Here is a 111557-nt window from a genome sequence, read left to right as displayed (position 1 = left end):
GGGTAGTGCTGTCGGGATAAAGGCTGGCGTAGGCGCGGAAAGCATGGAGCTCGGTGGGAAAGCTTTCGACCCAGGCATGGGCATGGGTACCCGTGACAGGCAGCCCGAATTGCCGCCCCGCTTCCACGTTGCTGGTTCCGGTTGCGCCGCCCACAAAAGCCGCCCGCGCCGCGCTGACCGCACCATCTGGCCCCTGCGCCCGCCTCGCGCCGAATTCCACCACCTGACCACCGTAAGGGCTGGCCTGCGCCGCCTGCACGCAGCGGGCCGCCTTGGTCGCCACCAACGTCTGAAAATTCAGCGTGTTCAGCAGCAGGGTTTCGATCAATTGCGCTTCCCAGAGCGGCGCGGTCACGGTCAGCAGAGGCTCGTGGGCAAACACCACCCGGCCCTCGCGGAAGGCCTCGATCTGCCCACTGAAGCGCCAGCCCCGCAGCGCCTCCAGAAAAGCGGGGGAAAACAGGTTCAGCGTGTCCAGATAGGCCAGATCCGCTTCGGCAAAATGCAGGCCCTCTAGGCTGTCCAGCAGGGGTTCCAATCCAGCCCAGACCGCATACCCGCCCTCGAAAGGCAGGCGGCGAAAATACAGATCGAACACCGCCTCGTGGGTGTGCAGCCCGTGATGGTGGTAGCCCTGCATCATGGTCAGCTGGTACAGGTCGGTCAGCAGCGGCGACAAGGAAGGCATGACAGAACCCATCATGACAGGCCCTCCTTTCTGGGGCGTTTTGGGGCTACGCGGCGGTTTGTGGTCATACGACTTTTGGTCATACCACGGCTTCCGGCAGGCGCTGGCCCCGCGTTTCTATCCCGATGGCCCAGGCACACGCGGCAGCCAGCGCAAAACAGACGGCGAACAGGGTCAGGGCCACGCTCAGATGTCCGGTCAGAAGCATGGCCCCCACGCTGGGCGACAGCACACTGGCCAAGCGGGCCATGCCACTGACAAACCCCATACCCGTCGTTCGCAGCGGCGTGGGAAACAGTTCCGGGGTGTAGGCGTACAGCGCCCCCCAAGCGCCCAGCAGCGAAAACGACAAGGCCGCAGAAGTCGCCAGCACCGCGCCCGGCGTGCCTGCCAGCAAAAACAGGTAAGCTCCCACCGCACTGGCGGCCAGATAGCCGACCAGGGTGGCCCGGCGGCCAATCCGCTCGACCAAGTAGGCGGCCAGCACATACCCCGGAATCTGGGCCAGGGCCAGCAGCAGCGATGTGCGGTAGACCGCGCCCAGATCGAGGCCCTGTGCCCGCAGAACACTGGGCAGCCACGAAAAAATTCCGTAATACCCCAGACTCAGGCCAAACCAGACCAGCGCCAGCAGGACGGTGCGGCGGCGCATGGCCCCCCGGAACAGCGCGGCAGGCGTGACCGGGGGCGCAGGAGGTGGAACCAGCAGCGGCACATCGGGGAGCGTGGTGCGGTTCACTTGGGCCACCCGCAGCAGCGCGGCGCGGGCTTCGGCGGGTTGGCCCCGGCTCAGCAGCGAGCGCGGGGAATCGGGGATGCCGAAGCGGGCCACCAGACCGATCAACCCCGGCAGGGCGGCGGCGGCCAACAGCCAGCGCCACGCCTCCTCAGGAGGAAACACGGTGCTGAGCCACCACGCCAGCGCCGCCACCAGCACCGTGCCCAGCGCCCAGAACGACTCCAGATACACCAGGAATCGCCCGCGCCAGGCCGTCGGCACAAATTCAGCCATCATCGAATAGTCCACGGGCAGCGTGCCGCCGATGGCGAATCCGGTGAGGAAGCGGGCCACGACCAGCAGGGCCACAGTGGGCGACACCGCGCCGAGTAGTCCGAAGACCACGCCCAGCATGACCGTGATCAAGAAGACGGTGCGCCGCCCGATCCGGTCTGCCAGCCAGCCCCAGAACAGTGCGCCCACCAGCATTCCCGCGAAGGTGGCAGTCAGCAACACCGTGGCGTCTGCCGAACCCCGCGCCAACCCGAATTCCGCACTGATGCCAGGCAGCGCGAAGCCCATCAGCAGCACTTCCATGGCGTCGGCGGCCCAAGTCAGGCCACAGATGAGCAGCAGCCGCCACTGGAATCGGCCCAGGCCAAGCTGGTCTATTGCGGCATCTACCGCCAGAGCCGGGGGAGCGGCCACAGGCGAACGAGCTGAGGGTTGAGTCATAGCCTGAAAAGTGTAAGGGGCGAGCCGGGCAAATTGTGACTCTTTTCCCAATCTTTTGTTTATCTGCCCTGTGTCTGGAGCAGGAACAGGGGGAGGAGTGAAGCAGCGTGGGATGCCCAGATTCAGTCGGAACTATTGAAATGTTCCCGTTCAATCTCGCGCCCAGAACCCCAACTCCCACGATTTGCTCAACCCTCGGTAGGCCAGAAATCTGCCTGACATGGCATACTCCGCCCATGCCCGACACCCTGTCCCGGCAACGCCGCATTGCGCGTGAACTTCACGTTCAGTCCGGCATCGACCCCGCTGCGGAAGTGCAGCGCCGTGTGAATTTTCTAACCGCCTACCTGAACCGTTCCGGGGCGGCTGGCTTCGTGCTGGGGATCAGTGGTGGGCAGGACAGCACCCTCGCGGGCCGTCTGTGCCAACTGGCCGCCGAACAGGTGCGGGCGGCGGGCGGCACCTGCTCTTTTTTGGCTGTGCGGCTGCCCCACGGCGTGCAGGCCGACGAAGCCGACGCCCAGACCTCGCTGGATTTTATTCGGCCTGACCGCTGCGTGACCGTGAATATCCAGCCCGCCGCAGAGGCCAGCGCTCAGGCCGCCGCCGCCGCTCTGGGGCTGCCGCTGCGCGACTTTGTGCGCGGCAACATCAAGGCCCGCGAACGCATGACCGCGCAGTACGCGCTGGCCGGGCAGGAAGGACTGCTGGTGGTGGGCACCGACCACGCCGCCGAAGCCGTGACCGGGTTTTTTACCAAATACGGCGACGGCGGCGTAGACCTGACGCCCCTCACCGGGCTGACCAAACGGCAGGGAGCCGCGCTGCTTCGGCATCTGGGGGCACCGGAAAGCACCTGGCGCAAGGTGCCGACGGCGGATTTAGAGGATGACCGCCCCGGCCTGCCGGACGAGGTGGCCTTGGGCCTCACCTACACCCAGATCGATGATTATCTGGAGGGCCGCGATGTGGACGGCGACGTGTCAGCCACACTGGAGCGCCTGTATACCCAGACCCGTCACAAGCGCACCGTACCCGTGACCCCCTTTGACGACTGGTGGCAAGCACAGGAGCAACAGGGTTGAGGACAGAGAGCCAGAGCTTCGGCCCAGACGGCTCTCCCCTACTCGTTAAATTCCGCTTCCGCCGCCCGCTTGATCGGGTTCTTCTGGGTAATCGGGCTTTCGGCGTTTTTGCCTATAACTCCTCGGTCACTGGGCGTGGGCCGGGGCAGGAAGCGGTTGCCCAGCGCCATCAGATCGGCGGTGAGTTGCGGGGCGATGGCCTGCGCGGTTCGCAGCAGCACGGCTGGCCCGCCGATCATGGCCTCGGCGTCGCCGCGCACGGTGGCATTCACCATACGGCGGGCGGCTTCCGGTGCGGCCATAGAAATCACGGGCAAGTTGTCCAGCGTGGCAAACAACGCGTATTCGCGGGCGTGCTGACCCTTCACGGTGGCGTTGCGGGCGCTTCCAGTCTGCATCAGGCCGGGGCAAACGGTGGTCACGGTGATGCCTTCTTGCGCCAACTCTGCCCGCAACACTTGCCCCAAGCCCACCAGCGCGAACTTGCTGACCGAGTACGGCGCGAGGTGAGGAATGCCCACCTTGCCGCCCACCGACGCCACCAGCAGCACCCGCCCCCGCACAGCCCGCAGGAGGGGCAGCGCGGCGCGGGTCATCTTCAGCGGGCCAAACGTATTGATTTCCATGATGTCGCGGAAATCGGCTTCGGTCATGTTCGCCAGCGGCCCGGTCTGAATAATGCCAGCCACGTTCGCCAGCACGTCCAGCCGTCCGTATTCAGCTTCGGCAGCGTCAAGGACACGAGCAATGTCGGCGTCTACAGTTACGTCTCCGGCCACCGTGAGGACACGTGCGCCCCGGCCTCGCAGGTCGGCAGCAGCCCGCTCCAGTTCGGCGGCGTCGCGGGCCATCAGGGTCAGGTGTGCGCCCCGTGCGGCAAATTCGCGGCCCAGCGCCAGCCCCAGCCCCCGCGAACCACCGGTAATCAGCACCGATTTGCCAGTCAAGTCTGTGGGCGTGTTCAGGGCGCGGCGGCCCACCAAGGCAGCCAAGCCCGCAGCCACCAGCAAGCGCTTGGGCAAGAGTCGTGTCAGAGAAGTCTTCTTGCGGCTCATGCCCTGAGTTTGCCGTGAATGGGCCGGGACAGGGCGGCGCATGAGGGAAGTGCAAAGGCGGGAGCGCGCAAGCAGACGGCGGGCCGCCCCAGTGATGGAACGGCCCGAATTTGGCAAATTTGGTTTGGGTTTTGTTGCTGTTGACAGGATGTTGGAGAGATTGAGGTGGAAGGTGAACCCCCCCGTTGCTTCGCAACGCCCCCCTCAGAAGGGAGGACAAGGGCTGTTACGCTCCCCTTACTTGATGCTGCCGTTCAGACCGTTGGGGAAGAAGCCACCCCTGCTGGCGTTGGGCGCGAGGTACACGATGTTCAGCACTTCGCGGGTGCTGCGGGCATAGGCCACCGCGTTCTTATCGGTGGGCGCGATGATGGCTCCTCTCGCGTCGCTGAGGCCCGCATCCTTGCTGCCGCCGACCTTGCCGCGCAGGTTGCTGATGGCCCCCACGACTTGGCCCACGTACAGGCCCGCCGCCGCCGTGACCTGACGCTGTTGGTACAACAAGGTGCGAATGGCTCCGGCGTGGTAAGCCTCCACCGCCAAGATTCCGGCAGCGGCTTGCAGGTAGGCAGGACTGGTAATCAGCGTGGCTGCGCCGTTATAGGCCGTGACACCCACATCTTCAAAAATAAACGCGCCGTGCAGGAAAAACAGCTCGTTGGCGTAAGGGTTGAAGCCCTTGATGGCTCCACCACTCGCGGCCTGCCCAGCGGCATTGAAGGCGGCGCTCAGGTCAAGCACCGGGCGGCGGGCGGCCCCCTTGCCCAACGCGCCGTACAGCAGCTTCACGTGGGCCAGTTCGTCTTCGGCAATGTCTTTCACGAAGGCCTGCACAGTGGAATCCTTGAACTGCATGCCGGTGGTGCGGTCTAGGCCAGCGGGCAGGCGGATTTCGGCGTCGCCACCGATGGCGCGGAGTTCGTTGATGCGGCCCACGGCGGCCAGATAAAACGCCGCTTCCAAGTATTCGAGGTTCAGCGCAAAGTTCAGCACGTCGGCGTCGATGTTTTTGGCGGGTGCGGCAAGGCTGGTAGACCCCAGCGCCCCGAATGCGGCTGCGCCCAGTCCCGCCTTGCCCAACGCTCCGAGCAAGCTGCGGCGGTTCATAGAGGTCTGGTCGGCGGCGGGAGTTTCCATCTGAGTGTCAAGGTTGGTCATGGCAGGTTCTCCTAGAAAGGGGCGCAACAACACCTGCTGGACGCTGCCTGAGCGATGAGGCTCGGAGCGTTCAGAATGTGGGGTTTGCGGGAAAGGGGCTGTCCACCGGGGGTGGCGTTCTGTTCTCGTAGGGTTATATGCGCTTGGGCCGTTTTTGGATCACTCCGGGACAGCTTCGGCTCCGGCCCGCTAAGCTACGCGCATGACCGCCAACCGGGGCCGCACCATTTTCGAACGCATCATTGACCGCGAGATTCCCGCGCAGATCGTGTTCGAGGACGACGATTTCATTGCCATCCGCGATATCGCGCCCAAAGCGCCGATTCATCTGCTGGTGATTCCCAAGCGGCACACCGAGCGCGTAGACGAGATTACCGACGCCGCCGAAATGGGCCGCCTGTGGCTGACGGCAGTGAAAGTAGCCCGCGAACAGGCCGCCGATTACCGCCTCGTGGTCAACTGCGGCGAAGGCGGCGGGCAAGTGGTGTTTCATACCCACATTCACATTCTGGCGGGCTGGGAAAAAGGCCCAGAGAGTGACACGGAATGAGATCAGAATTTGACGCGGTGCTGTTCGACTTAGACGGCGTGCTGGTAGACAGTGAACTGTTGGCCGCCAACGTCTGGGTAGACCTGCTGGCCGAGCATGGCCTGACCATGAACCGCGAGAACTTTATGGCGCGGGCGGTGGGCAGCACGCATGTGGCCCTCTTCGAATGGCTGTCTACCGATCACGGTTGGCAACGTCCCGACACCTTTACGGACGTGATGGACACGCGGTTGGCGGCGGCGTTTCAGGCCGTACCCGCCATAGAGGGAGCGCGGAAAACGCTGAACGCTCTACACGCGGCGGGGCTGCCTTTTGCTGTTGCCAGCAACAGTGAGCGCACCCGCCTGCACCTGAAATTGGCCTCGGCGGGATTGGCAGAATTGGTGGGCCAGCACGCCTATGACCCAGCCAGCGTAGGCGGGCGCGGCAAGCCTAAGCCTGACTTGTACCTGCACGCCGCCGCACAGTTGGGCGTCACCGCTGAACGCTGCGTGGTGATAGAAGACAGCGCCACAGGTGTACTGGCCGGAGTCGCGGCGGGCGCGGCAGTGTGGGGACTCTTGGCTGGCGGTCACGCCCACCCCAGCGGCGCGGCGGCCCTGATTGCGGCAGGTGCAAGCAGGATTCTGCACACACATGAGGAACTGCGGGCGGCGTTGGGGTTGGAAGTCTCCGTCTAAAAATTATTTGCGGGCAGACAGAAACACCAAGGTTTTGGACACTCGCCAGCCGCCCGCTTGCAGCAGGGGCCGCAGCACTTGGCCCACCGCCGCCCACCCGCGCTCCTGCTCTGGCCCAGATAGGTTTTGCCATGACGGAAGCGAGGCCAAGTAATCCAGTACAGGCTGAGAGTCTGGAAACACCAGCGCACTCTGCAAGAAGCTGACCTCGACATTCCCGAACACATCGCGCACCACCCCTTCCCCGTTCAGTTCCGAAAAGGCCGCCGCGAAACTGCCCCGGCTGGCTCGCACCGCGTCTAACGACGGCTCCAGAGTAGCGGCCTCAGCCACCGCCGCCCACAATTCGGACATGTAAGTGCTGGCGTTAGTGACGGCCAGAAAGCGGCCACCCGGCTTCAGCACTCGCCTGAATTCTGTCAGGGCAGCCGTGACATCCGGCACGTGGTAGAGCATGTGGCGGGCCGTGACCACATCAAAAGTTGCGTCAGCAAAGGGCAACGCATCGGCGCTGGCCTGCAAAAATTCCACACCGGGCTGATGGGCGCGGGCCTGTTCCACCATGCCCGCCGACAAATCCACGCCCACCAACCGCCCTGTATGTCCCTGCGCCCGCAATCGCCCCGGAAACTCGCCCGGCCCTGTGCCTACATCTAGCAAGGTTTCTTGCCCGGTCAGCCGCAGCAATTCATCCAAGCTGGCTTCCAGATCGGGGCCGACAGTGTACCGCCGATGGGTTCCTATTCGAGTCCGCAAATGCTGCTCGGTGGCGTAGTGGGCGGCGACTTCGGCGGGGTGGTTGGCGGTCATGCTGGGTACTGTAGAGCAGTAGGCAGCCCAAGATGACCAAATGTTCAGCCCCTTGACTTTAAACTCTACATATGTTGATATATGGCATGCCCCGATCTCCCAACTCCAGCCCGCACACCCGCGCCGTCCTGCGAACGCTGCTGCACACGCACCCAGCGTCCATGCACGGCTACGACCTCAGCAAAGCCACCGACCTGAAAAGTGGCACGCTGTATCCGATCCTGAAACGGCTGCACGAGCAGGGCCACCTGAACGCCGAGTGGGAAGCCTCGCCGCATCCCGGCAAACCGCCCCGGCACATCTACACCCTCACCGCCAGCGGCATAACCCTTGCGCGGGAGAAGCCGGAGCAGGCGGCGGGGGCCATGAAGGGGGCGCTGATATGAATGGCGAGGACTGGACAACAGGCATCGAACATGAAGCGCAGAGTGTGAATGATCCCGTCTGGGCGGCACAAGCCCGGCAACTGGCTCGGCGGCAACGCTTCTGGGCATCGGCAGGCCGCGTCGCGCTGGCAGTCCTCGTGGTGGAAGCCGTACTGTTGCTCCTCAATGCGTTAACCGTGCAACAAGGTCTCAGCGCCATGCAAAGCCGCCCTTGGTTTACCACCGAAGTGGCGTGGTCGGTGTTTAGCGGTTTAGTGATGGTAATTGCCTTTTTGTGCGTCGGCGTCATTCTGGGTCTGTCCCGGGTCAGCCCTCGTCTCAGCGTCCCTCTAGCTGTGGCTTTTCCACTGTTTCAGATCATCAACGGTGCGCTCGTTCCCCGTCCCGGCAAACCCTTTCCCGGCTCGCCATTGGAAGCCGCAGACCTCTATCCCCGCCCTAGCTGGACTGATCTTGGCCCTTGGATGGCCCATCCTTGGTTCTGGATTCAAGTAGTAATCATCAGCCTCAGTATCTGGGCGGGCATTCGTCTGGTGACCCGTTGGCGGGCCACAAGGACGCTGGCCCTCGCATGACCCCTCTACCCGCTCGCCAAGACTGGGAACAGGCCATGCACAACGAGGCCGATGCTGCCCCAGATGTGGAATGGGCCGAGCAGACCCAGCGGGCCGCCGAGCGCCTGCGGATTCTAGGCGGCTTCGGGCAAAGTGCGGCGGCGTTTGCGGCATTGGCCGCCGTGCAAGTGCTGGGCGTTCAATTTTTGGCAGGCACGCCCCCAGATTGGCTGTGGCAAACGGTCATGGTTCTGACTGCGCCTCTGGCCTTCATCCTCACTTGGCGCGGCCTTGATCCCATGCCCGTCGGTTCGGCGGCCATTGTGTACTTTCCCGCTGCCGAAGCCACCCGCGCCGTGCTGCACGCGCTGATGCCACAGCAAGAGCTAGGTTCGTCGGGGCTGGAAACAATGAGCGCCGCCGTTATTTTAGTTCTTGCCCTATGCGGGGCCTCGTTCGCGTTCAACCTGCGAACCTCTCCTGCTAAGCCCAAAGGAAGGTTGACATGAAGCCCAAAGATTGGAAGGACGCCATGCACAACGAAGCCGAAGCTGTGAGTGATACGGGGTGGGCGCACGAGACGAACCAGGCGGCGCGGTTGTTTGGCTGGCGGGATCATGTGCCGGGATTTTTGGTGGCGCTAGTGTGTTCTCTAACTCTATCTATGACATCCAATCTATTTTATTCAACTCCAACTGGAGAGGACTGGTTGGAAACTTCTCTAGCCTTTCGAGTTCCGATCTATCTTATTTTCGCCTCCATTCTATTGATCTCAACTGGAATATTTTTAGGCCGCCTCAAATTCTCTCCGAGGGCTGTTGGTTCAGGCTTCATCCTTCTGCCGCTAATTGATAGTGGTATCAATATAATCGCATCGTTCATTACCTTAAGCAGCAGCCAAGGCTTCAGGACAAATCTATTTGATTTCGCCGCTTCAGTGCAAATCAGCTCAGGCATGCAATTTTGGATCGCTCTAATGATGGTAGGTTGCGCCGCCCTCACCTACGCCGGAGCTGTCCTCGGCCAACGCTCAAGCCGCCGCGCCCGCACCGCTTAGCCTTGTTTCCACTCAACCCTCTCCCCTACGCCATCGGGAGTTCGATCATGCCGCCACCCTCGTCAGGTTGGCGGCCTTCCATTCGGGCGGTCACGGCCAGTCCGGTGGGCGTCTGGGCCAAGCCACCTTCCGCCGTTTCGCGCAGTTGGGCGGGCATCATGCGGCCAACTTGGGCCATTGCGCCCAGCACCTCATCGGGCGGAATGAAGGATTCCAGTTGCGCCAACGCCAACTGCGCCGCACTGACGGCGTGAACGGCAAAAAAGGCATTCCGGCTCACGCACGGCACTTCTACGTAGCCGCCCACCGGGTCGCACACGAGACCGATGGTATTCATCAGAGCGAGGCTGGCCGCCTGAATGCAGGCGCGGGGACTGCCGCCCAAGAGTTCGGTGACTGCCGCCGCTGCCATCGCCGCGCTAGAGCCGATTTCGGCCTGACACCCGCCCGCCGCGCCCGAAATGAACATGCGTTTGCTGATGGCCTTGCCCACGCCCGCCGCCAAAATCATCGGGTCTACCAGCCGCTCATCGGGAATGCCCAAATGATCGGCCACGCCCAGCAGCGCACCGGGAATGGTTCCGGCACTTCCGGCGGTGGGGGCGGCCACGATGCGGCCCATGCGGGCGTTTTCCTCGTTCACGGCCATCGCGTAAGCCTGCACCCGGCGAATCAGGGGGGCATTCAGGGCGTCGGGCGCGTCCCACAGACCCTTGGCATTCCAGCCCACCATGCCCGTAATGCTTTTGGCGTCGCTACTTAGCCCCCGCTCGATGCTGGCCCGCATTTCTCCAATCCGCCGCGCCATTTCCGCACGAATATCAGCCGGGTCAAGCCCCGTTTCCTCGCAGTCTTGGGCCAGCACCCAGCCGGAAGCGGGGGCCGGGGCGTTCATCAGGTCGGTGAGGGTCAACATTTTGGGGAACTCCTTCGGAGAGTAAGTGGGAAGGGGTGAGTGGTCAGTGGGTCGGGGTGAGATAAGTGGAGATCAGGGCGAACCAAGCAAGCAGGAGGCTGATTTTTATGCTTTTGACCTTCCCACTCAGCACTCACCGCTTTTATCCATCCATCAATTTCGGCAGCATTCGCGTCCAAGCCATTCCTGCCCATGCCCGCACAAAATTCAGGGCAGGTTCACTGAGAGGCTGATCGAGTTCGATAGCTAAGAGTGCGTCCCCGCCGCGTTTTTCACGGGCGCAGGTGAGGGCGGCGATGTTGGCTCCATCGGCAGCGAGGGTGGTAGCAACGCGGGCAATCACGCCGATGGTGTCTACGTAGCGCAGCAGGAGCGTGGGCTGAGAAGCATCGAAATCCACCCGGAAGCCCTGCACGTTGCCCACCCGGATGATGCCGCCGCCCGTGCTGCTGCCGATCACGGTTACGCTCCCGGTGTCGCCCTTCAGGTCTATCTGGGCCGTATTGGGATGCACGTCGCCCAAATCCACGTCATGAAACTCGGCCTTCAGCTCCGCTTTCTCGGCCTCGGCAAAGGCGTCGGGCAGGCGAGAATCGTCGGGCAAATAGCCCAGCAGACCCGCCACCAACGCCAAGTGCGTACCATGCCCACGACCCGTTTTGGCAAAGCTGGCGTGCAGGCCGATGCTGGCGGTGCGCGGTGCTTCACCCAACAGGTGGTGCGCCACCAAGCCCAGGCGGCACGCGCCAGCGGTATGGCTGCTGCTCGGCCCGATCATCACGGGGCCGATCATGTCAAGGAGGGACATACGGGCAGTATAGGCAACTTGGGGCGCGGCTGTCCGTGAGGTGGGGACGGGGAGAGGGCGGTCTAAGGGTCAAAGGGATGGGCAGTGCTATTTCCGGTAGGAGGGGTGGTCAAAGCAGCGTTGAGGACAGCCCTTGTCTTACAGCAAACCGTTGGACGCTCTTCGCGCTCTCCCCCACCCAGCGCATCACCGTCCCAACCGCTTCTTTTCCGCCCGCACCAGCGTCACGAATTGGGCCAACCGGGGCGCACGGTTCCAGCGTTTGCGGTCTCCCACCACGCGCCAGATCCATTCCACGCCCATTCGGCGCGTCCAAGCCGGGGCCAAGTCAGCGGTTCCGGCCAGCACATCTATCACACCGCCGCAGCCGATCAGCACAGGCGCGTTCAGCACTTGCCGCCAGTACTGGTTGAAGGTTTCTTGCCGCCCGCCGCCCATCGCCGTCAGGACTAGGTGGGCGTTGCTGGCCCCCACCAAGTCGGCCACACGCTGGTCTTCGGGCAAGTCGAAATAGCCGTGATGCACGCCTGCCACCGTAATCCCGTAGTCGCGGGCGGCGTTCTGGGCGGCTACCTCTGCCACACCGGGTTTTGCACCAAGGAAAAACACCCGCAAGTCGGCCCCGTGCCGCTTCATCAGCCCCGCTACGATGTCGAAACCGGGCGCACGCGGCACTTCTAACCCGTGCAGTTGGCGGGCGGCGTACACGATGCCCACGCCGTCTGCCGTGACCAAATCGGCCACTTGCACGGCATTGGCAAATTCCGGGTGGCTGCGCGACTGCACGATCAGTTCGGGATTCAGCGTGACCACCGTGTGCGGGGCGCGGGACTGCGTGAACATCCAGCCGCCCAACAAGTCTAGGGTGGCGTCCAGAGAAATCACGTCCAGCGGCAACCCAAACAGTTCCAGACGTGCGGAATCTGCGGGGGGCGCGGGGGGGTGGGCGGGGCGGGCGTTGGTCATGCTGGGCCGATTGTAAGGGGCGGGGGCCAGTTTGGGCCATACAGTGCGCCGCCCCCTATCCCCCGCCCAGATACCCCCGGCAACTTCCGGCCCCGCTTGCGTCATACTGCGGGGCATGTTGCCCGGTGTTTTTGGAGTTTTGCCCGCAGACGCTCAGGCGCAGATGGTGGCCGCAGGACGGGTGGGGCGCTGGGCGCGGGGCGGGTTGCTGTTTCATCCCGAAGACCCCGCCGAAACGCTGCACCTGCTGACGCGCGGCACGGTCAGGCTGTACCGCCTCGGCTCCGGCGCACGCGAAGTCACGCTGGACGTGCACGGCGCGGGCGCACTGCTCGGAGCCTCCACTCTGCTGCATAACGAACGCTACGGCGTGTATGCCGAGGCTATGGACGACACCGAAACCCTGATGATCGGCCAAGAAACCCTCTCGCGCCTGACCCGCACCTATCCGCCTGTAGGCGTGGCCCTCACCGAACAGGTGACCCGCCAGACGAGGGGCGTGCAGGAACGCTTGGCCGGACTGGTGTTTTTGGAAGTGTCGCAGCGGTTGGCGCTCGCCCTCCTGAACCTGGCCGAACGCGAAGGCCCGTGGCCTGAAGGCGGCACGCTGGCGCTGCGGGAGCGCGTGTCTCACCAGGATTTGGCCCATGTGGTGGGCAGCACCCGCGAAACGATTACCAAGCTGCTGGGAGACTTCCGCACACGCGGACTGCTGGACTTGGGCTACCGCCGCATTATTTTGACCGACAGAACAGGCTTGCAGCAGGCCACGCGGGAGCCGTTGCGTTAGGCCACGTCAAGGATTCCAAAATGAAGAATTCAGGCTCTTCACTTCGCTCCGTGGATAGATTCTGCTTCCTCACGTCAACGCCGCTCCCTTACACCCTGACCTAACACAAATCAAGCTCCTGCCGTTGTTGCTTTAAGTTTTGCGGTGCTTTACCGTGCAGGGGTTGACCTGATACCGCCGCGTGTGGTGCCGGGTCTAAATTCAAGACTTTTCCGTCTGGCACGCACCACACAGGCCCGAACGGTGAAAAAGAAGAGGCAGAGCGGATGGCGGCAGACTTGGCAACAGCTTACCGGGCAGGCGAATTGGCAGACTTTATCCGGCTGCGGGGGGGGGATACGGCGGCGGCACTGGCAGAGGCGCGGCCTGAGCTAGACCGTGCGGCACTGGCGTCGGCGCTGCGGGCCTATCACCAAGATTTAGGCACGCTGGACGCCCACGCGGAGGCGGCCCTAATGCACTTGGCGCACCCGGCTTCCCGCGTGGTGGTCACAGGGCAGCAAGCCGGACTGCTGACCGGGCCAGCCTACAGCGTGCATAAGGGCGCAGACGCGGCACTCTTGGCCCGCGAGTTGCACACCGAAGCCGTGCCTGTGGTGGCGGTGTACTGGATCGCCAGCCAAGACCACGACGCGGCAGAAGTGGCGTCTACGACGCTGCTGGATCACTCCGAATACCTGCATCGCCTGACGTTGGATGTGCCGGAAGGCGTGCCCGTAGGCCGGATTGCGTGGCGGGCCGAATGGACAGCGCAGGTGATGGCCCTGCTGGATGCCTTCGACGCGCCGCAAGAATATGTGGCCGCCGTGCGGGGCAGAATCGGGCGGGCCATTGCTGCTGGCGGCAGTTACGCCGATGTCTTTGCCCGCCTGATTCATGGGCTGCTCGCCCCCGCTGGCCTGCTGGTGCTTGATCCCCTTCATCCCGCGTTGGCCCGCCTGATGGCCCCCACGCTGGCACAGGAGTTGGAGCGCCCGCTGGAAAGCTCGGCCCGCATAGAGGCCGCCGCCGCCGCGCTGGAACGCCGAGGCTTTGTGCCGCAGTTGCGCCGCCCAGCCGGGGCCACCAATCTGTTTATCGAGGAAGATGACGGCCAACGCCGCCTCCTGAAGCTGGAAGGTAAAACCTTCTCTACCGACACCCGCAGCTATTCCAAAGCCGACTTGCTGGCCGTACTGGACGCCGATCCGTCGCGCCTGACGCCCGCTGCTGGCCTACGCCCCACAGTGCAGGACGCGCTGCTGCCCACTGCCGCCTTTGTCGTCGGCCCCGGCGAAATCGCGTATGGGGCACAACTAAAAGATGTGTATCCGCTGCATGGGCTTCAGCAACCGCTGCTGTGGCCCCGCCTGAGCGTGACGTGGTTGGAACCCAATGTGGCGCGGCTGCTGCGCCGTCTGAACGCCCCTGCCGCGCAGGTGCAGGCTGACCCGGAAGGCGTGTTGGGCCGCTCTTTGGCCTTAGAGCGCCAAGCCGGGGCCGTCACCGCCGAACGCCTCAGCGCCTTAGACGCCGATCTGCACGCCTTAGCCGCCGAAATCGCGGCCCTCGATCCCACACTGGAGGGAGCCGCTGAACGCACCCGCACCCGCACCACCGCCCGGATTGCCCACCTGCAAACGCTGGCGACCCGCGCCCTAGCACGCCAAGAAAATGACCGCAGCGGCCAACTCACCCGCCTCAAAGCACATCTGCTGCCCAACGGGACGCCGCAGGAACGCGAAATGAATTTCTTGACCTATTTGCTGAAGCACGGCGAAACCCCGCTGAAGCTGCTGCTGGAGCGGCCTGCGGGGTGGCGTGGGGAAGTGGAGATTCCGTAAGAAGGGCGGTGGCAAGCCACAAAATTCAAGTCAAGTTGCCTTCTACGCATTCCGTATGGTGGCCGCACAGCCGCAACTGCACCACTTATCCATCCACACCGCATCAGTCCGGACGTGTTTTCACTCGCTCCGCTCCGATTAAAAGTCGTACTCTTGGTTTTCAATCGGAATACGTATTACTGCGTGCAACGCACATCCTGAGTGAAATATTTTTTGCTCAGGGTGGCGTAAACGCCGTTGCTTTGAAGCTTGTTCAGTGCCTTATTGATGGCAGCCGTGACCTCTTTTTTAGGATCAGTACTGACGACAACATACATAGGCTGGCTCCACAAGAGAGGACTGACCTGCAACTTTTCAGGGCCGACTTTTTTGTACATTTTGAGAGCATCGAATCGGTCTAAAAGCACGACATCCACCGAACCCAACAAAAAACCCAACAGGCCTTCGTCGGCAGAGGGAAACACGTTGACTTTCTTTGGGAAAGGAAGGTTGCGGATATAGTTGAAATAGGGGTGATCTGTAGTCATGGCAATGCTTTTTCCTTGAAGGCCCGCCTGTGTGCTGGGGCCACCGGGACGGGCGAACAACACGCCCCCGGTGCAGCCTAGCGGCGCACTCTGATCAATGTCACTGATAACTTGTGGCAACCGTGCATCAAACACCGCATCGAAGGTTCCGGCACCCAAATCTTTAAGCAACACATCTTGCGTTGCCACTTTCTTCCATGTCACAGACTTGACCTTCATCTCTTTCCCAATCAAAGACATGAGTTCCACAGCAAAACCCGTGATTTTTCCGCTCTCTGAGGTGATTAGACCCGGAGTATTGGTGGAAAACCCAAGCTTCAATGTGCCACTGCTCTGAATCTTGCTGAGGCTGGCGGCCTCTACCTGACCCGAACACGTAACAGCAAAGCAGAGCAGGCCAAAGGATACAAACGACGATACGCGGTGTAAACGGGCTGAATGCATGGCAAATCCTCCTTGACTCGGCTGCGACTTCTGTGAAATATGAGATTAATCATTGAGTCCGAGGTCTGTGTTAGTTACTCGCTCATATCTGCCAAGCAATATGATGAACAGGTTAAAGATTCGAGACCGTCTAGGAAGAAGAGGAGAGCATTGTGGAGGATGGTACGGAGGCGACAGATTCGCCCTAAGCTTGCAATGGACTCGTGGCCATTAGTGAAGCATAGGTGTCCTTCGATGTCTATCCCCCCTCCCCTACGCCCATGCCCAGAGGTATATTCTCCCCGACCATCTCCCAGAAGCCGTATCAACGTGCGAGTCAAAAAAGAGCCGACGAAAATCTATCCTCGTCGGCCCAAAGTAGATTGAAGTAGTCGTCGAGAGAGTTGTTCGCCTTGACCGAAGTCAATAGACCTCTTGCGAAAGTCAGGCGGGACGTGCGCGGGTCAGGTTGCAGAGCGCAGCGATCAGCTGAACTCGAAGGGCAAACCGACGCCGCCGATGGCGATAGATGCCCTTCAGGACACGAAAGATTTTCATCCGGCGAATGACATGCTCAATGCCCTGCCGGGTATAGGCGAGCACGCGGTTTTCTTGGCGCTGATCCGCGGATAGGGGCGACGCACGCGTCGCCTTATGGGTGGTGATGGCCTGCCCGTGGCTCCGCCAGAGTCCCTGGTACCCGGCATCCCCGATCAGGGCGGTATCGTTGGGCAGTCGCACGCCCGACTGACGGAACAGTTTCAGGTCATGAACGGCCCCCGCGCTCGTGGCGGTGCCCAGAATGCGCTGAGTCACGGTGCAGATCAGCAGCTGAAATTTCAGGGTATGGCGTTTTTTCTTGCCGCTGTACCAGCGGCGCTGTTTTTTTTGGGCCGTTCACACGGCACTTCAGAAGCATCGACGGCGACGATGCTGTAGACGAGCTGCGCTTCCTGAAATACGCGTTTCCTGGGCATCTGGAACCGCGCACTGCCAATCAAGGCCGCTTCCACGCGTTCCACCGTGCGGTGCACGGTGGTTTCATGCACGCCCCAGTCGTCACCCAGGTGTGCGAAGGTACGGTACTCACGCCAGAATTCCAGCGTCATCAGGAGTTGTTCAGCCACGCTGAGCGCGGCTGGGCGGCCAGATTTCTTTTTCCGTTCTTCCCGTTGTGCAAGCACCGTTTCCATCTCGGCAAAGGTTTCCGGGTAAACCCCGGTGCGTCGACGAAACTGCTTGCGATTCATCTTCAGCGTGCGTGTCAGACGGTCTCGCTCCACGCTGCCAGTTTAGACCACCACTTTCGCAAGAGGTCTAATGAATCTCAACAAGTAGTTGGGGGAATGGAAGCGTCAGAGGTCTTCTAGCTGACACTAGACCTCGGACAATTCCTTTAACAACCCTCTTTCATGCAGTCGGTTGCGGCGGGCTATGCTCCGAATGCCTCTACAAACCGTTCCTGCACCGCCGTCTCAATCGCGTGGCGGCTCCTCGTGGCCCGTACCAGCGCAATAGCTTCCCTCGGCGGCATTCCGCCCTGCACCACCAGGCACGCGGCCACCAGTCCGGCCCGGCCCAATCCGCCCCGGCAATGCACGACAACGCTGCGGCCATCCAGCAGGTAATACGAATTCCGATTAATTCTGACACAAAGGCCACCAGTGGAAGAGGGTGTGTTGGGTGATGAGGTCAGGTTGGGTTTCGAGCCACGCACACTGCTCTCCGAGCACAGTTTCCAAAGCGGCGAGGTTTTGCGGACAGGTGTTGGCGATGGTGGCATCGGTGAGGTGCCAGACGCGTTCGACAGGTTGGAGTTCTGGCGAGTACGGTGGTAGGCGCACAATCTCGATGCCTGGGGGATGTCCCTGCAGGGCAGGGACATGGAAGCCACCGTTGTCTTCCACCACCACGACATGATGATCTTGGCCCGCCCCCACACTCTGAGCAAAGGCGGCCATGACCAGCCCATAGGCCTGCTGATTGAGCGTTGGCATGATCCAGAAGCGACTTTCGCCGGTCTCTGGGTTGACAAAGGCGTACACATAGAGCCATTCGTAACGGGGGTGCACCGGGCAAATGAACGGCTGCCCGGTGGGTGCCCACGCGGTGCGAAGGATGGGCTGGAGGCCCAAACGATGTTCGTCCATCGCCCACAGCGAGACCCGAGGATGGAGACGCTCCGCACGGCGGAGCGCCTCCCCTAGCTCTTTGTTGTAAACGCTTCTTTCGCTGCCGGATCGCCTTTGACATGCTGTGGGCGGGGTTTTTGTGGGGAAAACCCTGCGGCACGCATAAATTCATAGGTGCGACCCAAATACACCTCTTTGCCAAACTGCTCTTTGATCCACTCTTGAACCCGCTTGCCTTCCCACACCACGCCCTGCTCGAAATCGGCGTGCAGCTGAGCCGCAAGTGCTTGTTGCTCTTCGGCAGTCAAGACGCGTGGCGCACCCCGGTTGTCCCGCCGTCCATCTGACAAGCCCTTCAGACCCAAGCGGTGGTATCGGTCAATCACGTAGCGAGCCGAGCGCACTCCATATTGGGTGATGTCCATGACATCACCTTCACTTCGACCTTCCGCCAGCAGCGCGAAGAATTGCGCCCGTCGTCGCTCCACCGCACAAGTACTCACGCGGTAAATCGCCCAGAATTCGTCAGCCTGATGCTGAAACTTCACCGGAGAATAGAACTTGTTGATCTCCCAGTCTGGCATCTTTATTCGGAGTCCGTATAAGTCATCAATTCGTCGATGTAGGCGGCAAAGCCAGCGCGGTCTGTGGGCGCTTGCTGATCCTCGATGGGACAGGCGGCGATCAGGATGCTGCGGGCTTCGGCTTCGGCGTGGTAGCCGTCCATCCCTAGCATGTCAAATTCAAAATCCTCGATCAGCGGGGCCAAGACCTGCACGCCGTCACGGGCCAGCGTGTGCATGTCTTCGGCCACGTCGCGGGCGTGTACAACTCCATTTTGGTAGATGCTGCCGCCTTTTTTACCCGGCGCAAAAGTCAGGCCGAGGCGTCCGGGCCAGATTCCGGTAGAAATCCAGTCCACACGAATCGGGTCGTTGATGCTGTTCTGCTCTTTGGTGGCCTGAATCATGCTTATTCTCCCGCCAGCCAACGGGCGGCGTCCAGTGCGTGATAGGTGATGATGGCGTCGGCCCCGGCGCGGCGCATTCCGGTCAGGGTTTCGAGCACGGTGCGGCGTTCGTCCATAAAGCCCAGTTGGGCAGCGGCCTTGATCAGCGCGTATTCGCCGCTGACATTATAGGTGACCAGAGGGAGATCAAAGTTGTCGCGCAAGAGCTTAATGACATCGAGGTACGCCAGCGCGGGCTTGACCATCAGGTAATCCGCGCCCTGAGCCACGTCCAATTTCGCTTCACGCAGCGCCTCGCGGTAGCCGCCCGCCGGATCCATCTGGTAGGTGGCCCGGTCTCCTACGCTGGGTGTGCTGCCCGCCGCCTCCCGGAAGGGGCCATAGTAGGCGCTGGCGTACTTCACGGCGTAGCTCATAACTGGCACGTGCGAAAAGCCCGCCGCGTCCAGCGCCGCCCGAATTGCCCCCACTTGGCCGTCCATCATGGCACTGGGAGCCACCACATCGGCCCCCGCCCGCGCCTGAGACACCGCCGTTTGAGCCAACAATTCCAGCGAGGGATCGTTGTCTACCGTCCATTCGCCGCCCTGAATCTCGCACAGCGGGCCGCAGTGTCCGTGATCGGTGTATTCGCACAGGCAGGTATCGGCAATGACGGTCAAGGCAGGATGAGCCGACTTGATGGCCCGCGCCGCCCGCTGAATGATGCCCTCATCGGCATACGCTTGCGTGCCCAGCGCGTCTTTGTGGGCCGGAATGCCGAACAGGATGACCGAGCGAATGCCCAATGCCAACGCTTCTCCCGCCTGAGCGACGGCGCTCTCTAGGCTGTGGCGGCTCACACCGGGCATGGTGGTAATGGGCGTATCAAAAGCTTCCTCATGCACGAACATGGGGTGGATCAGGTGCGCCGGGGCCAGCGTAATTTCACGGGTCAGTGCCCGCAACGCCGGAGTGCGCCGCAGTCGGCGGGGGCGGTCTGTGGGAATGGGGAGGGTGGAATCAGGCATGGGACTAGGCTAGCGCGGGGCAACGGGACAAACAGGGCAAAAGTGCAGTGTGGCGCTTCACGATCAGGATGAAGACAAGAGTTCCAGCAGCGGCCCACGCAACGGCTCCAGCGACGGCTGCTGCCCGCTCAGGATAACCGAAACTGCGCCCCACATGGCCTGCAAGTGCGTGACCTGCTGCGTAGACTGGGTGTGCTGGGCGTCGGCTCTGGCCGCCCGGAACCACTCCAAAAACGGCACCACCCTGACCCAGACTTCTTCGTTTGGATCGAGATTTTGCGGCCCGACGTACTGGGCGTCTAGGCCCAAAAACGAGTGGACGCGGTTGGTGATCGTGCCTGTGCTGACAAAGCTGGACGACACCGGAATCAGCGTGGCGCAGCCGTATCCCGTTTCTTCCAACAATTCGCGGCGGGCGGCTTCGGCGGGGGCGGCAGCTTCGCCCATCTCGCTGTTCCCGCTGGGCAAACCGGACAGCACCAGACCTACGGCATGCCGGTATTCCTCGGTCAGCACGACTTCCAACTGGGGCGTCAGCGCCAGCACATTCACCCAGTCCAAGGCCTCTATGACGTGGTAGGTGGGCACGACGACTCCGGCGGGCGTCAGGCATTGGTCGGTACGGATTTTCAGAAAGCGGTCTTGGTACATCACGGTAGAGCGCGTAACTTCCCAAGGCTGAGGGGCGGCAGGATCGGCCAGAACTGGTCTATCGGTCATTCCCCGCAGTCTAACCGCTCAGCCACCCCCAAAACCTCACCGCCCCAGCACCTTAGACCCTAGACGTTTAGACCCTTAGACCGTCCCACCCCAACCGCTCCGCCGCTCCCAACGCCGCTGCTTCGCCCCACACCACCGCAGCTACGGCCAACGCCGCATACATCGCCGGGAATCCGCCCGGAGTGGTGGTCAGGTGGGCATCGGTCACAACCTCACCAGGGCGCACCTCGGCAGGGGAAAAGCCCCACAACAGATCAGTCAGGTCGGCGGGGCCACCCAGAACGCGGCCCTGCAACGTGCCTGCCTCGCCCGCCAACAGAAGGCCGCTGCCACTGGCTCCGGTGGGCAACCCGGCATGGGCCGCCAAAAAGCCGCGCAGCAACGGATCGCGGGCGGCTTTGGCAGCTCCGGGGCCACCGGGAAGCAGCAGGGCGGCGGGTTCGGGCAGGGCGGCGTACATCACATGCGGCGTGCTGACCAATCCCCCGGCAGTCAGAATGCTGACGCGCGAGCGGTGCAGTGTACGGGTCGCGCCTTCGCCCCCGCACAGGCGGCACACAGCCACCATGATCCCCAATTCCAATTCGCTGACGCCCGCGTACACGGGGATGGCGACAACGGGGCCTTCCACATTGGTTTCAAGACCTACCGAGTCGGGTTCGGTCATGTCTGAACAGACGATGGCAGCGGCAACGCCCGCACCTGATACTCGCGGCGGGCCAGCGGTGGGCCGACTTCACCCAGTTCGATCAAGTGCTGGGCGGCTTCCGGACTGAGGCGCTCCACGCGGGTCAGGTACACCAGCAAGGTTTCAGGGCTGTCAAAGCGGCGCGGGTGTCGGTCACCTTCCGCCAACAGATCAAGCCAAGCGATCATAGGCAACCCCTCACGTCACAGCTCCCGGCATCACAGCTCCCGCAGGTCTTCCCAGAGTTGCCAGCCCACCCCTTCCGGCGTGCCGTCCAGCAGGGGATTCAGCGCCTGACTGGCCGCCTCGGCGTCACCGTGCAGGGCCTCGTTGCTGGGGCGGTCATCGTAGACGCGCAACACCGTGAACTGGTAAAAGGTCTGGGCCGCTGTCGGCTCGCCGTTTTCAAAAAAGGCGAAGGGCGGCGACACCATGTCCCACAGCACATGGGCGTCGTCCTCGTCGGCAGCGCCCGGAGACTTGGGCAGGTCTAGCTCGCGGGGTAGGTAGTGCTCCAGATCTACGTCGGCGCTCTGAGGATGCCAGACGTACCCTTGCAGCAGTCGGATGGCGGCGCGGCCTCCGGCCTGCGAATCGGTGATGCTCACGCCCCCAGCATACCCGATAACCCCGCCCTCTGAATTCTTAATCCTGAAGCCCCGTCTCAGATTCCAAGACCCACAGGCGGTCACGGACGCGCAGGGCGTCGACGCGGGCCAAGCGGGCCGCCGGATAGATCCGCTGCAACTCGCCTGCTGCACCGGGATGATGGGCTTCCAGAGCGCGGCCCGCCTCGCGCCAGACGCCTGCCCGGAAGGGATGTAGGGCGGGGTCTTGCAGGGCCGTTCGCAACCACAACAGCGCCCCCGCCCCTTCCCCGATGGTGGCCCGGACTTCCAGCGCCAGCAGTTGCGCGGCCAACCCCGGATCGGCGGCATGTGTATCAGAGAGAGGGTCAGAACCGCCCACCCCCAACGCCACCCGGCGCAGCATGGTATGGGCGCGGTTGATGTCGGCCAGCGCCGAACCTGTTCGATCGGCCCGCAAGTGCGCCTCGGCACGGATGGCATGGGCCTGAGCCGCCGCGTAAGCATGATCGGTCATGGCGAGGGCACGCTCGGCAAAGTGCAAGGCGGGGGCCGGGGCGGGATCAGCCAGCGCCCGCGTCAGCAGCATGTCGAAGGTCAAGACCTGTTCACGGTCAGGTTGAGAAGAATCGACAGCAGGACGCAGCAGCCTGTCCAGCAAAGTGCGTGCCTGAGCCAAATCGGGGTGATCGCGGCGCGGGCCGCAGAACGGATAGAGATACGGGAGCCCGATGCCCCGCGTCAGGTACGCCAGCGCGAGGCGGTATTGGGTGCGGCGCAGGCGGTATTCGGCCTCGGCTTGGCGGGAACCCGACACAGTCAGCACGCCCGACAACAGGCCAAGGGCGGCGGCAGCCTGGGCCAACGCTTCATCGGGGCGGCCCAGCGCCAGCAGAATCGGCAAGCCTTCGGAGAGCAGGCGGGCGCGGGGCAGGGCGTCTTCACGGGGGCGGCTGTCCTGGGGCCGTGTTTCTTGGGGAGAAACAGGGGAAGAAATCAGCCCCAGCGCCCGCCCCAGCAACGTCAGACCCTCTTGCGGATGCCCCAGCCTGCGCTGCGCGGTGGCGGCGCGGGCCAGCACGCGGGCGGTTTCTTCAGCGCTTCCGCCCGCACGGGGCAGGCGTTCGGCGGCGTCCTCAAGGGCGCGCAGGGCAGCGGCAGGTTGGCCCAGTCTCAGGCGCAAGTCGCCCTCTTGGTAGCGGGCGCGGGCCGACAGCAGCGGGCTGGAAGGCGGCACACTTTGCAGGGCGCTCAAGGCTTCGGGCCAGTGCCCCGCGTCTTTGGCGATGAGCCCACGCCACAGCGCCGCACGCGGGCCGCCCTGCGCGGTGCGGGGATCGCCAGCAGCGCGGGTGGCGGCCTCCAAGTCTCCGCTCCAGCGGGCCAACGCCGCCTGCACCAACAGCGCATCGGCCTGCGCCGCCACCGTCCACGATGAGGCGGGCCAAGATGCAGAAGACTCCGAGAGCAGATGGGTCAGGTCGGGGTGGGCCAGTTGCCCGCGTGCGGCTTCAAAGTTTCCAGCGTCCACACTGCTTTCAGCCAGCTTGACCCGTGCCCATGCCCGCACCGGATCGCGCGGGGATTCCAGCAGGGTAAACAGCGCGTCGCGGGCGCGTGGATCGCCGTATTCGCCCCGTCCGGCATGGTGCGTCGCCAGCGCACGGGCGAGGATTTCCAGCGCTTCTGCCGAAGCCCCTGACTTGTCCCTGCTGCCCCGAATGGCGGCCCACAGCGGCGGCAAATGGCGGGCGTCGTCGGGGCGGCGGCTGATCTGTGCGGCGAGGGCGGGCCAGTCTTGCAGCAGGGTCAGGGCGGCGAGGGAGAAGCCAGAGAGTTCAGGAGCAGTTTCCTGCTCATGTCCCTCGAACACAGCTACCAGACGGCGGGCAGCGGCCTGAGCTTCAGCGGCGGGAACCAGTGGCAGAGCGGCCAGCAGCACGTCGGCAGGTGTCCAGCCCAGCGCAGGGGAACCGGACAACAGGGCGCGGGCATGGGCGGGTAGGGCGGCGGGCGGGGAACCGAGGGCGGCACAGAGGGCGGCGTCGGGAACCGCGTCAGGCAACGCCACCACCGACAGGCCTGCCAGAGCCGCTGCCAGAGCGCGAATATCAGGATCGGCCAGCAGCCGCGCCGCGCCGCTTTCGCCCTGTCCGGCCTCGCCCCGGCCCACGCTCGCCAACAGGGTCAGGCGGTCTAGGTTGCGGCCTGTTTCGCGCACCAAAGCGTCGGCGGCGGCGCGGCCAATGCCGAGGCGGGCCATCAGGTAAGCGCGGGCCTCGGCGGGCGTGGGAGGATGCAGCTCTATCAGTTCGGCCCCGCCAGCGGGCCAGTGCGCCTCCACTCCTGCGGCGTCCTCTAGGGCCAGTACCACCGCCAACCCAGCCGGAGCGCGGCGCAGCAGATGTTCGGTGGCCCACACCGCCGCCGAAACGGGCGTGCCGTCGGGCAGGCGGGGCGGCTCTGCGGCCCAGTTCAGATCGGTTGTGACGCGGGCCAGCAATACGCCCTCTCGTCCCACTAAGGCAGCGCGGGCGGCTTCGGCCTGAGCCGCCGCCAACGCCGCAAAAGAGCGGCCAGCAGCGGGGGGCGCGGGCCATTGGGCAGCCACATCGCCCGCCAGCGAGAGCCGCAGCACGGGCACCCCTTCAGCAGTCAGCGCCAACGCCAGATGATCCAGCAGCACCGTTTTGCCCGCGCCGCGCCGCCCGGTCACGATCATTCGGGGCATTCTTCCGGCCCGCACCCCGGCCAGAAACTGCTTGTAGGCCCGCTTTTTGCTGCGGCCCAACAGTTCCAGTTCATCGGGCAGGCGGGCGGGGGCGGCGGGCAGAGAAACGGTGGGCGGCGGGCGGCCTGCTTCCCGCGCCAAGTCGGTCAGGATGGCGACCAGCGCGGTTTTATCGGCGGGCGTGCCAATATCGCGGTACACGATGTTCCGCACCGACGCCGGATTCGCGCCGCGTGCCCGCATTTCTGCCTCCAGCCAGCGCAGGCTGCCGCGTACTGCTCCCGCAGCAGCCTGCGCGGGGGGCAAATGGGCACGCACATCGGCCAGAATGCCGCGCCAGTCCAGCACTCCAGCGTCAGGCCCGCCCATACCCGCCCGCATAGGAGGGAGAACGGCGGAGGCAGTCCAGAGACGACGAAATCAAGGTGGCCTGAGCCTACCACCTCGGCCCTCATTCGTTGCACCCGGTTCATAACTATCCGCGCAGACCGTTCCTGACGCGCCCATCAGACGTTCGGAGTCCGGATGTGTATACTCGGTGCAGCTTTTCAACTTGCTCTAGCTCCGGCGGTCATCCTCTGTCTGCCCGGCTGGACTCACCCCAACTTCCCCGGAGGAACCACCATGCGCCTAGCTCTCACGAACCGCCCCCTGCTGACCCTCGCCCTGACCCTGACCGCCATTTCGGGCGTGGCCCACGCGCAGTCCCAGCAAGCCGCCAAAGCCCTGTACGACTCCGGCAAATGGCAGGAAGCTGCCACCGCCGCCGCTTCCCTGAACACCAGCAACGGCTTTGCGCTGGCCGCCGAAGCCACAACGGGCGGAGCAGCCCTGAGTGCCGACAACGCCAAAAAGGCCCTGTTCGAAAAGGCCCAGAACTACGCCAGACAGGCCATCAAGCTTGACCCCAACAACGCCGAAGCCTACTTTGAACTCGCCCGCGCTCAGGGCCGTTTGGCGCAGTACAGCGGCGTGTTCCAGAGCCTGCCCCTCGGTCAGGACATGAAGAAAAATCTGGATCAGGCCGCCAAGCTGAATCCCAAACTCGCAGGCGTGTACGTCGCGTTGGGCCTGTGGCACGCCAACTTGGATGTCGGCGGCCTGAAGGGAGTGGCCGGACGCGCCATCGGCGGCAGCAAGGCGCAGATTTCGCCCAACTTCGAGAAGGCCATCGCCCTCGAACCGAACGTGGCCGTTCACCGCATCGAATTTGCCAACGCCCTGCTGAGTCAGGGCAACAAGGCCGCCGCCGCCGCGCAACTGGAAAAAGCCGTCAGCATCGAAGCCGATACCTTCTGGCAGAAGCGTGATCTGGACGCCGCCAAGGCCAAACTTGCGACGCTGAAGTAAGGCACTTCAGAACGTGGATCGTCGATCGTGGGTGAGCTGGTTCCACGTTCCACGATCCACGTTCGCTGTCTCGTCTTTTCCGGCGCACAGTCAGTGGGCCTGAGAAATCGGCAAGCATTCGGATTGTGGATCGTAGATCGTGGTTGGGCTGTTTCCACGTTCTACGATCCACATTCGCTCTTCCCTGTCTCCCCTCTACCCGTTCAGCAACGTCACCACCCCTCCCAGCACCCGCACCTGAATTTCCGTTACCTCGCCCGACAGGTCTCCGTCGAGGTGCAGATGGGTGGGCGCGGCCCAGCGGATGGTCACGGCCTGCCCGGTGGCGTGGTACACGCGGGGCTGGCCCAGATGCGTGCCGCGCAGCACCCGGCCCATCAGGCCCAGCAGTTGCGGGCGGGTCACAGGGCCGCTGGCGAGGGCGTTCAGTTGGCCGTCGTGGGCGTCGGACTGCGGGCTGATGAGGAAGCCGCCGCCGTAGCGCGTGCCGTTCATGACCGCCGACAGGCAACTGGGGCCGGAATAGACCGTCTGGCCGTCTACGGTCAGCGTCAGTTCGGTGAGCTGAAGGTCGCGCAGGGCGGCCAATGCACCCCACAAGTAGCGCCCGAATCCGGTCAGGCGGGCGGGGGCGCGGAGCATGGTGGCGGCCACCTGTGCATCGAAACCCATGCCGAGGCCGTTCAGCAGCAGCCGGGGAAGGCCCGCGCCTGCGCCTTCGGTCACGGTGGCTTCCAGCGCGTCTACCCGGCGCGGCGTGTAGCTCAGGCGGTCTAGGGCTTCCCCGAACTGGCCCGGTTTCAGGCCTAACATTCCGGCGTAGTCGTTGCCACTGCCCAGCGGCACAATCGCCAGAGGCCGCGCCCCACTCCCGATCAGCGCGGGCAGCAGTGCGCCCACCGTGCCGTCACCGCCGACCGCCAACACCGCCACATCAGGCGGGAGCGCCTGCACGCGGGCCAGAGCGTCGGCCCCCGATCCCGCCGAAATCAGCTGGAAGTCAAAGCGGCGGGCCTGCAACTCGCCTTCCAGCCGGGGCCACTCGCGCGAGGCCAGACCCCGCCCCGCATGTGGGTTGAGTATCACCGCGTATCTGCGCTGGGCGGGCGGGAAGGAAGGGGGCGGAAAAGGTGCAGAATTCACGGTTGCCTCAGGATACGGCGTGGCCGCGTTCCATGAACCATGTCTATCGGCTAGTTCTCTTGGCTAGTTATATTATCCTAGCTTATTGAGAATTATTCCTATTAAGACTAGAATGACGTATGTCCGACACCCCGTTCCCAAGTCAGCCTGTCGCCCCGCCGCCCACGCCTCCCGCCCACGATCAGGCCTTTATTTTGCAAAAGGTGCAGCCTGCCCTGCTGGGCCTGATGGACGGCAGCGTCAGCACCCTCGCGCCTATTTTTGCCACCGCCGGACTGACCGGAAATCCAATAGACGCCTTCTGGGTGGGCTTTGCTGCCAGCGTGGGTGCGGGCATCAGCATGGGCCTCGCCGAAGCCCTCAGCGACGACGGATTGGTCAGCGGGCGCGGCAAGCCCTTTGCACGCGGCGTCATCACAGGTGCGGCCACCATCTTGGGCGGCATGCTGCACACGCTTCCTTTCCTCATTCCTGACCTGCAAACGGCACTCACGCTGGCCTACGTGGTGGTCATCGTAGAGTTGCTGATCATTGCCCTGATTCGCTGGCGCTATATGCATAGCCCGCTGCGCCAAACCATTTTTCAGGTGATCGTGGGCGGCGCGGTGGTGTTCGGCGTGGGCGTGTGGCTGGGCAAATTGGGGGCGGGGGGATAGGGCTGGCCGTGCCGGAAAGCATCACCTTTAGCTGAACCCGTGTCCCGATCAGCGGCAGAATCCTTGTGTTAGCATCCCCACGAACATCACAATCTTGGGGGAAGCTATGAAGAGTGCCTTGCAGAAACGGACGTTGACTCTGGCCTTCGCTGTGGCCGCCTTGACCTTGGTGGGCGCGTCGCAGGCCGCACGCGGAAGCCTGCTGATCGTGGGAGGCGGCCTCCGAAGCGACAACCTGCCCGTGTACGACGCCTTTATCAAGGCCGCCGGGGGCAAGGACGCCGCCAACGTGGTGATCGTGCCCACTGCCAGCAGCAGCCTCAGCAGCAGCCGACGGTTCAAGGCCGAACTCGAAGCTCTAGGCCTGCCTGCCGCCCGCGTGACCGTGCTGGACATCACCAGCAAAAACGCCGCCGACGCCACCAAATCGCCCGAAATCCTGAACGCTATCGGGGCGGCCAGTGCCGTGTGGATGGTGGGCGGCGACCAGTTGCGCCTGCAAAAAGCCTTTGCCACTGCCGACGGTAGCGACACTCCAGCCCTGAAAGCCATTCGGGACGTGTGGGCGGAACGCGGCGGCGTCATCGGCGGGTCGTCGGCGGGGGCCAGCATCCAGTCGGTGCGGATGCCCTCGGCGTTCGGCATTCCGCTGGACAGCCTCGATTTCGGCGTGGCTCCGCAGGCCGACCAACGCGGCGTGTACGTGTCTCCGGGCTTCGGGCTGTTCTCGGCGGGCATCATCGATCAGCACTTCAATACCTACTCTGGCCGCCACGCCCGCATGGCCGCCTACCTGACCGCTGGCCCCGACAAAATCGGCTTCGGGCTGGATGAAAACACTGCCATGCTGGTGGCCCCGGACGGCATGGTGGACGTGCTGGGCAGCGGCGGCCTGAGCATCATGGACGCCCGCGAAGCCACCCGGCAAGATGGGCCGCTGGGCGTGCGTCTCGGCAATCTGCGCCTGCACTACCTGATGAGCGGTGACCGCCTGAACCCCCAAACACTGGCCGTCACGGTGAATGCCAAAAAGAGCCTGATCAAGCCCGGCGACGAGTACGAGACGACGCCCCGCACCAGCACCGACCTCGCCGGAAACGACGCCTACCGCACCCTGCTGACTTACGGCCTCGTGGACAACACCGCCACCCGGACTTCGGGCCTGTATTTGCGCTACCGCCCCGGCACAGGCTACGGCGCGGGCTACCGCGTGACCCTCAGCAAAGCCGCCGACACGCAAGGACATTACGGCAGTGTCACGGGCGTGGACGCTTACACCGTGCTGAACGCCCGCATGGACGTGGCTCCGGTGGGCCTGAACGGACTGGAACCGGTGGCCCCCCGCGACCTGCGCGGCCATTCCCGCGAAACAGAATTGACGGCTGTGGCTTTCCGTGGGTTGCTGCCGCCGTTGCCCAGCGGTCTGTTCGCTCCTCAGCGCAGCGTCACGCGGGCCGAACTGGCCGCCGCCCTCGCCTTCGCCAGCGGTGCCGGAGAAAAAACCGTGCCCGCCCTCAGCGACGTTCCGGCCACGCACCCCGACGCCGCCGCTATTCGGGTGGCCGCCTCACGTGGCTGGCTGACCGCGCCGGAAGGCCGCTTCGATCCTGACCGCCCCGCCACCCGGCAGGAAACGGCACTGGCCTTGGCCGGAGCCTACGACTTCGTGCAGTTACGTGCCCTGCCCGCCGCCCCCCTGACCGCCACCGACGCCGCCGCTGCCACCTCCGACGCGGCCCGCCAAGCACTAGGCGGGGCTGTGGCCGCCGGACTGCTGGAACTCCGTGCCGGAGCCGCCCGCCCCGCCGCCGACCTGACCCGCGCAGAGTTGGGCACGGCCCTTTACCGGCTGATGGGCTTCAAGTTTTGAGGGCTGTCAGAGAAGCATAGAAAAATAGGAAGTGGAACGTGGGAAGGTCAGTACCACGTTCCACTTTTTTGCCCTACGTCCTCCTCTCTACTTAAACGCCGCCCGCTCCGGTTCCGGCAACCTGTAGGCGATCAGAGCGCTGGGAATCAGCAGGCTGAGGCTGACCAACGCCGCCGTCGTCGGGCTGGTGACATCGGCCAACGCGCCCACCAGAAAGATCAGGATGCCCGCGAAGCCCCACGAGAAACCCATCATGATGGAACTGGCGACGGCCACGTGACCGGGCGCGTATTCCTGCGCCGTGACCACGCCCACCGGGATGCTCGCGTTCACGGCGGCTCCTACCACAAAGGTCAGGGGATAAAACCACCAGTTGGCCGGACTGCTCAGAATCAGGACGGCAAAAAACGGAATGGTGGTGAGAATGGCCGCCCGCAGCACGGGAACCCGCCCGCGCTTGTCGCTGATGCGCCCGCCCACGATGCCCCCGATGGCGCTGGCGACGGCGTACACCCCCAGCGTCAGGGCCACTTCCCGCGCCCCGAACCCGCGTGCCAGCAGCATAAACGGCAACATGGCGTTGTAGCCCATGCTCGCTAGAGAGCGCAGCACCGCCATGCCCCACAGCCACACGATGGGCCCCCGGAAGATTCGCAGATATTCGGCGGCCCCCACGCGCTTGCTGCTCTGTTTGCCGGACGGCGTGACCGCGAAAGTAATGGCCGCGATGACGGCCCCGATCAGGGCAAACCACGGCAGATGCGTGAGGCCCACGCCCGCGAAGACTGGCCCCAGCGCCATGCCGCCCGTCCCGCCTGCACTAAAAATGCTGGCCCACAGGCCGCGTTTGTCGGGTGGGCTGTTCTGGGCCACATACGCCGCCCCCGCCGGATGAAAAAAGCCGCTGCCGAAGCCTGCCACCGCCACCAGCAGCACCAACGCCCCGAACCACGGCACGAAGCCCATCAGGGTGAGGCCGATGCCGGTCATCAGCGGGCCGAGCGCGGCGGCGTAGCGGCGATCCAGTCGTTCCCCGACGATGCCCAGCAGGGGCTGCATCACGCTACTGGTGAGTGAAAAGACGCTGGACAACAGGGTGACGGCGGCAATACTGACCCCAAATTTGCTTTGCAAGGCCGGAGTGAGGGGCGTGAGCATGGCCCCGTAAGCGTCGTTGATGAAGTGGCCCGCGGTCACGGCCAGGGCGACGGCGGTGGCCTGCCGCGTGACCGTCTGCGTCACGTCCTGCGCTGTGGAGGGAGAGGAGGAAACGGGAGCCTGCATGGTGTGTACCCTACTCCCCTTGCTGCGGCCTGAGTGCGGCCCTCACCCGAGTCGTGTCCAGAACTGCGGGCCAGCGGTCAGAGTTGAGCTTGATGGCCACCTACTTCACCCACCCCCCATTAAATAAAGCGCTGAACTTAATTCAGGTGAAGTATTTGGTGGACAACGTTAGTTGCGGCGTACTCTAGGGATATGGCTCTGAAGTTCCGGGAAGTGATCGCAACCGCCCTGCCCTCTGAGGAAGGGGTGCGGGCACGTCTGGCAGGACTGCAAGCCCAAGACTGGACAGAACTGGCGGGCCGTTTTGGGGCACTCTTGCCCGAATTTGATGGGATCATCGCTTTGCCCGGCGCTCAGCAACTGGCCGAATTGCTGGCCTACACACGCGGCGTAGTGGCGCTGCACGCCGTCAGACATGCCACCACGGGCCACTGGACATTGCCGCAGGCCGAGCGCCTGACCGGAGACGTGGTGATTGTGACCGAACACCTGACAGACGGGCTGGCCGAGCTGGAAACGATGTTGCTGTGCGCCACCAAAGGCCTGAGGGTTCTTGCCGTGGTGGTGGCCGTGGAGCGCACCAACGCCGCTGGCCGGATTCGGCTGGAACTGCAGCGCGTCACGGTACTGTCGGCAGTGCAACTGGCCGATACCCCGGTGGGCTTGGTCTTCGAGCGCCGCACACCCCAGAGCATGGCCCGCTAAGAAAATCGTACTCGGAGTGGTGGCGGGCTATGAATCCTCACGGTGGGCCACGCGATTCAAAGTCAGTACTTGCACTCAAGCCTGTGCTGTCTGATGAACCGAGGTCTGCTACGGAGTCCGTATGATGACCGCTGTAGGCTTTGAGGGCCGCGTTTTCAGCGGGCAGGCGCACCAGCAGCAGCAGGGCGGCATTCAGAACCGTGTAGGCAATCGCGGTGCGCCACGCACCCACAGCCAGCGGTGCGGCGGCGATTTCTAGGGCCACTACCGCGTAATTGGGGTGCGGCATGAACCGGAACGGCCCGCCTGTGACGCGCTTTCCGCCTGGCACGATCAGAATGCGGGTATTCCAGTAGCGGCCCAGCGTCCGAATAACCCAGTACCGCAGCGGTTGCGCCAGCACGAACAGCGCCAGCATGGGCCACTGCACGCGCCCGCCCGCGCTCCGGCCTTCTAGGAGCAGGGCCAGCATCCAAGTGGGGTGCAGCACAAAAAACAACGGGTAATGGGCTTGGCCGTATTCCACCGCACCCTGCTGCCGCGCCCAGCGTTCGTTGGCACGGGCGAGCCGCAGTTCGAGGAGCCGCTGCACGATCAGGAACATAAAGAGGATGGGGGCGAGTTGACGATGCTTCAGGTCAATTCACCGCCAAGCAAAGCATCTGCCGCAGCATCGGCGTCCAGTTCTCCGCGTGCTACACGGGCATACAGGTCGGCGCTAGTGGCTCGGGCGCGGCGCAGCAGGCGTTCTTGCACCAAGGAGCGAACCTCGAATTCGGCGCGGCGGGTGCGGCGTTCAGTCAGCCCTTCCGCGCCGAGGTGGGCACGGTGGGCCAACACTGCCGCCACCAATTCAGCGATCCCTGTCGGCTCTAGCGTCCCCTGCCCCGCACCCGCCACCGTTTTGTGAATGGGCGCAAACCAAGTGTGTTCGTCGTGTGCGCCGAGGCCCTGCGCGGCCACCAGTTCGCGCACGGTGCGGTCTGCACCCGGCAAGTCGGCTTTGTTCACGGCAATCACGTCGGCAATTTCCATGATGCCCGCCTTGAAGGCCTGCACGCCGTCGCCGCCCGCCGGGGTCAGCACGAGCAGCGTGTGGTCGCAAGCCGAGGCCACATCGACTTCCGATTGCCCCACACCCACCGTTTCCAAGATGACCCAATCGAAGCCCGCGCCCTCCAGCAGCGCCAGCACTTGCATCGTGCGGGCAGACAGGCCGCCCAGTGCCCCCCGGCTCGCCAAAGACCGCACGAATACGCCCGCGTCGGCGTGGTGGCGCAGCATGCGAATCCGGTCTCCCAGAATCGCGCCGCCCGAATAGGGGCTGCTGGGATCGACGGCCACCACCGCCACCCGCTGCCCCAGCCCGCGCAGGTGCGAAATCAGGGCGTCGGTGAGGGTGCTTTTGCCGCTGCCGGGGCTACCCGTGATGCCCAAAACGATACTGGGTTTCTGTGCAATAAAGTTTTGGGCGGCCTGTTCGCGTGCAGCACGCAGCAGGGGCCGAGCGGCGGGCAAGCTAGCCTCGGCCAGCGTAACGGCGCGGGACAACGCACGCAGGTCGCCGGAGCGAAAGCGGGATTCTAAAGACGGGGGTGGAGTGTGGATCGTGGAGTGTGGGTCAGGGGCAGACATGGTCAGCTTCTTTGAGGGCCAGAGAGACAAATCGGATTCCGGCCCCTCACTGCGCCTGCCCCAGCACGTCGTCGGCTTCCGTCGCCTCTAGCAAATCTTCCAGATGCGCGTCGTCGTTGAAGCCCAGCAGGGTGCCGCTGTTTTCTCCCAGCAGCACGCGGGTAATGGAGGTATTGGTGACGCTGAGACGTGCCCAAGCGTTGGCAGGCACGCCCCCCAGCGCCAAGCCCACCGCCACACGCACCACGCCGCCGTGCGTAAACACCAGCACGCGCCCGCCGGGATGCCGCGCCCGCAGCCGATCAAAGGCCGCGCCGCAGCGGGCAAACAGGTCTTCCATGCTCTCGCCGCCGGGTCTGCGGGTGGCCCAAGGTTCGCGGATCAGGGTACTGAGGTAGTCGGGAAAGCGGGCGCGAATGTCGGCAATAACGAGGCCGGACAACTCGCCCACGTCAATTTCACGCAGGCCGGGATCGGCTTGTACAGGCGGATTGCCCAACAAGCGCTCAGCCACCGCGTCTGCCGTTTGCGAGGCCCGCACGAGATCGCTGGTGTACACGGCGTCGAAATGCAGTCCGGTGAGGCGCTCGGCCAGACTGGCGGCCTGCAAAATCCCGATATGACTGAGGGGCACATCGGTCTGGCCCTGATACCTACCATCGGCATTCCAAGTACTTTCGCCGTGCCGGACAACCCAAAACTCGGTGGCGGTGGCGCGGTCTGGAGGCGTAAAACCGAACGGCGCGAGGCGTTTGCGGGGGGCTTCGGAACTCAAGAACTCACCCCTTCTGGCTGGCGCGTGAACTGCACGCCGCTGCCCTCCATCATGGTGCCGATCACCCACGGCGTTTCCCCGGCGGCTCGCAGGGCACTCAGGGCCGCTTCAGCATGTGCCACTGGCACGATAAACAGGAAGCCCACGCCCATATTCAGGGCGCGGAAGCCTTCGGCGCGGGCCACGTTGCCGCGTTCCAAAATCAGTTCGAAGAGGGGCGGAACCGTCCAAGAATCGGTGTCTATCTGCATCCCCACGCCCGCCGGGAAGATGCGCGGGGGATTGTCGACCAAACCGCCGCCCGTGATGTGGGCCATGCCGCGCACGTCCACATCGGCGGCGGTGAGGGCATCGAAGGCGGGGCCATACGCACGGTGCGGAATCGGCAGCACCTCGGCCAACGACTTCCCGTCCAAGTCGGCGCGGGCTTCTTGCCAGTCCAGACCGTTCAGCGCCATCCGCGCAAGGCTGAAGCCGTTGGTGTGCAGACCGCTGCTGGGCAGGGCGATCACGGCGTCACCGGGGCAGATGCGAGAGCCGTCGATCAGCTTGGGCCGATCTACGACGCCCACAATTGTGCCCACGATGTCCAGTTCACCTTCTATATACACGCCCGGCATCTCGGCAGTTTCGCCGCCCAGCAGGGCCACGCCCAGCGCCTCACACGCCTCTGCCGCGCCCGTGACCACTTCGGCCACCGCTTCGGGCCGTAAAACCCCCATCGCCACGTAATCGAGGAAAAACAGGGGCCGTGCGCCCTGCACCAGAATATCGTTGGCGCAGTGGTTCACGATGTCTGCGCCGAGGCCCGCGAACTTGCCCGCCCGCACCGCGACTTTAGTTTTGGTGCCCACACCGTCTGTAGAGGCGACCAGCACCGGATCGGTCATCGGTTGGCCGTCTGCGCCCGTAAACTGCGCCCGGAACAGCCCGCCGAAGCCGCCGATACCGCCCAAAACAGCGGGCGTGTGCGTGCGTGCCACCGCATTTTTCATCAGGGCCACAGCCCGGTGTCCGGCGTCGATGCTCACGCCTGCCCGTTCGTATGCGGAGGCCTGTTGCCCCGCTTGCGTGTCTTCCGTCATGATCCTCCCGCCCGCGCCGCCGCCCGCTTGCCCTCAGGCTTTGGGCAGATCGGCGCAACCGTGAGGCAGTCTACCTGACAGGGGAATGACCGGGCGGTTTAGGAGTGAGGTGGGGGCGATTAGGGGCGGACTTGGAAGGTGAACCCCCCCGTTGCTCTGCAACGCCCCCCCTTAGACTTGCAAAGCTCCGCAGGAGAGGGGAGGACAAGTGCTGTTGCGCTCTCCTTTAAGGGGGGCTGGCTGCGAAGCAGACTGGGGGGTTTACACGCGACGCCGACTTCTCTCCACTCTCGCTCATCCCTCAATCCTGTTGGGACTCAGGTGCGGGTGAAGCCGACCCAGCCCGCGCCGCTCGCCGCCTGCCCAGCCAAGTGCGCCCGCCTGCCACACCCGCTACCAACAGCGACAGCACGCCCAAACCCCAGACCATGCGCGACGTAGACCCAGACAGCCAAATGACCAACAGCGTGACCGGAAACGCGCCCGCCGCCGTTGCCAACAGGAAGGGGCGAAATGGCATCCGGGCTGCGCCAGCCACCAAATTCATCACGTCGGCGCTGAGAATGGGCATCAGGCGCACCATCAGCACGCCCTGAACGCCGTGTTTGAGGGCAAAATCCTCGGCCCGTTTGCGGGTGCGCTCGCCCGCCAGCATCCTGACCAACTGGTCTCCGACACCGCGCCCCAGCCAGTAGCCCGCCGCCGCGCCCAGCAAAGTACCGATGTACACGATAAAAAAGCCTTCGACGGGGCCGTAAGCGCGGGCGGTAACGGCAGTCATGACCAAAGCGGGCAGCACTGGGATAACGGCCTGAGCCACGAACGCCGCGATCAGGGCCAGTGGGCCAGCCCAGCCGAGGCCGTTGACCCAAGCATGCGTGACCGCCGGATTGGAAGAACGCAGAGCCGCAGAACCAGCCGCGAAAAAGGCCCGGACTTCGGGGATCAGGAACAGGCTGCCCAGCAGGGCCAACACGCCGCCCAACAGCAGATACCGCAGGTAAGCAGGCGCACGGGCAGAAGTGGCAGACGACATCTGGGGCCAGTCTAGAGAAGCCGCGTGAGGAATGCGCGGGACGAAAGATGGAGACGTGTAGGAGCGGAAGGCGGCGCGTTTCTAGCGGCACAGTTCTAACAGGTCAGTCAGTAGAATGCCCCAGTCATGTCGTCGCCCCCCTCCTCCATCTTTTATGACGAACCCACTGGCCTTGCCCTAGAAACAGACGTACAAGGTCTGGTGGTGCTGACTTCCTGTCAGGGTGAACCGTACCTGCAAGACGTGCTGGAGTGCCTGCCTGCCGCGCTGATTTGCCGCCCATGCGTGCCCGATGTGAACACACTGTTAGCCGCTTTTCCCACCAGATCGGACTGCCTGCTGTATTTTGGCCCACCCCTGACCACCCACCTGACGCCCTGTGAACGCAAGGTGCTGCGCGGGCTGGCGGCGGGCCTGACCAACAAAGACATCGCCAAGCACGCGGGCAAAGGCATTCGCACCGTTGCCACCCAAGTGTCGTCGGTGCTGACCAAGTTGGGCGTTCGGAACAGACACGAAGCGGCGCAACTGTATTGGGGGTTGATAAGGCCATCTTTATCTAATGACTGAACACTTCTCCGTCAACTGACGGATAGCTTTCCATCCACCCGGTCATCTATCCTCTGGGCATGAAAAAGCTTGTGCTGCTGGGCATTCTGCTTGCATCCAATTCTGCTTTGGCCTTTACCGGGACGCCGCGCCCAGAGTGGATTGGCAAGGCAATTTCCACGACCCGCCTGCCCCATGCCGGACAGCCCACCGTGTACGTGTTCGCTCAGCCCGACTGCGCGGCGTGCAGCCTACAACTCGGCGCACTCTCGGCCTTGCAAAAAACCAACCCCAAATTGGCCGTGACGCTGGTGACAGAGCAAAACAGCCCCGCCCTGCGCGAGTACCTCAGCGGCTTTGCGCTCCGGTCTACGGTGTACGCCGACACCGCCGGAAGCAGCATCGCGGCACTGGCCTTACGCAGCATTCCCGCCGTGCTGTACGTCAATTCGCGTGGCACCATCGAGGGCTTTTATGAAGGCACGCTGACCAACGCCGAAACCCGCAGCCTCGGCACGGCGCTGCTGGCCGCCAAGCCATTGCCGCGCCTGACCGTGCCCGGTGGCGTGGGCAGCCCCGCCGCCGCCCTGCCGGGGGTGACGTGGGGCCAAAGCAAGAACCATCTGCTGATTTTCCATTCGGCCACCTGCCACTTTTGTACCGAAGAATTGCCGCACCTGCTGGCCTATGCCCGCGCCAACCCCAACGTTGCCGTGTGGATCGTGGCCCCCAATGACCTAGACGCCGTGAAAAAGCAATTCGCGGACGCGCCCAACAATCTGAGGATCGTCGAAGACGCCGCAGACAAAGATGCGGGTACAAAACTGTTTAACGCTTACCGGGCAGAAGGCACACCCACTCAAATTTTGGTGAACGGCAAGGGGAACATTACGTGGCGCGGCGCTGGCTTTGCGGTACAGGGAGCCAATCCGTTCGAGGCAGGCAAATTACCGCTGGAATAGGCAGACGCAGGACTGAAGACGGAGCCAACCGCCAGCGTGCGGCACTCAATAGGAGGCAGGAGATGAAGAACCTGTGGAGAGTAGTGTTGATGGTCATCGCATTGGTGACGACTACCGCCCAAGCACAGACGGGATGGAGCGGGGTTGAGGCAGAGAAGACGGTGTGGGGGCAAGTGAGTCAGGACGATGGTCAGCCACATCAGTTTTCTAACGATGGCGGCGAGGGTGGGGGCGGCACTTCCGCCTGTCCAGACAATGTTTACGTAGAATACCGTGACGAAAACTTTCTGGAGCGTTCCTCTTGCGTCGTTATTGCGGGCGGCGGGGGCGGCGTAATTTCGGCTGCCGTGTGCCTTGCGTCTGCCGGATGGGGCTGTGGATTGGCACTAGGCACCACTGCTGAAGCCACTCTTGCCTGTACAGAGATTTTCGCCGCACGACAGGTTCCTTACATGGTGACTGATCACCGAGAATATGATCCTATCTATAGAACATGTAGGTTTCATTGCAGGAATTCTTTTAGGATGCAGTAATGGTTAAATCAAAGCTTATTAGATTGAGCTTTATATTTTCCATCGTCTTGTCTGCAACAATATACGGCAACACACGCGATTTTGCCTTAAGTGCACTCGTTATAGCTACATCTGTCATCCTAGCTCTCATCGTAGAACGGATTAAAACTAGACGACAAGGCAAGTGAATCCGAAATCCCCAGCGCCGCCTCTCCCCTTCCGGACTAGGCGGCCTCCACTCAATGGGAGGCAAGAGATGAAGAACCTGTGGAGAGCAGTGTTGATGGTCATCGCACTGGTGGCGACGACAGCCCAAGCACAAGCAGGCTGGGGCGGGGTTGAGGCGGAGAAGACGGTGTGGGGGCAGCTCAAGCAACAGGATGACAAGTCGTCAAAGTCTGAAGAGAGTAGTACCAACTCTCAACCCTGCTATTCCGACGGTAACGGTGGCGGGTCATGCGGTTGCACATGGGTCTATGTATGCCGCGATAAAGCCCCTATATGTAGTATATTTCCAGGCCCTTGCACAGCTACTGCTCTCGTATGTACTCTGACAGCGAACTTAGGTGGAGCCTGTGTGGCATGGGCACTAGTAGGTGCTGCTTACAGCAGCGAACTACTTTGCAAAGATGCAGGCCAAGAATGCATATCGTACTGCTACTAAGGATAACAGGTACTGAAATGAAGAGGTATCTTGTGCCAGCTCTAGCGGTAATTTTCTTCCTCACTCTGCTTAAAGACTCTCTAGAAAATAATCAGACTACAACGTCTTGGATTGCAGGAGTCGCATTGGTGCTAGTGATATACAAAATAATCGTTCTGATAAAAAATCGCAATCATTAATTACTATGTTACACTCCTTACGCTCACCTCTCGTGTCATCCTTAAAGAACGTAATACCTATGTTTCTCCCCACCTCTCCCCTTCCGGGCTAGGCGGCGTTTCCCGTCCCCATTTCCCTTCACTGTTTCCCTTCCCCCGCCCGCCGCTCTACACTGACGCTCCATGCGCCCCGAACTACTAGAACGCGCCCTCTCGCTGCTGCCCACTGCTGCCTCTCATCCCGAACTGGCCCGCTACTTTGCCATGCTGCGCGATTACCCCATACGCGGCGGCAAAGGCATTCGCAGCGAATTGCTGCTGGCGAGTGCCGGGGCGCACGGCGTAGGGGTGGGCACGGCGGCTTGGGAACGCGCCCTGTGGCTGGCAACCGCGCTGGAACTGTTTCAGAACTGGGTGCTGATTCACGACGATATAGAAGACGACTCCGAGGAACGCCGGGGCCAACCCGCGCTGCACCGCCTGCATGGGGTGGCGCTCGCCATTAACGCCGGAGACGCACTGCACGCCTATATGTGGGCCGCCGTTCACCGGGCAGGCGTGCCGGGAGCGATGGAAGAATTCTTGGCGATGATTCACCGCACCGCAGAAGGCCAGCACCTTGATCTGGCGTGGGTGGAGCGCCGTGAATGGACGCTGAAAGAGGCCGACTACCTGCAAATGGTGAGCCTGAAAACGGCCCACTACACGGTAATCGTGCCCCTCAGACTGGGCGCACTGGCGGCAGGCTTGGCTCCCGACGAACGCTTCACGGCGGCTGGGCTGGCTCTGGGCGCGGCCTTTCAGATTCGGGACGATGTGCTGAATCTGCTGGGCGATCCGGCCAAATACGGCAAAGAAATCGGCGGCGATCTTCTGGAAGGCAAGCGAACGTTGATCGTGCTGCACTGGCTTCAGACCGCTTCGGCAGAGCAAAAGGACATCTTTTTGGAGCAGATGCACTTGGGCCGCCCCGCCAAAGACGCCGCCACCATTGCCGACATTCACCGCTGGCTCTTAGACAGCGGCAGCGTGGCCTACGCGCAGGCCTACGCCGATGCACAGGCTAAAGCAGGCATCGCGCTGCTGGAACAGGCGTTGCAGGACGCGCCGGATCAGACAGCCGCTGCACGCTTGGTGGGCGCGGTGCGGGAATTGGCGAGCCGGGAGGCTTAGAGCAGGAAGTGGTGAGTGGGTAGTGGTCAGTGGGAACAGATGGAGGGCAATCGCTGCGCTCACTCACCCCCTCCCCAACCCTCCCCCCTCAAGGTGGAGGGAGCTAAAACCCCGACACCGCCACCCCACACCGTTCCCGCCCGAACCCGTGTGAGGCCGTCGTGCGTGCAACGCGCGGGCCAATTCCAATGTCAAGACGACTGGCAGCTCCGCTTTAGAAGAACGGTTGAGCCGAGTGTGAACGCGACAAGATCAATCCTCCTCAGCGGAGCGACACTCCCCATGCCCCCTCTGGGGGTAGGGGGCCGGGGGGTGGGGGAATCCGCCGTGGGACAAGACCAACAACCCTCCCTCAAACCAACGCCAAAGCCCCCGCCGCGAACCGCCCAAACGCCCCATTCAGCGCCCGAATCGCCCCATCTTGCCCCTCGCCATCCCGCAAGTACAGGCCCGCATTGACCTCTATCCCGAACGCTGGAATGCCCGTGCGGTCATAGTGGTTGCGGCTGAGCGTATCGGTCTCCCACGGATCGCCAATTGCAACGCGGGTAAATTCGCCAGTCAGCAACGGGGAAAACGCTTGGGCGCACACGGTTTGCAGCGCGTCCCACTGGGCACGCGGAAAGGTAGGCGCGGCGGCGCTGCCCAGCATCAGCGTGATGCCAGGGCGCGGCACGCCGGGGGTGGGGCTGAGCGCGGGGCCATACGGAGCCATGCTGTGGCCCACGATCATCAGGCGCTTGCCCGCCAGTTCGGCCTGTACCTGCGCGTCGAAGGTGTCCCAGAGGCGGCGTAGTCGGCTTTCGCGGGCGGCAGGTGACAGGGCAAAGTCAGCCGGATACAGGGGCGAGCGGTCAAAATCCATGACCTTGATGACGCCGTTGTCGGCGGTGTCGGCGCGGTCACGGTTCAGGTCTACGGCAAAGCGGCTCCACGCGGCCTGCACATGCCCCGCCCCTGGTACGAGGTAAATCAGATCGGTGAAGGGATCGCCTTCCAAAAACACGCGGCGCAGGAAGGCGGCACGCTTGGCCGTGTCGAACGCGTCGTCGCCCAACATATCGTGCAGCACGTCGGCGGGGAGCTGGCCGGAGGGATGGGGTGTGACGATCAGCAGGTCAGACAGGGAACCGGACATTGAGAAAGCATAAGCTCCAGCTTGACCCACACCCTAGACCCCACAACCCACACCCCATTTCTTCCCCGCCGCCGAACGTAGAATGGGGGGCGTGCATCTGGAGTCCCTGTCTACCCTGAACTACCGCAACCTCGCGCCCGATACGCTGCATTTTCCGGCGGGGGTTACGGGCGTGTACGGCGAAAACGGGGCGGGCAAGACCAATTTGCTGGAAGCGGCGTATCTGGCCCTGACTGGCCTCACCGATGTGAACCGCTTAGAGCAACTGGTGCAGTCGGGCGAAAAAGAAGCGTATGTGCGGGCCGATTTGCAGCAGGGCGGCAGCCTGAGTGTGCAAGAAGTGGGGCTGGGGCGCGGGCGGCGGCAACTGAAGGTGGACGGCGTGCGGGTGAAGACCGGAGACCTGCCGCGTGGCAGCGCCGTGTGGATTCGGCCCGAAGACAGCGAACTGGTGTTCGGCCCCCCTGCCGGAAGGCGGGCGTATCTGGACGCACTGCTCTCGCGCATCAGCGCCCGCTACGGCGAGCAATTGGCCCGCTATGAGCGCACAGTGTCCCAAAGGAATGCGGCCCTAAAAGGCGGCGAAGAATGGGCCATGCACGTCTGGGACGACTCGCTACTGAAGCTGGGCGGCGAAATCATGCTGTTCAGACGCCGCGCCCTGACCCGGCTGGACGAACTGGCGGGCGAAGCGAACGCCGCGCTGGGCAGCCGCAAACCGCTGAAGCTGACCCTCACCGAATCCACCACGCCCGAACACTACGCCCGCGACCTCAGCGCCCGCCGGGGCGAGGAACTGGCCCGCGGAGCCACTGTGACCGGGCCACACCGCGATGACCTCACACTGACATTGGGCGACTTCGCCGCGTCCGAATATGCCAGCCGAGGCGAGGGCCGCACCGTTGCTCTGGCCCTGCGCCGCGCCGAACTGGAACTGTTGTCGGAAAAATTTGGAGAAAAGCCTGTGCTGCTGATCGATGACTTTAGCGCTGAACTTGATCCCACCCGCCGCGCCTTTCTGCTAGACCTTGCCGCCAGTGTGCCGCAGGCCATCGTGACTGGAACCGAGCGAGCGCCGGGGGCTGTGCTGACGTTGCGGGCGCACGCAGGCCGCTTTATGCCCGAAGATCAGGTGACTGACTTGGAAGACTTTCGGCCCTTAGAGGCAGACCCAGTAGAAGCAGACAGAGTAGAAGTAGACAGAGTAGAGGCAGGCGCATGAGCAAAACCCGGCGCTGGGGCGGCACTCTAGGCATTGCCGAGCTGATGGGCGCGACGCTGGGCACGGCCCGGATTGCCAAAGGCGTGCAGCGGGCGCGGGCGATTTTGGCTTGGCCGCAGGCGGTGGGGCCAGAGATCGCCAAACTCACGCGGCCCCGCTCTCAGCAAGGGTCTACGCTGTTTGTAGAGGTACGCGACAGTGCCACCGCCCACCACCTCAGCATGCAGCGCCACCACTTCCTCAAGGCGCTGAATGCCCTGCTGGGCGACCATCCGATCAACGAAATCCGCTTTAGCGTGGGCACGATTCGCAGCACCACCAAAGCGGCGGCCCCCACGCCCGCGCCTTTGCCCGCGCCTGATCTGGAACGCGCTCAGGCGTTGGTGAAAGGCATAGACGGCGAACTCCTTCCCGCCGCGCTGCGGGCCGCCGAAGCCATCACGCGGGCGCGGAAATGGCGCGAGCAACAGGGGTGGCGGCCTTGCCCCGTGTGCAACGAGGCCAGCAAGGAACAGCCCTGCCGCGCCTGCACCCTCTCCTTGGAAGACCCCAACGTGAAACGCGCCGCCAAACTGCTGATGCGCCTGCCAGAGCGATTGCCCACGCTGTCGGGGCCACTGGGAGACAGCGGCATGAACGCGGCCCGCACATTGGCGCTGGAGGAACTGAAAAGCCAGTTGGATTTGCTGGCGCTGGAATGCGTCCGCAGCGGGCCAAAGCCGGATTCGGTGGGCCAAGGCTACCGCGAATTTTTGCTTCAACAGGCCGAAATCTACTTGTCGCTGACCTTCCGCAAACCCCGTGTGCAACTGCTGCCGTCCGAACGTGCCGCCCTGCCTGAGCGAACGAGAAATGTATTGAATTCGGGGCGGTAAGTGGGGAAGTCTGAGGGTCTAGGATCTGAGGGCCTAAGGGCAGGTCAAGGGCAATCGCTTTGCTCATTCACCCTCTCTGCTTCGCAGCTCTACGAGTCCCCAAACCTTCCCCATAAAGACAGGTGCGAACACCACGACACCGCCCCCAAATATCGTCCCCGCCCAAGTGCGTGTGAGGCCGTCGTCTACGCAGTGGGCGGGCCAATTCCATCTCGGAGGAAACTAGCAATTCCGCTTCAAACGAGCGAAGAAGCCGACTCAGAACGCGACAAGATCAATCCTCCTCAGCGGAGCGACCACTCCCCATGCCCCCTCTGGGGGTAGGGGGCTGGGGGGTGGGGGAATCCACCGTGAGAGAAGCCGAATAAGCCAAACCTAAATCAGAACAGCCCCGGCTGCCCCACCATATCCGCAGGCTCCGGCTTCACCAACCCTTCCGGCTCCTTTTCCCCGCGCAGCACAGCGGCCACCTCCCGAATATCGCGCCAAGTGAGGCTCTTGGGGCCGCCCGCCGCACGGCTCTCATTTCTCAGCAGGTAGGCGGGGTGAAACATGGGCATCAGCAGGGCGTCATACGTCCAACCGTCACGCCGGAAGGGGTGCCACGTGCCGCGAATGCGCGTAATGCCCTGCCGAGTGCCCAGCAAATACTGAGTGGGCGTATTACCCAAACTCAGAATAATCTGCGGGCGCAGCAGGGCCAACTGAGGCTCCAGCCACAGCTCGGTGCAAATCTGGGTTTCGTCAGGTTCGGGGGCGCGGTTGCCGGGGGGACGGCATTTCACGATGTTGGTGATGTAAGTATCAGCCCGCGTGAGGTTCACGGCGGCCAGAATCTTGTCCATCAATTGTCCGGCGCGGCCCACGAACGGGCGGCCCAAGCGGTCTTCGTCGCCCCCCGGCCCTTCCCCGATGATGACCAAGCGGGCCTGCGGATTGCCGTCGGCCACCACGACTTGCGTGCAACCGGGGCGCAGTTTGCAAGCCGTACATCCTTTGGCCTGAAGCTCCAGGGCTTGCAGGGCGGCAGCGTCGGCCAGCGCCAAGTCGGGGGGAAACGGGTGCGGGGCCGTCATGCCCCAAACCATAACGCGCCGCGCCGCGACACAGCGTCAATCAGGTGACGGTTCGGAGGCTGCCGTGTCAGCCGGAAGTAAGTTCGCTGGGGGCATCGGCAGCAGAGGCCGCGACTGCCGGAGCATCCATTTTCGGGCGGCGACTGCGGGCCTCGCGGCGGGTTTTGGGATCGAGGCCCACCAACAAAAAGAAGTTTTCTAGAGCGTTCTCGCGCCCCTTCAGGTCAGGGTACTCGTGTTCAGCCGTGCCCGTGGAAAACGGAATGGCCTGATACAGCTCCAGCGCGTGAGCCACGACGTCGCTGGGAGCGTGCGTTTCGGCGTGCGTGCCGAGGGCGACATACAGGGCGCGGCGGCTTTCGGCGTGGGCCAAAAAGGCGTCTGGGTGGGGTGTTTCGGGGGCGCGCAGCATGTCCTGACGGGCAATACGGCGGTAGTGTTTCAGGCCTTGCAACATCTGTTCGGTACTCATGGTTTCTTTCATCAAGCCTCCAGCTGAGGGCAGCGGTCAGGAACGGGCGAAGGAAGCACGCGGGAACGCGGCGATTGGCGAGAGTATAAGCGTGGGCCGGGGCCGCCGTGACCGAGTCATCTGAACTGCGAGGCCCAATTTGCATCATGAGAATTCTGAGAAAACGACTTTTCGGCATTGCCCCAAAACCTGCCCAGCATCACACCTTAACCTTGAAATCAGAAATGAGCCAGTTTCTGAGAACATTGAGATAAAGGCGCGTAAACAGGCACAATCTGAAATCTTGGGCACGCATAGAGACCGTATAGGCGCATAAAATACCGGTTTTCCCCGATGGATTAAGGCCAAATAAATAAAGATGGGATAAACTCCGGGAGTCGATGAATGCCTTCCGAGTCCTGATGATTGCCGCCGCGTTGAGCACTTCCAGCTCCTTGGCCGCCACCTACACCGTTAAATCTGGCGATACCCTGTACTCCATCGCCCGCGCCACCGGCGTAGACGCCTCTACGCTGATGAAGCTGAACCGCCTGAACAGCAGCACCATTCAAATCGGCCAGCGCCTGAATATCGGCGGCAGTGCGGCCCCTGTGGTCAACCGTCCCGCTGCCCCCCAAGCCGCCGCTGCTCCCACTCGCGGCGGCGTCTTCGTTCGCAGCGCGGCCAACCGTTGGCTGGGCATCCGCTACGTGCTGGGCGGCACGGGCGGCTACGGCATCGACTGCAGCGCCTTCACCATGAACGTGTTCCGCTCGCTGGGCATCAACCTGCCCCGCACTGCCGCCGCCCAGTGGCGCTCCGGCAGCCCAGTCAGCCGCCGCGACCTGCGTGCAGGCGACCTCGTGTTCTTCAATACGATGGGACGCACCGCCAGTCACGTTGGGCTGTACATGGGCGACGGCATGATGGCCAACGCCAACAGCTACCGGGGCCGTACCGTGATCGAGCCGCTGTTCAGCAATGTGTACTGGGCCAGCCGCTACAACGGCGCACGACGCGTCCTGAACTAAGCCCCACCCAGAAGGCCTTCACCGACCAGCCCCTGCCCATGTGCGGGGGCTTTTGCTTGGCTTTCTACTGGCTCTGGCCAATGGCTGTGGGCTATGAACCCCACTCAACGCCAACCAAAAGGGAGAAGGAGGCGCGTGGCCCCCTCTCCCCTGTTTGAATCTGATGGTCGTCCGTTACGCTTGGCGGTTACTGGCGAATGATTTCGGCGTCTTTGGGGAGGGCACGCAGCTTGGCAGCCGTCAGGCCTCCATTGATTTTGTAGCTGGACACGTTCAGGTCGGCCAGCACTTTGTTGCCGCTGCTGACGAGTTGCAGGCGCGTGGGCCTCCAGCCTGCCTCGGTGATCCAGACGCGGGCCTTGTCGGTGCTGCCTGTGCCTTTGGGTGTGGCTTCCAGCTGAAACAAGCGGTTGCCCGCCGCGCCTGTGGTGCCCAGCAGCTTCACGCTGTACTGGCTGAGCAGGGTGGCCGCGTTGCTCAGCTGCGTGAAATCCAGCCCGCCGAAGCCCGCCGAACCCGTCACCTTGCTCACGGGCGTCACGGTGATCTGATTGGTGAGGAAGAGATACTGGCGCACCTCGTTCTTGTCGGCCACCACCACGTTGTCGGCCAATGCATCGGGCGCGAGAAATTGCAGGCGGGCCACGTTCTGGGCTGGAATGCTCTTCACGGTCAGGTCAATTTTTTGGGCCGAGCTTTCGAGGCTGGCCGTTCCACTGAGCCGGAACGATACGTCTTTGGCCGATTTCTGGGCGCTGTCTACGCGGTTGAGGATGTCTTGGGCAGTCTGTGCGCCCGCGCCGGACGACAGGGCCGCCAGCGCCAGCACGGGAAGGAGCAACAGGTTCTTCATGGCGGCAGTATCTCGCGCCCTCTCATGAGAAGGAACCGCACGGGCTGATGCATGGTTTAACCGCTGGGTGTGCATCTTTGGGCGGACGCCAGAATGCGTCAGGGCGTGCTGTTTTGAGGAGAATCAGAGCCGTCCGAACCGCTTCCGCCCAGTGGCAAGCGGTAGCCCACGCGAGCGCCGAAGCCTGCCGTGCCATCCGGGTTGCGCCCGCCGCGCACGTCAAGGCTCAGTTCACCGGGGCCGAGGGGCAAGCTGGCTTCTGCACCCACGCGCAACGGTGCGCTGGCCGTGCGCCAAGGCTCATAGGCCGAATACAGGCGCAGGCTGCTGCCCTCGCCCAGCAAGCCGGGGGCAGAGACGCTGGCGCTCAGGCCATAGGTGAGACCCGTGCGGCCCGAACCGGTCTGGCCGCGCCCCGCCAGCGCATCTAGGCCGAGACTCAGGCCCTCTTCGGTGGCGTAGGTGAGGCCGCCCGTGACGCCCAGAATGTCTTGCCCCGCGCGTGCACCTGCCCGGAAGGTCAGGGTTCCGGTGCGCTCGGTGGCAGGCTCCAGTGTGGGATCGTCGCCCTCGCTGGCGGGCAATACGCGGGTCAGGTCACGCCGGGATTCTAGGCCCACGAGGCCCTGATTCTGTGCGCCGAATTCTCCGCCCAAGACAGCCACCAGCGTCCGGTTGACCCGGTAGCGGGCGGTCAGATCCGCCGTGAATCCCCGGTTCCGTAGATCGGTGGGCGCGAATGTCCACGCAGCCAACGGGTCTACGGCGGTGGCCGAGGTGGTGAAGAAGCTGGCCCCGGCGTTCAGCGCCACCGGGCCTGCCGTGCCCGTAGCGCGGGAAGACAGACGCAGGCCACCCTGCCACGTCACCGCCAGATCGGTGCGGGAACTGACGGCCCCCAGCGGCGGCAACGACAGCCCCAGCGCGTAGCCCACGTCTACGGCCCGGTTGGACACGCCCGCCGACAGTGTGCCTGCGAAGGGAGTGCCGCCCAGCACACCAAAATTGGACACGCCGACGCGGGCGGTGGTCTGCTGCCACACACTTCCCCCACCAATCACATCTGTACCCGTGCGGCCTGTATCTATCTGATAGGCGACCCCAAAATCCAAATCCACTGCGCCCGCCGTACTGCCTAGCAGGGCCGCTCCTAGCACCAAAGTCGTCCTTTTGCCTGCCCGAATCTGCTTCATGCGGGTCAGGGTAGCAGGCGGGCAGGCACAGAGCAGGGGCGGTCACACCCCGCATTCAGAAACGGGTCAGGCACCCGCCCGGTCAGCACGCTAGCCTAGGCCATGCGTCCCCTCCTGTTGCCCGTCGCCGCCGTTTCTGCCGCCCTCGTGGGGTGCGCCCCCCTGCAACAGGCGGTGCAGGTGCCTACCTTCGAGGTACAGAGCGCCCGTCTGAACAGCCTGAATTTGCTGGGCACGCCCACCGCCAACATTACCCTGCGTGTGAAGGTGGGCAATCCCAACGGGGTGCCTGTGCGCCTTGCCAACATTGCTACCCGCCTGATTCTGGATGGACAGGACGTGGGCACCATCAATCTGCCCAACGTAAATTTGCCTGCTCGCGGCGAGGCGGTGCAGGACGCCAACCTCAGCCTGCCCCTCACGGTCAGTACAGGCGCGACGTTCCTGAAGATTGCGCGTGGGCAGGAAGCCAGCTACCGCTTAGACGGCACGTTCACGGCTGATTTGGGCGTGTTGGGTCAGCCGACTTTCGGGCCGTTCACGCTTGCACAGGGCGTGTGGAAGCAGCCTGCAATCTTGCCGTTCTGAGTGGCGCGGGCGGTGGGTTGTAGGCTGTGGGCATGAGTGCTGACGGCTCCCGCCTGCCCGGTTCCCCCGACTTCTCCGACCCGCAGCGGGCTTGGGCCTACCTTCCGGCTCAGCCGAGAGAAGGGCAGGCAGGCGGGCCATTGTCGGGCCTGCGCTTCAGCGTCAAAGACCTGTACGGCGTGGAGGGCTGGCCCCTGACCGCCAGCACCCGCGCCCCTGTGCCCGCTCCGGGGAACAGCGTGCTGGTGCGCCGCCTTCTGGAGCTGGGAGCCTCGGCGGTGGGCAAAACACACCTGCATGAAATCGCGCTGGGCATCACGGGCATGAACGGCTACGGCGGCACCGAACACCCCACGTTGCCGGGGCACAGTCCGGGCGGCAGCAGCAGCGGGGCAGCGGTCAGCGTGGCACTGGCTGGGGAAAAAGGGGGGCAGGTGGATTTTGCTCTCGGCACCGATACCGGCGGCAGTATCCGTGTTCCGGCGGCGTGGTGCGGCGTGGCGGGGTTCAAGCCCAGCAAGGATCATCCCGACTATTCGCTGGCGGGCGTGCTGCCCCTCAGTCCCACTTGTGACCATGCAGGCCCACTGGCGCGGGATGTGACAACGCTGGCCCGTGTCCACACTGCCCTGACTGGAAGACAACTTGAAGCCCAAGCTTGGTCAGGCTTACGCGTGGGCTTGTGGCTGCCGGAAGGCTGGACAGACCGCCCGGTGCGGGAAGCGGTGGAGGCGTTCGCGGCAAGGTTGGAGGGTGTAGGGGCCAACCTCTCCCCCGCCGTGCTCCCCGAGATGCTGGACGCCTACACCCCCATTGTGCTGAGTGAAGCGGCACAGGTTCACCGGGAGGCGTTGCGGCAGGATGACCCCGGTTTTACCCCCTTTACGCTGGGATTGCTGCGGCAGGGGGCGGCACTTGCGGCAGCAGAGGTGGACGCTGCTCACGCCCGCCGCGCCGACCACCGAGAGCTTCTCGACGCCCTCTGGAGCAGGTTTGATGTGCTTCTGGCCCCCGCCGTGCCCACGCCGCCCCCGCTGATCGGGCAAGACACCGCAGAGTTGGAAGGCGGCCCGCTGCCCCTGCGCCGCGCCGTGCTGCGCCTGACTGCGCCGTTCAGTCTGCTGGGGGTTCCGGCGCTGGCCCTGCCCACCCAAGCTGAATATGTCGGCGTGCAACTGGTGATGGCGCGTGGGCAAGATGACCGCCTGCTGGGGTTGGGATTGGCGCTGGAAATGGGGGGGATCACCTGAAATGTCCCCCTACCCTCACCATTTCGGCATAGGCTGAGGCCATGAATCTCCGCTCTGGGTGTCTCGCTCTTGCTCTGGCCCTGTCCCCGGTTGTCGCTCCCGTTTCGGCACAGGCCGCAACTCCGCCCACGCCGACTGCATGGGGCGGATTGACCATCAAGCTGACGCGCGCGCCCATGACGGACAACAGCATGCCCGCCGCCAAACTGACGCTCAGCAACGGCACGCGCACCATTTTCACGGTTTCGGACTTCGACATCGGTGTCCAGTTGGTGCAGTTGCGGCCCGGCGGACTGCCCGAACTGGTGGTCAGCACGTTTTCGGGCGGGGCGCACTGCTGCCTCACCGCGCACATTTTTACGCAGGATACGGGCGGCGTGCAAAACATAGGGATTCTGGATGCAGGCAACTACGGCTTCCTGCCGGTCGATTTCAATAAAGACGGCACCTCCGAACTGCTGGTGGGTCTCGATTCTCTGGCTTACTACGATTATTCGTATGCCGACAGCCCCAGCTTGAATGCCGTGATCGGCTGGGACGGCATCCGGCTGGCAGACCGCACCCGCGCCTACACCTACGTGCCTGCCCAAGCCGCCGCCCGCGAACTGAAAGACCTGCAAAGCCGAATGACCGAATCCCCTGAACTGGAATACCTGAAATCCCGGATCAGCGGCTACTACGGCAACATGATCTTGGCAGGCAAAGGTGCAGAGGCCGAGCGCGTACTGGCCACGGTGCTGGCAAAATCGGCCCCGGCCAAAGCGTGGTTTGCCGCCAACCGCACGGGCCTCATCAGCGCCCTGTACGGCGAACCTGACCGCCGCCTCAAGATCGTGAACAGCCCCGTTTACCCGGTTCCTGTTCCAGACCAAGAGTTTTGAAGCAGGCGTTGTTCATGCTGCCGCTGATGCTGGCGGCCTGTGCGCCCGCTGCCCAGCCACAAACCGTGCAAGTGTTTGAAGGACAGGCCACCGTGCTGCTGCGCCCGCAACAGTACCGCCTGACTCTGACCGTGAATCCGCTGACCTACGACGCGAAGGGCGTGATGGAAAACCGCAGCAATGGAGACCGTTTTTCGGCGGCTGGCACGCTGCTGCCTACCCCGGACGGCCACCAAGAACTGACCGTGAAGCTGGATGCCAACGCTGGCCCCAGCGCCCGCTTCAGCATTCTGGGCTTCGGACTGGACGGCGTGAGCGCCAAGTCGGACGCCTTCCTGAGCGGCACGGTAAAGGGCGATGTGTTGACCGGACGCCTGCGCGTGAATGCCCTGAGTTACCCGGTAACGCTGCGGCGGGTGCGGTAAGGATCGTGGAGTGGGTAACTGAGCTTGAGGGGTGTGTGATGGGCTTGATTTTCCTTGTGGCCTACCCAAATACCGCCGCCAATTCCATGTGAGGCCGTCGTGCGTGCAACGCGCGGGCCAATTCCATTCCGGAATGAACTGGCGATTCAGCTTCAGATGAACGATTGAGCCGACTTAAAACGCGACAAGATGAATCCTCCTCAGCGGAGCGACACTCCCCATGTCCCCTTTGGGGGTAGGGGGCCGGGGGGTGGGGGAATCCAACGTGGGAACAATCCAAGACACCAACTTCCAAGCCCTCTTCAACCCAACGCCAAGGCCCCCGCCGCAATCCCTCTTACGCTAAACTGCCCCTTCCTGCCCGGCAACAGCAGGCAAATTTCGGCCCCGGAATCCCTCCGGCCAGCCCCAAGGATGTGACCCTATGAAGGCCCACCTCATTACCTACGGCTGCCAGATGAACGAGTACGACACCCATCTGGTGCAGTCCCAACTGGTTAGCTTCGGCGCACAGATCGTAGACAGCGTGGACGAAGCGGATTTCGTGCTGATCAATACTTGTGCGGTGCGCGGCAAGCCCGTAGACAAGGTTCGCAGTGTGCTGGGCACGCTCCGCAAGCTCAAGGCCGAACGCCCGCTGGTCATCGGCATGATGGGCTGCCTCGCACAACTGGAAGAAGGGCAGCAGATTGCCCGCAAATTTGAAGTTGACGTGCTGCTCGGCCCCGGTAGCCTGCTGGATATCGGCAAGGCGCTGGAGAGCAACGAGCGCTTCTGGGGTCTGCAATTTAAGGACGAACTGCACGATCATATTCCGCCGCCGCCCCAAGGCAAATTGCAGGCGCACCTGACCATCATGCGCGGCTGCGATCACCACTGCACCTACTGCATCGTGCCGACCACGCGCGGGCCGCAGGTGAGCCGTCACCCCGACCAAATTTTGCGCGAGCTGGAGATGCAACTGGCCGCAGGCGTACAGGAAGTGACCTTGCTGGGCCAGAACGTGAACGCCTACGGGGTAGACGGCGGCGCGAAACTGGCCGGGTATCCCAGCTTTGCCAACCTTTTGCGGATGGTGGGGCAAAGTGGCGTCCGGCGCATCAAATTTACGACCAGCCACCCCATGAACTTTACGGAAGACGTGGCCGCCGCGATGGCTGAAACGCCCGCCGTGTGCGAGTTCGTGCATCTGCCCGTGCAGAGTGGCAGCAACCGCGTGCTGCGGCGCATGGCCCGCGAGTACACCCGCGAGGAGTACCTGCACCACATCGCCAACATTCGCAAGCACATTCCGAACGCGGTCTTGGCCACCGACATCATCGTGGGCTTTCCCGGCGAAACCGAGGCCGACTTTGAGGACACGCTGAGCCTATACGACGAGGTGGGCTACGACAGCGCCTATATGTTCGCGTATTCGGCCCGGCCCGGCACGCCCAGCTATAAGCACTTTGAAGACCTGCCGCGTGAGCTGAAAGTGGAGCGCCTGACCCGCCTGATCGCCAAGCAAAAAGACTGGAGCGCCCGCAAAAACGCCGCCCATGTGGGCAGTATTCAGGAAGTCTTGCTGCGCGGCGACGCCTTCAGCGAGGGTTTTTTGGAAGGCCACACGCGGGGCAATCACCCGACGGTCGTGCCTAAGGTGCTGGGCATTACGGGGGCGGGCGTTCACCGAGTCCGGATCAATCAGGCCACTCCGCACATGATGTACGGCAATTTGATTGACGCCAACGGAGAAAACCTGCCCGAAGTGCCGCGCTTTGCCCCGGAAGCGGCGGCGCTGGTGAGTCCGTTGCAGATGGCGTAAGTGTTGGGTATAAGTGTCGGCTGTGGAAAGGGCAATCACTAGCGCTCACTCACCCCCTCTGCTCCGCAGCTCTGCGAGTCCCGCCTCAAGGGTGAGGGAGTTAAACCAAGCTTTGGCCCTCTCCACCTGTGGGACTGGAACAGCTCGCAGAGAGAGGGGCGCTGCGCGGGCAGCGAGGTGAGGGGGCAGTTCAGCGGCGCACCTGCCCAAGTGAAGAAGGCCAGAGCAAATAAACTCGCTCTGGCCTTCTTCATTTCAGAATCAAAATAACTTCAGCCCTTCACACTTCCGGCCAGCAGACCGCGCACGAAGTAACGGCCCAGCAGGATGTACACCAGCAGGGTGGGCAACGCGGCCAGAATCGCGCCTGCCATCGGCAGATTCCACGACACCGCTTGCCCGCCCGACAACTGGGACAGGGCGTAGGTGACGGGTTGGGCGTCGGTGTTGGTGAGCGTGGCGGCAAACAGGAATTCGTTCCAGACCTGCGTGAATTCCCAGATGATGACCACCACGAAGCCCGGAATGCTGATCGGGAAAATGACGCGTCGGTAGATTTGCCAGAAGCCCGCGCCGTCGATGGTGGCGGCTTCGACGAGGGCGTCGGGGACATCGGCGTAAAAGTTGCGGAAGATGAGGGTGGTGATGGGCAGGCCGTATACCACATGGGCCAAAATCAGGCCCCAGATTGTGCCGTACAGCCCCAGCGCCTTGATGAACTGGAACAGCGGAATCAACACGGCCTGATACGGAATGAACATGCCGAACAGCATCAGGGCGAAGACGGTATTCGCGCCCCGGAATTTCCATTTGGCGAGGGCGTACCCGTTGAGGCTGCCCAGCATGGCGGCCAGCAGCGTGGCGACGACGGCCAAGAACAGGCTGTTGCCGAGGTTGCCGCCGATTTTGGCCCACGCCTCGGAGAAACTGGCCCAGTTGAGGGCGGCGGGCCAGCGCCAAGTGGTCGCCAGATTAATGGCGTCGGGCGACTTGAGGGCGGTGGCGAACAGCAGATAAATGGGCAGCAGGAAAAACAGCGCGGCCACGACAAGGACGATGTACAGACCCGGACGCCCGATGCTTTTGCGGGGCGCGGTAGCGGGCGGTTTGGCGGTGGCCGCCGAGGGAATGGTGGTGGTCATCAGTGGCTTTCCTCGGTGCGGAATTGGGAAGACAAGTACGGCACGATGATGAAGGCCACCAAGATCAGCAAGATGGTGCCGATGGCCGCACCCAGCGCAAACTGGTTTTGGCGGAAGCTGGTGAGGTACATGTTCAGCGCAGGAACACTGGTGAAGGTGTTGTCGGGGCCAGCCATCGCGTACACGAGGTCAAAAATCTTGAGGCTGATGTGGCCCAGAATGATCATGGCGCTGAGGGTAATGGGCGACAGCAGCGGAAACACGACGCGGCGGTACATATCTATTTCGTTCGCGCCGTCCACGCGGGCGGCCTCACGCAGTTCTTCGGGAATGCCGCGTAGTCCGGCCAAATATAGCGCCATCGTGTAGCCGCTCATTTGCCACACCGCCGCGATAATGATGCCGATCAGGGCGAGGTTGAAGCCGTGCAGTTCGGGGGCGGGCAGCATCTTGAGGTTGGGCGCGATGAAGATGGCCCACAGCAGCAGCACGGCGGCGCTGGCCGCAGCCACCAACATCCGGGTGCGCTGGCCGCTGGCATAGGCGCGGTAAGCCACAACGCCCATCACAATCGCCACCACGACAGCCGTGATGATCGGCAGCAGATTCCAGTCGAATTTCCAGATGGAATCGGTGGAGCTGAGCCACCCGAAGGTGCTGGCGGGTGCGCCCACCGCCGTCGGGAATTGGTTCACGCCGCCCTGCGGTTGCAGCATCCAGCGCCAAATGGTGCCCGTCACGATAAAGCTGAGGCTCATAGGGAACAGGAAAATGGTGCGCCACAGCGCCTCACCCTTAGGATTGCGGTCTAGTGCCAGCGCCAGGCCGAGGCCGAGGCCCAAGCAGCCCAGAATGAAAAACACGGTGAAGAAGACCGTGCTGACCATCTCTTGGCGGAAGCGGCCTTGCAGGAATCCGGAGAATAATTCCTGATAGTTGGCGAGGCCCACCCAACGAATGATGGGTTCGAGGGCCAGCGCTTGCGCCGGATCGTTGCCCCAGTCGGTGAAACTGACGTACACGGTACGCCCGATAAACCCGTAGACGAAAATGGCCAGCAGGATAAGACTGGGGGTCAGGACGGCGATGGCCCAGAGGCGGTCTTTGGTCAGGCCTTTCAAGATGGGGCCTCCTTGGGAACGTGGAAAAACAGCGGTGGCAACGTGTTTTGGAATCATAGGGAAGGGGGTGGAGCTGAACCGTGAACACCACGATCCACGCTCCACCCCCCACCTTCAGGTCTGTTACTTGCCGAATCCGGCCCGCACGGCCAACTGCTGGGCAGCGGCGGCGGCTCCAGCACTGTTGCGGCTGGCGGCGTACTGGTCGATGATGGCTCCGAAGGCGCTCATGAAGCTCTCGGGGGCGACGGCTCCGTGCGCCATGCTGCCGACGATCTTGCTGTTCTTCCAGTCGGTGGCGGCGCTTCTGGAATAGGTGTTGTACTTGCTCAAATCGCTGTCGATGCGGGCGGCGATGCTGCCTTTCAGGGGGTTGAAGGCGTCTTGTCCGGCCTTGCTGCCCAGCACTTTCAGCCAGTTCACGGCTTCGGCGCGGTTCTTGGCACCCTTGGGCAATCCGAAGGAATCGGCCAGCATCACGAAGACTTTGCTGGTTCCGGGGGCGGTGGCCCAGCCGAAGCCCGTGCCGGGGGCCAGTTTCTTGGTGGTGGTGAAGTATCCGGCGGCCCAGTCACCCATGATGTTGAACGCACTCGTGCCGTCGACGATGCGGTCACTGGCCTGCTGCCAGCTCAGGCCGCTGGCGTCCTTGTTGGCGCAGTCCATGACCTTGCCGAAGGTGGTGAAGGCTCCGACGACGCGGGCATCGGTGAACTTGATCTTGCCGCTGAACAGGTCTTGCCAACCCTGAGCGCCCAGCGTGCCGATCATGACGTTTTCCCAGAGGTGCTGCTGCGTCCAGTTTTCGCCCATGACCAGCGGTGCGGCTACGCCCTTGGCCTTCAGGGTGGCGCAGGTGGTGATGAATTCGGGCCACGTTTTGGGCACGGTCACGCCCCACTGCTTCAGCTTGGCGGGGTTGTACCACATCACGTTGCTGCGGTGAACGTTGACGGGCACGCTCCAAATACCGCCTTTGCTGGAAATCAGGGCCGTCAGGTCTTTGGGGAAGGCCTTGTCCCAGCCCTCGGACTTGAACAGGGCGCTCAGGTCTTCCATGCGGTTGGCGACCACCCAAGTCCCGATCAATTCTTGTCCGGCGTGCGCCTGAAAGGAGTCGGGGGGCGTGCCGCCCAGCATGCGGGTCTTCAGCACGGCTTTGGCGTTGGTGCCTGCGCCGCCCGACACGGTGGCGTTGTCTACGGCCACGGCGGGGTACTTCTGCTTGTACAGCTTCACGAGGGCTTCGAGTGCGGGGCCTTCATCGCCCGACCACCACGAGAAGATTTCCAGTTTGCCCGCGGCAGAGGCGGACGTGGTGACGGCGAGGGCGGCGGCGACGAGCAGGGCGTTCTTCAAAGAAACTTTACGCATGGACATTCCTCCAACAGGAAAAGAAAGGGCGCAGGAGACGGAACGGTTCGGCTGGGCTAGATCGGGCGGCGTCAGACCTGACCGGGTGGAGCGCGGGACACGGGCTGCGCGTCTGCCCGAACTTCTGGCGGGGCGCGGCTCGCGGCGGCGGGAACAGTGACCGCAGAAGTGGGAACTTGAAGACTGGCCGCTTGAGGACTGGGGACTGGAGAACTGGCAGTGGGCGCAGTCAGGGCCGAAGGCGCGGCGGCTTGAGCCGGAGCATGAGCCGCGTTCTGGGCCGCCGTATAGGCGGAAATGGCGTACAGGTGGCGCAACCCCTGCGGCGTAAACAGGTGATCGAGCAGCATCGCCCCGGCCCCCAACACGCCCGCCTCGCTGCCCAGCGTGCTGAGTTCGATACGGGTGCGCTCGGCATTGATCCGCATGGTGCGGCTCAGGGCGCTGCGCTGCACGGCGTTCAGGAACACGTCTCCGGCCTGAGACAGCCGCCCGCCGATGACCACCGCTTCGGGGTTGAACAGGTTGAGTGCGGTACTGACCGCCACGCCCAGATGATGCCCGCAGTCTTCCCACACGGCGCGGGCCAATGGGTCGGTGTTGGCGTGGGCCAGCAGATCGGACAGCGTGGCAGGATCGGGCAGGGTGGTGGGCACTCCCTCCGCCCGCAATCTGGCCGCCAAGGCCACCACCACTCGGGCAGCGGCGTAGCTTTCAAGGTCACCGTGACTTTCGGAAAGGCTGCTTCCAGTCTGCTGCGACCCCTGCTCGTTGATACTGATGTGCCCGATTTCGCCCGCCCCGCCGCGCACGCCCCGGTGCAAGCGCCCACCGAGCAGCACGCCCGCGCCGATGCCGGTGGCGACTTTCACGTAAATCAGGTCTACGGCTCCCCGGTGCGCCCCGAAACGGGCTTCGGCCAGTGCGCCCAGGTTGGCGTCGTTGTCGACCTGTACGCCCACACCCAACGTGCCCTCCAGTCTGGCCCGCACATTTTCGCCGTCCCAGCCGTGCATATTGGGGGGCTGCACCATCTGGCCGGTACTCTGGTCTACTGGGCCGGGCACGCCCACACCCGCCAAGGCCACAGCGGCGCGAGTAATTCCGGCGTCGCCCAGCACGGCGGCACTCAGGCTCGCCAGCAGCGCACAGGTGGCCGCAGGGCCGAGGCCGATATCGTGCGGCACTTGCCGGGTGGCCAGTGTGCGGCAGCGCAGATCCAGCAAGTCTACGCGGGCGTGGCTTTTGCCGAGGTCTATGGCCAGCAGGCAGGCGGCCCGGTCGTTCAGGGCCAGAAGCGTCGCCCGCCGCCCCGCCGTTCCTGACCCGCGTGTGCCCACTTCCTGCACCAGCCCCACCGCCATCAGCTCGCTGACCATAGAACTGATCGCGCTGCGCGACAGGCCCAGTTCGCGGGCAATGTCGACCCGTGCCCGCTCGCCCTGCCACAGCAGCCCCAGCAGCAGCAACGTGTGCTGTGCGCGGATGGCCGCAAGGTCAAGGGTGGCGTGAACAGGTTCAGACATGGGAACACTCCGTGAGCCGATAGAACAAGGACACGCACCGCAGGCAAGGCGGCAGGGCGGGAAACGAACAGCAGCAGGGCTGAACTCAGCCAGAGCAGGGGCAAGGTGCGGGGTGCGCTCTGCCGGATGCAGAAGCGGATGAATCTGGAATGAAGCTATCTTGCATCTTCAATATTTTGTTTGTCAAATGAACGAATTAATTAAACCGGTTACAGATGGAGCGTAACCGGTTACGGCGGCAAGCATGAAGATGGGCCGCCCGTCATTAGGGGAGCAAACGCCCATTCATGGAAAATGACCGGGCGTTTGCTCCCGGCCAAAGTCCAATGGAGATGGATTGCGAGTTTGAGCCAGTTATTCCTGTGCCCCCTCAAGTTGCCCGGCCCCGCCCCCCATCTCTGGCCGCAGCAGCGGAAACAGCAACACGTCGCGGATAGAGTCGCGATCTGTGAGCAGCATAGTCAGGCGGTCTATGCCCATGCCCATGCCCGCAGTCGGCGGCATGCCGTATTCCAGCGCCAGCAAGAAGTCCTCGTCCTGCTCGTGGGCTTCGTCGTCGCCCGCGTCGCGGCGGGCGGTCTGGGCCTCGAAGCGGGCGCGTTGATCAAGGGCGTCGTTCAGTTCCGAGTAGATCGGGGCCAACTCGAACCCGGCCACATACAGGTCGGCACGTTCGGCCAAACCGGGGCGCTCGCGGTGGGCCTTCACCAGCGGGCTAATAACAAGCGGCATATTGGTCAGGAACGTGGGGTTGATCAGGCCCGGTTCCACGTACTCGCCGCCCAATTTATCCAGCAACTTGTAATCCGGCACTTTGCGGAATTCCGGGTGCTTGGCGTCGCTCCATTCGCGCAATTTCACCAAATCCAGCGGATCGAAGTCGAGGCTCGCCGCTTCGGTCAGTGCGGTCACGAAGTCGAGGCGCTTGAACGGCAGGCTGAAATCTACGGTTTTGCCCTGATACTCGATGACGGGTGTGCCGCGAAGCTCCATGACGAGGCCGTGAAGCATGGTTTCCACCAGTTTCATCATGTCTTCGTAGTCGCCATAAGCAAAGTAGGCTTCCAACATCGTGAATTCGGGGTTGTGGGTGCGGTCTATGCCCTCGTTGCGGTAATTGCGCCCAATTTCATACACGCGCTCGAAGCCGCCGACCAGCAGCCGCTTCAGGTACAGTTCGAGGCTGATCCGCATAGAAAACTCGTGACCGAGTGCGTTGTGGAAGGTCTTAAATGGCTTGGCCTCGGTGCCGCCCGCGACCACTTGCAGGGTCGGCCCTTCCACTTCCATAAAGTTCTGATCGTCCAGAAAATGCCGGATGGCCCGCACGATGCGCGAGCGGGTGCGGTACACTTCTCGGCTTTCCGGGTTGATCATCAGGTCGACGTAACGGCGGCGGGCACGCAGTTCTTCGTCTTGCAGGCCGTAAAACTTGCTGGGAAGCGGATGCAGGCTCTTCACCAGCGGTTGCCAAGCTCGGGCGTCCAGCGTCACCTGCCCGGTTTTGGTCACGAAGGGAAAGCCGCGCACGCCGATAATGTCGCCCAGATCGATCTTTTTGGTGGCGGCAAATTCTTCTGTAGTTTTCTTGCCGAAATAGACTTGCAACGTGCCGCTTTCATCCTGCACATCGGCAAACGCCGCCCCGCCCATGTGCCGGAACTGCATCACACGGCCCGCCAAGCTGTAGGTTTCGTCCTCCCACTTCTGGCCCACGTCGCCGGAAGGGTGAGCCTTCAGCACATCGGCGGCGTGGTGCGTTTGCGGGTAGCTGTAAGGAAAGGCCTCGAAACCCGCTTCGCGCAGGGCATCAAGGTTGTTCAGGCGGCTGATGGTCTGTTCGTGCAGGCCGTCGCGACGGGGAGGAAGGGGTTCAGGAGTGGACAATTCCGACATAACCGTGAGTATAGGGCGGGGGCCGCAATCAGGCAGGCCAAAAGAACACAGGCCAGAGGCTTGAGCACGGCGCTCTCCTCTGGCCTGTGGCTGGATGTGGCGGAAGCTAGGACTGGGTGTAGAGGGTCAAGCAGTTCTTATCCCTCTAGACTCTTCGACCCTTTTCCCACGTCCTACACCCCAAAACTTCAGTACTCGATAGTCTTCACCTTGTATTTCATCTGCTTGCCGTTGTCCAGATTCACCACGAAGGCGTCGCCCTTCTTGCGGCCCATCAGTTCCTTTCCTACCGGGCTGTCTTCGCTGATGCGGGGCAGGCTACCGCCCAGTACAGCGGCTTCGGGGGCGCTGACCACCTGCACGCGCATCTCTTTTTTGGTGGCGTCGATGATCAGCGTGACCAGTGCGCCGAGTTCCACGCGGCCTTCGTTTTCATGCTCTGCGATGATGGTGGCGCGGCTCAGCGTGTCTTCAAGTTCGTCAATCCGCGCCTCGATGTTCATCTTCTCGCGCTTGGCGTCTTCCAGGCCGGTGTCTTCGTTGTCGGCGCTGGTTTCCATCTGCTCTTGCAAGATTCGCGTGGCTTCTGCAAGGCGGTTTTGCTCTTGCAGCAGGGTCTTCTGAAGGCGCTCGAACCCCTCGGGGGTCAGTCTGATCTGCTTGGTTGCCTGTGACGTCACTCTTGCCTCCGGTTGCGCCGTGGTGCTTCCCGCTACAAAACGCCTGCATGCACAGGCCTGTTCAGGGTGTCAGGGAAAAATCACGGCAGGAATGGATGGGGGATAAACTTGCCCCGGTGCGGGGTCTTACAGGTTGACTGGGATTCCGGGCGCATTCTGTCATATGCGCGGCGTTCAGGCAAAGGTGGGGGGTCAGGAGCTAGATTTTGCTGCCATCCACAGCCGGGGGCCGCAGCCGAGTCAGGCGGGCCGTGGCCGCCACCAACGCCACGAGTACCGCGCCCAACACCGCCAAGGCCGCAGGCACCGCCGCCGGGCCACTGCGCGAGTACAGCACGCCCAGCAAAATCGGCATCAGAATGCCGCCCGCCGAACCCGCCACCAGCAGGAACGGAATCAGGCGGGCGGGCAGAGTATGGGTCATCCACGCGAGGGTGGTGCCAAAAATAGGGCCGAGGGCGAGGCCCGCCAACAGGTAGGCGAAGGGAGCCAGCGGGGTGAGACTGGCCGCCAGCGCACAGACGGCCACCAGCACGGCACTGACCAGCACCAGCCGGGGCGGAGACACCCGCGCTCCGACTGCGCCCGTGATGACGCGCCCCAGCGTCAGGCCCGCCCAGAATCCGCTGAGGATAAAAGCCGAATTCGCCAGCCCGACGCCGTCCAGATGCCGCGCCAGCCACGCGCCGAAGCCTGCTTCTAGGCCTACGTAAGCCGCGATTAGGGCCGCGAACAGCCCGAACTGCACCCCCGGACGCGCCGCGACGGCCTGTGCCGGAGCCGCCTGCATGGCAGGCACGCCCCACAGCCGCACCAGCCCCAGTGTCAGGGCCGAGAGTGCGGCCACCACCAAGAACGGCAGCGCCAAACTGCGCGGAGCCAACCCGGCCACCACCAACGGCGCGGCAATACTGCCCAGCCCGAACACGGCATTCACCAGATTCACGGCGCGGGTGCCCACGCTGGCGTAAGCAGCGTTCAGGGCCGCACTGACCGTGCCGAGGCCCAATCCGCCCACCAGCGCCCCCGCCAGAGCCAGATTCCAGAGCGGCGCAAAGGCCACCAAGCCCACCCCGGCGGCCAGAATCAGCAGGCCGAACACCACCACGCGGCGCAGGCTGAAGCGCGTCAGGGCCACGCCTGTCAGCGGCGGTGCGAGGGCCGATCCCAAAAAATGCACGGAGGCAATCCAGCCCACCGCCGCCGTGCCGACATCAAACCGGGTCTGAAAAAAAGCGAAGGCAGGGCCGTACATGGCCTGAATGACGCCCAGAGTAAAAAATGCCGCCGCCCCCGCACCCAGCAGAGGCAGCGACAAACGCACCGATTTGGCGGCTCCGGGCAGGGCAGATTCAGGCACACTCACGGCTGGGAAGCGTATCACGCAGGCCCAGAGTGGGCATGAAACATTGTGGATGCTGGGAACAGCCGCACGAAGGAAAAACCGGTTGCATAAAGGAAATCCTGCGTGCGCGGCCCCCCGACTCTCCCCTACCCTGCCGTATGACTCAGGAACCCACAGACCGCCAACATCGCCAAGCCGACGAGCAGGCCCAGCAGCATCCCGAAGGCAACGTGTTGCAATCTACCGACATGCCCAAACAGGGCGTCTTCGTGGACAACGGCGAACCCAGCACGCAACCGCCGGAAGCTGAAGCCGAGCAGGAATGACGTGAAAGCCCGCCTGTTCTGCTGTGCGGGCTTTCATTCACCGAGAAGAAGTCAAGAAGTGGCTTTACTTGCCCATGACCACCAGCGCGTACAGCATTTGGCTGGCGCTGCCGTCTTTGGCTGGCCCCCACTGGTAGCCGATGCTGGGGCCGATCAGGAAGGGTAAGGCTTTGATGTTCAGCAGCACGTCGTTGCGGAGGTAGGTGTAATCGCTCGTCCAGTTGCGGGTTCCGCGCACCCGCAGCGCCCCCAACCCAAATTCGGGCGTGCCGGGAATGCGGTAGGTGATCGTGGCGTTAGACTCTTCATGGCGGACAAGGTTGAGGCTAGGCAAAGCCACTTCGCCGCCTGCAAAACGCTCTAGATGCGATAAGTTGAGGGTCACGCCTGCCACCGGACGATATTCCAACGAGGGCGTCACATCTAGACTCCACTGCGCCTTGTCATTCAGCGGAAAGGTGTACAGGCGGGCAGTGCTGTCTAAACGCCAGTTGAACTGCTGGCCGATAGGCTCGCCGTACCCGCCGTTGACTTGGGAGAAAGTGTAGGGCGTGGCCGTCGCCCGCGTAATGGCGACGGACTGCTCGTCTCTGGTTTCAGTGGTGGTCACAGAATCGAGGCTGAAAGCCACCAGATTCAGAATACGAATACGGTCTTGCCAAGCACTCGAAGCGTAACCGACATTAAAGCGGGCACTGGAATCACGGGATGCGAGTTGCGACTGCTGGATAGACGCGCCGTACTGAATGCCCTTGAACGGGTCGTGCGTGACTTCCAGTTTAGCGATTCCGGCGGCAGCATCACCGTTGTTGACGATTCCGGCCAAGAGTGTGGTGTCTTTGATGCGTGTGCTGATGTTGTATTCCCAGTACTTGTTGTGCTTGACCAACACCACGCGCAGGTCTTGCACAGTCGGCAGCGGGAAGGCGCGGACGCCGAACGCATTGACTTTGGTCACTTCACCGCCAAAATCGACGACTCCTTCTGTGCCACCCAAGCGGCCCAAGTATCCGGCGGGAAACTGAAAGCGGAAGGGTTCGGGGGCCGTGGATTGGGCTTGACTGGGGGCAACTGCGGCCAGAGCCAAGGCAGCAAAGCCTGCTTTGATCAAGAAACTCTTGCTTAGAGAAGAGAAATGGGGCACTCCGGCATGCTGCCTGTTTTCAAGATGAACTACGTGATCGGGCTTACACAGAAACCGGACTTTACTGCTTCAGACACTGGGGGAGCTTCAGCGTTTTACGTTCACAATGGTCACGCCGTGCCCGCCCTGATTGGTCTCGGCGTCATGGAAGGATTCCACACGCTTGTCGTTTTTCAGGTACTCGCGCAGCAGGCGGCGCAACACGCCTTGACCCTTGCCGTGAACCACCCGCAGCGGACTTTCCTTGAGGGCGTGCGCCTCCAGAATCGCGGTTCTGAGTTCTTCCACCGCTTCTTCAACACCCATGCCGCGCAATTGCAGCTCGTTCTGGAAGGTGCTTTTGGTGGTTCCTACGAACACGCGGGGCGCTTTGACTTTGGCCTCCTGCTTCACGCGCACGTCACGGCGCTTGACGCCTACCTTCATCACGCCGAGCTGCACCACGAGGTCGTCTCCGCGCAGTTCCAGCACTTGCCCGGTGGCGTTGTAGGCGGGCACATCTACGTTGCTGCCCACCCGGATCGGGTCGCCGCGTTCCTCGCGGGGGGCGGGCGGTGCGGGGCGGGCCTTTTGGGCGGCGGTACGCAGGTCGCGGAGTTCCTGCATCACGCGGGGGCGGGCCACGTCTTCCTGGGCGCGGGCACGCAGGGTTCGCACGCGCTCTATGGCATCGGCATACAGGGTTTCGGCCTTCTGCGCGGCTTCGGCCAGCATCTCGTTGCGCCGCTGCTCCAGCGTTTCTCTTTCCTGCCGCACGCGGGCCAGTTCGGTTTCAGTGTCACGGCGAGCCGACACGGCGGCGGCCAACTGCTCCGACAGGTCGGCCCGCTCGTGTTCCAGCCCTTCCAGCATGCGTTCCATCAGGCCCGCGTTGGGGCCAAGCAAGGTTTCGGCCCGCACCAGCACGTCTTCGGGCAGGCCCATGCGGCGGGCAATTGCCAGCGCGTAGCTGCGTCCGGGCTGCCCGACTTGCAGGTGGTAGGTGGGCGCGAGGGTCGCCAGATCAAAGCCCATGCTGGCGTTCCGTAGCCCCGGCGTTTCCAGCGCAAACTGCTTGAGGGGCGACAGGTGAGAGGTGATGATGCCCCGCGCATTTTGCCCCAGCAATTGCTCGATCAGCGCCTGAGAGAGTGCCGCGCCCTCGTCTGGGTCGGTGCCGCTGCCCAACTCGTCGATGAGCACCAGCGTATCGGGGGCCGCATGCCGCAGCACGAAGCGCAGGTGCTTGAGGTGACTGGCGAAGGTAGACAGGCTGGCCTCGATGCTCTGTTCGTCGCCAATGTCTACCAAAACGTCGCGCACGACGGGGAGTTTGGCACTCGCCGCTGCCACGTACATGCCGCACTGGTGCATCAGGACGGCCAGCCCCAGCGTTTTGAGGGTGGCCGTCTTGCCGCCCATGTTCGGCCCGGTAATCAGCAGCAGCTTGATGTCTCCGAGGCGAATATCGTTGGGCACAGGATGTTCGATCAGGGGATGCCGGGCCTCGCGCAGGTCGTAGGCATTGTCGGTCACGGGTTCGGGGCGGTTCAGTCGCCAGTCACGGGCCAGCCGAGCTTTAGCGGCGATCAGGTCGAGCGTACCGATGGTGGAGAGCGTCAGCGGCACGTCGGGATCGGCGGCCAGCAGGCCCGACAATTCGGTCAGAATCCGGCGCACTTCAGCCTCTTCATCGAGGATCAGGCGGGCCAGTTCGTTGTTCAGCGGCGTCACGGTGGCAGGTTCTACAAAATAGGTCTGCCCGGTGGCCGAGGCATCCACGATGATGCCCTGCACCTGCCCCACGCGGCTGGCCTGCACGGGTAGCACGTAGCGGTCACGGCGAATGGTCACGATATTTTCCTGCAACACGTCGGCCCAGCGTTCCAGCGTGGCCGAGAGCTTTTCCCGAATCCGGCTCCGCAGCGGCTCTATGCGTTTGCGGAGGTCGCGCAGGCGGGGGCTGGCGTCGTCGCGCACCTGTCCGTCACGGTCTAGTGCGCCCAGCACGCGCCGTACCAGTTCGCTGTGGTCGGCCAGCCCGTGTGCCACTTCCCGCAGTGGCCCACGTGAATTGGCCCCGATGGCCCGCTTGACGGTCATTGCCCCGTCCAGCGAATAGGCCGCCGTGAGCAGGTCGCTGCCCGATAAGACCCGGCCCTCTATGGCCCGCCCGTGCAGGTCGCGGATGTCCTGAATCCCGCCGAGGCTCAAGCTCACGCCGAACATGGCGTCTTCGACTTCGTTCAGTTCGCGGGCAATCCGGCCCCCATCCGCCGAAGGCTCTAGCGCCTGCGCCCGCTCCACCCCCAACGAGGTGGCGCTGCGTTCGGCCAAAGCTTGGCGGATACGGGGAAAATCGAGGGCAGACAGGGCGCGGGCATCGAACGACATCGCCTGTGAGCATAACAAGGTGGTGGGGTTGGAATCGTGCGCCGTGTGGCTTAGGGAAAGTTGGGGAATGGGAAGTGTTGGCTGATTTGGAAGGCGAACCCCCCCGTTGCTGGCGCAACGCCCCCCCTTAGACTTGCAAAGCTCCGCAGGAGAGGTGGGGGCAAAAGCTCTTGCGCTCCCCTTGAGGGGGGCTGGCTGCGAAGCAGACTGGGGGGTTCACCCAGAAACTAGGACTCCATTCCCCTAAGCGCTCATCCCATTTTTCCGCGTCCCAGTCTTCCCCCGGCCCGCCCGCACGATGTCTTGCACGCCCTGCACGCGCAAAATGGCTGTGCGTACCAACTCTAGGTCGGCATTACCCGTGACGGCCATTCGCAAGTGAATATGCGCGGTGTTGTCGGCATTCACCCCCGCCTCGATTTTCATGGGGCTGCGTTTTTCGGCGCTCAGGACGCCCAAAATGTCGGCCAGCAGGCCCGGACGATCCGGCGCGATCACGTCCAAATCCACAATCGTGCCGCCCGGTGTGCCCGCGTCCCAACTCGCAGCGATGCAGCGTTCGGGTTCGTCCTTCAGCAACCGGATCATGTTGGGACAGTCGATCCGGTGAACGCTGACGCCCCGGCCCCGCGTGAGGTAGCCCATGATCTGATCGCCGCGAATGGGATTGCAGCACTGAGACAACTTGCTGGAGGTGGTCAGGCCCTCCACAAAGACGCCGCCGGGTTCGGGCGTGCGGGGCGTGACCGGGCCGCGTTTGCTGGGGCCAGCCGGGGCCTGCTCCAGCGCCAGACTGGGAGACAGGATACGGGCCACCACGCTGGGCGTCAGTTTGCCGGAATGGAGCGCAAAATAAAGATCGTCGGGATTGCGCGTGCCCATCAGCTTATGGGCGGCGTCTTCCAGCAGTTGCGTTCTCATCAGTTGGCGCACCGCCAGTTGCCGTTTCCGCAGGTACCGCTCCAGCAGATCATGCCCATGCTTCAGTGCCTCGTCGCGCTCCTGCGTGCGGAAATGGTGGCGGATTTTGGAGCGGGCACTGCGCGTAATCGTGAAGTTCAGCCAATCGCGGCTGGGGTGGCCATTCTTGCTGGTCACGATCTGCACCATGTCGCCGTTGCCCAGCTTATGAGACAGCGGCACAATGGAGCCGTTGACCCGCGCCCCCACCGTCGTTTCCCCGATGCGAGTGTGAATGTGATAGGCGAAATCCACGGCAGTGCTGCCCACCGGCAAACTGATCGCCAACCCTTTGGGCGTAAACACCCGCACGCGCTGGCTCAGGATGTCGGTTTTCACGGCGTCCATGTAGTCGCTGGCGTCGTTGATCTCGTTTTGTAGCTCGCGGAGTTGGGTAATCCAGTTCTCACGGTCACGCTGCGCCAACTGTGCGCCCTGCTTGTACATCCAGTGCGCCGCCACGCCGTATTCGGCCACCTCATGCATCCGCAAGCTGCGAATCTGCACCTCTATGGGCTGCCCGCCCTGCGTAATCACGGTGGTATGCAGGCTCTGGTAGCCGTTGGGCTTAGACACCGCGATGTAGTCCTTGAAGCGCCCCGGCAACGGCGTCCACATAGAATGCACGATAGACACCGTGTGGTAGCAGATGCGTTTCTCGCGGGTTTCCTCGGCCCGTTCGCGGCGCTTTTCGTCGGTTCCCGGCGGCACGATCAGGTCTTTGGGCTTCAGGATCACGCGGATCGCCAGCAGATCGAAAATCTGTTCCAGCGCCTTGCCCTCTTTCTGCATCTTGTTGTGAATGCTCCAGAGATGCTTGCTGCGGCCCGAAATATCGATGTCGCTGACCCATTCCGGCAGTTCCAGATCATCGATCAGGGCTTCCTGAAGTTGCGCCACCGCGCCCTGAATCAGCGCGTCCCGTTCTTCCTGCTTGGTTCTCAGGCGGGTCTGCAGGTACTCGTAGGCGTCGGGTTGCAGGTAACGGAAACTGAGGTCTTCCAGTTCCCACTTGATCTGTCCGATGCCCAGGCGGTGGGCCAGCGGCGCGAAAATCTCCATCGTTTCGCGGGCAATCCGCTGCTGCTTTTCGGGCTTCATGCTGCCCAGCGTCCTCATGTTGTGCAGGCGGTCGGCCAGCTTCACCACGATGATCCGGATATCGGCAGTCATGGCGATCAGCATCTGGCGCAGATTTTCGGCCTGCATATCGCGTCCGGCGTCCTTCACCTCGGCCACCTGACTGCCCTGCTTGCTCAGTTTGCTGACCTTGGTTTCGCCCTCCACAATTCGCCGGACGTCAGGGCCAAACTCCGCTTCAATCAGCTCAAACGTAATGCCGTCTACATCCTCAACAGTGTCGTGCAGCAGGCCCGCCATCAGGCTGTCGGTGTCCATGCCCAGCCGCGCCAGAATGACGGCCACCGCCACCGGGTGCGTGATGTACGGCTCGCCGCTCTTGCGGTTCACGCCGTCGTGGGCGTCGCGGGCAAAGATGTAGGCCTTTTCTACCCGCTCCTGTTCGGCCTGTGGGCGTTCGGAAATCAGCACCCGCAGTTCGGCCATGCCGTGATCGTCAGCGCGGGCATCTTCTCCTGCGGCGGAGACGGACGGCGCGCCAAGGCTGGCTTCTGGCCCGGACAGGGGAAGATCAGAGGGCACATCGGACGGGTTGCTGTTTGACGGGCCGGACACGCGGGGCAGCATAGCGCGGCGGTGGGCCGGACACGGAGAGCCACGTCACCGGAAGGTCAGGTCATGCCCCCAGCTCCCCCACTGCACAGCCCCACTCCCCAATCCCACCACACAGCAAAAGCGCCTACCCGCAAGTAAGCGCCCTGAGTTCAGTTTGGGTTAACCACGGAGAGAAGTGAGGGAGATGATCCTCAGCGGCGTTCGCGGACGCGCACGGGAATCGGGACGGGTTGCAGCTGACGGGGAGGCTGGACAGCGCCCTTCAGCGTTTCGCGCAACCAATCGATGAACTCGCGTAAGCCCTTCACCCCCCCAGTTTAAGCCCCGTTTTGTGGAACAAATGCGGGCAAGCTGACCGTGGCTTTACATTCGGTGGGGGAAGGGTTGGGGAGTGCCCATCCGGCCGAAGGGTGCTGGCCAAGGCGGGTGGGCCAAGCGGCGAGAAAGACCGACTGGCACACGCACAGGCCGCCTTAGTCAGCGTGAGAGATTTCGACTGCTCAGAGATCAAGGCCGCATGAATGCCCCCAACAAGGTGAGGACGGCGGCGCGCGAACAAGCTCAGCCGCGTCACCTGTGCTGCCCATCGCCCTGACCTATACTTGCGGGCGTGCTGTTGCCCGTTTCGCTCCTGTCTGCGCCGATGCTGTCTGTGCCCCTGCTGTTTGCGGCCCTCTTTTCCTATCCAGACCCGGCGGGCGATGCACGCGGCGACGGCGGCTACGTGCTGCCCACCCGCCCGGCCATCAGCGGCGACGCCCTTGACCTGCGAGAATTCCGGGCCGAAGCGTTGGGCAACGCGGCCAAAAAGAGCCTGCCACTGCTTCAGGGCACGGCTAAACCATCGGCTGGAATGCGCTTTACGGTGGGACTGGGACGCATCGAAAATCCGTGGGGCTTGCCCTCCGGGTTCTCGGCCAGTGTGGTCGATATTTTTGTGAAGTCTCCGCTGGGTACGGTACGCACGCTGGGAAACTTGGGCCTGAACGTGCGCGGCGCGGGCGGCTGGCACTACCATGTCCGCGTGACCGGGGCCGGGGCTACGCTGGAGGGCCTGCCCACCGCACAGGAGAGCGCGGCGGCTGTAGGGCAAAAGCCTGTGCCGATGGCGGCCCCCACCGTAACTATAGAGGGCACAAATCTGATTATCGATACGGCCATTCCATCCGGCCAGTACGCCTACTGGGTCACGAGCAGCGTGTATTCGCCCCTGAGTGCCGACGGCATTTTGCGGCCCAGCACCGGGACAGATACCTCGGCGTTGCAGGCCAGCCGCGCCAGTGCCCCCGCCCCGGTAGACGTGCTGGCCGCGCCCGACGATACGGCGGTGTACACGCTGGATACGCTGGCCCCGGTGGGCGAAACCCGCGACAGCCGCACCCTGCTGCTGGCCGCTGTGGGCGGCGTGGGCCTGCTGCTGACCGTTGGCGCGACGGTGCTGGTATGGCGCAGACGGGGCGTCTGAGATGACGGACTCCGCGCCCGCAGGGGCACAGGCCAAAGGCTGGAGCCGAAACATTCCCGCCCCGCTGCTGATTCTGACGGCGGCGTTTCTGTGGGGCCTGCTGGGAATATTTGGCAAGAATGTGCAGGCGGCGGGCGTAGGGCCATTGGAAGTGGCCTTCTGGCGGGCAGTGTTGGGCGGCGGCCTGTTTGCCACCCACGCCGCGCTGATTCGTGCGCCCTTGCCGCGTGGCCGTGACTTCTGGATCACGGCGGCGTTCGGCATCGCAGGCGTCAGCATCTTTTACGGCTCCTACCAATTGGCAGTGCGGGCAGGCGGCGCAAGTTTGGCGAGCGTGCTGCTGTACACGGCCCCGGCATTCGTGGCCCTGTTCGGCTGGGCCGTGTTGCGCGAACGCTTGGGCAAGCGCGACGTGCTGGCGGTGGCCGGAACGTTGGCGGGCATTGCCCTGATCAGCCTCGGCGGCGGGAGGGGCGTCACCGTGTCGGCGGCGGCGCTGGTGTTTGGCCTAGTCGCTGGATTCACCTACAGCCTGTATTACCTCTATGGCAAAGCGTTTTTTGGCCGCTACTCGCCGCCTGCGCTGCTGGCTGTGGCCCTGCCAGTGGGCGCGTTGGGCCTGCTGCCGTTCGTAGAATTCAGCGCCAAAACACCCGCCGCGTGGACTGGGCTGGGGGCCATCGCCTTCCTGTCCACGTACCTCGCCTACACCGCCTATAGCCTCGGCCTGCCGCGCCTGCCCGCCACCCGCGCCAGCGTAATTGCCAGCCTAGAACCGGTGGTAGCCGCTGCGTTGGCCGCGTGGCTGTTTGCCGAACGCCTGTCGGTCACGGCGTTACTGGGCGCGGCCCTAGTAATCGGGGCGGCGCTGCTGCTGAGTTTGAAGGAGTAGGGGGAGGGGGAGTTGGAAGAGTACGGTGGCGTGTAAACCCCCCCGTTGCTGACGCAACGCCCCCCCTTGAGGGGAGGACAAATGCTGTTGCGCTCCCCTTCAAGGGGGGCTGGCTGCGAAGCAGACTGGGGGGTTCACACGCCACATCAACGCCCGCCCCTCACCACCCACCCTTCAACTCAAAATCCCACTCGAAGGAGCGGCCCCACGGCAAGTCGGCGGCATTAAGGGTATAGGTCTGCCCCAAGCGCAACGGGAAATATTCGGCAGCCAGCTTGAGCAGCGCGGCTTGACCTTGCGGTGTATTCAGTTGGTTTTCGGGCACGGCTTTTCGCAAGGCGGCCCGCAATTCAGCGCTGTAGATGATGTCGTTGGCGTACTGGCGGGCCAGCAGCGCATCTTGGCGCACCGCGTCCACACCGCCCAAAGTGAGTTTGGCGTGGGCCAGAGCCGTGCCCAAGTTGTTGCCGGGAGTGCCCCAAGCCGCAAGCGAGCGCAAGTTGGCAGGCTGACGCAACACGGCCAGATCAGACCAGAGGCGCGTATTGCCCAGATTCACCCGCTCCACGTCGGCCACCGCCACCGGGCCAGCCCGCAGCAGGGCGCTGATTCGCACAGCGGCGCGGCGCGGGTCTCCCCCATTGAACACGTACAGCGTCAGGTCAGCAGGCCCAGACGGAATGACACGGAAGCCGCTGCCCTCTGCATGGTTCAGGGCGCTCTGCGTCAGCGGAATCCCCTCGTAACGAATCACCGCCTCTGCCGCCTTGGGGTCGCTGTATTCCACGCGCACTGTTTTGGGAGTAGGAGCCAGAGCGCGGGCTGCCAGCATCGACAGCACCTCGTCGGCACCGGGGTACACCCGCACATTGGCCGGGGCATTCTGCGCCAGCGCTGCGCCTTCCGCTGGGGCGGGGCTGCCGGGCAACGCATCATCCCAAGCAATGTGAAGCTCGGCAAATACGCCTTCCCGCGCCCAGTCGATCATGCGGCGCGTCACCTCCAGATTGCGTTCCCGGTTGGTGGCGTCCGGCTCGCGCGGCAGCGTGATGAAGGCGTAGATAGGCTGCCCGGTGCGGGTTTTCCAGTCTCTGAGCGGGGCCAAGCGGGCCAAAGCCTCATCGGTGGTCAGGGGGCTGGTGCGCGACTGCACGAGGCCGCCATACGCGAGGGCGTCCAGCGCCACAACGAGCGGGCCGCCCACTGGTTGAGCATTCAGCCAAGCCGTCAGGGCTGCCGGGTCTGCGCCGCGTGTGGCATTGCCCAGCAGTTCGGCGGGCACCACCTGTATGTCACGCCCATTCAGGCCCGCGATCAGGGCAGGCAGCACCCGTGTGGCAGGCCGGGAATCCAGCGGAATAAAGGTCTGTGCGCCCGCATGGAACAGACCCGCAGACAGGAAGGAGAGGAAAAAGGCAGGCTTGAGCATGGGCTTCAGGCTAGAGGGCGGGCGTGAGGTAAGGCGGTAGGAAAGATGAGAGCGGTAGATTGGGGCATGAGGCCGCTCTATACCAAATGCCCTGTTTGTTTCCACATAGGTGGTGGCGGCCTCCTTGCAAGATTTAAAGTCAAAGCTACGGGTGCCATTTTCTACGCCTGCGATCAGTGCGAATCCGCGTGGCCCGAAAATGAACCCATCCTGATTACATATTTCAACCTCATAACTGGCATTCTTTTAGAGAATGGACTTCCCCTTGAGAACCACAGAGGAGCCTTTTGGGAGGCGTTCGACGATACCGAATTCATAGCAAAGGATGAACAGTTGCGCGATCTCCTTTACCACCTCATGCTGATGGACGACAAAACAAAAGTAGATGACCCGATCTATCCTTACATCTGGCTTGTGGACTGTCATCGAGTCATCGGTACAGGCGGAGAAACTAAAGTGGCGTTGGTACTCAACAGAGCTGAGACCTATATCCTTGATGCGCAACCTGTGAAGTAGACGGATTTCAAGGCTAAGTCCGTCCTCAGACCCTTCGCCTCTCAGACCCACTCCGCAACACTTCCCGTCTTTTGTCCTGCGGTTTCGGCGTACCTTACATCTCATGATGTCTTGGGGAGATTTGTGGGCGCTGGCGTGGCGAGGACTCACGCGGCGGCCTGTGCGGACGCTGCTGACGGCACTGGGAATCACGGTGGCCGTCGCCAGCATGGTTGTTTTTCTTTCTCTGGGCGAGGGGATTCGCAAGGTCTTTACCAGCGAACTCGGCGGCATCGGGCCAGATGTGCAGGTGAGCCTGAGCGGGTTCACGCAGGGCTTTGCGCCGCAGCCCAACCTGCCCGAAACGGCTGTGGCCGACATCCAAAAGCTGGCGGAGGAACTGGGGATCACGTCGGTGACGCCCGTGGTGATGAGCGTGCGGAGCAGTTTGGACGTGTCGCAGAGTGTGGTGCTGTATGGCCTACCTGCCGCGCAGGGCATCAGCACAGTCTTTCCCAAAATCGTGCCCGCCACAGGCCGCGCTCTGATTGCTGGCGATGAGGGTCAAAAAGTGGCGGTAGTCGGTGCCAAAGCCGCCGAGAACCTGCGTCTGAAGGTGGGCAGTACCTTGAACCTTACACGGCGCACTTCGGTGAAAGTGATCGGCGTGCTGGCGCAGGAATCGGGGCTGGTAGATTCCTTCATCTTCCTGCCGCTGCGTACCCTGCAAGACGCCGAGGGCGCAACCGGGCGCGTGTCGCTGGTGGCCCTGAAACTGGAGAATCCCCGTGACGCCCGAGCCGTAGCCACCGCTCTCGCCAAGCGCCTGAATCTGGAAGCGTCCACTCAATCGGACTTCCTGAGCTTCGTGGAACGCGCCCTCCGAATCAGTGACGCCGTGCGCTTCGGCATTAGCCTGATCGCGCTGATCGTGGGCGGGCTGGCGGTTGCCAACACCGTGATGATGGGCGTGTTCGAGCGCACCCGCGAGTTTGGAACCCTGCGGGCCATCGGCGCACGCCCCGGCTTCGTGCGGGCGCTGGTGCTGACCGAATCGCTGCTGCTGGCGCTGGCGGGCGGCGTGGGCGGCATCATTTTGGGACTGGCAGGCATCTGGGGCGTGAACCTGTACACCCAAAATCTGGCCGGAATAGACGCGGCGGCCCTGACCCCGCGCCTGACCTTGCTCGCGCTGGGCATCAGCATTTTGCTGGGGCTGCTGTCGGGGCTACTGCCCTCGCGCAGTGCCAGCCGCATCAGCATTACCGATGCACTGGGGCGCGTATGACTTCCTCCGCAGTTCTGGCGGGAACCGTCGCCCCTGACGCTTCCCGCCCCGCTCTCGTGACCCAAGACCTCTCGCGCATTTACCCCAGCGGCGAAGGCTCCGTCACCGCGCTCGCGCCCTTTACCCACACGTTTCCGCAAGGCCTGACAGCAGTGGTCGGGCCGAGTGGCAGCGGCAAAAGCACCCTGCTGAACCTGTTGGCGGGCTTCGACACCCCCAGTTCCGGGCGCGTGGTGGTGGGCGGCACCGATTTGCACAGTCTGTCCGAAGCAGGCCGCGCCGACTTCAGGCTTAAGCATTACGGCTTCGTGTTCCAAAATCACAACCTCGTGACCATTCTGAGTGCGCTGGAAAACGTGGAATTCCCGCTGACGTTGGCCGGAATGAAGCCCAAAGAACGCCGCGAACGGGCCCGCGAGCTGCTGGAGCGCGTGGGACTGGGCAACCGCGCCACGCACCTTCCCGGCCAATTGTCGGGCGGAGAAGCGCAGCGGGTGGCGATTGCCCGTGCGCTGGCCTGTGACCCCGCCGTGCTGCTGGCCGACGAACCCACCGGAAATCTGGATACCCGCACGGGCCAAAAAGTGCTGGATTTGCTGACCGCGCAGGCGCAGGGGGGCCGCACGGTGGTACTCATCACCCATGACCGCGATGTGGCGGCGCTGGCGAACCATACGCTGCGGGTGCGGGATGGGGTTGTAAGCAGCTAAACCGGGAGTGCAAATCGGAAGGTCAAAGAGAACGTGGATCGTGGTCAGAGCTTCACCACGATCCACGTTCCACTGTCCACGCTCTAACTCAAGTTGCCACTGACGGCCTTCTCGCCTTCAACACCGCCGGAACAATCAGCGCCAGCGCCACGATAAACAAGATAAACGCGCTGAGCGGCTGGCGAACGAAGGTGCTGTAATCGCCGTTGCTTTGCTGCAGGGCCGTGCGGAAAAAGCTTTCGGCGGTTGGCCCCAGAATGACGCCGATGATGGCGGGCGTGACGGGGAAATCGAAGCGGCGCATGCCGTAGCCGATGATGCCGAACAGGGCCAAGAGGAACAGGTCGAACACGCTGTTGTTGAGGCTGTACACGCCCACCGTGGAAAACACGAGGATTCCGGCGTACAGGAAGGGGCGGGGAATCAGCAGCAGTTTGGCCCACACGGGCGCGAGCGGCAAGTTCAGCGCCAGCAGCATCACGTTGCCGATGTACAGGCTGGCAATCAGGCCCCACACGAGTTCTGGACTGGTAATGAACAGCAGCGGCCCCGGCTGAAGCCCGTACTGCTGAAAGGCGGCCAGCAAAATGGCGGCGGTGGCGCTGGTCGGCAGCCCCAGCGTCAGCAGCGGCACGAGTACCCCAGCAGCAGCGGCGTTGTTGGCGGCTTCGGGGCCAGCCACGCCTTCAATCGCGCCTTTGCCGAACTCTTCGGGGTGCTTGCTCAGTTTTTTCTCCAGCGTGTAGCTGAGGAACGTGGGGATTTCTGCGCCGCCCGCCGGAACTGCGCCGAAGGGAAACCCCAGCGCCGTGCCGCGCAGCCAAGGCTTCCAACTGCGCCGCCAATCTTCGCGGGTCATGCGGGCGTTGCCTTCCAGCTTGATCACGCTGGCCTTGTCTTTGCGGAGGCGCGAGGCCACATACAGCGTTTCCCCGATGGCAAACAGCCCGATGACGACGGTGACAAACTCGATGCCGTCCAGCAGTTCGGGGCGGCCCAGCGTGAAGCGGGCCTGTCCACTTTGCAGGTCAGTGCCGACTAAGCCGATGCACAGGCCGAAAAACAGGCTGATCAGGCCGCGCAGAGGACTGCCGCCAAAGGTGGCGCTGATGGTCACGAAGGCCAGCATGATGAGGGAGAACTTGGCTTCGGGCCGGATTTGGACGGCGATTTCGGCAATGGCGGGCGCGGCAAAGGTCAGCAGCATGGTGCCGATGGTTCCGGCCACGAAGGAACCGATAGCCGCCGTAGCCAAGGCAGCGGCGGCGCGGCCTTTGCGGGCCATTTTATTGCCTTCCAGCGCGGTGATGATGGAGCTGGACTCGCCGGGGGTATTCAGCAAAATAGAGGTGGTAGAGCCGCCGAACATGCCGCCGTAATAGATGCCCGCGAACATGATGAAGGCGCTGACCGGGGGTAATTTGGCCGTCACGGGCAGCAGGAGCGCCACCGTGAGGGCTGGCCCGATGCCCGGCAGCACGCCCACCAGCGTTCCCAGCGTGACGCCCACCAGCGCCCACAGCAAGTTGATGGGCGTCAGGGCCGTTTCGAATCCGGCGAACAGGGCGGTGATGGCGTCCATCAGATCACGCCTTTCAGGATGCCGGGGGGCAAGGTGAGGCCCAGCCCACGCGTAAACAGCAGGTAGGTGATGAGCGCGACGATGAGCGCCACGCCCGCCATCAGGCCGTAGCGCCGCTCACCGAAGGCAAACGCCACCGTGAAGTACATGACGGCGGTGCCGAACACGAACCCCAGCGGTTGCAGCAGCAACGTGCCGATCAGGAAGCCGCCCAGAATCAGGCCCGGAGACGCCAGATTCACGGGCACATTGGGATCGGTGTCTTCCTCGGCGGCAGGTTCGGCGCGGTGGCCCCGCAACGCCGCCACCGTCAGGAAGGTGCCCAGAACCAGCGTGCCCACACTGACAATCATCGGAAAGACTCGCGGCCCTACCACCGTATTCATGCCCGACGCGGCAATCTGGTTGGTGCCGATCAGCATCAGCAGGCCCAGCACCACCACGCCCAATGCGATAAGCAGATCGGGCACGCTGATGGGGCGGCGGGCAGTGGGAAGGGAAATGTTGGGTGGGACGGGATCGGGCATGGGAACCTCTGGGAAAGTGTGGTTAGGGGAAGTGGAGATTTAGTTGGGTAGATTTGGGGTGGAAGGCGAGCCTCCCGTTGCTGTGCAACAAGTAGGGGGCGAAGTGGCTTCCGTGCTTCCACTTCGCCCCCTGCTGCTCCGGCTTACTTCACAAGGCCGATGTCTTGCAAGATGCCCTTGGTTCGCACGGCTTCCAGTTTCAGGAACACGTCGAACTTGCTGCCGCTCATGTACAAATCTGTCCATTTACGGGTGTTTAGGACTTCTTTCCAAGCTTTGGACTTGTGCATCTTGTCCAGCGCCGACACCAGTTCAGCCTTCTGGCTGGCGCTGATGCCGGGAGGGGCCACGATGCCGCGCCAGTTCGCCAAATCGATGTTGTAGCCCTGAGATTTCAGCGTGGGCACCGCAATTCCGGCCTGAGCTTTGGGCGCGCTGATGCCGATGGCCCGCAGTTTTCCGGCCTTGATCTGGGCCTCGAATTCGCCGTAGCCTGCCACGCCCGCCGCGACTTGGTTGCCCAGCAGGGCTGCCAAGGTTTCGCCGCCGCCGCTGAAGGGCACGTAGTTCATCTTTTTGGGGTCTACGCCCGCCGCCCGCGCCAAGAGGCCCACCAGCATATGATCGGTGCCGCCCGCGCTGCCGCCCGCAAAGGCCACTGCGCCGGGGTTGGCCTTCCACGCGGCCACCAGATCGGCGGTGTTCTTGTAGGGGCTGCTGGCAGGCACCACGATCACTTCGTATTCTCCAGTCAGGCGGGCAATGGGGGTCACGCGGCTCAGGTCAACTTTAGAATTGTTGGTCTGAATCGCGCCCACCATCACGAGGCCCATCGTCATCAGCAGGTTGCCGTCGCCCTTGGCGTTGTACAGCTGCGCCAGCCCAATCGTGCCGCCCGCGCCGGGCACATTGAACACCTGCACGGGCTTGACCAGACCCTCGTCTTGCAGCACGGTTTGCAGCGAGCGGCTAGTCTGATCCCATCCGCCGCCGGGGGCCGCCGGGGCCATGATGCGGAGGTTGTTGATGCCTTGAGCGACGGTGGCAGGCGCGGCCAGCAAGAGGGCGGAAAGGGTCAGGACAGTTTTTTTCGTGATGTTCAACATGGGTGCCTCCGGGGGCAGGCCGCGCCAGAGTGGGCGGCAAAGCAAGGTGAGATTGTGGTTGGAGTTCACCCTACGCTCATGGCCCCGGCAACACAAGAGGTTTTGTACGTCTGACACGGTATTTTTTGTGACCACAATGCACAACCGTGAACACAATGCACGCAAGGCCCGCGCCCCTTCCCGCCGCGCCTAGAATGACCTCGATCCTCCGTGACCCGGCCCAAACCGCCCTCCGATCTGACCGCAACGCCCTCGCCTGCGTTCGTCTCGGCTGCACTCCCGTTGCCTGCCCTGTTTCGCCCGCCCCCTTTTTTGCGGCGGCAAGGCATTCAGGGGCGGCTGGTGTGGCTGCATCTGCTGGTGCTGTGCGCCATGACCGCGCTGCTGGTGCTGGTGCAGACGTGGCAACTGTACGGCGAGGCCCGCGAACGAATTGGCGAGCGGGCCATCACGGCCAGCCGGATCGTGTCGCGCCTGCCCAGCGTGGTTCAGGGGGCACAAGCGGGCGTCCAGAACGCGGCGCTGAACCTGCAGGTGAACGAGATTCGCGCTCAGGCCGAGGCCGATTTTATCGTGGTGGGCAACCGCGCAGGCATCCGGCTGGCGCACCCACGCCCAGACCGCTTGGGCCAGCCGATGGAAGGCGGCGACAACATAGAACCGTTCGCAGGCCGCGAAATTATCAGCGTGGCGCGGGGCAGCCTCGGCGTCAGCGTGCGCGGCAAAGTGCCCATCTGGAACGCGGCGGGGCAGGTGGTGGGTGTGGTCAGCACGGGCTACCTGATGCCCGCCGCGTGGCATCTGGTGGTAGGGGCGCTCATCAGCCTTGCCCCGTGGTTCGTGCTGGCGCTGGGGCTGGGCACGGCGGGCGCAATGTTGGTGGCGCGGCGACTGCGGGCCGATATTCTGAACTTGGAACCCGAACAGATTGCTGCGCTGGTGGGCCAACAGCGGGCGGTGCTGGCAGCCCTGCGCGAAGGCGTGATTGCCGTAGACGGACAGAGCCGGGTGACGCTGGTCAATGACCGCGCCGCCGAGATGCTGGGGCCGCAGACGGTGAGGCCCCAGGCAGTGACGCCACAGTCGACGCCCGCGCCCCTGGCCGACTTCTGGCCGGAATTGGCCCTCCTCACCCGCCCGGTGCAGCAGCCCTTATCGCGCCAACAAAACTTGGAAGTGATGCTAAAGGGCCAGCCTATTTTGGTCAATATCGAACCGCTGGGACAGTCTGGGGCTGGTGGAGGCGGGTTCGTGGCAGGCTTCCGAGACCGGGCTGAAGCGGTGGCTCTGGCCGACGAACTGACCCATGCACGCGGCTTTGTGGATGTACTGCGTGCCCAGACGCATGAATACCAGAACCGCCTGCATGTGCTGTCTGGGCTGCTGCAACTGGGCCGCCCCGAAGAAGCCCTGCGCGTGCTGAACGCCGAGATTGAACAGGGCGCACAGTTCCGGCAACTGCTGCGGGATGTGCAGGTGCCCCGGCTGGTAGCCCTGCTGGCCGGGAAACGTGAGCGGGCGCAGGAACTCGGCATCGATTTTCAGGTAGCCGAGGGCAGCAATTTATCGGCCTTATGGGAGCGCCACGCCGATACGCTGGTGACGGCGGTGGGCAACCTGACCGAAAATGCCTTCGAGGCACTGGCGGGGCAGCCCGGCACCGTGACTGTCCTCATTGGTGAAGACCCGGAAGGCGCACAGGTGGAAGTGGAAGACAGCGGCCCCGGCGTGGCGGCGGGGGTGGCGGCCCGGCTCTTTACACGCGGCGCGAGCAGCAAGGGCGAAGGCCGGGGCTACGGCTTGGCGGGCGTACTGGGGCGGGTGCAGGCGTTGGGCGGCCAGATCAAGCACACGCGGCGCGGCGGCCATACGGTGTTTCAGGTCAGCTTGCCTGCACCGGGAAACACTGCACTGGTCAGCGCCGCCTCAGAGCCTACTGTTTCAGAATCTAGTGCGCCGAGGCCCCCGGCATGAGTGCGCGGGTGCGGGTGCTGCTGGTAGAAGATGATCTGCGGGTGGCCCGTGTGAACCGGGATCTGCTGGAGCGTGACCCAGACGTACATGTGGTGGGCAGCGCCGCCACCTGTGCCCAAGGCGACGCGCTGGCGCAGGCCCTCGCCCCTGACCTGATCTTGCTAGACGTACACTTGCCCGACGGCAGCGGTCTGGGCTTGCTGAGGCACTGGCGCACGCAGGGGCGCACCACCGACGTGGCCCTGATTACCGCCGCAGACGACGAATTCAGCGTTCGCACGGCGCTAGCGCACGGGGCCTTCGACTACTTGATCAAGCCGTTTACGGGCGCGAGGCTGGCCGAACTGGTGGCCCGCCACCGTGCCCGCCATACCCCCACCACCCCCACTGCCGCGCCCCGGCTGGATCAGGCCAGCCTAGACCGCTTGCTGGGCATCAGTGCCAGCACCGCCGAAGCCTTGCCACGCGGCATAGACCCGCATACGCTGGAGAGGGTCTATCTGTCCTTAGTTGACATGGGCCGCCCCACCAGCGCCGAAGAAATAGGCGACAGAGTGGCCCTGAGCCGCGTGACCGCTTGGCGCTATCTGGAACATCTGGTGCGGGTGGGCCGCGCCCAGTTGGATCATCAGTACGGGCTGGCGGGGCGGCCTGCCAAACTGTACCGGGCGTCAGGGGGGCAGGTATCTGGGGGGCAGGCGGCGGAACCGGGTGAGAGTTGACGGCAGGGTGCGGGTTATGCGGTGTAAAAAGTGTCCAAGGGTCTAGGGGCGAAGGGTCTAAGAGCAGAATCCAGCCCATTTCCAAGCCTATCGCCTGTGCGGACGGGAAGCGGGCAGCAAACTTACCCAAATCACTTCTGCCTGACCCCCGCGTGACCCGATTCCTCTTACACTGAACCCGAATGTCTGCTCTGTTCCGCCTTCTTCCCTTCCTCTTTCCGCCGTTCCTTTTTCTTTCCCTGACAGGCTGTGTACCCATCGCGGTACAGTCGGGGCGAAGTGAGGCGCTGAATCTGGCTGGCCCCGCGCCCGACGTGGTTCTTCTCAGCGTATCGGGGCGCTGTGGGCCGCCTTGCGTGGCCCCGCGTGACAACTGGGATTACCTGACTTCGCGCGGAACGGTAGACGCGGTGGCCGATGAATTGGGGGCGGCGGGCCTGAGCGTGCAGGTGGCCGGGTATGCCAGCAACGCGGCGGCGCAGTTCGAATCGTTGCAGGCCCGCACACCGCAGCGGGGGTTCGGTGCATTGCTGGCCGACTTCGAGCGCCTGAAGAACGGCTGGATGAAGGCCCCACATCCGCCCCGCCTTGTGTTGCTGGGGCACTCGCAGGGCGTGGCGTGGCTGCACTACCTCACCCGCCTGCACTCAGAGGTACCGGTTGCACTCCAGATCGATCTGGACGGCATTTGTACCGCGTGGCGGGCCGATCATGCGGCGGGAGTGCGCGGGCTGCCCGCTCCGCAAGGCGGCCTGCCGAGTGCCCTGAGCGCCTGCGACAGCCTGAGCGTGCCGGGTGCGCCGCTGCTGACACGCGGTTCGCTGAGCCTGAAAGACGTGGTGTGGCCTAACGTGGCGGCCAATCTGGAAGTGCAGAGCAAGCGCTTGCCTGCCCGCACCAATGGCAGCGGCCTGCTGATCAATTACCTGTTCGATCCGGCCCGCAATGCCCGGCTGGACGGCGGCGCGGCGGGCATTCAGACCTACGTGTCGGCCCGCGAGGATCACAGCGCCGTGTCCTATCCGGGCAGCGACGCGGTGAAGTGGGTGCGGGGCCAGATTCGCCCTAGAGCGCAGGAATGGAAGGTGCAGCAGGGAGCGATGCCAACCAAGTCTGCGCTTGCTCCGGCCCCAGCAATCTTGCCCCCCGGCCCGCCGGAAACCATGCCAGCAGCGCCATAAAGCCGTCTTCTAGGTCGCCAAAGATGACCTTGTGATCCCCATCGGCCAAATGCAGCAGTCCGGTAGGCCGAGCCGTGATTTGCGTGCCTGCGGCCAGTGGAGCGCCCAACCACACGGCGTCCACTTCGGCAGCGTCGGCGGGGTTGAGGGTACCGGGCAAGCAGCCGTAGTTGACGGGCGCGGGCAAGGGTTCGGTGCGGTAAGGGTGCAGCCGCCCACCCTCGTACTGTTCGCCGCGCCAGATCAGGCGTTCGCGGGTGCCTGCGCTCCATTCCACCACGCCCAGCCATTCCCGGCCAGCAGGCAGGCTCACGGCTGCACCTCGTATAGCTCTAGTTGCCGCAGCACGTTGCCGCCAAACGACAGCAGCGCCCGGTAGGTGCCCGGATTCGGGGCGGTCAGGGAAAAGCTGGCCTTCCTCGTTTCGGCGTCCAGATACACGCTGTCGCGGCCCAATTCGCGGCCTCCATCGAACCACACCACGCTCAGATAACCGGGATCGAAGCGGCCTTCTAACGCCGCCTGCAACGTCAACGCTTCGCCGGAGCGGGTCAGGGTGGCCCCCGTGATTCGCGCCGGAAAATCCACCTTCACTTCAGGCGGAATGAGGGGCACGAAGTTGTAGCGGCAACCGCTGAGGGCCGGGGCCAGCAGCGTCAGCGCGGCAGCGAGCGCGAAGGAACGGGGAAGCATAGGGCCAGTGTAGAGGCAGAGTGTGAAGAGGGCTGAGCGAAACACACGGAGCGAACCAAAAAATCGCCGCGCCTCCACAGTGGGAAAGCGCGGCGATGGGTGAACTTAAGTTACGCGACTTGCTTTTTCTTGGTGGTGGGGGCAGGGACGGCCTGCTCTTGTCCCAGCGCCTGCGTTTCCTTGAGGCGGAAGATGACCAAGCTGCCCACGAAGGTGCAGGTGATCATGCCGTGCGCGTTGAGAAGGCTCAGGGCCGTCATCACGTCTTCACGGGTCATGCGGAGCTGATCGCTCATGTACAGGGCGCTGTCGGCGCGGCCCTCAAGGTAGTCGCGCACTTTCTTGGCGTCGCCGGTCAGGGGGGTGGCGGGCACATCGGCCAAACCGGGGTCAGCGAGGCCGTACACGGCGCGGGTTCCGGTACCGGGGAGGCGGCGCACGCGGCCCTGATCAAGCAGACTGGCCAGCGCGGCGCGGAGGTGAGACAGGGCCAAGCTGGTGGTTTTCGCCAGTTCGGTTTCTACCCACTCAGGCTTGCTTTCCAAGGCTTTCAGCACCAGCTTTTCGTTGGCGCGGCGGGTTTCTTGCAGGTCTTCGAGGGTAGGGGGGTTAAACATGCACTCTCCTCCAGAGATACTGCGGAAATCGCCGCAGCAAGGGAACAACGTTTGAGAACTGCTCTTTTAACGGTGAATGGCGCTAGAATAAAAACTGAGCGGTCTGACCGGTTGATCTAAAACTACGGCTCAGCTGGGAAAAAACGTACAGATGATGAGCCAGAGCGGGATCTAGCCGCGCGTCGTCTTTGAACTGGGTACAGAAACGGCACTAAGCTCAACTTTCCCATAGTAACAGATTTGTTCTCATTTTGGATGAGCGAACGGCGAGTTGGCCTTCAGCATCGGCACCTGACGGCCAGCGGAAGCACGAAAGGTGGCGCATCTTAAACGGTTGCCGTGACTGGCAAAGGTGTGTCATCTCGCCTTCTGAGGCTATCTGACCCAACGCTTAACAAACACACAACCACCTTCTTATGTAAAAGAGACTTGACATCAGGTCAAGCTCGCTTTACTCTTGGTGTCAAGGAGGCTTGACATGAACGCGAGTGAATCTCAGGGCCGCTCTCAACCCACGCCCCGCGAGCGCCGAGTCAACAGACTGAGCTTGTGGATGGGGCTGGGCGGAGGCGGCGTCGCCCTGTTGGCCGCATTGGCCGTGACCATCGGGCGGGCGCAGAACATTCCCCTGTTCAACAGTTTCGGCGCGGGCGTGTTGGCGGCCCTGCCCCTGTTTTTCGCCGTCATGACCGTGCTGGGCATCCGGCAGATGGATGAATACGGACGGCAACTACATGCCCGCGCCGCCAGCATCGCCTTTTTGGTGGTCATGCTGCTGGCCGGAACGTTGATTTCGCTGGAGGCGATCTTCGAGTTCCGTACACCACCTTGGGCGCTATACGTGGCCGGAATGAGCGTGTGGGGCATTGCGGGCTGGGTTCTGGCAGCGCGGGACGGACGGGGGAAATGAGTCCCACTTCTTCCCCACCCAGTGCACCTGTACCGCGTGAACGCCAGATGCGCCGCACACAATGGGTAGAAGTGGCGTTCAGTCTGCTCGTTTTCGTCGGCTTGATCGTGCTGTTTCAATTCCCGTCACGGATTCCACCGTTTTTGGCCCTCATGATGCCGCTGACCCTCGGCCTGATGCTGTGGCAATACCGCACGATGGACGAATTTCGCCGCGCCCGCTACCTGAAAGCGTGGGCGGCGTCCGGCATCGTGGGAATGACGGCCATGACCGGCCTCATCGCTTGGGGAGTATTTGGCGCACTGGACGGCAGTTCTATCCGCAACAACGTTCAGCTCTCTGTGTGGCTGCTGTACATCCCTTGGGGCATCAGCCTGTTTACCTTTTACGCCGTCACCGCCTTCTTGTACCGCCGCGACACAGGCGGGTAAGCATGGACAACCGGATTCGGGTGCTGCGGGCCGAGCGCCAATGGACGCAAGCCGACCTAGCCGCCGCGCTGGACGTGAGCCGCCAAACTGTGAACGCCCTAGAGACGGGCCGCTACGACCCCAGTTTGCCATTGGCCTTCCGCTTGGCACGGGTGTTTGGGCGAAGTATTGAAGAGATTTTCAGCGATCCAGAGGGAGTGCAATGAACCGGGACGCCGCACCTCTTGGCGTCGGGCGGGCCACTTGATGTTGACCATTGAGAAGGTCAGCAAATCTCTTGGGGACAAAAGCGTCGTGTCGAACTTGTCTTTCGACTTTGATGGCAAAGTCTTGACTCTGACGGGCAAGAACGGCGTGGGCAAGACGACCCTGCTGAAACTGCTGGCCGGACTCCTCGACGCAGACTCCGGCCAGATCATTTATGCCCATAGTGGAATTTATGCCAATGGAGGGCAAACACCACGCGGTTCACGCGTCTCCTACGCTCCATCGAGGCTCAGCTTCGGCTTGAATCTGCCTCCCCGCTTTTTCATCCAGACCTTGATGCAGGCCAAAGCAGACGGCTTGAATGCCCGACAACTCGATCAACTCTGGGAAGACTGGCTGATTCCACCCCACGCACGTTGCGTCCATGATCTGTCGTTTGGAAATATCCAGAAACTCAACTTGATTCAGGCCCTTCATTCAAAGGCCCAAGTCTGTATTTTCGACGAACCGACCAACGGTTTGGACGCGGAGGGAAAGGCCTTGTTTTTAAGCCACCTCGAACTCATCAACGACGCGCTCATCATTATTTGCTCGCACGACATAGACACACTGCATAAGATGTCCGGCACTGTTTATACCCTCGCTCAAGAATCGGACGGCTCGACTTTGAAGCCGACTGTTTGGGAGGCCAGCTACACAATAATCTACGTCTATTCGGGAGAACGGGCGTCTATCAACATTCCCGCCCCAGAACTTGATGCGACTTTGCACCGCCTTTCTCGTGACGCCTCTATCGAAGATGTCATCAAATTGCCGTTCGGAACGCAGATGACGTGAATCAGGTTATGCACAGTATGCGGTTTCAGCTCCGGGAATATACCGAAACGACCCGGCTGATCGTGGAATTGATTTTGGTTGCAATCGGATTTATTGTCATCAGTCCGGCAGACAGCCCAAGGGAATCCACTGTTCTGGTTTTATTTGCCGCCTATATCTTTTCGTTGGTGTGCTGCTTCCGTCTGTTGCCCCGATTCGGCGGCAGCACCAGAGACTTATTCGCGCTCGCTTTAGGACGCGGAAGATTCGAGTTGTCGCAAGTCGGTTCGGCGTTGGCCCTCGCCTTGGCAGGAAGCATGGCACTGGGACTGTCTATCGTCGTGACTGGCGGCGCTGAAGCTTTATTGTTGCCCAAGATAGTCCTTCAATGCATGATGGCCTGCGCTCTGTGCGGCGCGACCATCTTTTCTATGCCCACACTGACCACCTCTCCAGTAGTGCCCATCGTCTACGGCCTCGCAGGGTTCATCTATCCCGTTCTGGGCGACCAGTATCACTGGCTCGGCTTTCTCTTGGCTTCAGGAGACGGCTTCTTTCTTTCCAAAGCCGTGCTTATTCTCGCCTGTGCCGCTTTCATCTTTAAACGTTCGCAGACCCGCGACTACATCTCAGAACAATTCCAGAATCGGAGGCACGCTATGCTTGAAATCCAGAATCTCACCAAAACATATGGCAAACACACGGCACTCTCGGACGTGACTCTTTCTGCCCATGACGGCGAAGTGTTTGGGCTGCTGGGGCCGAACGGGGCGGGCAAGACGACGCTTTTGCGTTTGCTGGCAACCCTTCTCACGCCTACTTCGGGCACGGCGACTGTGGCGGGCCATGATGTGCAGCGCGACCCAGAAGCGGTGCGGCGCGTGGTGGGCGTGGTCAACGGCGGCATGGGCCTACCCGCCCGCCTGACCGGGCGCGAAGTGCTGAAATCGTTTGCGGGGCTGTACGGCATGAGCCGCAGCCAAACCGACACGCGCATTGCCGAACTGGACGAGAAGCTGGAACTGGGCCGCACGCTGGATGTCCGGGCAGGCGAATACAGCACCGGGATGCGCCAGAAAGTCGTGATCGCCCGCGCGGTCATTCACGATCCCGCCGTGCTGATCCTCGATGAAGCCTCCAGCGGCCTCGATATTTTTGCGCGGCGCACGCTGCTGGATTTTGTGGCCGCCACCCGCGCTCCGGGCCGCCTGACCGTGTATTCCACCCACGTGATGAGCGAGGCCGAGGAGGTCTGTGACCGCATGGCGATTGTGCATGAAGGAAAATTGGTGACGGTGGATACGCTGGGGGGCATCTTGGCCCGCACCGGCGAACGCAATCTGGAACGGGCATTTTTTGCGCTGCTGCGCGGCACGCCTGCGGGGGGAACCTATGCCGTCTAATTCCGAAACTCTGCGCCCCGACATGGTGTGGCACGTGGCCGTGCGCGATTTGCTGGCTACGTTGCGAGACCGCCGCACGCTGCTCGGCACCATTCTGATTCCGCTGCTGCTGATTCCCCTGTTTACGCTGGGGCTGCCGCAACTGCTGGGCCAGTTTGTGGGCGGGCAGCAACAGGAGCGCCAAAAGGTGGGTGTAGTGGGAACCTTGCCCCCGGCACTCCGAACAGCCCTAGAGCGCGACGAGAAAGCCCCTGACGGTTCGGTGCTCCGTGCGGGCGTGACCCTCGTGGCTGTCACCGACCCCCGCGCCGCAGTGGCAGACGGCGATGTAGAAGCCGCGCTACGTGCGCCCGCCGCCCTGCCTACCCGTGCTGGCGACGGCACCGGCACACTAGAGGTCTACGCCAAACTGACCAGCTTGCGTGCCCAAACCGGAGCGTATGGCAAGGTGGAAAACACCATCGACGCCTACAACCGCACGCTGACGCTGGAGCGCCTGACCGCGCTGGGCCTCAATGCCGACACCCTCACGCCTATTCAAATTAAGCCTGTTGATGCCAGCCCACCCCAGCAGCAACGCAGCGGCCAATTAGCATTCCTGATTCCTTTGCTGATGCTGAACTTTATTTTGACGGGTGCGATGGCAACAGCGCTGGACGCCACCGCAGGCGAAAAGGAGCGCGGCACGCTGGAAAGCCTGCTGGTCTCCCCTGTTCGGCGCGGCGAAGTGGTGGCCGGAAAATTGCTGGCAACCACGCTCACAGCACTGACCAGCGCATGCTTCAGCGTCCTCGGGTTCCTTGCCAGCGGATTCGTCGCGGGCCTGCTTCAGCGTGGGCAGTCGGCCAGCAGCGCGGAATTGTCGCAGGCGTTCGGGGGCCAACTGAGCCTCAGCTTCGGCGCGGCAGTGGCCCTGATCGGAGCCGCCATCAGCGCCGCCCTGCTCATCAGCGCCATCCTGATCGCCCTCAGCATCTACGCCCGCTCGTACAAAGAGGCGCAAACCTATGTCACGCCGCTGAGCCTTGCCATCGTGATTCCCGCCGTGCTGCTGCAATTCAGCGACTTCCTCAGCACCGGGCCAGCCTTGTACGCCATTCCGCTGTTCGGCTCTATGCTCGCCATTCTGGACACGGTGCGCGGCACGGTCACGGCCCCGAACGTGCTGATCGCCATTGCCGCCAATTTGCTGGGCGCGTTCGTACTGGCCCTCGTAGCGCGGCGTTCGTTTGGCCGGGAAGAGGTGATTTTCCGGAATTGATTGGCAACCATCGAACATAAAAATAGAGTGGGCAGCCTAAGTAAAAGCCGCCCCACTCTATTTATTTTTGCCTTGAAACCCTGCTTACAGAGGGCGCTGAGGATCGTTCGTGTTGGCGGGAACGTTGGGTGTATCGCCCAAGTCGCTCTGGCCTTCCAGTGCCGCCGTACCCGTTTCGTGCGGGCGAACGCTCAGGGGATCGATGGTCACGGTTTCCTTGCTGATGCTGTCCAGCAAAATGTCCAGCACGTCGCCGCTGCGGGCCGATTCGACGGCCTTGTGCGTCACGATTTCACCGATATTGAGGATGATGGAATCGTCGGGGGCCAAGATCACGCGGTTGACCGGACGCCCCAGTGCGTCGCGGATTTTTTGTTCCTGCGCTTCCTGCTGACGGTTTTCCAGCGCTTCTTCGGTCTGCTCGCGCTTCTCACCAAACCAGCTCTTGGCCTTGTCGATCAGATTGCTCGCGCCTTCGCTGACGCTGGCGACGCCGCCCGCCAAAGCTGCGGTTGCGCCTGCACCAGTCGCGCCTTCGGTGGTGGCCTTGGCTCCGGTGGTGGCCGCAATCAGGGCGGCTTCGGCGTTCAGGTGGCGGGCGCGGTCTGCCAAAGCAGGGGTCACGATCTGGCCCTGCGCGGCCACGAGGCTGCCGCTGGGGGCACGCACATCAGATTTCACGCGGCGGCCCACAGTCGCTTCCAGCGAGTTCGGATCCATCTCGCGGCGTTCGCGGATGTCCTGCACGCTGTCGGAGATCGAGCCGCCGGTGGCCGCTGCGGTCAGTGCCCCCAGTTTGCCCGTCTGCTGGGCACGTTCGGCCTGAAATGGGGTAATGGTCACGCCCTTATGCACGATCACTTCGCCCGTGTCGGTGGTCACGTCGCTGCCTGCGGTTTTGCCCACCACGTAGGTCATCTGACGGTCTGCGCTGGCGGTTTTCATGTCTTCCATGCCGCCCTGCACGCGCTCTTTGGCCGAGTCGTAGGCTCCGGCCAGCACGCCGCCAGTCGCGGCAGTTGCCAGTGCGCCCAACTTGCCCGCACCTTCAGCAGCAGTCACCTGCTCTTCGGTGATGGTGTCGCCCTTATGCACGATCACGGTGCCGTCTTCCAGCGTGATATCGCCGCCCGCCGTCTTGCCCACCGAGTACTCTTTCTGGCGCTCTTTGGTGGCCTCGGCAATATTCTCGTAAGCGCCCTTCACACCCTCGGCAGCACTCTGGTACGCCCCGCTGATGCTCTGGCCCGCCGAGTGGAGTGCGCCTTGCAACCCGCCCGCTTCACTTTCCTGCATGGCGGCAGCCACGCTGATGGGCACGATGGCCGCGTCGGTGCCGATCTGCACGCTTTCGGGCGTGGGAATAAAGGTGCGCCCGCTGCTCAGGTCAGAGAACAGGCCGCCCGTGGCCTCGTAGCCTTCCACGTAGCCGGTGCTTTCATCAAAAAACACGTCTGCAATTTTGCCGAGGTTCTGGCCGTCGGTGGTCAGCAGGGTCATCCCGATCAGGCTCACGTCGCTGTTCAGGGCGTCCGACAGGCGGCCATCTTCGCGCGTGCCCGTCACGTCTTCGGGATTGCCGATCATGATCACGTCTTCGCCAAAGGAACGGATTTTCTCGAAGGGCACGACTTTCGCGGCATGGAACCAGCCGCCCTCATCGACAAGCAGGCCCAAGACTTGATTGCCCTGATGATCAAAAATAACGTCGCGCACGCTTTCGACGCGCTCGCCTGTGCTGATGGCGACGATGTTGCGCCCCAAAATTTCTTTGCCTTTAATCATGGTGGACTCCTGAGATGATGCACATGTGAGGGGCTGAAACGGCGGCAGGGCCAGCCTGAACCTGTCAGGCCAACCCTAACTTGATGCCTTAGAAGCCGAGATCTAAGATGCGCTGAGGTTTCAGGTACAGGAAATAGGCCAACAGGAACAGTGCCACCAGAATCAGGATGATGAGCAGGATGGTGCCGCCGCCCCCACCTTTTTCGCCTTGTAATCGTGCCATAGTCGCCTCCGACTCAGAGTCTAGGAAGGAAGCACCACAACTGTGCATGCCGGGCGCTTACGGCCACTTGACCCAATCTTGTGCCAGTCTTTACATCGGCGGGGGCCGGGCAAAGCCGAGGCGCTAGCCTGACCCGGTGAATGTGCCTGCCAACAGAGCTGTGACCCTGCCTTTTTTGCGTGCTTCTGCCGAGGCTGACGCCCACGAATCGCCGCTCTCCAGTCTGCCGCTGACCGTGCTGGTGGGCGTGACAGGCGTGGGCAAGAGTACGGCGCTGGCCGCCCTTCAATCGGCAAACTCTGGAATGAAGGTCTTGCCAGACCGCCGCGACATCACCGACGCTGTGATGATCTGGCCCCGTGCAGGCGGCTCCATCTCTGACCGCGAAGAACGCTTTCGACTGACCGCCGAGTACCGCGCCGAGCATCCCGGCGGCATGGCGTATGCGTTGGGCACGCTGCTGGCCGACACCCGGCACTGGGGAAATCAGCCTGTCTTCGACGGATTGCGCGGGCTAGAGGAAGTGCAGTACGCGGCGGCGCACTTCCCCGCGTGGCGATTTGTGGCGCTGGGTGCGCCCGACGCCGTGCGTGTCCGCCGACTGCTGGGCCGCGCCGACGCCTTCGATCAGGTCACAGGGGGAAGTGCGCCGGATTTGCGGCAGGCTTTAGCTGAATTGAAGGGCGTGCAGGACGTGTTCACTCCCGCTGAGTTGGATGGATTGGCCGCCCTAACCGATCAAGGCTTTGCCCCCGCCGATATTCTCGCCAAAGTCAAGATCGTGGTGTCCGAGCGGCGCAACTATGACCCACATGCCGCCGAGCAGTTTTTGCGAACGCTGCCGCCCACGCGTGCGCTGGTCTTGGATACAGTGGAGCTAGACCCAGCGGGTGTGGCCGCCAGCGTTGCAGCTTGGGCAGGAGCGGGAGCGTGACCAACACGGCCAAAATTGTCCGGATTGAGGGGATTCCCTACCGCCTGCCGCTCACATCTGCCTTAGCGTGGGGCGCACATTCGGCCCTGAATGCCGCCGAGCATGTGCTGGTGCGCGTGACGTTGGATGACGGCACGGTGGGCTTGGCCGAAGCGCCGCCCCGCCCCACCATCTACGGCGAAACGCCCGCCAGCGTGGTGGCAATCTTGGCCCACCTCGCGCCTGCACTGGTGGGCCTGCCCATTGCCGATGCCCACGCCCTGAACCGGGTCAGAAACAGTGTCGCCAACAATCACACGGCACGCGGCGCACTGGATATGGCGCTATGGGATGCACGGGCGAGGGCGGGCGGGCAAACGCTGTTCGACACACTGCTGGGGCCGAGCACCCGCGTGCGCGTCAGCTTTATTTTGGGCATAGACACGCCTGCCGGAATGCTGGCCGAAGCGGGGCGCGTGGTGGCGGCGGGCGTGCGCTGCCTGAAGGTGAAGGTGGGCCGGAATCATGCCCGCGATCTGGCCGTGATTCGGGAGTTGCGGGCCACTTACGGGGAAGCGGTGCAACTGTACGCCGACAGCAACGAAACGCTGACGCCCACAGAGGCTCCTGCCGCGCTGGACGCCATGCGTGAAGCAGGGCTGACCTATGTGGAGGAGCCGTTGCCCGTGCGTGACCTGCGGGCGCGAGTCGACCTGCACGCCCGCCACATCCTGCCCATCGTGGCCGACGATTCCTGCTTCCTGCCCGCCGACTTGGCCCGCGAACTGGACTTTGGCACCTTCGATATTCTGAATGTGAAGACGGCCCGCAACGGCTTTACCGATGGCCTAGCGATGTTGCAAGCAGCGGCGGCGGCAGGCAAACGCGGCATGGTGGGATCGCAAGCCAGCACAGGCCTGGGCACGGTTCACGCCGCGCTGCTGTCCACGCAGGCCGAAGTCACCGAACCTTGCGAACTGAGCTTCGTGCTGAAGCTGCAAGATGATCTGCTGGATCAGCCAATCACGTTTCAAGACGGTTGGCTGGATGTCACGGCACTGAGGAACCATGCAGTAGATCCGCAGAAGCTTGGGCACTATCAGTTGATGTGAGTTCATGAAGAGTGCGCGTCACGCATTAAGAACTTGTCTACAAAACCTTCTTTTTTGTGACGTTCTTGGAACAGCAAGGGCTGCAAAATGAGGTATGGATCAAGAGATGCTTAATGCTCTAGCTTTGCCCTTGATGTTTGGAGTAATAGGCGGCGTCTACGCCTACACCCGTTTTCCCGAACGCCGCCCCCGCGTATTGCTGGTGCTGATTCTGATGCAACTTGTCGGCGCTTATGCTCACGCGACTCAGCCCGGCATGCCCCTGTTCATTTTGCTCGGCCTGTTCAGCCTTGTGGTGCTGGGCCTGATGCTGCACTGGTTCCAGACGCCCCAACCCGAACACGCCACCGAACGCGTACAGAAGGGCTGAAAACCAAGTGAGAACCGCCGCTTCCCATGTTGGAGGCGGCGTTTTTGCTAGGTTGTGGACGTACTATAGAGCTATGAGCGCCCCTGCCCTGCAAACAATTTCCGAGGAGGAATACCTGCGGACGGAAGAGGAGAGTCCCGTGCGCCGAGAATATATCTGGGGCTTCGTGTATCCGGTACACGGTGAGGAGGGGCCACACGCTCAGGCGGGGGCCACCAGCAGACACGGCCTGATCTGCATGAGCATCGGGGCCAGTTTGTACCGTCCGGCGCTTAAAGCAGGCTGCCGCGCTTACCAGAGTGATATGAAAGTCCGGATTCCGCAGTTTCGCGGCGTTACCTACTACTATCCCGACGTGGTGCTGACCTGTGAACCTATAGAAGACGACGCCACCTCTATTGAGTCGCCCTGCTTGATTGTAGAAGTCCTCAGCCCCAGTACCCGCAATTTAGACCGCCGCGAAAAACTTTTGGCTTATACCGATCTACCCAGTTTGCAAGGCTATTTGTTGGTAGATACAGCCACTCGTGCTGCCCGCCTGTACACCCGAAACGGCGAGAAGTGGAACGAAGATTATCTAGAAGAGTCAGGAGTATTAAAGCTCCCCTGCGTTGACGTAGAACTGAGCTTAGATGAAATCTACGAGGGTGTGAATCTGTAGCTTTACTATACTCCTGACAAAGCAAGAGGGCCGATTCATTTAACGAATCGGCCCCTTCTCAACAAAGTCAGTAATGTTTAGGCTTACGCCTGAGCGACTTCACCCTTAGCCAGAATGCTCCGCAAGACGGTTTGCAGGATGCCGCCGTTTTTGTAGTAGTCGATTTCTACAGGCGTATCGATGCGGCACTGCACGGTCACGATGCGGCTCTGACCGTCTTTGGTCACGCGCAGGCTCACGTCTTGGCGGGGCTTCAGGTCGCCGGGCAGCAGCACATCGAAAGTTTCGTCGCCCGTGATGCCCAAGCTCTCGGCGCTCTCGCCGTTCTTGTATTGCAGCGGCAGCACGCCCATGCCCACGAGGTTGGAGCGGTGAATACGCTCAAAGCTCTCGGCCAGCACGGCCTTCACGCCCAGCAGGAAGGTGCCCTTGGCGGCCCAGTCACGGCTGGAACCCATGCCGTAATCTTTGCCCGCCAAGACCATCAGCGGAATATTGCTGGCCTTGTAGTTCTGAGCCGCGTCGTAGATAAAGCTGACTTGCCCGGTGGTGTAGTCGGTGGTATAGCCGCCTTCCGTGCCGGGGGCCAACTGGTTCTTCAGGCGGATGTTGGCGAAGGTGCCGCGCGTCATCACGCGGTCATTGCCCCGGCGCGAGCCGTAGGAGTTGAAATCCTTGGGCGCGATACCGTTCTCCATCAAGAACTTGCCAGCGGGTGTATCGGCCTTGAAGCTGCCTGCGGGGCTGATGTGGTCGGTGGTCACGGAGTCGCCCACTTTCACTAGCGCCCGCGCACCCTCGATGCTCACCACTTCACTGGGGCCGCCTGCCAGATTCTCGAAGAAGGGTGGGTTCTGGATGTAGGTAGAATCGGCGTTCCAGTCGTACAACGCGCCCTCGCTGACCGGAATGGCGTTCCAGTCGGCGTTGCTCTTCTCGATGCCGTCGTAGACCTTCTTGAACATCTCGGCGTTGATGGCCCTATCCATGATGGCCTGAATTTCGGCGTTGCTGGGCCAGATGTCGCGCAGGTACACGGGCTGACCCTGCTGGTCGGTGCCGATGGCGTCGTTCACGATGTCGTTGACCACGGTTCCGGCCAGCGCATAGGCCACCACCAACGGGGGCGAGGCGAGGTAGTTGGCGCGGATATGCGGGTTCACGCGGCCCTCGAAGTTGCGGTTGCCCGACAGCACCGACGCGACCACCAGATCGCCCTCGGTAATGGCCTGCACCACAGGTTCGGGCAGCGGCCCACTGTTGCCGATACAGGTCATGCAGCCGTAGCCCACCGTGTTAAAGCCGATCTGGTCAAGGTAGGTTTGCAGGCCCGCCATCTCCAGATATTCGGTGACCACGCGGCTGCCGGGGGCCAGAGACGTTTTGACCCAAGGCTTGGACTTCAGGCCCTTCTCGACGGCTTTTTTGGCGACAAGTCCGGCGGCGATGAGCACGCTGGGGTTGCTGGTGTTGGTGCAAGACGTGATGGACGCCAGTGTGACCGCGCCGTGACCGATCTTGATGTCGGTGCCGCCGATGGTGCCCTGTGCGCTCAGTTGGGTTTCGGTGAGTTCGAAGCCGCGTGACTTGACGGGTGCGGTCAGGGCTTCGGCAAAGACAGTGTGCATGCCGTCCAAGTTCACGCGGTCTTGCGGGCGCTTGGGGCCTGCCAAACTGGGAACGATGGTGCCCAAATCGAGTTCGATGTTGCTGGTAAAGGTCGGATCAGGCGTTTCGTCGGTGCGGAACATGCCCTGAGCCTTGTAGTACAGCTCCACCAATTCGATTTCGTCCTCCAAGCGTCCGGTGCGGCGCAGGTAGCGCAGAGCCTCGTCGTCTACGGGGAAAAAGCCCATCGTCGCGCCGTATTCGGGGGCCATGTTGGCAATCGTGGCGCGGTCAGGCAGCGTCATGTTGCTCAGGCCGGGGCCGAAGAACTCCACGAATTTGCCCACCACGCCTGCTGCACGCAGCATCTCGGTCACGCGCAACGCAAGATCGGTGGCCGTCGCGCCTTCAGGCATCGCGCCCGTGACCTTGAAGCCCACGACTTCGGGCATCAGCATGTAAATAGGCTGGCCCAGCATCACGGCTTCGGCCTCGATGCCGCCCACGCCCCAGCCCACGATGCCGAGGCCGTTGATCATGGTGGTGTGGGAATCGGTGCCCACGAGGGAATCGGGATACACCACGATGCCGTCGTCTTCGGGGCGGCTCTGCACACCTTTGGCGAGGTATTCGAGGTTGACTTGGTGAACGATGCCTGACGCGGGCGGCACGACGCCGAAGTTGTCGAAGGCTTGCTGGCCCCAACGCAGGAACTCGTAGCGTTCGCGGTTGCGCTCGAATTCCAGCGCCATGTTGTTGGCGAGCGCAAAATCGGTGCCGAATTCGTCCACCTGCACCGAGTGATCGATGACCAGATCGACGGGGATCAGCGGGTTGATCTTGTTGGGATCGCCGCCGAGGGCCACCATCGCGCTCCGCATGGCCGCCAGATCGACGACGGCGGGCACGCCCGTGAAGTCCTGCAAGATGACGCGGGCAGGCTTGAAGGGGATTTCGACTTCTTCGTTGACGGCTTTCCAGCCTGCCACCGTCCGCACGTCTTCACTGCGCACGTCGTAGTCGTTGGCTTCGCGCAGCACGCTTTCCAGCAGCACCTTCACGCTCACCGGAAGCTTGCTGATATCGAAGCCCTGATCCTGCAATTTGTTGAGGTTATAAAAGTAGAGTTTTTGCCCAGCCCGTGTGGCCAGCGTGTCCCGCGCACCGAAAAGATTCATCGCCATGCTCGCATCTCCTCTTTGAGAATCCTGTGTTGGAACCGGTTTCAGATTCCGGCTCTTGAATGCCCAGTGTTGTCACCCGGCAGGTCATCTCGACACCTACCATCATAGTCTTTCACGCGCAGCACGGCACCCGTTCCCCACACAGAGACGCCGTTACCTCTGTAGAGACAACACGGAAAAGGTGCAGTCGAAGGGTCTTGAGCAGACCTTAAATAACCAACCAGAGGGCAAAAAGGCGCGTAGGCTGAAGGCCCCCTCAGCCCCTTATCTTCTGGAGGTCTGCTTATGAGTGACGATCACACCAAGCCCGCCCCGCCCGCCCGTCATCCCGAAGGCGGCAACAAAGACACCAACGATCTGCACGATATTAAACAGGTGCAGGACACGGGCATGGCTGAAAAGGCCAAGCAGGTAGACCAGTTGCCGGATGAAGTGACCTCTCCGAACATCAATTTGCCCCAGCAGAATCGGTAAGAGTTAGGCGGGGCTGGATTCAGAATTCCAGCAACACATGCTCGGCGCTGAACCCCGGCCCCATCGCGCTGAGGAGGCCATGCCCACTGGGACTGCCTTTCAACACTTCTTCTAAGACAAACAACACGGTGACGCTGCTCATGTTGCCGTGCGCGGTCAGCACGCGGCGGCTGGCGTCCAGTGTGCCTGCGCCGAGGCCGAGGGCTTCTTCGTAGGCGGCCACGACTTTAACTCCGCCGGGATGGACGACATAGGTCAAGTTGTCGGAATGCCAGCGCTGAGTGGCTAAGGCCTCGGCCACGTTCTGGCGCATCATGGAACGCACGAGCGCCGGAATATCTCGGCTGAAACGCACTTTGAGGCCTTCATCCACCACGTCCCAGCCCATGATGTCGGCAGAATCTTCGATCAGGGTGGAATATGCGCCGGGAAGGGCCACCAACGGGGCTGGGCCGGGCATGTCTGCTGCTGTGACCACCAACGCCGCGCCGCCATCGGCGAACAGGGCAGTGCCCACGAAATTACTCTGAGATTCATCCCCTTTCACGAGGGTTAGGCTGCACAGTTCGACGGCCACCAGCAGCACACGCCGGAAGCCTGCACGCACCAGATCGGCGGCCCGCGCCAAGCCCGCCGCCCCGCCTGCACAGCCTAATCCCCAGATCGGCAGACGCACGGCGTGGCGGTTCAGACCCAGAGTATCGATCAGGTGGGCATCCAGACTGGGCGTACTCAGGCCGCTGGTATTGACCACCAGCACGGCGTCTACCTCCTGCGGCGCCACCTCGGCACGCGCCAAGGCTTCCCGCGCCAGCCGAACCGTCAGGGCGCGGCCTTCCTCGATAAACACCGCGTTTTTTTCGCCCAAGCCGCGTGGCTGCAAGTACCAGTCCAGCGGGCGGGCTATGGCACGCGAGTCTATTTGCGCGTTGCTGAACACATCCAGCATGCCCCGGCGGGCCGCCATACGCGGAAAGAGGGTGCGGGCGGCTTCACGGATCTCGGTTTGCGTTGCGCGGTAGGGCGGATGCCCCGTGACCAGAGAACGGAGGACAGGAGCAGGGGCAGAAAGCATTGGCCGCATTCTGCCCCCTGTGTGTGGCTGTTGTCGTGCTCAGAGTGACGGTTAGGAGGCCGTGACCGCTGCCGCCGCCCCTTGCCCCAGCACCTCGCGCCCGCCCAGATAGGGACGCAGAGCGGCAGGCACGCGAATGGTTCCATCGGCCTGCTGGTGGTTTTCAAGCAAGGGAACCAAGATGCGCGGCGAGGCGATCCCGGTGTTGTTGAGCGTGTGGGCGAACACCAATTTGCCGTGTTCGTCGCGGTAACGCAGACCAGTTCGGCGGGCCTGCCAGTCGCCCAGATACGAGCAGGAATGCGTTTCACGGTAAATTTGCTCGCTGGGTACCCACGTTTCTATGTCGTACATCAGCACTTTGCCCGCGCCCATATCTCCGGTGCAGTTCTGCACCACGCGGTATGGGAGTTCCAGCGCTTGCAGCAGGGCTTCGGCGTTCGCCAAAATCGCCTCAAACCAGCGCATGGCTTCTGTCTCATCGGCCCGGCACAGCACATATTGTTCAACTTTGCGGAACTCGTGCACTCGAATCAGGCCACGGACATCACGCCCCGCGCTGCCTGCCTCACTGCGAAAAGCGGCGCTGAGGGCGGCAAACGCCATCGGGAGAGCTTCCAGCGGCAATTGCTCGCCCGCGTACAGGCTGTTCACGGGCACTTCGGCGGTTCCGGCCAGCATCAAGTCGCTGCCGTCTATTTTGTAGACCTGATCTTCTCCGCCCGGAAAATGCCCGCTGCCCACGAAGGTTTCGGGCCGCACGAGGGCGCTGGTGGTCAGGGGAGTAAACCCTCTGGCAGCCAGAAAATTCATGGTGAAGGTCAGCACGGCCAGTTCCAGCATCGCCGCGTCGCCCTTCAGCAGATAGCTGCGGCTGCCGCTCACGCGGGCGACTCGTTCCGGGTCAGCCCAGCCGTGCTTTTCCAGCAACTCCACATGATCTAGGGGCGTGAAGTCGAAGTGCGGCAAGGTTCCTTCGCGGCGCAGTTCCACGTTCTCGGAATCGTCGCGGCCCACCGGCACCGATTCGTGCGGAATGTTGGGCACGCGCAACAGCAGTTGGCGCAGCATGTCCTCGTGGGCGCGGAGTTGCGGCTCCAGCGCCTTCAGTTCCTCGCCCAAATCCTTACCCTTCTGGATCAGGGTGGGGCGCTCGTCGGGCGTGGCTTTGGGCACCAACTTGGCGTTGGCGTTGCGCTCGGCCTGCATCGCTTCCACACGCTGCTTCAGTTCCAGCAGTTCGCGGTCAACTTGCAGCAACTCGTCCAAATCCAGCGTCACACCTTTTACGGCAATGGCGTGTTTCACGGCTCCGGCGTTCTCGCGGATAAATTTCAGGTCTAACATCAGTCGGCCTCTACGGTGCGGGGCACACGGATAAAGTTGTCCTGCATCTCGGGGGCGAGGGCGGCCACCACCGACACGTCGAAGGCCTCTTGGGGCACGTCGTCGCGCAGCACGTTCACCAGATTCACGGGGCGCTGCATTTCGGCCACACCTTCGGTGTCTACGGCGCTCAGCTGCTCAAAGTACCCCAGGATGGAGTTCAGGTCATCCTGCATGGTCTGGCGTTCTTCGGGGGTCAGTTGCAAGCGGGCAAGCTGCGCGAGGTGGTCTATCTGGGCCGCGTCAATCATGCCCCGGAGTATACGGGGGGAGAGGATTGGGGCGGCATCGGCAGGGTGGCGTAAGCTCTCAGGCCCGCCCCGACTGAACCTGACCGCCACATTTACCCGCGCTCACCCAGCGTCAGGCCGGAACGTGCAAGGTAAGGCTATGTCTAACAGAACACCCGTGAAGTTGCTGACCATGCTGGCCCTCTCGTGCGCCGTTTTGGGTGCCGGAATGGGGCAGGCCATCGATATTAAAGACATTCCGGCCCTGCCGCCTACCCGCACTGCGACTCCTGCGCCCACCACCCCGCTCACTCCTGCGCCAACTGCACCCACAACGCCCGCCGTCAGTGCTCCCACTACGCTGCCCACCACGGGCAATCCACTCACTCAGCCCTACCGCGCCGCCTTGGTTGGCCCCAGCACCCTGACCCCCGGCGGCGAACCCGGAGTCTGGACACTACAACTGACCAATACTGGCACAGCGGAAATCAGCATCGATCACGGCGCGTGTGACTTGCGCTTTGAAGTACTGAACGCGGCAGGCCAGATCGTGCGCCCCGATCCTAAAAACGGCATCTGCACCCTGCAAATGATCTTAACCCGCGCCAACGCAGGCGAAACCATCAATGTCCTTAAGATCAACTGGGACGGCAAAAATGGAGCAGGCCAAGCGTTACCCGCAGGCCAGTACACCATTCGTTCGGCCTTCAAGGGTCAGGGCTATCTGATCCGTCCTGCCGATGTGCGGGTGACGCTGAAGTAAACATGCTGTGGGTGAACCCCCCCGTTGCTTGCGCAACGCCCCCCCTTAAGGGGAGGACAAAGGCTTTTGCGCTCCCCCTTTAAGGGGGGCTGGCTGCGAACTGGTACAGCTCCGAAGGAGAGCAGACTGGGGGGGTCACCCGGAATTGTTGGCTAAAGGGCAGGTGTGAGATGGTGATTCCTCTCCCCCGCCCTCTGCTTTGTTTGGGCGAAAGCTGGGGCACAAACTCTCTCCACCTTTCGCCCGATGCAACCCACACCCGTTTGAGTGCGTACTGGGTGGCATGAGCGATAAATCCGGCCCACTCTCGCCGCTGACCCCACCCGAAGGCCTGAACGTGCCCGCTTCCGTGCCCCAAGTCGGCGCGGGCGACGCCTCCGACATGGTGCCGCTTTCGCCGGAAGACCGCGCCCGGCTGGACACGCTGGCCCGCGCCTTTGTGGAAGATGTGCTGTCGGCAGGCACGCACAGCGACACCTTCAAGCGCAAGCTGGACGCCGTACACGAGTTGGGCGCCCAGGAGCAGCGGGCGGCGGCGCAAGTATCGAGCCGCATGATGGAACGCCCGCTGCGGGCCTCTAAAGCCGGGGCATTGGCCGAGGGCAGCGACATTTTGCGTGGCCTGACCGACTTGAGGCGCACCGTGGAAGACCTCGATCCTTCCCGCACCCCCACCGTGCGCGGGTTTTTGGGCAAGCTGCCGGGTGGACGCAAAGCCCAGAACGCGATGGACAGGTATCAGAGCGCCCAATCGCACTTGAACGCGATTTTGGAGACGCTGTACCGCTCTCAGGACGAACTGCGGCGCGACAACGCCAGCATCGAAACCGAGAAGGTTCACCTGTGGGAAACGATGCAAAAGCTGCGGCAATACGCGCATGTGGGCAAATCGGTGGACGACGCCCTGAGTGCCCGCCTGACTACGCTGCAAGCCACCGACCCCGACAAAGCCCGCATCGTGCGCGAAGAGTTGCTGTTTGCCGTGCGCCAGCGCGTCACCGATCTGCTCACGCAACTGGCGGTGGGCATTCAGGGCTACCTCGCGCTCGATTTGGTGCGCCGCAACAACATGGAACTGATTAAAGGCGTAGACCGCGCCAGCACCACCACCGTCAGTGCCCTGCGAACCGCGATTATGGTGGCGCAGGCGTTGGGCACGCAGCAGGCCGTACTGGGCCAAGTGACCGCGCTCAACGACACCACTGGGCGCATGATCGGCAGCACCGCATCTTTACTGAAACAGCAATCCACCGAAATTCAGAAGCAGGCGGGGAGTGCCACCGTAGACCCGCAGATTATTCAGGCCGCCTTCCGCGACGTGTACGGCGCACTGGACGCCATCAGCACCTACCGCACGCAGGCGTTGGAGCGGTTTAAGGACACCATTTCGGTACTTGACCGCGAGGTGAGCCACGCCCAAACGTACTTGGATAGGGAACGTCAGCAGGCCTCACGGGACGTAGCGTTGGGACTGAACGTAACGGAGAAGGGAGATTTGAAGCTTTGACGTTGAGGCACCTCATGCCGCGTCAAGACTTATTGCTAGCAATAGCCCAGCGGTGGCAAAATCTCCCGGCGCGGCCTGTCTTGCGCGTGGCAGTAGACGGCGTGGATGGTGCGGGCAAAACCACCTTTGCCGATGAACTCGCCCACCTGTTGCGAGATCAAGGACGGCCAGTGATCCGGGCCAGCGTAGACGACTTTCATCATCCGTGTGCTGTGCGCTACCGCTTAGGCCGGACTTCCCCAGAAGGGTTTTACCGGGATTCCTACGATTACGCTGGCCTGAGGCTGGCCCTGCTTGACCCATTGGGGCCCACTGGAACGCTGAACTACCGGGCCGCTCTCTTTGACGTAGACACAGATCAGCCGCTGGAACGGGCCGAGCAACAGGCTGAACCCGGCACCATTCTGATCGTGGATGGACTGTTTTTGCATCGGCCCGAATTGCGTGGGATTTGGGATGATTCCGTCTTCCTGCGCGTAGATTTTGCCGTCTCTGTGCCGCGTGGGGCAGCGCGTGGCCCCGGCTACGGCTCGCCCGACCTGCACGCGGAGAGCAACCGCCGTTATGTGGAAGGCAACCGCCTGTACTTTCATGAAGCTCAGCCGGAACAGTGGGCGGGCGTGGTGGTGGACAACAAAGATTTACACAACCCGTTTGTCTGCGCTCATCCCGATGACTCTCCTTCTTTATTCCCTGCTTTCAAGACTCCCTAAAGGCCGCCCACCCCGCCCCTGCGCCAGACTGCGCCCATGAATCTCCAAGACGTTGTGACCGCCTTTGAATCCGCCTACACGCCTGACCCCCGCGAAGGCCTGAGCGTGACGCATGAAGTGATGGAGGGCAAGCTGCAAATTGAGGTGCGCCACCAAGATCAGGACGCCCTGCGCGGGTTTGACGTGGTGGCCGAGCCGCTGGAAACCGAACACCGCAGCGCCGCCGACTTGGGCCGCGACATGGCCGAAGTCGTGGCCCGCGAGTTGGCGTATGGGCAACTGTCGGCGGTGGATGAAGAAGGGAAATTCAAGCGGATTGTGGTGTAAGACAGCTAGAACTTACTGGTTTACCCGCCCTTTTCCTCAACTTCCGCTTGCTTGTCGCTCCATTCGGCCACCTTCGCTTCCAGCTCGGCCTCTAGGTCGTGGGCGGCCTGCCCCAGTGCGGCGTAATCGGCCCCCGCGCCCGCCGTGTGCAGGGCGTTTTGGGCGTCCATCAGGTGCGCTTCCAAGCGGGCAATTTCGGCCTCTAGCACTTCCACTTGGCGCTTGAGATGCCACAGGCCTTTGCCTTTGGCGGGCGCGGGTTTGGGGGCGGTCACCACAGCCGGTGCCTCGGCCACCACAGGCTTATGTTTGGCCTTATAGTCGGCCCAGCCGGGATATTCGTAGAACAGGCCGTCCTCGATCAGCCAGATCCGGTCAGCCAGTCCCTCAATGAAGGCGCGGTCGTGGCTGACCATGATCAGGGTGCCCGTAAACGCGGTCAGGGCTTCTTCCAGCGATTCCACCATTTCCATATCGAGGTGGTTGGTCGGCTCGTCCATCACCAACAGGTTGTGGTCTTCCTGCGCCAGCTTCAGCATCGCCAGCCGCGCCCGCTCGCCGCCCGACAGAATCTTGGCCTGCTTGTCGTGCTGATCGTAAGGAAACATGAAGGTGCCCAACAGGTCATGGGCTTCCGGGTCTTTGGACACGTACTCACGGGCCACGTCGTACAGCGTTTGGTTGGGGTCTACGCCGCGCAACGCCTGATCGTAGTAGCCCACCGTGACTCTTGCGCCAGTGAGAACACGGGCGCGGGGGTCGTTGCTGGCCTCTAAGCCCAACAAGGCCTTCAGCAGCGTGGTTTTGCCTGCCCCGTTGCGGCCAATAATAGCCACGCGCTCGCCCCGGCGCAGTTGCACGTTCACGTCTTCAAACAGGGTGCGCGGGCCGTGCCTGCCGTCTATGCGGCGCGTCACGTGGCGGGCGTCCAGCACCACGTCTCCGCTTTCCGGCGCGTGGAACACGATGCGGGTGGTGCGTTCGGCGGCGGGCGGTGCGGCAGTGGCGCGGGCCTGCATGCGGTCTACGCGGGCCTGCATCGCTTTGGCACGGCGGGCCAGCTTGCTCATACCAAGGCCCCAGATTTTCATGCGGTCAGCGCTGCTTTGTAGGGCGGCCACCTGTTTGGCATCCTGCGCGGCGGCGGCGGCCTGCCGTTCCAGTTCGGCGTCCAGATTCTCGCGGAACACGGTATAGCCGCCCGCGTACACTTTCAGGCCGCCGCCGCGCAGGTAGGCGGTTTCGCGGGTCACGGTATCCAGAAAAGTCCGGTCATGGCTGATGACCAGCACCGCGCCGGGATAGCGCGAGAGGAAATTTTCCAGCCATTCCACCATCACGATGTCGAGGTGGTTGGTCGGCTCGTCCAGCAGCAGCACATCGGGGTTTTCCACCAATAGTGCGGCCAGTCCTAGCCGGGTGCGTTCGCCGCCGCTGAGGGCCGACACCAGATCGGTTTCGCGGCCCCGGAAGCCGAACGCCAGCGTCACGGCATCTTTGCGGCTGCGGCGCTCGTAACCCCCACGCCTCACGTAATGTTCCAGAACGGCTTCATGGTGCATCACACTTTCGGGCGTCCCACTGCTCATAGCAGCGGCGGCAGCTTCCAATTCGGCTTCCAGCGCGTCCAGATCATGAAAAGCGGCGTCCAGAATGCTGTCCACCGTAGACCCGTCGGCAAACACCGGGTCTTGACGCAGCGCCCGCACCCGCACACCCGGCGCACGGCGCACGATTCCCCCATCTGGGGCTATTTCTCCGGTCAGCAGACGCAGCAGCGTGCTTTTGCCCGCGCCGTTGCGTCCCACCAAGCCCACGCGGTCACCGGGTTGAACGGCAAAAGTAACGTCTGAGAGCACGGTCAACGGCCCATATTCTTTGATGGCATCCTGCACGGCAACAAGCACGCCCTGTACTATACCGCTCAGCAGTCAGGTTCCCTTTCGGCGCGCCCCCACTTCTGAACGCCCCGCCCTCTCTTGATGTCAACTTTCTGGCAGTCAGATGTAATATTGTCAGATTCTTCGCTTAGACTGGAAGGGTGAAGTTGTCTGCTCAGGTTTCTACTCCCCAAAGTCTCCAAGTTCAGGCTTCCCTGAAGGGCGGCCTGTTGGCAAGACTGTTGGGAATGAGCCTCTGGGTGGGCGCTTTGGGCCTCGGACAAGCCAGCGCACAGGCGGCGTTCCTGACGGTACGCGACGCGGCGGGCCGAGTGGAAATTCAGGAAGCGGGCAATGTCTGGCGTACACAGGCCGGAATATCGAGTGTTGCGCTCGGCCTCCGCACAGGCACAGGCCGCGCCGTCCTTCAAAGCGGGACAGGGCAGGTGGTGGTGGGCAGCGCCTCCCGACTCCGAACCTACCAAGAAGAGGCCGATCTGCTGGAAGGACAATTCCTGCTGCGCGGCCCGGTGGCGGTGCATGTTCAGGGCAACCACCTGTTTATAGACGGAACGGGGCAGGTGCGGGTTGACCTCGCGCCCGGCGGTGCCACGCTGCGGGTGGCGGTCATCAGCGGTTCCAGCCGTCTGGCGATGGGTACCCGTATTACCAGCGTGCGGGCCGGTCAGCAGATTGCCCTCAAGACCGGACAGATCAGCGATTTCCGCGAAACCGATCCTTGGTACGCGGCCCAGTTCAGGGGAGCCGGAACCGCCACTATCGAGGCCACTCGCGGCGGCGTCAAGCTGTTCCGGGGTGGGGCCGCCTCTGTAAATGCTGCTGTAGGGGACAATCTGGCTGCGGGCGAGCGCCTGACCACCGACACTGGGGCCTGGGCCGAGGTGGGCTTCAGCGGCGGCGGCTACCTGCGCCTGACCGAACAGAGCGAACTGAGCGTGATCGCCATAGACAAAACCGCGCAGGGCCGCGAAGTGACGCTGCAACTGCTGCGCGGCAGTGCCTGGAACGTGGTGCAAAAGGGGCAGGGCGGCTACAAGATCACCACGCCCGTGATCAGTACGGCGGTGCGCGGAACTGTTTTCCGGGTCGACGCCAGCGGGTTGGTCAAGGTGTTCGAGGGACAGGTGGCCCTTCCCAGCGATGAGGACGCCACCGTCTCGCAGGGTCAGCAGCAGCAGCAGGGCGGCCAACTTCAGCCCCTGACCCCCGACGCCCTCGACGCCTTCAATATTGCGCGTGACGCAGAACGGGCGCGGCCCTTGGTGTTCAAACTTGACCCCACGCCCAGTAGTTTGCGGGAGTTGGCCTTGTCTGCACGTAGCCTGCCCGACGCCACCGTGACCGCCACCATTGCCGGACGCACCGTGAACCTGAGTGCCGCGGAGGGCGCAGAAGGGCTGTTCCGGCTAGAGCGCCTGCAAGACACACTGCCAGAAGGTGAATACGCCGTGCAGGTGAAGGCCACCCGTTTCGGCCAGACGGTCACACAGACGCGCCAGATTCGCCTCGACCGCACCGCGCCCGCCCTCAGTAACCTGAAGAGCAGCGTCACAGGCCGCATTCTGACCCTGACCGGACAGGTGGCAGATGCAGGCACAGCGCAGCCTCTGTTGACTGTGGCCGTGGGCGACCTCAGGTACACCTGGCGCGTGCAGGGCAACTTCCGTGTGCTGCTGCCCGCGCCCGCATCTGCCGTTCCCATCCGGGTCAGCGTGCAGGACGGAGCCGGAAACGAGAGTTATGCTGCTCTCCCCTGAGAGCTCGCTGGCCCGCTATACCGTTCCGGCGGCGGCAGTCTTGGCGGCGGCCCTGGCCCTGCTGCTGCCCGACAATGTGCGGCTGCAAGACGCCCTGAACCGCGCCCTGCCCAGTCCCGCCGACACACGGGTGGTGGTGGTGGGCATCGACGACGCCAGCCTGCGCGATTATGGACGGCTCGACAGTTGGCCCCGCGAACTGTACGGTCAGGCCCTCAATACGCTGGATGAGGCGGGGGCGCGGGCCATCGGCATCGACGTGATCCTCAGCGATCCGGCGCAGAACGATCAGCGCTTGGCCGACGCCTTTAGCCGCCCGAACGTGGTGCTGGCGACTGCCCCCGGCGAAGACAGTCCCGCCAACCCCGACTGGCGCTCCCCCACTGGAGTCAGCGCCCTGAATATTGCCTCCGATGGCTTGGTACGTTCTTTTCAGGCCGCGTACCGGGAAAACGATACGGCCTCGGCCCAGAGCAAACTGGTTCCCAGCTTGGCCCGGCAGGTGGCCGTGATCGCGGGGCGCGACGTGCCGCTGGACACCACTCCGCGTGTGCTGCGCTACAGCCGCCCCGATCTGGAGCGCCTGCCCGTGCTGTCCTTCCGCGATGTGGTCAACGGCAATGTGCGCTACAGCGATCTTCAGGGCCGGGTGGTGCTGATCGGCCTAACCGCGACTGGGCTGGGCAACGGCGGTCTGGGCGGCCAAACCCTGCGCGACGTGACGGGCGAGGTGGTGTCCGGCGCGCTGCTTCAGGCGCGGGCCGTGTCCAGCCTGCTCAGCGCTCCTTTTCAACCCATTCCCGTGTGGCTGACCGTGCTGCTGTGCGTGCTGGCGGCCAGTGCGGCGGTGCTGGCGCGGGGGCTGTGGGGATTCGGCATCGCGATGCTGGCGCTCTCGCTGGCCGTTCCGCTGTGGCTGGCCAACATCGTGCTGCCGGGCGTGACCATTTCGCTGGCGGCCATTTTGGGCACGGCGCTGGTGGCCCTGGAGCGTTGGTGGAATCTGCGAAATCTCGGCACCCTCGATCCGCTCACCGGCTTCGGCAACCGCCTCGCCTTCACCCGCGCCGTAGAACACCGCTGGGCCGCCCGCACCGAACGCCCGCTGGGGCTGCTGCTGGTCGATCTGAGCGGATTTCGCAAGGTCAACGATACCTATGGCCGCAACGCCGGAGACGAACTGCTGCGAGACCTCGCCGCCCGCATTCAGACCCACAAGCGCCGGGGCGACGTGATTTTCAGGTGGGGCGCAGACGAATTCGCCATTCTGCTCGACAACACCGACGATCTGGATTTGGCCGTGATCACCGAGCGTGTGCAGCGCAGCCTCGATACCATCCAGTACCGAGATATTCCGCTGCGGGCCAGTGTGGGCGCGGCCACCACCACCCCCGATATCCGCACGCCCATAGAACTGATCGAGGCCGCCAGTCGCAGCCGCTACCGGATGAAGTACCAGCGGGATCAGCGGGAGTAGGAACGGCGGAAAGGTAGCTCGTGGAGTGTGGAGTGTAGAAGAAGTGGATAAAGAAGGGAGGCCGCCCGAGTTGGACGGCCTTCTTTGTTGTGCTCACAAACAGATGGGGGGTGAAGACATCCGGTGTTGGTAGGGGGTTGACCACGATCCACCCCCCACCCTCTCCCCTATCTTCCCGCCAAAAACAGCCAGATCGCCGGATTTTGTACCCAGCCGTACCAGATATTGGGCAAAATGCCCAGCACCGTGACGCCCAGCACGCCCAGTACGACGGCAAAATTGGTGGGCGTGCGCTGACCGTTCGGGTATTCGCGGGCAGGCGTGCGGTCAGGCATAAACATTAGCATGGCGGGGCGCAGGTAATAGATGAGCGCCGCCACGCTGGTCAGGGCCGCCAGCACGCTGATCCAGACGTACCCGTTTTGGAAGGCCGCCTGAAACGCCAGATACTTGCCGAAGAATCCGGCGAAGGGGGGGAGGCCCGCCAGCGACGCGAGGCACACGGACAGGGCCACCGCGTAGGCCGGATGGCGGTAATACAGGCCACGCAGATCGTCGATTTCCATACCCATTTCGTCGCGCTGGAGGGCAGCCACCACCGCCAAGGCTGCTGCCGTCATCAGGGTGTACACGAGCAGGTAGTAGCCCAGCGCCGCGCCGCCCGCTTGGGGGGTTCCCAGCAGACACATGGCGAGGAATCCCGTGTGGGCCACCGCCGAATAGGCCAGCATTCGCTTGAAGTTGCGCTGCAACAGGGCCGCCGTATTGCCGATGATCAGGGTGGCCGCCGTCAGGATTTGCAGCACCGAGGCCCAACCGGGCGCGTCGGCCAAAGCTCCGCCGAACACGCGCAGCATTCCGGCAAACGCGGCCACCTTCACCACCGTACTCAGGAACAGGCTGACGCTGGTAGGCGCGCCGCCGTACACATCCGGCGTCCACTGGTGAAAGGGAGCCAGGGCCACTTTGAAGGCGAACCCCGCCAGCATCAGCAGTGCGCCGCCCACCAGAATGCCCACGTTTGCGGGCGTAAGGCCGCTGGCTTTGGCGGCAATGTCGGCGTAATTGAGGCTGCCAGTCGCGCCGTACACGAAGGCGATGCCGTAAATGAGAATCGCGCTGCCCACTGCGCCCAGCAGGAAGTACTTCAGGCCCGATTCCTCGGCGCGGCGCGAGGCTTGCAGGGTGGCCAGCACGTACCCGCTGAGGCTCATGATTTCCAGCCCGATCAGCATCACGATCAGGTCACCGGAAAAGGCGATCAGGAGCGTACCCGTAATGGCGTACATCAGCATGGCGTCGAATTCGGGGAACGAGACGCGGGCGCGGTAGGCCGTGTCTAAGCTGACCAACAGGGTCATGATGCTGCCCACCAAGATGGTGAGGCCCAGCAAAATGGCGGCGTTGTCGGCTTGCAGGCCGCCGCCGAACGCGGTTGTGCCCGTGTCCCAGAGCGTGATCATGGAGACGCCCGACAAGACCAACATGACCAGATTGATGATGGTCAGGGCGCGGCGCGGCAGGTTGAAGCCCAGCACCGTGCTGGCGATGGCTCCGGCCAGCACAATCAGGATGGGCAGCATGGCCGCCAGTTTCACATCAGGAATTTGCAACACGGTTTCAGGCATTTAGTTGGCTCCCAGCGCAGCAAGAACGGTTTTGACCGCTGGTTGGATCAGATTGATGGCCGGAGCCGAATACACGCCGAAGAAGAGGGCCACAGCCAGCGGCAGCCCCAGCACCAGCCATTCGGTACCGTGCAGGTCGGCCACTTTAATTCCACCCAGCGGGCGGCCTTGCCAAAACGTGGTCTGAAAGGCACTCAGGGCGTACACGGCGGCGGCAATGGTGGTCAGGCCCGCCACGAAGGTGATCCATGGCTGCACCTGATATGCGCCCAGCAGGATGCTGAATTCTCCGACGAATCCGGCAAACCCCGGCACGGCGATAGAGGCGAACCACAGCGCCATCGTGAGGCCGCCCAGTGCGCCCGCCTGATTCATCACGCCGCCCACACGGGTATCGAGGCTGCCGATGCGCTCCTGAAGCATCCCGACGGCCAGAAATAGCGCCCCGGTATACACGTTCTGGAAGGCGAGCAGGTACATGGCCCCGATGACGGCAGTTTCGTTGAGACTGAACACGCCCAGCGCCACGAACCCCATGTGAGACAGGCCCGCGTAGGCCAGCAGCCGTTTCCAGTTGGTTTGCCGGAAGGCGATCCACGCGGCGTACAGGGCCGTAAATGCGGCCAAGCCCATCAGGATCGGGCGCAACTGTTCGGAGGCGTCGGGGAACAGTTCTATGCCGAAGCGGAAGATGCCGTAACCGCCCACCTTGTACAGCGTGCCCATCAGATCGGGAATGCCGCTGTCGTGGTTTTGCTCGTGGAAATCGGGCAGCCACGCGTGCAGCGGCCAGAGCGGAAGCTTGACCGCCATCGCCGCGAGGAAGCCCAGATACAGCCACGTTTGCGCCGGGCCAGTGACCGTGTTGGCCGCCAAATCCACCAGCGCGAAGGTGGGGCTGCCGCCCAGCGACTTGATGCCGATAATGGACACCAGCATCAGCAGGCTGCCGAACAGCGTATACGCGCCGAACTTGACCAGCGCCCGCATCCGGTGGGATTTGCCATAGATGGCGAGCATCAGTAAGGCGGGCAACAGGGCGTCTTCGAAGAACACATAGAAGAGAATCAGGTCACGGGCGGCAAAAATGCCGATCAGACCGGTTTCCATCGCCAGAATCAGGGCCAGCATCGTGCCGGGATTGGCGACGCGCCGAGAGGCATACAGAATGGCGATCAGGGTCATGAAGGCCGTGACCAGCGCCAGTGTGAGGCTCACGCCGTCCAGCGCCACCGAGTAGGTGATGCCCAGCGACGGCACCCAGTTGATGCTGAACAGGTCTGCGCCGCCTGCCCGCCAGATGCCGATGCCGAGGCCCAGCGTGGCAGCGGCAAAGAATCCGGCGACTTCCTCGCGCCAGCGCACGGGCGTAATCAGCAGCAGCAGCGACCCCAGCAGCGGCAGGAAAATCATGAAGTGGATCATTGGGGGCCTCGGAAGGACAGTGAGTGGTGAGTGGTCAGTGGTGAGTGGGAAAAGACAGGAGCGGAAGGGACGGAAGGGCGTTGGAGGTTGTGGCGTGCGTCAAACACACACAGGCCAGAGAACAGTCGCATATCTTTTGACCTTCCCACTAACCACTCACCACTCACCACTACCCCTCTCACGCCCCACTTCCAATCGTCTTCAGTGCCCAGTAGCCCAGCATCAGCGCCGTGCCCAGCAGCATAGAGACCGCGTAGGCCCGCACGAAGCCGCTTTGCCAGCGGGTAAACAAGACGCCGGGAGCCGCCGCGTTGCGGGCAATGCCGCCCAGCACGCCGTCGGTGCCCCGGTCTACGCTGTCGAGTGCCCCGGCCAGAGCGCGGCTGGGGGCGCTGACGGTGTTGTCGTAGAGGGCGTCCAGATACAGCGCGTTGGTACTCAGTGCGCCCAAAGGCCCATCGGCGAGGCTGCGGCGGCGGTGTTCGGCGGCGGCCCACAGCAACCCGATGACGCCCGCAGCGACGGCCAGAGCGGTCAGCAGCCACTCGGTACTGACCGAAATTTCGTGCTCGTGCAGCGGAACGGCGCGGCCAATGTAATTGTCGAAGGCGTGGTTGCCGCCCAAAAAGGTGGGAATGTTCAGCAGACCGCCAAAGGTGGCGAGGGCGGCCAACACGCCCAGCGGAGCCTTCATCAACAAGTCGGCTTCGTGCGGGTGCGCCACATTCCCCCGGTAGTCACCGCGCCACACGAGGAAATACCAGCGCCCCATGTAGAAGGCGGTGAGCAGGGCCACGCCCAGCCCGATCACGTACAGCAGCGGACTCGCCTCGAAG

At 63.1% G+C, this 111557-nt stretch carries 110 protein-coding genes (2 of these 110 cut by a window edge); 50 read left to right on the top strand and 60 right to left on the bottom strand.

Annotation, left to right across the window (positions count from 1 at the left end; genetic code table 11):
• Positions 1-688, bottom strand: the 5' end (the start) of a protein-coding gene (locus SU48_RS06115) for a nicotinate phosphoribosyltransferase (protein WP_064014476.1). 755 nt of this gene lie to the left of the window's left edge; the window shows 688 of its 1443 coding nt (coding positions 1-688); it begins with the start codon at positions 686-688; its stop codon lies off the left edge, out of view.
• A 79-nt stretch (positions 689-767) separates the two neighbouring features.
• Positions 768-2141 carry an MFS transporter gene (locus tag SU48_RS06110; protein WP_064014475.1) on the bottom strand — a complete coding sequence of 458 codons (1374 nt, stop codon included), beginning with the start codon at positions 2139-2141 and terminating at the stop codon, positions 768-770.
• A 236-nt stretch (positions 2142-2377) separates the two neighbouring features.
• Here SU48_RS06110 and nadE point away from each other — a divergent pair, with 236 nt between their 5' ends.
• On the top strand, positions 2378-3226 hold the full coding sequence (nadE, locus tag SU48_RS06105; RefSeq protein ID WP_064014474.1) for an ammonia-dependent NAD(+) synthetase: 849 nt from the start codon (positions 2378-2380) through the stop codon (positions 3224-3226).
• Positions 3227-3264: 38 nt separating this feature from the next.
• On the opposite strand, the gene SU48_RS06100 is transcribed toward nadE, so the two are convergent.
• Positions 3265-4281: an SDR family NAD(P)-dependent oxidoreductase gene (locus tag SU48_RS06100; protein ID WP_064014473.1), complete on the bottom strand. Its 1017-nt coding sequence runs from the start codon at positions 4279-4281 to the stop codon at positions 3265-3267.
• A gap of 237 nt (positions 4282-4518) precedes the next feature.
• A complete protein-coding gene (locus SU48_RS06095) occupies positions 4519-5439 on the bottom strand; it encodes a ferritin-like domain-containing protein (RefSeq protein ID WP_064015883.1) in 921 nt (306 codons plus the stop codon).
• A gap of 202 nt (positions 5440-5641) precedes the next feature.
• Between SU48_RS06095 and SU48_RS06090 the strand changes: the two genes are divergently transcribed.
• Complete coding sequence (locus SU48_RS06090) at positions 5642-5989, top strand: histidine triad nucleotide-binding protein (protein ID WP_064014472.1); 348 nt, start codon at positions 5642-5644, stop codon at positions 5987-5989.
• On the top strand, positions 5986-6669 hold the full coding sequence (locus SU48_RS06085; RefSeq protein ID WP_064014471.1) for an HAD family hydrolase: 684 nt from the start codon (positions 5986-5988) through the stop codon (positions 6667-6669). Before SU48_RS06090 ends, SU48_RS06085 begins: the two co-directional genes overlap by 4 nt.
• Positions 6670-6672: 3 nt before the next feature.
• Here SU48_RS06085 and SU48_RS06080 read toward each other — a convergent pair whose 3' ends face one another.
• Positions 6673-7479 (bottom strand): class I SAM-dependent methyltransferase, encoded by an 807-nt coding sequence (locus tag SU48_RS06080; RefSeq protein ID WP_064014470.1) that lies wholly within the window; start codon positions 7477-7479, stop codon positions 6673-6675.
• Between the two features lie 86 nt (positions 7480-7565).
• Here SU48_RS06080 and SU48_RS06075 point away from each other — a divergent pair, with 86 nt between their 5' ends.
• The 4 genes from SU48_RS06075 to SU48_RS06060 are packed head-to-tail and all read left to right on the top strand — an operon-like array spanning position 7566 to position 9476.
• A complete protein-coding gene (locus SU48_RS06075; protein WP_064015882.1) occupies positions 7566-7865 on the top strand; it encodes a PadR family transcriptional regulator in 300 nt (99 codons plus the stop codon).
• Positions 7862-8440, top strand: a complete 579-nt coding sequence (locus SU48_RS06070; RefSeq protein WP_064014469.1) for a hypothetical protein — start codon at positions 7862-7864, stop codon at positions 8438-8440. Before SU48_RS06075 ends, SU48_RS06070 begins: the two co-directional genes overlap by 4 nt.
• A complete protein-coding gene (locus tag SU48_RS06065) occupies positions 8437-8928 on the top strand; it encodes a hypothetical protein (RefSeq protein WP_157451094.1) in 492 nt (163 codons plus the stop codon). The genes SU48_RS06070 and SU48_RS06065 overlap by 4 nt, the downstream gene beginning before the upstream one ends.
• A complete protein-coding gene (locus SU48_RS06060; RefSeq protein WP_064014467.1) occupies positions 8925-9476 on the top strand; it encodes a hypothetical protein in 552 nt (183 codons plus the stop codon). The genes SU48_RS06065 and SU48_RS06060 overlap by 4 nt, the downstream gene beginning before the upstream one ends.
• A gap of 25 nt (positions 9477-9501) precedes the next feature.
• On the opposite strand, the gene SU48_RS06055 is transcribed toward SU48_RS06060, so the two are convergent.
• The 3 genes from SU48_RS06055 to SU48_RS06045 all read right to left on the bottom strand — a co-directional run bounded on the left by SU48_RS06055 (position 9502) and on the right by SU48_RS06045 (position 12166).
• Entirely contained in the window at positions 9502-10389 is an 888-nt protein-coding gene (locus tag SU48_RS06055; RefSeq protein ID WP_064015881.1) for an L-serine ammonia-lyase, iron-sulfur-dependent, subunit beta, read from the bottom strand.
• Positions 10390-10534: 145 nt separating this feature from the next.
• Positions 10535-11200, bottom strand: coding sequence for an L-serine ammonia-lyase, iron-sulfur-dependent subunit beta (sdaAB, locus tag SU48_RS06050; RefSeq protein WP_064014466.1), 666 nt, complete (start codon positions 11198-11200; stop codon positions 10535-10537).
• A 186-nt stretch (positions 11201-11386) separates the two neighbouring features.
• Positions 11387-12166, bottom strand: coding sequence for a WecB/TagA/CpsF family glycosyltransferase (locus SU48_RS06045; protein WP_064014465.1), 780 nt, complete (start codon positions 12164-12166; stop codon positions 11387-11389).
• A gap of 115 nt (positions 12167-12281) precedes the next feature.
• On the opposite strand from SU48_RS06045, the gene SU48_RS06040 reads away from it, so the two are divergent.
• Entirely contained in the window at positions 12282-12956 is a 675-nt protein-coding gene (locus SU48_RS06040; protein ID WP_064014464.1) for a Crp/Fnr family transcriptional regulator, read from the top strand.
• Positions 12957-13222: 266 nt separating this feature from the next.
• Complete coding sequence (gene bshC, locus SU48_RS06035; RefSeq protein ID WP_064014463.1) at positions 13223-14779, top strand: bacillithiol biosynthesis cysteine-adding enzyme BshC; 1557 nt, start codon at positions 13223-13225, stop codon at positions 14777-14779.
• A 176-nt stretch (positions 14780-14955) separates the two neighbouring features.
• Here the strand turns inward: bshC and SU48_RS06030 are convergent, their stop codons facing one another.
• The 13 genes from SU48_RS06030 to SU48_RS05975 form a co-directional block, all read right to left on the bottom strand.
• Entirely contained in the window at positions 14956-15750 is a 795-nt protein-coding gene (locus SU48_RS06030; RefSeq protein WP_082869692.1) for a substrate-binding periplasmic protein, read from the bottom strand.
• A 423-nt stretch (positions 15751-16173) separates the two neighbouring features.
• Entirely contained in the window at positions 16174-16560 is a 387-nt protein-coding gene (locus SU48_RS06025; protein ID WP_331710206.1) for a transposase family protein, read from the bottom strand.
• Positions 16561-16568: 8 nt separating this feature from the next.
• Positions 16569-17012 carry a transposase family protein gene (locus SU48_RS06020; protein WP_231881655.1) on the bottom strand — a complete coding sequence of 148 codons (444 nt, stop codon included), beginning with the start codon at positions 17010-17012 and terminating at the stop codon, positions 16569-16571.
• 149 nt (positions 17013-17161) lie between these two features.
• Positions 17162-17446: a phosphatase domain-containing protein gene (locus SU48_RS14465; protein WP_407919267.1), complete on the bottom strand. Its 285-nt coding sequence runs from the start codon at positions 17444-17446 to the stop codon at positions 17162-17164.
• A complete protein-coding gene (locus tag SU48_RS14355) occupies positions 17370-18029 on the bottom strand; it encodes an IS630 family transposase (protein ID WP_157451050.1) in 660 nt (219 codons plus the stop codon). Before SU48_RS14355 ends, SU48_RS14465 begins: the two co-directional genes overlap by 77 nt.
• On the bottom strand, positions 17933-18445 hold the full coding sequence (locus SU48_RS06010; protein WP_064013755.1) for a winged helix-turn-helix domain-containing protein: 513 nt from the start codon (positions 18443-18445) through the stop codon (positions 17933-17935). The genes SU48_RS14355 and SU48_RS06010 overlap by 97 nt, the downstream gene beginning before the upstream one ends.
• 2 nt (positions 18446-18447) lie before the next feature.
• Entirely contained in the window at positions 18448-18831 is a 384-nt protein-coding gene (locus SU48_RS06005; protein ID WP_197474689.1) for a protein-tyrosine phosphatase family protein, read from the bottom strand.
• A gap of 2 nt (positions 18832-18833) precedes the next feature.
• Positions 18834-19841 carry a porphobilinogen synthase gene (hemB, locus tag SU48_RS06000; RefSeq protein WP_064014461.1) on the bottom strand — a complete coding sequence of 336 codons (1008 nt, stop codon included), beginning with the start codon at positions 19839-19841 and terminating at the stop codon, positions 18834-18836.
• 63 nt (positions 19842-19904) lie between these two features.
• Positions 19905-20561 (bottom strand): NUDIX hydrolase, encoded by a 657-nt coding sequence (locus tag SU48_RS05995; RefSeq protein WP_064014460.1) that lies wholly within the window; start codon positions 20559-20561, stop codon positions 19905-19907.
• A 67-nt stretch (positions 20562-20628) separates the two neighbouring features.
• Entirely contained in the window at positions 20629-21228 is a 600-nt protein-coding gene (locus tag SU48_RS05990) for a helix-turn-helix domain-containing protein (protein ID WP_064014459.1), read from the bottom strand.
• Complete coding sequence (locus SU48_RS05985; protein ID WP_064014458.1) at positions 21225-21437, bottom strand: hypothetical protein; 213 nt, start codon at positions 21435-21437, stop codon at positions 21225-21227. The genes SU48_RS05990 and SU48_RS05985 overlap by 4 nt, the downstream gene beginning before the upstream one ends.
• Positions 21438-21467: 30 nt before the next feature.
• Positions 21468-21857, bottom strand: coding sequence for a DUF3208 domain-containing protein (locus SU48_RS05980; protein WP_064014457.1), 390 nt, complete (start codon positions 21855-21857; stop codon positions 21468-21470).
• 37 nt (positions 21858-21894) lie between these two features.
• Positions 21895-24936 (bottom strand): tetratricopeptide repeat protein, encoded by a 3042-nt coding sequence (locus SU48_RS05975; protein ID WP_064014456.1) that lies wholly within the window; start codon positions 24934-24936, stop codon positions 21895-21897.
• A 255-nt stretch (positions 24937-25191) separates the two neighbouring features.
• Here SU48_RS05975 and SU48_RS05970 point away from each other — a divergent pair, with 255 nt between their 5' ends.
• Positions 25192-25917 carry a tetratricopeptide repeat protein gene (locus SU48_RS05970; protein WP_064014455.1) on the top strand — a complete coding sequence of 242 codons (726 nt, stop codon included), beginning with the start codon at positions 25192-25194 and terminating at the stop codon, positions 25915-25917.
• A 195-nt stretch (positions 25918-26112) separates the two neighbouring features.
• Here SU48_RS05970 and SU48_RS05965 read toward each other — a convergent pair whose 3' ends face one another.
• Positions 26113-27060, bottom strand: a complete 948-nt coding sequence (locus SU48_RS05965) for a diacylglycerol/lipid kinase family protein (protein ID WP_064014454.1) — start codon at positions 27058-27060, stop codon at positions 26113-26115.
• Between the two features lie 119 nt (positions 27061-27179).
• Here SU48_RS05965 and SU48_RS05960 point away from each other — a divergent pair, with 119 nt between their 5' ends.
• Together SU48_RS05960 and SU48_RS05955 are read left to right on the top strand one after the other, a co-directional pair.
• A complete protein-coding gene (locus SU48_RS05960) occupies positions 27180-27716 on the top strand; it encodes a VIT1/CCC1 transporter family protein (RefSeq protein WP_064014453.1) in 537 nt (178 codons plus the stop codon).
• Between the two features lie 106 nt (positions 27717-27822).
• Positions 27823-29586, top strand: coding sequence for a cyanophycinase (locus tag SU48_RS05955; RefSeq protein ID WP_064014452.1), 1764 nt, complete (start codon positions 27823-27825; stop codon positions 29584-29586).
• An 87-nt stretch (positions 29587-29673) separates the two neighbouring features.
• On the opposite strand, the gene SU48_RS05950 is transcribed toward SU48_RS05955, so the two are convergent.
• On the bottom strand, positions 29674-30870 hold the full coding sequence (locus tag SU48_RS05950) for an MFS transporter (protein WP_064014451.1): 1197 nt from the start codon (positions 30868-30870) through the stop codon (positions 29674-29676).
• A gap of 192 nt (positions 30871-31062) precedes the next feature.
• On the opposite strand from SU48_RS05950, the gene SU48_RS05945 reads away from it, so the two are divergent.
• Complete coding sequence (locus SU48_RS05945; RefSeq protein ID WP_064014450.1) at positions 31063-31575, top strand: hypothetical protein; 513 nt, start codon at positions 31063-31065, stop codon at positions 31573-31575.
• Between the two features lie 37 nt (positions 31576-31612).
• On the opposite strand, the gene SU48_RS05940 is transcribed toward SU48_RS05945, so the two are convergent.
• The 5 genes from SU48_RS05940 to SU48_RS05920 form a co-directional block, all read right to left on the bottom strand.
• On the bottom strand, positions 31613-32179 hold the full coding sequence (locus tag SU48_RS05940) for an isoprenylcysteine carboxyl methyltransferase family protein (RefSeq protein ID WP_064014449.1): 567 nt from the start codon (positions 32177-32179) through the stop codon (positions 31613-31615).
• A gap of 29 nt (positions 32180-32208) precedes the next feature.
• The gene (gene meaB, locus SU48_RS05935; RefSeq protein ID WP_064014448.1) at positions 32209-33210 is read right to left on the bottom strand and encodes a methylmalonyl Co-A mutase-associated GTPase MeaB; all 1002 of its coding nucleotides are present in this window, start codon (positions 33208-33210) and stop codon (positions 32209-32211) included.
• A 46-nt stretch (positions 33211-33256) separates the two neighbouring features.
• Positions 33257-33985, bottom strand: a complete 729-nt coding sequence (locus tag SU48_RS05930) for a histidine phosphatase family protein (protein WP_064014447.1) — start codon at positions 33983-33985, stop codon at positions 33257-33259.
• Complete coding sequence (gene purM / locus SU48_RS05925; RefSeq protein WP_064014446.1) at positions 33982-35070, bottom strand: phosphoribosylformylglycinamidine cyclo-ligase; 1089 nt, start codon at positions 35068-35070, stop codon at positions 33982-33984. The genes SU48_RS05930 and purM overlap by 4 nt, the downstream gene beginning before the upstream one ends.
• A 301-nt stretch (positions 35071-35371) precedes the next feature.
• Positions 35372-36106, bottom strand: coding sequence for a TVP38/TMEM64 family protein (locus SU48_RS05920; protein WP_064014445.1), 735 nt, complete (start codon positions 36104-36106; stop codon positions 35372-35374).
• Positions 36107-36232: 126 nt separating this feature from the next.
• Here SU48_RS05920 and SU48_RS05915 point away from each other — a divergent pair, with 126 nt between their 5' ends.
• From SU48_RS05915 to SU48_RS05905, 3 genes are all read left to right on the top strand, one after another.
• Positions 36233-36676 carry a response regulator transcription factor gene (locus SU48_RS05915; protein ID WP_064014444.1) on the top strand — a complete coding sequence of 148 codons (444 nt, stop codon included), beginning with the start codon at positions 36233-36235 and terminating at the stop codon, positions 36674-36676.
• Positions 36677-36735: 59 nt separating this feature from the next.
• A complete protein-coding gene (locus SU48_RS05910) occupies positions 36736-37617 on the top strand; it encodes a TlpA family protein disulfide reductase (RefSeq protein WP_064014443.1) in 882 nt (293 codons plus the stop codon).
• 1517 nt (positions 37618-39134) lie between these two features.
• Positions 39135-40124: a polyprenyl synthetase family protein gene (locus SU48_RS05905; protein WP_064014442.1), complete on the top strand. Its 990-nt coding sequence runs from the start codon at positions 39135-39137 to the stop codon at positions 40122-40124.
• A 352-nt stretch (positions 40125-40476) separates the two neighbouring features.
• Here SU48_RS05905 and SU48_RS05900 read toward each other — a convergent pair whose 3' ends face one another.
• The gene (locus SU48_RS05900) at positions 40477-41262 is read right to left on the bottom strand and encodes an N-formylglutamate amidohydrolase (RefSeq protein WP_064014441.1); all 786 of its coding nucleotides are present in this window, start codon (positions 41260-41262) and stop codon (positions 40477-40479) included.
• A gap of 82 nt (positions 41263-41344) precedes the next feature.
• Between SU48_RS05900 and recF the strand changes: the two genes are divergently transcribed.
• Complete coding sequence (gene recF, locus SU48_RS05895) at positions 41345-42484, top strand: DNA replication/repair protein RecF (RefSeq protein ID WP_082869691.1); 1140 nt, start codon at positions 41345-41347, stop codon at positions 42482-42484.
• A complete protein-coding gene (locus SU48_RS05890; RefSeq protein WP_064014439.1) occupies positions 42481-43359 on the top strand; it encodes a DUF721 domain-containing protein in 879 nt (292 codons plus the stop codon). The genes recF and SU48_RS05890 overlap by 4 nt, the downstream gene beginning before the upstream one ends.
• A 380-nt stretch (positions 43360-43739) precedes the next feature.
• On the opposite strand, the gene SU48_RS05885 is transcribed toward SU48_RS05890, so the two are convergent.
• Positions 43740-44435 carry a uracil-DNA glycosylase gene (locus SU48_RS05885; RefSeq protein ID WP_064015880.1) on the bottom strand — a complete coding sequence of 232 codons (696 nt, stop codon included), beginning with the start codon at positions 44433-44435 and terminating at the stop codon, positions 43740-43742.
• Between the two features lie 67 nt (positions 44436-44502).
• Entirely contained in the window at positions 44503-44919 is a 417-nt protein-coding gene (locus SU48_RS05880) for a hypothetical protein (RefSeq protein ID WP_064014438.1), read from the bottom strand.
• Between the two features lie 368 nt (positions 44920-45287).
• Here SU48_RS05880 and SU48_RS05875 point away from each other — a divergent pair, with 368 nt between their 5' ends.
• A complete protein-coding gene (locus SU48_RS05875; protein WP_064014437.1) occupies positions 45288-45917 on the top strand; it encodes a C40 family peptidase in 630 nt (209 codons plus the stop codon).
• A gap of 187 nt (positions 45918-46104) precedes the next feature.
• Here SU48_RS05875 and SU48_RS05870 read toward each other — a convergent pair whose 3' ends face one another.
• Positions 46105-46770: an outer membrane lipoprotein carrier protein LolA gene (locus SU48_RS05870; protein ID WP_064014436.1), complete on the bottom strand. Its 666-nt coding sequence runs from the start codon at positions 46768-46770 to the stop codon at positions 46105-46107.
• A gap of 98 nt (positions 46771-46868) precedes the next feature.
• The gene (locus SU48_RS05865) at positions 46869-47963 is read right to left on the bottom strand and encodes a hypothetical protein (protein ID WP_064014435.1); all 1095 of its coding nucleotides are present in this window, start codon (positions 47961-47963) and stop codon (positions 46869-46871) included.
• A 102-nt stretch (positions 47964-48065) separates the two neighbouring features.
• Here SU48_RS05865 and SU48_RS05860 point away from each other — a divergent pair, with 102 nt between their 5' ends.
• From SU48_RS05860 to miaB, 5 genes are all read left to right on the top strand, one after another.
• Positions 48066-48551 (top strand): LEA type 2 family protein, encoded by a 486-nt coding sequence (locus SU48_RS05860; protein ID WP_064014434.1) that lies wholly within the window; start codon positions 48066-48068, stop codon positions 48549-48551.
• Between the two features lie 32 nt (positions 48552-48583).
• Positions 48584-49801, top strand: coding sequence for an amidase (locus SU48_RS05855; protein ID WP_064014433.1), 1218 nt, complete (start codon positions 48584-48586; stop codon positions 49799-49801).
• 41 nt (positions 49802-49842) lie between these two features.
• Positions 49843-50682, top strand: a complete 840-nt coding sequence (locus SU48_RS05850; RefSeq protein WP_064014432.1) for a hypothetical protein — start codon at positions 49843-49845, stop codon at positions 50680-50682.
• Positions 50683-50696: 14 nt separating this feature from the next.
• Complete coding sequence (locus SU48_RS05845) at positions 50697-51107, top strand: hypothetical protein (protein WP_231881697.1); 411 nt, start codon at positions 50697-50699, stop codon at positions 51105-51107.
• A 424-nt stretch (positions 51108-51531) separates the two neighbouring features.
• Entirely contained in the window at positions 51532-52911 is a 1380-nt protein-coding gene (miaB, locus tag SU48_RS05840; protein WP_064014430.1) for a tRNA (N6-isopentenyl adenosine(37)-C2)-methylthiotransferase MiaB, read from the top strand.
• Between the two features lie 272 nt (positions 52912-53183).
• Here miaB and SU48_RS05835 read toward each other — a convergent pair whose 3' ends face one another.
• The 7 genes from SU48_RS05835 to SU48_RS05805 form a co-directional block, all read right to left on the bottom strand.
• Positions 53184-54053 (bottom strand): carbohydrate ABC transporter permease, encoded by an 870-nt coding sequence (locus SU48_RS05835; RefSeq protein ID WP_064014429.1) that lies wholly within the window; start codon positions 54051-54053, stop codon positions 53184-53186.
• On the bottom strand, positions 54053-55174 hold the full coding sequence (locus SU48_RS05830; RefSeq protein ID WP_064015879.1) for a carbohydrate ABC transporter permease: 1122 nt from the start codon (positions 55172-55174) through the stop codon (positions 54053-54055). The genes SU48_RS05835 and SU48_RS05830 overlap by 1 nt, the downstream gene beginning before the upstream one ends.
• A gap of 123 nt (positions 55175-55297) precedes the next feature.
• Positions 55298-56548 (bottom strand): ABC transporter substrate-binding protein, encoded by a 1251-nt coding sequence (locus SU48_RS05825; RefSeq protein ID WP_064014428.1) that lies wholly within the window; start codon positions 56546-56548, stop codon positions 55298-55300.
• A gap of 71 nt (positions 56549-56619) precedes the next feature.
• Positions 56620-58074 (bottom strand): ROK family transcriptional regulator, encoded by a 1455-nt coding sequence (locus SU48_RS05820; protein WP_064014427.1) that lies wholly within the window; start codon positions 58072-58074, stop codon positions 56620-56622.
• Between the two features lie 354 nt (positions 58075-58428).
• Positions 58429-59970 (bottom strand): lysine--tRNA ligase, encoded by a 1542-nt coding sequence (gene lysS, locus SU48_RS05815; protein ID WP_064014426.1) that lies wholly within the window; start codon positions 59968-59970, stop codon positions 58429-58431.
• Between the two features lie 188 nt (positions 59971-60158).
• A complete protein-coding gene (locus tag SU48_RS05810) occupies positions 60159-60650 on the bottom strand; it encodes a GreA/GreB family elongation factor (protein WP_064014425.1) in 492 nt (163 codons plus the stop codon).
• A 199-nt stretch (positions 60651-60849) separates the two neighbouring features.
• Positions 60850-62016, bottom strand: coding sequence for an MFS transporter (locus tag SU48_RS05805; protein ID WP_231881696.1), 1167 nt, complete (start codon positions 62014-62016; stop codon positions 60850-60852).
• Positions 62017-62153: 137 nt separating this feature from the next.
• On the opposite strand from SU48_RS05805, the gene SU48_RS14105 reads away from it, so the two are divergent.
• Positions 62154-62321, top strand: a complete 168-nt coding sequence (locus SU48_RS14105) for a hypothetical protein (protein ID WP_157451092.1) — start codon at positions 62154-62156, stop codon at positions 62319-62321.
• Between the two features lie 64 nt (positions 62322-62385).
• Here SU48_RS14105 and SU48_RS05800 read toward each other — a convergent pair whose 3' ends face one another.
• From SU48_RS05800 to SU48_RS05790, 3 genes are all read right to left on the bottom strand, one after another.
• A complete protein-coding gene (locus SU48_RS05800) occupies positions 62386-63432 on the bottom strand; it encodes a hypothetical protein (RefSeq protein ID WP_082869824.1) in 1047 nt (348 codons plus the stop codon).
• Between the two features lie 120 nt (positions 63433-63552).
• Complete coding sequence (locus tag SU48_RS05795; RefSeq protein WP_064014423.1) at positions 63553-65838, bottom strand: endonuclease MutS2; 2286 nt, start codon at positions 65836-65838, stop codon at positions 63553-63555.
• Between the two features lie 243 nt (positions 65839-66081).
• Complete coding sequence (locus tag SU48_RS05790; protein ID WP_064014422.1) at positions 66082-68364, bottom strand: RelA/SpoT family protein; 2283 nt, start codon at positions 68362-68364, stop codon at positions 66082-66084.
• A 739-nt stretch (positions 68365-69103) separates the two neighbouring features.
• Here SU48_RS05790 and SU48_RS05785 point away from each other — a divergent pair.
• Together SU48_RS05785 and SU48_RS05780 are read left to right on the top strand one after the other, a co-directional pair.
• Entirely contained in the window at positions 69104-69958 is an 855-nt protein-coding gene (locus SU48_RS05785; RefSeq protein ID WP_231881695.1) for a glucodextranase DOMON-like domain-containing protein, read from the top strand.
• Between the two features lies 1 nt (position 69959).
• Positions 69960-70850: a DMT family transporter gene (locus SU48_RS05780; RefSeq protein WP_064014421.1), complete on the top strand. Its 891-nt coding sequence runs from the start codon at positions 69960-69962 to the stop codon at positions 70848-70850.
• A gap of 160 nt (positions 70851-71010) precedes the next feature.
• On the opposite strand, the gene SU48_RS05775 is transcribed toward SU48_RS05780, so the two are convergent.
• Positions 71011-72279, bottom strand: a complete 1269-nt coding sequence (locus SU48_RS05775; protein ID WP_064014420.1) for a DUF4127 family protein — start codon at positions 72277-72279, stop codon at positions 71011-71013.
• Positions 72280-72345: 66 nt separating this feature from the next.
• Here SU48_RS05775 and SU48_RS05770 point away from each other — a divergent pair, with 66 nt between their 5' ends.
• The 3 genes from SU48_RS05770 to SU48_RS05760 all read left to right on the top strand — a co-directional run bounded on the left by SU48_RS05770 (position 72346) and on the right by SU48_RS05760 (position 74772).
• A complete protein-coding gene (locus SU48_RS05770) occupies positions 72346-72795 on the top strand; it encodes a hypothetical protein (RefSeq protein ID WP_064014419.1) in 450 nt (149 codons plus the stop codon).
• 106 nt (positions 72796-72901) lie between these two features.
• A complete protein-coding gene (locus tag SU48_RS05765) occupies positions 72902-74062 on the top strand; it encodes an ABC transporter permease (RefSeq protein WP_064015876.1) in 1161 nt (386 codons plus the stop codon).
• On the top strand, positions 74059-74772 hold the full coding sequence (locus SU48_RS05760; RefSeq protein ID WP_082869689.1) for an ABC transporter ATP-binding protein: 714 nt from the start codon (positions 74059-74061) through the stop codon (positions 74770-74772). The genes SU48_RS05765 and SU48_RS05760 overlap by 4 nt, the downstream gene beginning before the upstream one ends.
• An 88-nt stretch (positions 74773-74860) precedes the next feature.
• On the opposite strand, the gene SU48_RS05755 is transcribed toward SU48_RS05760, so the two are convergent.
• The 3 genes from SU48_RS05755 to SU48_RS05745 form a co-directional block, all read right to left on the bottom strand.
• Complete coding sequence (locus SU48_RS05755) at positions 74861-76354, bottom strand: tripartite tricarboxylate transporter permease (RefSeq protein WP_064014418.1); 1494 nt, start codon at positions 76352-76354, stop codon at positions 74861-74863.
• Positions 76354-76881, bottom strand: coding sequence for a tripartite tricarboxylate transporter TctB family protein (locus tag SU48_RS05750; protein WP_064014417.1), 528 nt, complete (start codon positions 76879-76881; stop codon positions 76354-76356). Before SU48_RS05750 ends, SU48_RS05755 begins: the two co-directional genes overlap by 1 nt.
• Before the next feature lie 143 nt (positions 76882-77024).
• Positions 77025-77987, bottom strand: coding sequence for a Bug family tripartite tricarboxylate transporter substrate binding protein (locus tag SU48_RS05745; RefSeq protein WP_064014416.1), 963 nt, complete (start codon positions 77985-77987; stop codon positions 77025-77027).
• Between the two features lie 210 nt (positions 77988-78197).
• Here SU48_RS05745 and SU48_RS05740 point away from each other — a divergent pair, with 210 nt between their 5' ends.
• The 3 genes from SU48_RS05740 to SU48_RS05730 all read left to right on the top strand — a co-directional run bounded on the left by SU48_RS05740 (position 78198) and on the right by SU48_RS05730 (position 81864).
• Positions 78198-79961 (top strand): ATP-binding protein, encoded by a 1764-nt coding sequence (locus SU48_RS05740; RefSeq protein WP_456236270.1) that lies wholly within the window; start codon positions 78198-78200, stop codon positions 79959-79961.
• Positions 79958-80683, top strand: a complete 726-nt coding sequence (locus tag SU48_RS05735) for a response regulator (RefSeq protein WP_064014415.1) — start codon at positions 79958-79960, stop codon at positions 80681-80683. The genes SU48_RS05740 and SU48_RS05735 overlap by 4 nt, the downstream gene beginning before the upstream one ends.
• Before the next feature lie 182 nt (positions 80684-80865).
• Positions 80866-81864: a hypothetical protein gene (locus tag SU48_RS05730; protein WP_157451091.1), complete on the top strand. Its 999-nt coding sequence runs from the start codon at positions 80866-80868 to the stop codon at positions 81862-81864.
• On the opposite strand, the gene SU48_RS13915 is transcribed toward SU48_RS05730, so the two are convergent.
• The 3 genes from SU48_RS13915 to SU48_RS05720 all read right to left on the bottom strand — a co-directional run bounded on the left by SU48_RS13915 (position 81749) and on the right by SU48_RS05720 (position 83174).
• Positions 81749-82177, bottom strand: coding sequence for an inorganic diphosphatase (locus SU48_RS13915; protein WP_082869688.1), 429 nt, complete (start codon positions 82175-82177; stop codon positions 81749-81751). The two genes, SU48_RS05730 and SU48_RS13915, sit on opposite strands and share 116 nt — an antisense overlap.
• A complete protein-coding gene (locus tag SU48_RS05725) occupies positions 82174-82557 on the bottom strand; it encodes a hypothetical protein (protein WP_064014414.1) in 384 nt (127 codons plus the stop codon). Before SU48_RS05725 ends, SU48_RS13915 begins: the two co-directional genes overlap by 4 nt.
• 110 nt (positions 82558-82667) lie before the next feature.
• The gene (locus SU48_RS05720; RefSeq protein ID WP_064014413.1) at positions 82668-83174 is read right to left on the bottom strand and encodes a transcription initiation factor IIE subunit alpha family protein; all 507 of its coding nucleotides are present in this window, start codon (positions 83172-83174) and stop codon (positions 82668-82670) included.
• Positions 83175-83652: 478 nt separating this feature from the next.
• On the opposite strand from SU48_RS05720, the gene SU48_RS05715 reads away from it, so the two are divergent.
• The 6 genes from SU48_RS05715 to SU48_RS05690 all read left to right on the top strand — a co-directional run bounded on the left by SU48_RS05715 (position 83653) and on the right by SU48_RS05690 (position 88202).
• Entirely contained in the window at positions 83653-84084 is a 432-nt protein-coding gene (locus SU48_RS05715) for a hypothetical protein (RefSeq protein ID WP_231881694.1), read from the top strand.
• A complete protein-coding gene (locus SU48_RS05710) occupies positions 84081-84515 on the top strand; it encodes a hypothetical protein (RefSeq protein ID WP_157451090.1) in 435 nt (144 codons plus the stop codon). Before SU48_RS05715 ends, SU48_RS05710 begins: the two co-directional genes overlap by 4 nt.
• 2 nt (positions 84516-84517) lie before the next feature.
• Positions 84518-84721 (top strand): helix-turn-helix transcriptional regulator, encoded by a 204-nt coding sequence (locus SU48_RS05705; protein WP_064014410.1) that lies wholly within the window; start codon positions 84518-84520, stop codon positions 84719-84721.
• Between the two features lie 40 nt (positions 84722-84761).
• Positions 84762-85559, top strand: coding sequence for an ATP-binding cassette domain-containing protein (locus SU48_RS05700; protein WP_064014409.1), 798 nt, complete (start codon positions 84762-84764; stop codon positions 85557-85559).
• A 638-nt stretch (positions 85560-86197) separates the two neighbouring features.
• Positions 86198-86941 carry an ABC transporter ATP-binding protein gene (locus tag SU48_RS05695; protein ID WP_064015872.1) on the top strand — a complete coding sequence of 248 codons (744 nt, stop codon included), beginning with the start codon at positions 86198-86200 and terminating at the stop codon, positions 86939-86941.
• A 22-nt stretch (positions 86942-86963) separates the two neighbouring features.
• A complete protein-coding gene (locus SU48_RS05690; protein WP_064014408.1) occupies positions 86964-88202 on the top strand; it encodes an ABC transporter permease in 1239 nt (412 codons plus the stop codon).
• An 84-nt stretch (positions 88203-88286) separates the two neighbouring features.
• Here the strand turns inward: SU48_RS05690 and SU48_RS05685 are convergent, their stop codons facing one another.
• Together SU48_RS05685 and SU48_RS14415 are read right to left on the bottom strand one after the other, a co-directional pair.
• Positions 88287-89987 carry a PRC-barrel domain-containing protein gene (locus tag SU48_RS05685; protein WP_064014407.1) on the bottom strand — a complete coding sequence of 567 codons (1701 nt, stop codon included), beginning with the start codon at positions 89985-89987 and terminating at the stop codon, positions 88287-88289.
• Between the two features lie 88 nt (positions 89988-90075).
• Entirely contained in the window at positions 90076-90210 is a 135-nt protein-coding gene (locus SU48_RS14415; RefSeq protein ID WP_269446949.1) for a hypothetical protein, read from the bottom strand.
• 136 nt (positions 90211-90346) lie between these two features.
• Here SU48_RS14415 and SU48_RS05680 point away from each other — a divergent pair, with 136 nt between their 5' ends.
• The 4 genes from SU48_RS05680 to SU48_RS05665 all read left to right on the top strand — a co-directional run bounded on the left by SU48_RS05680 (position 90347) and on the right by SU48_RS05665 (position 93266).
• The gene (locus SU48_RS05680; RefSeq protein ID WP_082869687.1) at positions 90347-91144 is read left to right on the top strand and encodes a DEAD/DEAH box helicase family protein; all 798 of its coding nucleotides are present in this window, start codon (positions 90347-90349) and stop codon (positions 91142-91144) included.
• Positions 91141-92235, top strand: coding sequence for an enolase C-terminal domain-like protein (locus SU48_RS05675; RefSeq protein ID WP_064014406.1), 1095 nt, complete (start codon positions 91141-91143; stop codon positions 92233-92235). The genes SU48_RS05680 and SU48_RS05675 overlap by 4 nt, the downstream gene beginning before the upstream one ends.
• 133 nt (positions 92236-92368) lie before the next feature.
• Entirely contained in the window at positions 92369-92605 is a 237-nt protein-coding gene (locus SU48_RS05670; RefSeq protein WP_231881693.1) for a hypothetical protein, read from the top strand.
• A gap of 73 nt (positions 92606-92678) precedes the next feature.
• The gene (locus SU48_RS05665) at positions 92679-93266 is read left to right on the top strand and encodes a Uma2 family endonuclease (RefSeq protein ID WP_064014404.1); all 588 of its coding nucleotides are present in this window, start codon (positions 92679-92681) and stop codon (positions 93264-93266) included.
• Positions 93267-93349: 83 nt separating this feature from the next.
• Here SU48_RS05665 and acnA read toward each other — a convergent pair whose 3' ends face one another.
• The gene (gene acnA / locus SU48_RS05660; protein ID WP_064014403.1) at positions 93350-96058 is read right to left on the bottom strand and encodes an aconitate hydratase AcnA; all 2709 of its coding nucleotides are present in this window, start codon (positions 96056-96058) and stop codon (positions 93350-93352) included.
• A 285-nt stretch (positions 96059-96343) separates the two neighbouring features.
• Here acnA and SU48_RS05655 point away from each other — a divergent pair, with 285 nt between their 5' ends.
• Positions 96344-96532 carry a hypothetical protein gene (locus SU48_RS05655; RefSeq protein WP_064014402.1) on the top strand — a complete coding sequence of 63 codons (189 nt, stop codon included), beginning with the start codon at positions 96344-96346 and terminating at the stop codon, positions 96530-96532.
• 19 nt (positions 96533-96551) lie between these two features.
• On the opposite strand, the gene SU48_RS05650 is transcribed toward SU48_RS05655, so the two are convergent.
• The 3 genes from SU48_RS05650 to gatC are packed head-to-tail and all read right to left on the bottom strand — an operon-like array spanning position 96552 to position 99244.
• Positions 96552-97607 carry a type III polyketide synthase gene (locus tag SU48_RS05650; RefSeq protein ID WP_407919266.1) on the bottom strand — a complete coding sequence of 352 codons (1056 nt, stop codon included), beginning with the start codon at positions 97605-97607 and terminating at the stop codon, positions 96552-96554.
• Between the two features lie 51 nt (positions 97608-97658).
• Entirely contained in the window at positions 97659-98954 is a 1296-nt protein-coding gene (gene serS / locus SU48_RS05645; RefSeq protein WP_064014400.1) for a serine--tRNA ligase, read from the bottom strand.
• A complete protein-coding gene (gene gatC, locus SU48_RS05640) occupies positions 98954-99244 on the bottom strand; it encodes an Asp-tRNA(Asn)/Glu-tRNA(Gln) amidotransferase subunit GatC (RefSeq protein WP_064014399.1) in 291 nt (96 codons plus the stop codon). The genes serS and gatC overlap by 1 nt, the downstream gene beginning before the upstream one ends.
• A 139-nt stretch (positions 99245-99383) precedes the next feature.
• Between gatC and SU48_RS05635 the strand changes: the two genes are divergently transcribed.
• The 4 genes from SU48_RS05635 (at position 99384) to SU48_RS05620 (ending at position 102533) form a co-directional block, all read left to right on the top strand.
• Entirely contained in the window at positions 99384-99986 is a 603-nt protein-coding gene (locus SU48_RS05635; protein WP_064014398.1) for a flagellar hook assembly protein FlgD, read from the top strand.
• A 283-nt stretch (positions 99987-100269) separates the two neighbouring features.
• Entirely contained in the window at positions 100270-101493 is a 1224-nt protein-coding gene (locus tag SU48_RS05630) for a toxic anion resistance protein (RefSeq protein ID WP_064014397.1), read from the top strand.
• Positions 101494-101507: 14 nt separating this feature from the next.
• On the top strand, positions 101508-102206 hold the full coding sequence (locus tag SU48_RS05625) for a nucleoside/nucleotide kinase family protein (protein ID WP_064014396.1): 699 nt from the start codon (positions 101508-101510) through the stop codon (positions 102204-102206).
• Between the two features lie 36 nt (positions 102207-102242).
• A complete protein-coding gene (locus SU48_RS05620) occupies positions 102243-102533 on the top strand; it encodes a hypothetical protein (protein WP_064014395.1) in 291 nt (96 codons plus the stop codon).
• Positions 102534-102553: 20 nt separating this feature from the next.
• On the opposite strand, the gene SU48_RS05615 is transcribed toward SU48_RS05620, so the two are convergent.
• Positions 102554-104440: an ABC-F family ATP-binding cassette domain-containing protein gene (locus SU48_RS05615; protein ID WP_064014394.1), complete on the bottom strand. Its 1887-nt coding sequence runs from the start codon at positions 104438-104440 to the stop codon at positions 102554-102556.
• A gap of 221 nt (positions 104441-104661) precedes the next feature.
• Between SU48_RS05615 and SU48_RS05610 the strand changes: the two genes are divergently transcribed.
• A complete protein-coding gene (locus tag SU48_RS05610; RefSeq protein WP_082869686.1) occupies positions 104662-106191 on the top strand; it encodes a FecR family protein in 1530 nt (509 codons plus the stop codon).
• Entirely contained in the window at positions 106175-107668 is a 1494-nt protein-coding gene (locus tag SU48_RS05605) for a CHASE2 domain-containing protein (protein ID WP_064014393.1), read from the top strand. Before SU48_RS05610 ends, SU48_RS05605 begins: the two co-directional genes overlap by 17 nt.
• A 167-nt stretch (positions 107669-107835) precedes the next feature.
• Here SU48_RS05605 and SU48_RS05600 read toward each other — a convergent pair whose 3' ends face one another.
• The 3 genes from SU48_RS05600 to nuoL form a co-directional block, all read right to left on the bottom strand.
• Positions 107836-109284, bottom strand: a complete 1449-nt coding sequence (locus SU48_RS05600) for an NADH-quinone oxidoreductase subunit N (protein WP_064015869.1) — start codon at positions 109282-109284, stop codon at positions 107836-107838.
• Between the two features lie 12 nt (positions 109285-109296).
• A complete protein-coding gene (locus tag SU48_RS05595; protein WP_064014392.1) occupies positions 109297-110721 on the bottom strand; it encodes an NADH-quinone oxidoreductase subunit M in 1425 nt (474 codons plus the stop codon).
• Between the two features lie 178 nt (positions 110722-110899).
• On the bottom strand, positions 110900-111557 hold the final stretch of the coding sequence (gene nuoL / locus SU48_RS05590) for an NADH-quinone oxidoreductase subunit L (RefSeq protein ID WP_064015868.1). The gene runs 1259 nt beyond the window's last position; only the last 658 of its 1917 coding nucleotides appear in the window; its start codon lies beyond the right edge, outside the window — the gene reads right to left on this strand; the stop codon is at positions 110900-110902.

The sequence above is a fragment of the Deinococcus puniceus genome (assembly GCF_001644565.1).
GTDB lineage: Bacteria > Deinococcota > Deinococci > Deinococcales > Deinococcaceae > Deinococcus > Deinococcus puniceus.
This window is presented reverse-complemented; position numbering and strand designations above follow the sequence as displayed.

Excerpts from the sequence above, each read along its gene's own strand:
- SU48_RS05605 (WP_064014393.1), top strand. The coding sequence starts at position 106,175 with ATGCTGCTCTCCCCTGAGAGCTCGCTGGCCCGCTATACCGTTCCGGCG.
- SU48_RS06110 (WP_064014475.1), bottom strand. The coding sequence starts at position 2,141 with ATGACTCAACCCTCAGCTCGTTCGCCTGTGGCCGCTCCCCCGGCTCTG.
- SU48_RS06005 (WP_197474689.1), bottom strand. The coding sequence starts at position 18,831 with ATGATTCAGGCCACCAAAGAGCAGAACAGCATCAACGACCCGATTCGT.
- SU48_RS05950 (WP_064014451.1), bottom strand. The coding sequence starts at position 30,870 with ATGCAGGCTCCCGTTTCCTCCTCTCCCTCCACAGCGCAGGACGTGACG.
- SU48_RS05765 (WP_064015876.1), top strand. The coding sequence starts at position 72,902 with ATGTCTTGGGGAGATTTGTGGGCGCTGGCGTGGCGAGGACTCACGCGG.
- SU48_RS05700 (WP_064014409.1), top strand. The coding sequence starts at position 84,762 with ATGTTGACCATTGAGAAGGTCAGCAAATCTCTTGGGGACAAAAGCGTC.
- SU48_RS05835 (WP_064014429.1), bottom strand. The coding sequence starts at position 54,053 with ATGACCACCACCATTCCCTCGGCGGCCACCGCCAAACCGCCCGCTACC.
- sdaAB (WP_064014466.1), bottom strand. The coding sequence starts at position 11,200 with ATGTCCCTCCTTGACATGATCGGCCCCGTGATGATCGGGCCGAGCAGC.
- SU48_RS06095 (WP_064015883.1), bottom strand. The coding sequence starts at position 5,439 with ATGACCAACCTTGACACTCAGATGGAAACTCCCGCCGCCGACCAGACC.
- SU48_RS05945 (WP_064014450.1), top strand. The coding sequence starts at position 31,063 with ATGGCTCTGAAGTTCCGGGAAGTGATCGCAACCGCCCTGCCCTCTGAG.
- hemB (WP_064014461.1), bottom strand. The coding sequence starts at position 19,841 with ATGCCTGATTCCACCCTCCCCATTCCCACAGACCGCCCCCGCCGACTG.
- SU48_RS05630 (WP_064014397.1), top strand. The coding sequence starts at position 100,270 with ATGAGCGATAAATCCGGCCCACTCTCGCCGCTGACCCCACCCGAAGGC.
- SU48_RS06065 (WP_157451094.1), top strand. The coding sequence starts at position 8,437 with ATGACCCCTCTACCCGCTCGCCAAGACTGGGAACAGGCCATGCACAAC.
- SU48_RS05905 (WP_064014442.1), top strand. The coding sequence starts at position 39,135 with ATGCGCCCCGAACTACTAGAACGCGCCCTCTCGCTGCTGCCCACTGCT.
- SU48_RS05620 (WP_064014395.1), top strand. The coding sequence starts at position 102,243 with ATGAATCTCCAAGACGTTGTGACCGCCTTTGAATCCGCCTACACGCCT.
- SU48_RS05885 (WP_064015880.1), bottom strand. The coding sequence starts at position 44,435 with ATGACGGCCCCGCACCCGTTTCCCCCCGACTTGGCGCTGGCCGACGCT.
- SU48_RS05715 (WP_231881694.1), top strand. The coding sequence starts at position 83,653 with ATGAACGCGAGTGAATCTCAGGGCCGCTCTCAACCCACGCCCCGCGAG.
- SU48_RS05955 (WP_064014452.1), top strand. The coding sequence starts at position 27,823 with ATGAAGAGTGCCTTGCAGAAACGGACGTTGACTCTGGCCTTCGCTGTG.
- SU48_RS05750 (WP_064014417.1), bottom strand. The coding sequence starts at position 76,881 with ATGCCCGATCCCGTCCCACCCAACATTTCCCTTCCCACTGCCCGCCGC.
- SU48_RS05760 (WP_082869689.1), top strand. The coding sequence starts at position 74,059 with ATGACTTCCTCCGCAGTTCTGGCGGGAACCGTCGCCCCTGACGCTTCC.
- acnA (WP_064014403.1), bottom strand. The coding sequence starts at position 96,058 with ATGGCGATGAATCTTTTCGGTGCGCGGGACACGCTGGCCACACGGGCT.
- SU48_RS05870 (WP_064014436.1), bottom strand. The coding sequence starts at position 46,770 with ATGAAGAACCTGTTGCTCCTTCCCGTGCTGGCGCTGGCGGCCCTGTCG.
- gatC (WP_064014399.1), bottom strand. The coding sequence starts at position 99,244 with ATGATTGACGCGGCCCAGATAGACCACCTCGCGCAGCTTGCCCGCTTG.
- recF (WP_082869691.1), top strand. The coding sequence starts at position 41,345 with ATGGGGGGCGTGCATCTGGAGTCCCTGTCTACCCTGAACTACCGCAAC.
- meaB (WP_064014448.1), bottom strand. The coding sequence starts at position 33,210 with ATGTCTGCCCCTGACCCACACTCCACGATCCACACTCCACCCCCGTCT.
- SU48_RS05845 (WP_231881697.1), top strand. The coding sequence starts at position 50,697 with ATGCTGCCGCTGATGCTGGCGGCCTGTGCGCCCGCTGCCCAGCCACAA.
- serS (WP_064014400.1), bottom strand. The coding sequence starts at position 98,954 with ATGTTAGACCTGAAATTTATCCGCGAGAACGCCGGAGCCGTGAAACAC.
- SU48_RS06040 (WP_064014464.1), top strand. The coding sequence starts at position 12,282 with ATGTTGCCCGGTGTTTTTGGAGTTTTGCCCGCAGACGCTCAGGCGCAG.
- SU48_RS05910 (WP_064014443.1), top strand. The coding sequence starts at position 36,736 with ATGAAAAAGCTTGTGCTGCTGGGCATTCTGCTTGCATCCAATTCTGCT.
- SU48_RS05940 (WP_064014449.1), bottom strand. The coding sequence starts at position 32,179 with ATGTTCCTGATCGTGCAGCGGCTCCTCGAACTGCGGCTCGCCCGTGCC.
- SU48_RS06075 (WP_064015882.1), top strand. The coding sequence starts at position 7,566 with ATGCCCCGATCTCCCAACTCCAGCCCGCACACCCGCGCCGTCCTGCGA.
- SU48_RS05690 (WP_064014408.1), top strand. The coding sequence starts at position 86,964 with ATGGTGTGGCACGTGGCCGTGCGCGATTTGCTGGCTACGTTGCGAGAC.
- SU48_RS05705 (WP_064014410.1), top strand. The coding sequence starts at position 84,518 with ATGGACAACCGGATTCGGGTGCTGCGGGCCGAGCGCCAATGGACGCAA.
- lysS (WP_064014426.1), bottom strand. The coding sequence starts at position 59,970 with ATGTCGGAATTGTCCACTCCTGAACCCCTTCCTCCCCGTCGCGACGGC.
- SU48_RS06030 (WP_082869692.1), bottom strand. The coding sequence starts at position 15,750 with ATGCATTCAGCCCGTTTACACCGCGTATCGTCGTTTGTATCCTTTGGC.
- SU48_RS05720 (WP_064014413.1), bottom strand. The coding sequence starts at position 83,174 with ATGTTTAACCCCCCTACCCTCGAAGACCTGCAAGAAACCCGCCGCGCC.
- SU48_RS05995 (WP_064014460.1), bottom strand. The coding sequence starts at position 20,561 with ATGACCGATAGACCAGTTCTGGCCGATCCTGCCGCCCCTCAGCCTTGG.
- purM (WP_064014446.1), bottom strand. The coding sequence starts at position 35,070 with ATGACGGAAGACACGCAAGCGGGGCAACAGGCCTCCGCATACGAACGG.
- SU48_RS05890 (WP_064014439.1), top strand. The coding sequence starts at position 42,481 with ATGAGCAAAACCCGGCGCTGGGGCGGCACTCTAGGCATTGCCGAGCTG.
- SU48_RS05850 (WP_064014432.1), top strand. The coding sequence starts at position 49,843 with ATGAATCTCCGCTCTGGGTGTCTCGCTCTTGCTCTGGCCCTGTCCCCG.
- SU48_RS06090 (WP_064014472.1), top strand. The coding sequence starts at position 5,642 with ATGACCGCCAACCGGGGCCGCACCATTTTCGAACGCATCATTGACCGC.
- SU48_RS06060 (WP_064014467.1), top strand. The coding sequence starts at position 8,925 with ATGAAGCCCAAAGATTGGAAGGACGCCATGCACAACGAAGCCGAAGCT.
- SU48_RS05730 (WP_157451091.1), top strand. The coding sequence starts at position 80,866 with ATGTCTGCTCTGTTCCGCCTTCTTCCCTTCCTCTTTCCGCCGTTCCTT.
- SU48_RS05795 (WP_064014423.1), bottom strand. The coding sequence starts at position 65,838 with ATGTCGTTCGATGCCCGCGCCCTGTCTGCCCTCGATTTTCCCCGTATC.
- SU48_RS06080 (WP_064014470.1), bottom strand. The coding sequence starts at position 7,479 with ATGACCGCCAACCACCCCGCCGAAGTCGCCGCCCACTACGCCACCGAG.
- miaB (WP_064014430.1), top strand. The coding sequence starts at position 51,532 with ATGAAGGCCCACCTCATTACCTACGGCTGCCAGATGAACGAGTACGAC.
- SU48_RS05665 (WP_064014404.1), top strand. The coding sequence starts at position 92,679 with ATGAGCGCCCCTGCCCTGCAAACAATTTCCGAGGAGGAATACCTGCGG.
- SU48_RS05820 (WP_064014427.1), bottom strand. The coding sequence starts at position 58,074 with ATGTCTGAACCTGTTCACGCCACCCTTGACCTTGCGGCCATCCGCGCA.
- SU48_RS05825 (WP_064014428.1), bottom strand. The coding sequence starts at position 56,548 with ATGCGTAAAGTTTCTTTGAAGAACGCCCTGCTCGTCGCCGCCGCCCTC.
- SU48_RS05670 (WP_231881693.1), top strand. The coding sequence starts at position 92,369 with ATGTTTGGAGTAATAGGCGGCGTCTACGCCTACACCCGTTTTCCCGAA.
- SU48_RS05880 (WP_064014438.1), bottom strand. The coding sequence starts at position 44,919 with ATGAAAGAAACCATGAGTACCGAACAGATGTTGCAAGGCCTGAAACAC.
- SU48_RS06045 (WP_064014465.1), bottom strand. The coding sequence starts at position 12,166 with ATGACCAACGCCCGCCCCGCCCACCCCCCCGCGCCCCCCGCAGATTCC.
- SU48_RS05990 (WP_064014459.1), bottom strand. The coding sequence starts at position 21,228 with ATGACCGAACCCGACTCGGTAGGTCTTGAAACCAATGTGGAAGGCCCC.
- SU48_RS14105 (WP_157451092.1), top strand. The coding sequence starts at position 62,154 with ATGACTCAGGAACCCACAGACCGCCAACATCGCCAAGCCGACGAGCAG.
- SU48_RS05900 (WP_064014441.1), bottom strand. The coding sequence starts at position 41,262 with ATGTCCGGTTCCCTGTCTGACCTGCTGATCGTCACACCCCATCCCTCC.
- SU48_RS05985 (WP_064014458.1), bottom strand. The coding sequence starts at position 21,437 with ATGATCGCTTGGCTTGATCTGTTGGCGGAAGGTGACCGACACCCGCGC.
- SU48_RS06010 (WP_064013755.1), bottom strand. The coding sequence starts at position 18,445 with ATGCCAGACTGGGAGATCAACAAGTTCTATTCTCCGGTGAAGTTTCAG.
- SU48_RS05595 (WP_064014392.1), bottom strand. The coding sequence starts at position 110,721 with ATGATCCACTTCATGATTTTCCTGCCGCTGCTGGGGTCGCTGCTGCTG.
- SU48_RS06085 (WP_064014471.1), top strand. The coding sequence starts at position 5,986 with ATGAGATCAGAATTTGACGCGGTGCTGTTCGACTTAGACGGCGTGCTG.
- SU48_RS05865 (WP_064014435.1), bottom strand. The coding sequence starts at position 47,963 with ATGAAGCAGATTCGGGCAGGCAAAAGGACGACTTTGGTGCTAGGAGCG.
- SU48_RS05735 (WP_064014415.1), top strand. The coding sequence starts at position 79,958 with ATGAGTGCGCGGGTGCGGGTGCTGCTGGTAGAAGATGATCTGCGGGTG.
- SU48_RS05875 (WP_064014437.1), top strand. The coding sequence starts at position 45,288 with ATGAATGCCTTCCGAGTCCTGATGATTGCCGCCGCGTTGAGCACTTCC.
- SU48_RS06070 (WP_064014469.1), top strand. The coding sequence starts at position 7,862 with ATGAATGGCGAGGACTGGACAACAGGCATCGAACATGAAGCGCAGAGT.
- SU48_RS05695 (WP_064015872.1), top strand. The coding sequence starts at position 86,198 with ATGCTTGAAATCCAGAATCTCACCAAAACATATGGCAAACACACGGCA.
- SU48_RS05710 (WP_157451090.1), top strand. The coding sequence starts at position 84,081 with ATGAGTCCCACTTCTTCCCCACCCAGTGCACCTGTACCGCGTGAACGC.
- SU48_RS14415 (WP_269446949.1), bottom strand. The coding sequence starts at position 90,210 with ATGGCACGATTACAAGGCGAAAAAGGTGGGGGCGGCGGCACCATCCTG.
- SU48_RS05770 (WP_064014419.1), top strand. The coding sequence starts at position 72,346 with ATGAGGCCGCTCTATACCAAATGCCCTGTTTGTTTCCACATAGGTGGT.
- SU48_RS05975 (WP_064014456.1), bottom strand. The coding sequence starts at position 24,936 with ATGGGCGGGCCTGACGCTGGAGTGCTGGACTGGCGCGGCATTCTGGCC.
- SU48_RS05860 (WP_064014434.1), top strand. The coding sequence starts at position 48,066 with ATGCGTCCCCTCCTGTTGCCCGTCGCCGCCGTTTCTGCCGCCCTCGTG.
- SU48_RS05655 (WP_064014402.1), top strand. The coding sequence starts at position 96,344 with ATGAGTGACGATCACACCAAGCCCGCCCCGCCCGCCCGTCATCCCGAA.
- SU48_RS05915 (WP_064014444.1), top strand. The coding sequence starts at position 36,233 with ATGTCGTCGCCCCCCTCCTCCATCTTTTATGACGAACCCACTGGCCTT.
- SU48_RS06100 (WP_064014473.1), bottom strand. The coding sequence starts at position 4,281 with ATGAGCCGCAAGAAGACTTCTCTGACACGACTCTTGCCCAAGCGCTTG.
- SU48_RS05960 (WP_064014453.1), top strand. The coding sequence starts at position 27,180 with ATGTCCGACACCCCGTTCCCAAGTCAGCCTGTCGCCCCGCCGCCCACG.
- SU48_RS05635 (WP_064014398.1), top strand. The coding sequence starts at position 99,384 with ATGTCTAACAGAACACCCGTGAAGTTGCTGACCATGCTGGCCCTCTCG.
- SU48_RS05775 (WP_064014420.1), bottom strand. The coding sequence starts at position 72,279 with ATGCTCAAGCCTGCCTTTTTCCTCTCCTTCCTGTCTGCGGGTCTGTTC.
- SU48_RS05855 (WP_064014433.1), top strand. The coding sequence starts at position 48,584 with ATGAGTGCTGACGGCTCCCGCCTGCCCGGTTCCCCCGACTTCTCCGAC.
- SU48_RS05745 (WP_064014416.1), bottom strand. The coding sequence starts at position 77,987 with ATGTTGAACATCACGAAAAAAACTGTCCTGACCCTTTCCGCCCTCTTG.
- SU48_RS05650 (WP_407919266.1), bottom strand. The coding sequence starts at position 97,607 with ATGCTTTCTGCCCCTGCTCCTGTCCTCCGTTCTCTGGTCACGGGGCAT.
- bshC (WP_064014463.1), top strand. The coding sequence starts at position 13,223 with ATGGCGGCAGACTTGGCAACAGCTTACCGGGCAGGCGAATTGGCAGAC.
- SU48_RS05725 (WP_064014414.1), bottom strand. The coding sequence starts at position 82,557 with ATGCTTCCCCGTTCCTTCGCGCTCGCTGCCGCGCTGACGCTGCTGGCC.
- nadE (WP_064014474.1), top strand. The coding sequence starts at position 2,378 with ATGCCCGACACCCTGTCCCGGCAACGCCGCATTGCGCGTGAACTTCAC.
- SU48_RS05625 (WP_064014396.1), top strand. The coding sequence starts at position 101,508 with ATGCCGCGTCAAGACTTATTGCTAGCAATAGCCCAGCGGTGGCAAAAT.
- SU48_RS05780 (WP_064014421.1), top strand. The coding sequence starts at position 69,960 with ATGACGGACTCCGCGCCCGCAGGGGCACAGGCCAAAGGCTGGAGCCGA.
- SU48_RS05755 (WP_064014418.1), bottom strand. The coding sequence starts at position 76,354 with ATGGACGCCATCACCGCCCTGTTCGCCGGATTCGAAACGGCCCTGACG.
- SU48_RS05920 (WP_064014445.1), bottom strand. The coding sequence starts at position 36,106 with ATGTCGTCTGCCACTTCTGCCCGTGCGCCTGCTTACCTGCGGTATCTG.
- SU48_RS05610 (WP_082869686.1), top strand. The coding sequence starts at position 104,662 with ATGAGCCTCTGGGTGGGCGCTTTGGGCCTCGGACAAGCCAGCGCACAG.
- SU48_RS05970 (WP_064014455.1), top strand. The coding sequence starts at position 25,192 with ATGCGCCTAGCTCTCACGAACCGCCCCCTGCTGACCCTCGCCCTGACC.
- SU48_RS05790 (WP_064014422.1), bottom strand. The coding sequence starts at position 68,364 with ATGGCCGAACTGCGGGTGCTGATTTCCGAACGCCCACAGGCCGAACAG.
- SU48_RS05685 (WP_064014407.1), bottom strand. The coding sequence starts at position 89,987 with ATGATTAAAGGCAAAGAAATTTTGGGGCGCAACATCGTCGCCATCAGC.